Origin of the sequence: Fibrobacter sp. UWT2 (assembly GCF_900142545.1) — a bacterium.
GTDB lineage: Bacteria > Fibrobacterota > Fibrobacteria > Fibrobacterales > Fibrobacteraceae > Fibrobacter.
Map to the genome: position 1 here is coordinate 57,672 of NZ_FRBF01000004.1, position 115,343 is coordinate 173,014.

The 115,343-nt window shown below is 51.3% G+C and carries 99 protein-coding genes and 1 tRNA gene (2 of these 100 cut by a window edge); 43 read left to right on the plus strand and 57 right to left on the minus strand.

Annotated elements, in window-relative coordinates; all coding sequences use genetic code 11:
* Window positions 1–1,759 carry the 3' portion of a DNA polymerase III subunit alpha gene (dnaE, locus tag BUA40_RS03645; protein WP_072798486.1) on the plus strand. It extends 2,102 nt beyond the left edge of the window, so 1,759 of the gene's 3,861 nt are visible here — the last part of the coding sequence; its start codon lies off the left edge, out of view; its stop codon occupies window positions 1,757–1,759.
* Window positions 1,746–2,813: a lipid-A-disaccharide synthase gene (locus tag BUA40_RS03650; RefSeq protein WP_072798488.1), complete on the plus strand. Its 1,068-nt coding sequence runs from the start codon at window positions 1,746–1,748 to the stop codon at window positions 2,811–2,813. The genes dnaE and BUA40_RS03650 overlap by 14 nt, the downstream gene beginning before the upstream one ends.
* Here the strand turns inward: BUA40_RS03650 and mutL are convergent.
* Window positions 2,766–4,661: a DNA mismatch repair endonuclease MutL gene (gene mutL / locus BUA40_RS03655; RefSeq protein ID WP_072798490.1), complete on the minus strand. Its 1,896-nt coding sequence runs from the start codon at window positions 4,659–4,661 to the stop codon at window positions 2,766–2,768. The two genes, BUA40_RS03650 and mutL, sit on opposite strands and share 48 nt — an antisense overlap.
* A 113-nt stretch (window positions 4,662–4,774) precedes the next feature.
* Between mutL and BUA40_RS03660 the strand changes: the two genes are divergently transcribed.
* The gene (locus tag BUA40_RS03660; RefSeq protein WP_072798492.1) at window positions 4,775–6,070 is read left to right on the plus strand and encodes a hypothetical protein; all 1,296 of its coding nucleotides are present in this window, start codon (window positions 4,775–4,777) and stop codon (window positions 6,068–6,070) included.
* 489 nt (window positions 6,071–6,559) lie between these two features.
* Here BUA40_RS03660 and BUA40_RS03665 read toward each other — a convergent pair whose 3' ends face one another.
* Window positions 6,560–9,385 carry a type IA DNA topoisomerase gene (locus BUA40_RS03665; protein WP_072798494.1) on the minus strand — a complete coding sequence of 942 codons (2,826 nt, stop codon included), beginning with the start codon at window positions 9,383–9,385 and terminating at the stop codon, window positions 6,560–6,562.
* Window positions 9,382–9,924 carry a hypothetical protein gene (locus tag BUA40_RS03670; protein WP_143149683.1) on the minus strand — a complete coding sequence of 181 codons (543 nt, stop codon included), beginning with the start codon at window positions 9,922–9,924 and terminating at the stop codon, window positions 9,382–9,384. Before BUA40_RS03670 ends, BUA40_RS03665 begins: the two co-directional genes overlap by 4 nt.
* A 301-nt stretch (window positions 9,925–10,225) precedes the next feature.
* Between BUA40_RS03670 and BUA40_RS03675 the strand changes: the two genes are divergently transcribed.
* Window positions 10,226–13,024, plus strand: a complete 2,799-nt coding sequence (locus BUA40_RS03675) for a fibro-slime domain-containing protein (RefSeq protein ID WP_072798499.1) — start codon at window positions 10,226–10,228, stop codon at window positions 13,022–13,024.
* A gap of 95 nt (window positions 13,025–13,119) precedes the next feature.
* Here BUA40_RS03675 and BUA40_RS03680 read toward each other — a convergent pair whose 3' ends face one another.
* The 11 genes from BUA40_RS03680 to BUA40_RS03730 all read right to left on the minus strand — a co-directional run bounded on the left by BUA40_RS03680 (window position 13,120) and on the right by BUA40_RS03730 (window position 22,704).
* Window positions 13,120–14,421 carry a tRNA (N(6)-L-threonylcarbamoyladenosine(37)-C(2))-methylthiotransferase gene (locus tag BUA40_RS03680; RefSeq protein ID WP_072798502.1) on the minus strand — a complete coding sequence of 434 codons (1,302 nt, stop codon included), beginning with the start codon at window positions 14,419–14,421 and terminating at the stop codon, window positions 13,120–13,122.
* A 16-nt stretch (window positions 14,422–14,437) separates the two neighbouring features.
* Window positions 14,438–15,943 carry a SpoIID/LytB domain-containing protein gene (locus tag BUA40_RS03685; protein ID WP_072798504.1) on the minus strand — a complete coding sequence of 502 codons (1,506 nt, stop codon included), beginning with the start codon at window positions 15,941–15,943 and terminating at the stop codon, window positions 14,438–14,440.
* A gap of 17 nt (window positions 15,944–15,960) precedes the next feature.
* On the minus strand, window positions 15,961–16,500 hold the full coding sequence (gene def, locus BUA40_RS03690) for a peptide deformylase (protein ID WP_072798506.1): 540 nt from the start codon (window positions 16,498–16,500) through the stop codon (window positions 15,961–15,963).
* Window positions 16,501–16,510: 10 nt separating this feature from the next.
* Complete coding sequence (gene yajC, locus BUA40_RS03695) at window positions 16,511–16,888, minus strand: preprotein translocase subunit YajC (RefSeq protein ID WP_083585254.1); 378 nt, start codon at window positions 16,886–16,888, stop codon at window positions 16,511–16,513.
* A gap of 52 nt (window positions 16,889–16,940) precedes the next feature.
* Window positions 16,941–17,849, minus strand: a complete 909-nt coding sequence (locus BUA40_RS03700; protein WP_072798509.1) for a Crp/Fnr family transcriptional regulator — start codon at window positions 17,847–17,849, stop codon at window positions 16,941–16,943.
* Window positions 17,846–18,763: a cyclic nucleotide-binding domain-containing protein gene (locus tag BUA40_RS03705; protein WP_072798511.1), complete on the minus strand. Its 918-nt coding sequence runs from the start codon at window positions 18,761–18,763 to the stop codon at window positions 17,846–17,848. Before BUA40_RS03705 ends, BUA40_RS03700 begins: the two co-directional genes overlap by 4 nt.
* A 21-nt stretch (window positions 18,764–18,784) precedes the next feature.
* Window positions 18,785–19,132 carry a 50S ribosomal protein L19 gene (gene rplS, locus BUA40_RS03710; RefSeq protein WP_072798513.1) on the minus strand — a complete coding sequence of 116 codons (348 nt, stop codon included), beginning with the start codon at window positions 19,130–19,132 and terminating at the stop codon, window positions 18,785–18,787.
* A gap of 15 nt (window positions 19,133–19,147) precedes the next feature.
* Window positions 19,148–19,852: a tRNA (guanosine(37)-N1)-methyltransferase TrmD gene (trmD, locus tag BUA40_RS03715; RefSeq protein WP_072798859.1), complete on the minus strand. Its 705-nt coding sequence runs from the start codon at window positions 19,850–19,852 to the stop codon at window positions 19,148–19,150.
* Window positions 19,849–20,406 (minus strand): ribosome maturation factor RimM, encoded by a 558-nt coding sequence (gene rimM, locus BUA40_RS03720; RefSeq protein WP_072798515.1) that lies wholly within the window; start codon window positions 20,404–20,406, stop codon window positions 19,849–19,851. Before rimM ends, trmD begins: the two co-directional genes overlap by 4 nt.
* A 114-nt stretch (window positions 20,407–20,520) precedes the next feature.
* Window positions 20,521–20,961: a 30S ribosomal protein S16 gene (rpsP, locus tag BUA40_RS14850; RefSeq protein ID WP_072798517.1), complete on the minus strand. Its 441-nt coding sequence runs from the start codon at window positions 20,959–20,961 to the stop codon at window positions 20,521–20,523.
* A 267-nt stretch (window positions 20,962–21,228) separates the two neighbouring features.
* Window positions 21,229–22,704 carry an amidophosphoribosyltransferase gene (locus BUA40_RS03730; protein WP_072798519.1) on the minus strand — a complete coding sequence of 492 codons (1,476 nt, stop codon included), beginning with the start codon at window positions 22,702–22,704 and terminating at the stop codon, window positions 21,229–21,231.
* A 281-nt stretch (window positions 22,705–22,985) separates the two neighbouring features.
* Between BUA40_RS03730 and BUA40_RS03735 the strand changes: the two genes are divergently transcribed.
* Together BUA40_RS03735 and BUA40_RS03740 are read left to right on the plus strand one after the other, a co-directional pair.
* Window positions 22,986–24,362 (plus strand): GGDEF domain-containing protein, encoded by a 1,377-nt coding sequence (locus BUA40_RS03735; protein ID WP_072798522.1) that lies wholly within the window; start codon window positions 22,986–22,988, stop codon window positions 24,360–24,362.
* A 114-nt stretch (window positions 24,363–24,476) separates the two neighbouring features.
* Window positions 24,477–25,961, plus strand: coding sequence for a DUF1846 domain-containing protein (locus BUA40_RS03740; RefSeq protein ID WP_072798524.1), 1,485 nt, complete (start codon window positions 24,477–24,479; stop codon window positions 25,959–25,961).
* A 197-nt stretch (window positions 25,962–26,158) separates the two neighbouring features.
* Here the strand turns inward: BUA40_RS03740 and BUA40_RS03745 are convergent, their stop codons facing one another.
* Both BUA40_RS03745 and dapA read right to left on the minus strand, forming a co-directional pair.
* Window positions 26,159–26,857: a hypothetical protein gene (locus BUA40_RS03745; protein WP_072798526.1), complete on the minus strand. Its 699-nt coding sequence runs from the start codon at window positions 26,855–26,857 to the stop codon at window positions 26,159–26,161.
* A gap of 20 nt (window positions 26,858–26,877) precedes the next feature.
* Window positions 26,878–27,834: a 4-hydroxy-tetrahydrodipicolinate synthase gene (gene dapA / locus BUA40_RS03750; RefSeq protein ID WP_072798528.1), complete on the minus strand. Its 957-nt coding sequence runs from the start codon at window positions 27,832–27,834 to the stop codon at window positions 26,878–26,880.
* A gap of 327 nt (window positions 27,835–28,161) precedes the next feature.
* Between dapA and BUA40_RS03755 the strand changes: the two genes are divergently transcribed.
* The 4 genes from BUA40_RS03755 to BUA40_RS03770 all read left to right on the plus strand — a co-directional run bounded on the left by BUA40_RS03755 (window position 28,162) and on the right by BUA40_RS03770 (window position 33,232).
* A complete protein-coding gene (locus BUA40_RS03755; RefSeq protein ID WP_072798530.1) occupies window positions 28,162–29,775 on the plus strand; it encodes a phosphohexomutase domain-containing protein in 1,614 nt (537 codons plus the stop codon).
* A 24-nt stretch (window positions 29,776–29,799) separates the two neighbouring features.
* Window positions 29,800–30,600, plus strand: coding sequence for a hypothetical protein (locus BUA40_RS03760; protein WP_072798532.1), 801 nt, complete (start codon window positions 29,800–29,802; stop codon window positions 30,598–30,600).
* Between the two features lie 29 nt (window positions 30,601–30,629).
* On the plus strand, window positions 30,630–31,373 hold the full coding sequence (locus BUA40_RS03765) for a YebC/PmpR family DNA-binding transcriptional regulator (protein WP_072798534.1): 744 nt from the start codon (window positions 30,630–30,632) through the stop codon (window positions 31,371–31,373).
* A gap of 80 nt (window positions 31,374–31,453) precedes the next feature.
* The gene (locus tag BUA40_RS03770; protein ID WP_072798536.1) at window positions 31,454–33,232 is read left to right on the plus strand and encodes a DNA repair helicase XPB; all 1,779 of its coding nucleotides are present in this window, start codon (window positions 31,454–31,456) and stop codon (window positions 33,230–33,232) included.
* 68 nt (window positions 33,233–33,300) lie between these two features.
* On the opposite strand, the gene BUA40_RS14495 is transcribed toward BUA40_RS03770, so the two are convergent.
* From BUA40_RS14495 to BUA40_RS03780, 3 genes are all read right to left on the minus strand, one after another.
* A complete protein-coding gene (locus BUA40_RS14495) occupies window positions 33,301–33,456 on the minus strand; it encodes a hypothetical protein (RefSeq protein WP_178299530.1) in 156 nt (51 codons plus the stop codon).
* A gap of 16 nt (window positions 33,457–33,472) precedes the next feature.
* Window positions 33,473–34,453, minus strand: a complete 981-nt coding sequence (locus BUA40_RS03775; RefSeq protein WP_072798538.1) for a hypothetical protein — start codon at window positions 34,451–34,453, stop codon at window positions 33,473–33,475.
* A 150-nt stretch (window positions 34,454–34,603) separates the two neighbouring features.
* Window positions 34,604–34,676: transfer RNA gene (locus BUA40_RS03780), tRNA-Thr, on the minus strand.
* A 109-nt stretch (window positions 34,677–34,785) separates the two neighbouring features.
* Between BUA40_RS03780 and BUA40_RS03785 the strand changes: the two genes are divergently transcribed.
* Window positions 34,786–35,469, plus strand: a complete 684-nt coding sequence (locus BUA40_RS03785) for a tetratricopeptide repeat protein (protein WP_072798540.1) — start codon at window positions 34,786–34,788, stop codon at window positions 35,467–35,469.
* A gap of 61 nt (window positions 35,470–35,530) precedes the next feature.
* On the opposite strand, the gene BUA40_RS03790 is transcribed toward BUA40_RS03785, so the two are convergent.
* Genes BUA40_RS03790 through BUA40_RS03805 form a run of 4 tightly spaced genes read right to left on the minus strand, consistent with a single transcriptional unit; the run spans window position 35,531 to window position 39,953 of the window.
* Complete coding sequence (locus tag BUA40_RS03790) at window positions 35,531–36,535, minus strand: rhomboid family intramembrane serine protease (protein WP_072798542.1); 1,005 nt, start codon at window positions 36,533–36,535, stop codon at window positions 35,531–35,533.
* An 8-nt stretch (window positions 36,536–36,543) separates the two neighbouring features.
* Window positions 36,544–38,220: a PHP domain-containing protein gene (locus tag BUA40_RS03795; protein ID WP_072798545.1), complete on the minus strand. Its 1,677-nt coding sequence runs from the start codon at window positions 38,218–38,220 to the stop codon at window positions 36,544–36,546.
* A complete protein-coding gene (locus BUA40_RS03800; RefSeq protein WP_072798547.1) occupies window positions 38,220–39,053 on the minus strand; it encodes a hypothetical protein in 834 nt (277 codons plus the stop codon). The genes BUA40_RS03795 and BUA40_RS03800 overlap by 1 nt, the downstream gene beginning before the upstream one ends.
* Window positions 39,054–39,098: 45 nt before the next feature.
* On the minus strand, window positions 39,099–39,953 hold the full coding sequence (locus BUA40_RS03805; protein ID WP_072798549.1) for an outer membrane protein assembly factor BamD: 855 nt from the start codon (window positions 39,951–39,953) through the stop codon (window positions 39,099–39,101).
* Window positions 39,954–40,017: 64 nt separating this feature from the next.
* On the opposite strand from BUA40_RS03805, the gene BUA40_RS03810 reads away from it, so the two are divergent.
* The 8 genes from BUA40_RS03810 to nrdG all read left to right on the plus strand — a co-directional run bounded on the left by BUA40_RS03810 (window position 40,018) and on the right by nrdG (window position 50,187).
* On the plus strand, window positions 40,018–41,430 hold the full coding sequence (locus BUA40_RS03810; RefSeq protein ID WP_072798551.1) for an LptF/LptG family permease: 1,413 nt from the start codon (window positions 40,018–40,020) through the stop codon (window positions 41,428–41,430).
* On the plus strand, window positions 41,427–42,566 hold the full coding sequence (locus BUA40_RS03815; protein WP_072798554.1) for an LptF/LptG family permease: 1,140 nt from the start codon (window positions 41,427–41,429) through the stop codon (window positions 42,564–42,566). The genes BUA40_RS03810 and BUA40_RS03815 overlap by 4 nt, the downstream gene beginning before the upstream one ends.
* A gap of 10 nt (window positions 42,567–42,576) precedes the next feature.
* Window positions 42,577–44,412 (plus strand): sensor domain-containing diguanylate cyclase, encoded by a 1,836-nt coding sequence (locus BUA40_RS03820; RefSeq protein WP_072798556.1) that lies wholly within the window; start codon window positions 42,577–42,579, stop codon window positions 44,410–44,412.
* A gap of 30 nt (window positions 44,413–44,442) precedes the next feature.
* Window positions 44,443–45,936 carry a sodium:solute symporter gene (locus BUA40_RS03825; RefSeq protein WP_072798559.1) on the plus strand — a complete coding sequence of 498 codons (1,494 nt, stop codon included), beginning with the start codon at window positions 44,443–44,445 and terminating at the stop codon, window positions 45,934–45,936.
* Between the two features lie 20 nt (window positions 45,937–45,956).
* Entirely contained in the window at window positions 45,957–46,727 is a 771-nt protein-coding gene (locus tag BUA40_RS03830) for an SIMPL domain-containing protein (RefSeq protein ID WP_072798561.1), read from the plus strand.
* A 400-nt stretch (window positions 46,728–47,127) separates the two neighbouring features.
* A complete protein-coding gene (locus BUA40_RS03835) occupies window positions 47,128–49,458 on the plus strand; it encodes an anaerobic ribonucleoside triphosphate reductase (RefSeq protein ID WP_072798564.1) in 2,331 nt (776 codons plus the stop codon).
* 23 nt (window positions 49,459–49,481) lie between these two features.
* Complete coding sequence (gene nrdD, locus BUA40_RS14345) at window positions 49,482–49,628, plus strand: anaerobic ribonucleoside-triphosphate reductase (protein WP_072798566.1); 147 nt, start codon at window positions 49,482–49,484, stop codon at window positions 49,626–49,628.
* Window position 49,629: 1 nt separating this feature from the next.
* Window positions 49,630–50,187: an anaerobic ribonucleoside-triphosphate reductase activating protein gene (gene nrdG, locus BUA40_RS03845; RefSeq protein ID WP_072798569.1), complete on the plus strand. Its 558-nt coding sequence runs from the start codon at window positions 49,630–49,632 to the stop codon at window positions 50,185–50,187.
* A gap of 1 nt (window position 50,188) precedes the next feature.
* On the opposite strand, the gene BUA40_RS03850 is transcribed toward nrdG, so the two are convergent.
* Complete coding sequence (locus BUA40_RS03850) at window positions 50,189–51,181, minus strand: bile acid:sodium symporter family protein (RefSeq protein ID WP_072798861.1); 993 nt, start codon at window positions 51,179–51,181, stop codon at window positions 50,189–50,191.
* Between the two features lie 84 nt (window positions 51,182–51,265).
* Window positions 51,266–53,269 (minus strand): glycoside hydrolase family 9 protein, encoded by a 2,004-nt coding sequence (locus tag BUA40_RS03855; RefSeq protein WP_255369193.1) that lies wholly within the window; start codon window positions 53,267–53,269, stop codon window positions 51,266–51,268.
* 288 nt (window positions 53,270–53,557) lie between these two features.
* Here BUA40_RS03855 and BUA40_RS03860 point away from each other — a divergent pair, with 288 nt between their 5' ends.
* Genes BUA40_RS03860 through BUA40_RS03870 form a run of 3 tightly spaced genes read left to right on the plus strand, consistent with a single transcriptional unit; the run spans window position 53,558 to window position 56,377 of the window.
* Window positions 53,558–54,391, plus strand: a complete 834-nt coding sequence (locus BUA40_RS03860; RefSeq protein WP_072798575.1) for a TIGR02147 family protein — start codon at window positions 53,558–53,560, stop codon at window positions 54,389–54,391.
* On the plus strand, window positions 54,384–55,229 hold the full coding sequence (locus BUA40_RS03865) for a hypothetical protein (protein ID WP_072798577.1): 846 nt from the start codon (window positions 54,384–54,386) through the stop codon (window positions 55,227–55,229). The genes BUA40_RS03860 and BUA40_RS03865 overlap by 8 nt, the downstream gene beginning before the upstream one ends.
* Complete coding sequence (locus BUA40_RS03870) at window positions 55,226–56,377, plus strand: hypothetical protein (RefSeq protein ID WP_072798580.1); 1,152 nt, start codon at window positions 55,226–55,228, stop codon at window positions 56,375–56,377. Before BUA40_RS03865 ends, BUA40_RS03870 begins: the two co-directional genes overlap by 4 nt.
* Window positions 56,378–56,551: 174 nt before the next feature.
* Here BUA40_RS03870 and BUA40_RS03875 read toward each other — a convergent pair whose 3' ends face one another.
* Window positions 56,552–59,686 (minus strand): GH116 family glycosyl hydrolase, encoded by a 3,135-nt coding sequence (locus BUA40_RS03875; protein WP_072798863.1) that lies wholly within the window; start codon window positions 59,684–59,686, stop codon window positions 56,552–56,554.
* Window positions 59,687–59,949: 263 nt separating this feature from the next.
* Here BUA40_RS03875 and BUA40_RS03880 point away from each other — a divergent pair, with 263 nt between their 5' ends.
* The 3 genes from BUA40_RS03880 (at window position 59,950) to BUA40_RS03890 (ending at window position 62,803) form a co-directional block, all read left to right on the plus strand.
* A complete protein-coding gene (locus BUA40_RS03880; protein ID WP_072798582.1) occupies window positions 59,950–60,981 on the plus strand; it encodes a hypothetical protein in 1,032 nt (343 codons plus the stop codon).
* A 1-nt stretch (window position 60,982) separates the two neighbouring features.
* A complete protein-coding gene (locus BUA40_RS03885; RefSeq protein ID WP_143149685.1) occupies window positions 60,983–61,453 on the plus strand; it encodes a hypothetical protein in 471 nt (156 codons plus the stop codon).
* 63 nt (window positions 61,454–61,516) lie between these two features.
* The gene (locus BUA40_RS03890; RefSeq protein WP_178299532.1) at window positions 61,517–62,803 is read left to right on the plus strand and encodes an FISUMP domain-containing protein; all 1,287 of its coding nucleotides are present in this window, start codon (window positions 61,517–61,519) and stop codon (window positions 62,801–62,803) included.
* Between the two features lie 84 nt (window positions 62,804–62,887).
* Here BUA40_RS03890 and BUA40_RS03895 read toward each other — a convergent pair whose 3' ends face one another.
* The 16 genes from BUA40_RS03895 to BUA40_RS03970 form a co-directional block, all read right to left on the minus strand.
* A complete protein-coding gene (locus BUA40_RS03895; RefSeq protein WP_072798589.1) occupies window positions 62,888–64,321 on the minus strand; it encodes an NADH-quinone oxidoreductase subunit N in 1,434 nt (477 codons plus the stop codon).
* Between the two features lie 8 nt (window positions 64,322–64,329).
* Window positions 64,330–65,841, minus strand: coding sequence for a complex I subunit 4 family protein (locus tag BUA40_RS03900; protein WP_072798591.1), 1,512 nt, complete (start codon window positions 65,839–65,841; stop codon window positions 64,330–64,332).
* 14 nt (window positions 65,842–65,855) lie between these two features.
* Window positions 65,856–67,811: an NADH-quinone oxidoreductase subunit L gene (nuoL, locus tag BUA40_RS03905; protein ID WP_072798594.1), complete on the minus strand. Its 1,956-nt coding sequence runs from the start codon at window positions 67,809–67,811 to the stop codon at window positions 65,856–65,858.
* Complete coding sequence (gene nuoK, locus BUA40_RS03910) at window positions 67,804–68,100, minus strand: NADH-quinone oxidoreductase subunit NuoK (RefSeq protein ID WP_255369194.1); 297 nt, start codon at window positions 68,098–68,100, stop codon at window positions 67,804–67,806. The genes nuoL and nuoK overlap by 8 nt, the downstream gene beginning before the upstream one ends.
* 5 nt (window positions 68,101–68,105) lie before the next feature.
* The gene (locus BUA40_RS03915; RefSeq protein ID WP_072798599.1) at window positions 68,106–68,684 is read right to left on the minus strand and encodes an NADH-quinone oxidoreductase subunit J family protein; all 579 of its coding nucleotides are present in this window, start codon (window positions 68,682–68,684) and stop codon (window positions 68,106–68,108) included.
* On the minus strand, window positions 68,684–69,157 hold the full coding sequence (locus BUA40_RS03920; protein WP_072798601.1) for a 4Fe-4S binding protein: 474 nt from the start codon (window positions 69,155–69,157) through the stop codon (window positions 68,684–68,686). The genes BUA40_RS03915 and BUA40_RS03920 overlap by 1 nt, the downstream gene beginning before the upstream one ends.
* 1 nt (window position 69,158) lies before the next feature.
* Entirely contained in the window at window positions 69,159–70,277 is a 1,119-nt protein-coding gene (locus BUA40_RS03925) for a complex I subunit 1/NuoH family protein (protein WP_072798603.1), read from the minus strand.
* A 3-nt stretch (window positions 70,278–70,280) separates the two neighbouring features.
* The gene (locus BUA40_RS03930) at window positions 70,281–71,420 is read right to left on the minus strand and encodes an NADH-quinone oxidoreductase subunit D (RefSeq protein ID WP_072798605.1); all 1,140 of its coding nucleotides are present in this window, start codon (window positions 71,418–71,420) and stop codon (window positions 70,281–70,283) included.
* Window positions 71,420–72,679 (minus strand): NADH-quinone oxidoreductase subunit NuoB, encoded by a 1,260-nt coding sequence (gene nuoB, locus BUA40_RS03935; RefSeq protein WP_072798607.1) that lies wholly within the window; start codon window positions 72,677–72,679, stop codon window positions 71,420–71,422. Before nuoB ends, BUA40_RS03930 begins: the two co-directional genes overlap by 1 nt.
* 4 nt (window positions 72,680–72,683) lie before the next feature.
* Window positions 72,684–73,064: an NADH-quinone oxidoreductase subunit A gene (locus BUA40_RS03940; protein WP_072798610.1), complete on the minus strand. Its 381-nt coding sequence runs from the start codon at window positions 73,062–73,064 to the stop codon at window positions 72,684–72,686.
* A 27-nt stretch (window positions 73,065–73,091) separates the two neighbouring features.
* Window positions 73,092–73,685: a hypothetical protein gene (locus BUA40_RS03945; protein WP_072798612.1), complete on the minus strand. Its 594-nt coding sequence runs from the start codon at window positions 73,683–73,685 to the stop codon at window positions 73,092–73,094.
* Window positions 73,682–75,832, minus strand: a complete 2,151-nt coding sequence (locus BUA40_RS03950; protein WP_255369196.1) for a RelA/SpoT family protein — start codon at window positions 75,830–75,832, stop codon at window positions 73,682–73,684. Before BUA40_RS03950 ends, BUA40_RS03945 begins: the two co-directional genes overlap by 4 nt.
* Window positions 75,833–76,116: 284 nt before the next feature.
* Window positions 76,117–77,193, minus strand: coding sequence for a TIGR04133 family radical SAM/SPASM protein (locus BUA40_RS03955; RefSeq protein WP_072798614.1), 1,077 nt, complete (start codon window positions 77,191–77,193; stop codon window positions 76,117–76,119).
* A gap of 36 nt (window positions 77,194–77,229) precedes the next feature.
* The gene (locus BUA40_RS03960) at window positions 77,230–78,012 is read right to left on the minus strand and encodes a hypothetical protein (protein ID WP_072798616.1); all 783 of its coding nucleotides are present in this window, start codon (window positions 78,010–78,012) and stop codon (window positions 77,230–77,232) included.
* Between the two features lie 27 nt (window positions 78,013–78,039).
* Window positions 78,040–78,624, minus strand: coding sequence for a hypothetical protein (locus BUA40_RS03965; RefSeq protein WP_072798619.1), 585 nt, complete (start codon window positions 78,622–78,624; stop codon window positions 78,040–78,042).
* Between the two features lie 24 nt (window positions 78,625–78,648).
* Window positions 78,649–79,221, minus strand: coding sequence for a hypothetical protein (locus BUA40_RS03970; protein ID WP_072798622.1), 573 nt, complete (start codon window positions 79,219–79,221; stop codon window positions 78,649–78,651).
* Between the two features lie 413 nt (window positions 79,222–79,634).
* Between BUA40_RS03970 and BUA40_RS03975 the strand changes: the two genes are divergently transcribed.
* From BUA40_RS03975 to BUA40_RS03995, 5 genes are all read left to right on the plus strand, one after another.
* A complete protein-coding gene (locus tag BUA40_RS03975; protein ID WP_072798624.1) occupies window positions 79,635–81,083 on the plus strand; it encodes an anthranilate synthase component I family protein in 1,449 nt (482 codons plus the stop codon).
* Between the two features lies 1 nt (window position 81,084).
* Window positions 81,085–82,680, plus strand: a complete 1,596-nt coding sequence (locus BUA40_RS03980) for a bifunctional anthranilate synthase component II/anthranilate phosphoribosyltransferase (RefSeq protein WP_072798626.1) — start codon at window positions 81,085–81,087, stop codon at window positions 82,678–82,680.
* Between the two features lie 126 nt (window positions 82,681–82,806).
* Window positions 82,807–83,733 carry a LysR family transcriptional regulator gene (locus BUA40_RS03985; protein ID WP_072798628.1) on the plus strand — a complete coding sequence of 309 codons (927 nt, stop codon included), beginning with the start codon at window positions 82,807–82,809 and terminating at the stop codon, window positions 83,731–83,733.
* Window positions 83,734–83,842: 109 nt separating this feature from the next.
* Entirely contained in the window at window positions 83,843–85,033 is a 1,191-nt protein-coding gene (locus BUA40_RS03990; protein WP_083585255.1) for a cytosine permease, read from the plus strand.
* Window positions 85,030–86,547, plus strand: coding sequence for a phosphoribosylanthranilate isomerase (locus BUA40_RS03995; protein ID WP_072798632.1), 1,518 nt, complete (start codon window positions 85,030–85,032; stop codon window positions 86,545–86,547). Before BUA40_RS03990 ends, BUA40_RS03995 begins: the two co-directional genes overlap by 4 nt.
* 17 nt (window positions 86,548–86,564) lie before the next feature.
* Here BUA40_RS03995 and BUA40_RS04000 read toward each other — a convergent pair whose 3' ends face one another.
* The 3 genes from BUA40_RS04000 to BUA40_RS04010 are packed head-to-tail and all read right to left on the minus strand — an operon-like array spanning window position 86,565 to window position 89,416.
* The gene (locus BUA40_RS04000; RefSeq protein ID WP_072798634.1) at window positions 86,565–87,023 is read right to left on the minus strand and encodes a hypothetical protein; all 459 of its coding nucleotides are present in this window, start codon (window positions 87,021–87,023) and stop codon (window positions 86,565–86,567) included.
* Window positions 87,024–87,034: 11 nt separating this feature from the next.
* Window positions 87,035–87,940, minus strand: a complete 906-nt coding sequence (locus BUA40_RS04005) for a hypothetical protein (RefSeq protein ID WP_072798637.1) — start codon at window positions 87,938–87,940, stop codon at window positions 87,035–87,037.
* A 12-nt stretch (window positions 87,941–87,952) separates the two neighbouring features.
* Window positions 87,953–89,416, minus strand: coding sequence for a porin family protein (locus BUA40_RS04010; RefSeq protein ID WP_178299534.1), 1,464 nt, complete (start codon window positions 89,414–89,416; stop codon window positions 87,953–87,955).
* Between the two features lie 352 nt (window positions 89,417–89,768).
* Here BUA40_RS04010 and BUA40_RS04015 point away from each other — a divergent pair, with 352 nt between their 5' ends.
* From BUA40_RS04015 to trpA, 3 genes are all read left to right on the plus strand, one after another.
* Window positions 89,769–90,938 carry a DHH family phosphoesterase gene (locus BUA40_RS04015; RefSeq protein WP_255369197.1) on the plus strand — a complete coding sequence of 390 codons (1,170 nt, stop codon included), beginning with the start codon at window positions 89,769–89,771 and terminating at the stop codon, window positions 90,936–90,938.
* 189 nt (window positions 90,939–91,127) lie between these two features.
* On the plus strand, window positions 91,128–92,456 hold the full coding sequence (gene trpB / locus BUA40_RS04020) for a tryptophan synthase subunit beta (protein ID WP_083585256.1): 1,329 nt from the start codon (window positions 91,128–91,130) through the stop codon (window positions 92,454–92,456).
* A 5-nt stretch (window positions 92,457–92,461) separates the two neighbouring features.
* Window positions 92,462–93,214, plus strand: a complete 753-nt coding sequence (gene trpA, locus BUA40_RS04025; RefSeq protein WP_072798642.1) for a tryptophan synthase subunit alpha — start codon at window positions 92,462–92,464, stop codon at window positions 93,212–93,214.
* 55 nt (window positions 93,215–93,269) lie between these two features.
* Here the strand turns inward: trpA and BUA40_RS04030 are convergent, their stop codons facing one another.
* Window positions 93,270–93,584 (minus strand): YbjQ family protein, encoded by a 315-nt coding sequence (locus BUA40_RS04030; RefSeq protein WP_072798645.1) that lies wholly within the window; start codon window positions 93,582–93,584, stop codon window positions 93,270–93,272.
* A gap of 157 nt (window positions 93,585–93,741) precedes the next feature.
* On the opposite strand from BUA40_RS04030, the gene BUA40_RS04035 reads away from it, so the two are divergent.
* Window positions 93,742–94,404: a fibrobacter succinogenes major paralogous domain-containing protein gene (locus tag BUA40_RS04035; RefSeq protein ID WP_178299535.1), complete on the plus strand. Its 663-nt coding sequence runs from the start codon at window positions 93,742–93,744 to the stop codon at window positions 94,402–94,404.
* Here the strand turns inward: BUA40_RS04035 and thrH are convergent, their stop codons facing one another.
* Together thrH and BUA40_RS04045 are read right to left on the minus strand one after the other, a co-directional pair.
* Window positions 94,405–95,022, minus strand: coding sequence for a bifunctional phosphoserine phosphatase/homoserine phosphotransferase ThrH (gene thrH / locus BUA40_RS04040; protein WP_072798651.1), 618 nt, complete (start codon window positions 95,020–95,022; stop codon window positions 94,405–94,407).
* 4 nt (window positions 95,023–95,026) lie between these two features.
* Complete coding sequence (locus tag BUA40_RS04045; RefSeq protein WP_072798654.1) at window positions 95,027–95,905, minus strand: Hsp33 family molecular chaperone HslO; 879 nt, start codon at window positions 95,903–95,905, stop codon at window positions 95,027–95,029.
* 145 nt (window positions 95,906–96,050) lie between these two features.
* Between BUA40_RS04045 and BUA40_RS04050 the strand changes: the two genes are divergently transcribed.
* The gene (locus tag BUA40_RS04050; RefSeq protein ID WP_072798657.1) at window positions 96,051–96,596 is read left to right on the plus strand and encodes a DJ-1 family glyoxalase III; all 546 of its coding nucleotides are present in this window, start codon (window positions 96,051–96,053) and stop codon (window positions 96,594–96,596) included.
* A gap of 7 nt (window positions 96,597–96,603) precedes the next feature.
* Here BUA40_RS04050 and sufB read toward each other — a convergent pair whose 3' ends face one another.
* Window positions 96,604–98,043, minus strand: a complete 1,440-nt coding sequence (gene sufB / locus BUA40_RS04055) for a Fe-S cluster assembly protein SufB (RefSeq protein WP_369827591.1) — start codon at window positions 98,041–98,043, stop codon at window positions 96,604–96,606.
* Window positions 98,044–98,198: 155 nt separating this feature from the next.
* On the opposite strand from sufB, the gene BUA40_RS04060 reads away from it, so the two are divergent.
* A complete protein-coding gene (locus BUA40_RS04060) occupies window positions 98,199–98,378 on the plus strand; it encodes a hypothetical protein (protein WP_072798660.1) in 180 nt (59 codons plus the stop codon).
* A gap of 99 nt (window positions 98,379–98,477) precedes the next feature.
* Here the strand turns inward: BUA40_RS04060 and thrC are convergent, their stop codons facing one another.
* Window positions 98,478–99,818, minus strand: a complete 1,341-nt coding sequence (gene thrC / locus BUA40_RS04065) for a threonine synthase (protein WP_072798661.1) — start codon at window positions 99,816–99,818, stop codon at window positions 98,478–98,480.
* Window positions 99,819–99,927: 109 nt separating this feature from the next.
* Here thrC and BUA40_RS04070 point away from each other — a divergent pair, with 109 nt between their 5' ends.
* The 4 genes from BUA40_RS04070 to BUA40_RS04085 are packed head-to-tail and all read left to right on the plus strand — an operon-like array spanning window position 99,928 to window position 105,476.
* Window positions 99,928–101,418 (plus strand): hypothetical protein, encoded by a 1,491-nt coding sequence (locus BUA40_RS04070; protein ID WP_083585258.1) that lies wholly within the window; start codon window positions 99,928–99,930, stop codon window positions 101,416–101,418.
* On the plus strand, window positions 101,418–102,656 hold the full coding sequence (locus BUA40_RS04075) for a hypothetical protein (RefSeq protein ID WP_072798662.1): 1,239 nt from the start codon (window positions 101,418–101,420) through the stop codon (window positions 102,654–102,656). Before BUA40_RS04070 ends, BUA40_RS04075 begins: the two co-directional genes overlap by 1 nt.
* A gap of 24 nt (window positions 102,657–102,680) precedes the next feature.
* The gene (locus BUA40_RS04080) at window positions 102,681–103,868 is read left to right on the plus strand and encodes a DUF4912 domain-containing protein (RefSeq protein WP_072798663.1); all 1,188 of its coding nucleotides are present in this window, start codon (window positions 102,681–102,683) and stop codon (window positions 103,866–103,868) included.
* A gap of 39 nt (window positions 103,869–103,907) precedes the next feature.
* Complete coding sequence (locus BUA40_RS04085; RefSeq protein WP_255369198.1) at window positions 103,908–105,476, plus strand: glycoside hydrolase family 57 protein; 1,569 nt, start codon at window positions 103,908–103,910, stop codon at window positions 105,474–105,476.
* Between the two features lies 1 nt (window position 105,477).
* Here the strand turns inward: BUA40_RS04085 and BUA40_RS04090 are convergent, their stop codons facing one another.
* The 6 genes from BUA40_RS04090 to BUA40_RS04115 all read right to left on the minus strand — a co-directional run bounded on the left by BUA40_RS04090 (window position 105,478) and on the right by BUA40_RS04115 (window position 112,953).
* Window positions 105,478–107,127 (minus strand): hypothetical protein, encoded by a 1,650-nt coding sequence (locus BUA40_RS04090; protein ID WP_072798668.1) that lies wholly within the window; start codon window positions 107,125–107,127, stop codon window positions 105,478–105,480.
* Window positions 107,124–108,977 (minus strand): UbiD family decarboxylase, encoded by a 1,854-nt coding sequence (locus BUA40_RS04095; protein ID WP_072798670.1) that lies wholly within the window; start codon window positions 108,975–108,977, stop codon window positions 107,124–107,126. The genes BUA40_RS04090 and BUA40_RS04095 overlap by 4 nt, the downstream gene beginning before the upstream one ends.
* Before the next feature lie 13 nt (window positions 108,978–108,990).
* Window positions 108,991–109,485 carry an SRPBCC family protein gene (locus BUA40_RS04100; RefSeq protein ID WP_143149686.1) on the minus strand — a complete coding sequence of 165 codons (495 nt, stop codon included), beginning with the start codon at window positions 109,483–109,485 and terminating at the stop codon, window positions 108,991–108,993.
* Between the two features lie 74 nt (window positions 109,486–109,559).
* Window positions 109,560–109,877, minus strand: coding sequence for a Dabb family protein (locus BUA40_RS04105; RefSeq protein ID WP_072798675.1), 318 nt, complete (start codon window positions 109,875–109,877; stop codon window positions 109,560–109,562).
* Window positions 109,874–111,061 (minus strand): glycosyltransferase, encoded by a 1,188-nt coding sequence (locus BUA40_RS04110; protein ID WP_072798677.1) that lies wholly within the window; start codon window positions 111,059–111,061, stop codon window positions 109,874–109,876. Before BUA40_RS04110 ends, BUA40_RS04105 begins: the two co-directional genes overlap by 4 nt.
* The gene (locus tag BUA40_RS04115; RefSeq protein WP_072798679.1) at window positions 111,061–112,953 is read right to left on the minus strand and encodes a CHC2 zinc finger domain-containing protein; all 1,893 of its coding nucleotides are present in this window, start codon (window positions 112,951–112,953) and stop codon (window positions 111,061–111,063) included. The genes BUA40_RS04110 and BUA40_RS04115 overlap by 1 nt, the downstream gene beginning before the upstream one ends.
* Before the next feature lie 75 nt (window positions 112,954–113,028).
* Between BUA40_RS04115 and ruvC the strand changes: the two genes are divergently transcribed.
* From ruvC to mpaA, 3 genes are read left to right on the plus strand one after another with little or no spacing between them, the layout of a single operon-like run.
* Entirely contained in the window at window positions 113,029–113,607 is a 579-nt protein-coding gene (gene ruvC / locus BUA40_RS04120; RefSeq protein ID WP_072798681.1) for a crossover junction endodeoxyribonuclease RuvC, read from the plus strand.
* Window positions 113,607–114,281: a M15 family metallopeptidase gene (locus BUA40_RS04125; RefSeq protein ID WP_072798683.1), complete on the plus strand. Its 675-nt coding sequence runs from the start codon at window positions 113,607–113,609 to the stop codon at window positions 114,279–114,281. Before ruvC ends, BUA40_RS04125 begins: the two co-directional genes overlap by 1 nt.
* 5 nt (window positions 114,282–114,286) lie before the next feature.
* Window positions 114,287–114,961 (plus strand): murein tripeptide amidase MpaA, encoded by a 675-nt coding sequence (gene mpaA, locus BUA40_RS04130; RefSeq protein ID WP_072798691.1) that lies wholly within the window; start codon window positions 114,287–114,289, stop codon window positions 114,959–114,961.
* Here mpaA and BUA40_RS04135 read toward each other — a convergent pair.
* Window positions 114,958–115,343: the final stretch of a CDP-alcohol phosphatidyltransferase family protein gene (locus tag BUA40_RS04135; protein ID WP_072798704.1), read on the minus strand. 424 nt of this gene lie beyond the right edge of the window; only the last 386 of its 810 coding nucleotides appear in the window; its start codon lies beyond the right edge, outside the window; its stop codon occupies window positions 114,958–114,960. The two genes, mpaA and BUA40_RS04135, sit on opposite strands and share 4 nt — an antisense overlap.

Genomic DNA, 115,343 nt, shown 5'->3' on the forward strand with positions numbered 1-115,343 from the left:
GGGTCATATTCCTTTGGATGATAAGGAAACGTTCGACTTGCTCGGCAAGGGGATGACCACGACGGTGTTCCAGTTCGAATCTCCGGGTATGCAAAAATACCTGCGCGAACTGAAGCCCACCCGAATCTTTGACTTGATCGCTATGAACGCCCTGTATCGTCCGGGGCCGATTGACCAGATTCCGCACTTTATTGCCCGTAAGAACGGCCAAGAAGAAATCGACTGCTATCACCCTGACTTGGAACAGGTGCTGGGTGAAACCTACGGCGTGATCGTGTACCAGGAACAGGTGATGAAACTGGCCCAGATTCTGGGTGGATACACCCTGGGTGGCGCTGACAACATCCGCCGTATCATGGCCAAAAAGATGCCTGAAAAGATGGCGAAACTCGAACCGGAGTTTTTCCAGAAATGCTTGGACAAGGGCTACGATAAGGACATGATTCAAAAGGTGTGGAATGCGGTGCTCCCGTTCTGCGGATACGCATTCAACAAGAGTCATGCTGCAGCTTACGCTTACGTGGCATACCAGACAGCATACCTGAAGGCGCATTATGGCCCTGAATACATGGCCGCTTCGATGACCTCGAAGATGGGTAAGACTGAAGATATCGTGACGATTATTCTGGAATGCAAGCGCCTCGATATCGAAGTGGTGTCGCCCAACATTAATGCGTCGATGGGCGAATTTGTGGCCAATAAAGAAGGCCAGATTCTGTTCGGCTTGGCGGGTATTCGTAACGTGGGCCTCGCTGTCGTCGAAGACATTATTGCCGAAAGAGAACGCCGTGGCAAGTTCAAGGACATTTTTGATTTCTGCAAGCGCGTGACCGAATACCAGGGCGAACAAAAAGAAAAACGCCCGCCCATGAACAAGCGCCTTATCGAAAGCTTGATTATGGCTGGCGCCCTTGACGAATTCCCGGGCAACCGCGCCGTACTCATGGCAACTGTGGACCGCGCCATGGAAGTGGCTGCCCGCAGCCAAGAAGATAAAGACCGCGGTCAGATGTCGCTCTTTGACATGGGCGGCGGAGCACCTTCTATGGATAGCTCTGCCGAAGTCCTCGAAGAAGCAGAAGAATGGTCTGCCATGGAAATGCTCAACAAGGAACGCGATGTGGTGGGCATGTTCTTGTCGGGGCATCCGCTCGATGAATTCCGGCCGGAACTGCAGGGCTTTACCTCTTGCTCCTTGGACGAAGAAGAATTGGAACGTCACGAAGGCGGTACCGTGATTGTGGGCGGTGTGGTGACCAAGCTCCGTTCGATTGAAACCAAGCGCGGCGATACGATTGGCGCCGGCTCCATTCAAGACTTCCACGGCGACTTGGAAATGTTCTTCAAGAAGGACCTGTGGGAAAAATTCCGCGACACCGTGGCGCTTGACGACCGCGTGCTGGTGAAGGGAACGCTTGAACACCAGCGTATGGGTGATGGCATGCAGCTGGTTGTCGAAGAAGTCATCCAGCTGGACCGCGTACGTTCGGACATGGTGAGCCACATTCATGTGGTCTTCTATTCTTCGATGGTGGATGACGCCTTTGCCGATAAACTTATGACGGCCATGGAAAAATATGAACCCTTTGAAGGGGAACGTGGCTGTGAAATCGTTGCCCACGTGGAAACGGAATCGGGCAATGTCCATGTGCTTAGTCTCAAGAACAAGAAAGTGGTTTATACTCCCGAATTGTTGCAGTTTTTGCGCAAGGATCTAGGCGCCTTGAAGGTTTGGGTCTCGAACCGTGCCAAACGGTAAACCCTACATACTTTTTTGCGCGGGCGAAGATTCGGGGGATTGCATCGGCGAACCCCTTGTAAAAGCGATAGCTTCTCAATATGTGGCAAAAGGCTCGGGCGGCAAGCGTATGCAGAACGCAGGGCTATTGCCATTAGTGGATTTCGAGAACTTGCCGGTGTCCGGCTTTGGCGATGTCTTGCCGAAGTACTTCGAGCTGCGCAAGAGTTTTAATAAGTTGAAAATCGCGTTGGAGTCGCCGGAGTGCCTCGGCCTGGTAGCGATTGATTATCCGGGCTTCAACATGAAATTGGCGAAGCTGGCAGGGAAGTTGCGTAAGCCGGTTTTGTATGTGGCGCCCCCGCAAGTGTGGGCCTGGAAGCGTAAGCGTGCGCAAGTTCTAGCGAAAAATCCCTATGCTAAACTAGCGGTGTTCTTTGACTTTGAAGAGGCTGTTTATAAAGCTGCCGGTTGCAATGTTGTCCGCGTGCAACATCCTTTTTGCGAGGCTGATTCCGTTGCCTCTCATTCGTCAAAAAACATCCTTCTTTTTCCCGGGAGCCGCAAGTCCCAGGCCCTCCGTAATTTGCCCGTGTTTCTAAAAGCGGTGCAAAAGACACAGAATGTGATCTTGGTCGCCGCACGGCAGGAGCTGGTTCCCGCGTTTAAGAAGTATAATCTTCAAGTGGTTGTCGCTCCTCAAAGCGTTGAGGACCGCATGTCTCTTTATCGGAGTGCAGAATACGCCATTACTGCTCCTGGAACTGCCACCTTGGAATTAGCTCTGTCTGGAGTTCCCTTTACAGTATGTACCAGGCCGGATCCGCTGACCTATGTGCTTGGTCGTCTGTTTATCAAGACGAAATTTTTCGCCTTGCCGAACATCATACTGGGTCGTCTTGTGTTCCCAGAACACATCGTTTCCCCTTGGTGTACACGAAATAACGTGAACCTGTCGTGCACGAAGTGCGATGATGTAAGTGCGGAAATTCGTGAAAAACTTGCGGTCGGGAAAACCTTGGAGCAGTTAGCGTTTGAATTTCTTGGCCAACTCGTCGAGCGTGAACCGCAATAAGGTCGGGTGTCCGTAAGGCGACTTGAGCGGTTCCTCGGTCAGCATGAGCTGGCTTACGAGGGCGGCCATTTCTTCGGGCTTTAGCTTGTCGCCGGCCTGGTAAGCGTTGGTGCTTGCCCAAGCCTTGGCGATGGTGTCTTGGATTTTAACCATGTCACCTTCGCCCTTGCCTTCGTCGCCGATGCTATCCAAGAAATCCTTGACGGCCTTGATGGCGCGGGAAAGGGGAAGTGCGCTAGGAATGGCGCGAATCTGGTAGGTCTCGCCTCCAAAATGCTCAATGTAAAAGCCCAAATGCTTGAACTGGTCTTCAACGCTCTTGAGGGCTTCCACTTCCAGCTTGGAAAGTTCCAAAAGTTCCGGGAACAAAAGCTCCTGACTGTCGAGGGCGGACCCGTTTCTTAAAGTGGCAAGAGCTTGTTCATATAGAACGCGGGAATGGGCTGCATGTTGGTCAATGACCAAAAGTCCATTCGAATCGTCACCTGCGATGTAGGTGTTTGCAATCTGGAAAAATGTCGGTGGCGTCCACTGTACAGCGGGCTCGGCAACTTCGTTCACCTTGCCTTCCAGCGAAATCACCTTGCCTGCTTCAGGCGTGCTGAACAAATCTTGAGCTAAATCGTTTTGCTGAACGCTCTTACGGGGCTTTTCGTAAGTGAATCCTGTGGTCGGGAAATTTGACATTTCGGGAATGTCCCCGCTGGATTCTTTGGTGGAAAAGCTTGGTGCGGGATTAGCGGCTGGCTTGAAGATTGGCTCCTCGAAACCGTAGGGCACCTTGGGGGTGTTGTCCTGCAGTTCGGTTTTGCCGGTGCCTGCAATTTCTTCGCTCAAGTCAATCAGCGGAGAATTAGCTTCCATGTCCTTGGTAAACGTGTCACGAATGGCGTGGGAGACGACCAGGAAAACCAAATTTTGGTTTGCAAAACGGACTTCGCGCTTGGCGGGGTGCACGTTGACGTCAAATTCCATGTCGGGCATGTCCAGAAACAGCACCGAAACGGGCTTGCATTGGGCACCATAGGGCTCGTAGGCTTGCTGGACAGCCTTGCTCACCATCTTACTTTCGATGGGGCGGTTGCGAATAAACAAAAACTGGTGGTTGCGCTTGCCGTTTGTTTCTGTAGTGGGGGATACGTAACCCCAAACGTGTACGCCTGCTTCGGTGTAGTCGACCGGCAAAAGAACTTTGGCGATCTTGGAGCCGATAGCTTCGGCAATTCGGTTGCGGAGTTCGCCCGGAACGCCGGTAAACACGGTTTTTTCGCCGACTTTGTAGTCAAAGCGGATGTCGGGGTGCGCAATAGCTGTTTTTAGGACAACATCTAAAATTCGGGTGCTTTCGGCCGTTTCGCTGCTCAGGAAGTTGCGGCGAACGGGAGTGTTGTAAAACAGGTTTTCTACCAAAAAGGTGGTACCACGGCTGGCCTGAACGTCCTGTTTTTCGACAACGTTTCCGCCTTCAAGAAGAATGCGGCCGCTGTCGCCATCATCGGTAGCGCTGGTGATGGTTAATTTGGATACAGCGGCAATAGAGGCCACGGCTTCGCCTCTAAAACCATTTGTATGTAAATGGAACAGGTCGTCTGCACTGAAGAGTTTTGAGGTCGTGTGGCGCAAATAGCATAGGTCCAGATCGGCGGCGTTCATGCCTTTCCCGTTGTCTGAAACCTGGATTTTTTTCTTGCCGCCTTCTTCGATGGAAACCTGTATACGGGAGGCTCCTGCATCAATCGCATTTTCAATCAGCTCTTTTACTGCCGATGCGGGGCGCTCTATAACCTCGCCAGCAGCGATTTTATTGATGATTTCATCCGATAAAACGTGTATTTCAGCCGATTTCATGCCCCAAATATAGCCTTTTGGGGGTGAAAATCATATTTTTTTTGCTAAATTAATAGTACGAAAAGGCTGAGTGGCGTTTTTCAAAAAATACCATTCAATAGAGTGAGGTAAAAGTGCTTTCTAACCTATTCCTTCAGTTGACTCACATTGAGTTGCTCATCTCATACCCTGTCAAGGACATCTTGACTCTAATTAAGCGTGATCCTCGTTTCAATGTCAAGTTGCTAAACGACATCTACTACGAAGATTCCTTTGTGGATGAGAGCGTTCACCGCCTGATGATGAACAATGTGGTAAACTGGCTCTATGAACGTGGCGAAAATCCGGACGAATTTGTGCAGCGCATTATGGACCGTTGCGCCACCTTCGAAGCGATTCCTGCTCGTAGCGTGCTTCGTTCTTACCTCCCGTACGTTTCGCAGTTCTATGCAACCGAAGACGTCCGTCAGCTCTGCCTCGATATTATTCCGAAACGTTATCCGCTGCTTTCCAATGCGAAGTTCCTCCGCCGCGAACTGACCGATGGTTTCCGCAAGGAATACTTCACCTATCGGTTTGACTCCCCGGGCATGCTGATTACGAACCCCATGCGCTGGTTCAACGGCCTGGTGCAGATCGGTGCAATTCTTTTGAACACTCCGCCTTACGAAAAGATCGAATACAAGGCTTGCCAGACCTCTTTTGTCGAAGCTCTTGAAAATCGTGCTACGGCCGAAGTCCGCGATGGCTTTGTGTATGTGAACGGAAAACAGGTAGGTGAATACAAGACCTTTGGCGATTGCCTTGCTGAATATGGTCTTGAATGGGAATTTGAAGCCGAAAAGAAGATGGCTTGCATCCGCGCAACCGAAGATGTTGTCGACGAAAAGGTGGGTGCAACTCTGATTCAGAAGGGCTGCTATTACGGCGCACCGGCTAGCGTGGTCTACTTTGATTACAAGGCCAATGTGATCGCTCCGGAACCGTTCAACAAGCTCATGAGCGCAGTGGTCAAGCAGGAATTCGATTCTTGGGAACCCATCCAGAAGGCTCAGGAACAGTTGCTTGAAGCCATGAACGACTCCGTGACAATCATCTACTACAAGAGCGATGATTCGATCTCGGTGAACAACAAGCACTTGATGCGTAATGTGCCTGCTCGTATTCTTCGTAACCTGCTCCGCGAATACAGCGCTACCGGTCGTGAAGAATTTGAAAACCGTGAATTTAAGCGTGATCCGTCTATCTGCATGGATCCGCTGCGTCCGAACTTCGAAAGCCGCTTGAACCGAGTCATTGCTCATATCAACGGTTCTGATGATCCGGAACATCCGTCTGAAGGCGTGAAGAAGTTCTTCGAAATTGAACGTCACCGCCGCGGTGGTTTCCGTTTCGTTCCGAAGTGCAAGATTATTTTCCGCGAAGAGTAAACACCAGTTTACTGAATCCGAAAATGTAATTGAAACGGATTTAGAAAATAAGCAAATTGGTAGTTCTCAAGGGCAAATAAAAGGGTATATTTGGAATCGTGAACGGTAGAAGGGTAAATCCTGAAACGACTCTATCATTGCTCCCCTCCTGGTAGGTTCAAGGTTCCACATACCGATTCATATTTTCTCCTTCTTAGGAAAGGGTTCCCGCAAGGGAGCCCTTTCTTTCATTTGTTTCTTTAGAAACAAATGAAAGCTAACTCTTCGGCTCGGTCATGTACAAGTCTTTGGCTTGTCCGCGACTCTCGCCTTACGAGTTAGTCTTTTTTAATGCATCAATGGCGCATAAAGAAAGCTTGTTCTGGGCCTCGGTCATGTGCAAACAAGTTTGCCTGCGACGCTCGGCCTGCGAACATGTCTTTAAAAAATAAGTGCTCGGCTCGGCAATAGAATTGTCATGCCCGCGAAGGCGGGCATCTCCTTTTTTACTTAAGGCTTTTTCGTTTCAATGACTTCGACGGTTAATTTGTTGAAGGCGAGTTTGCCGCCGTCGCGGATTTCAAGTGCGGCGCGGAAGGTCGTGTCATTTTTCTTGAATGGTTCAAGAACCGGCGTGAGTTTGTTCTTAAGCAATCCTTCGACTTCTTCGTCGGTGAATTTACGCTGGTAAAACACTTGGGGAATGCCAAAGCCACATTGCGGGTTCATGCACACGTAAGCGGCGTGTGTGGCCTCGTTTGCGCCTTGGCCCGATGTCCCGCTGCGGAAACGTAGCTGATCGCCGCAAATGGGGCAGGGAAGGTTCCTGTGCAAGAATTCAAAGACGGTGCGGCCCTTGTCGGCGCCTTCGCCCCACTTAAGGCTTGCGGCGAATTCGGAGCCCTTCTTGCTTTTGAAATCTTGAATCAGGGGCGTGCGTCCGTTGGTAAAGAGTTCGCTTATTTCAGCGGCGGTAAGCGTGTGTCCAGCGACGGTTTTGAATAATGTGAATTTGCAATCGACGCCGTCAGTTGCATTGGCGCAGAATAGTGCGTTCTTATTTTCTTCGAGGGTGGCGCCGCAGAGCGGGCACTTATATTCCGTCTTTTGTCCGTGGAATTTGCCGTCGCTTTCGAATTCAAACTGAATGTTGAAATCCTTATCAACCGAAAGCTTTGCTGAAAATTCGGTGCCTTTCTTGCTTTTGAATCCGGCGAGGGGGCCGACATGACCTTCGGCAAGGAGAGTCTTCATTTCGGAATGAGAAAGCATCTTGCCTGCCTGGGTGTGCCCAATCTTGAATCCGCATTCGGCTTTGGGGCACACGTAGCCCCAAGGGGCTACTTCGAGCGCGCTTCCACATTTCGGGCAGGGGATCGCTTCGGTCACGGTTTCGCGCTCGAACTGGCAGCCGTATCGCGCATGCAAATCGGCGAACAGCTGCTTCACGTATTCAACGATTCCGTCGCGGAATTCTACGGGCGTAAGCGTTCCTTTTTCGACCTGCGAAAGTTTGTATTCCCATTCGCCGGTCATTTCCGGGGATTTCACTTTTTCGTCCATCAACGCGATGACTTCGCGCCCGCGGGCGGTACTCACCAGGTAATTCTTTTGCGCCTCGATAAAGCCGCGTTTCTTGAGGGTTTCGATAATGCCTGCTTGTGTTGCCGGCGTACCCAAGCCACGGTCTTTCATGGCTTCGGCAAGTTCTTCGTTTTCGATTTGCTTACCGGCGGTTTTCATTGCGGCAAGGAGTGTCGCCTCGGTGTAGTATTTGGGCTTGCTCTTCTTTTTCTTTTGCAATTCTACACTGTCAAAAGGAGCGCTGTCGCCGACATTCCATTCAGGGAAAACTTCAACCAGGTTTGTAATTTCGTCGCTGTCGCCTTTGCCCTCGGCGGCTGTTGCGTTTCCATCTTCCGAGCCGGAATCAGCTTTCTTCTTTTTCTTTCCCTTCGTATCTTCTTTGACGAGTGCGCGGAATCCTAAATCTTCATTCCGCTTGAGCTTTAATCGGAATAATTCTCTCGTCTCTCGTCTCTCGTCTTTCGTCTCAAGAATCACCTCCATTTCATCCCACACGTACGGCTTCAGCCACGCCTGTACAAAGCGTTCCTTGGCTAGGTCGTAAATCTTTTGCTCCATTTCGGGCAAATCGTTCGGAGCTTCGCCGGTGGGGATAATGGCAAAGTGGTCGGTCACCTTGCTGGAATTGATGAATACGAAATTTTCGTCAAAGCTACGGAAAATTTTTTGTTGCTCGGGTGTCGCCAATTTTTGCGCGAGGGCGAATGCCTCCTGCTTCATGGTATCGGGCAGGTACTGCGAATCGGTACGCGGGTAAGTCAGCAATTTCTTTTCGTACAGATTCTGGGCGCAATCCAAAACTTGCTGGGCGCTGTATTTAAAACGCTTGTTGCCTTCTTTCTGCAATTCGGTCAAATCGAAGGGCTTTTGTGGAAATTGCTTTTTCTGCTGGGTGTCGATTTTGGCAATTGCGGCTTCTGTCGGCGGGTTGCATCGTGCCACCACCGCATTCGCTTCCGCCTCTTTTTCAAAGACGGCTACTTTGAGAGTTGGCGTATTTTTTGCAGCATCTCTCTCGTCTTTCGCCTCTCGTCTCTCGTCTAACACATATTGAGCTTGATACCCTTTCCATGTGCCTACGACGCTGTAGTAAAACAGTTCCTTGAATTGCTCCACGATGGTGTCGCGTTCTACAATCAAGTTGAGTGTAGGCGTTTGCACACGGCCTACTGAAATCATCTTGCCGCGGCCTGCCGTAAGCGTATAGGCGCGTGTCGCGTTCAGGCCCACCATCCAGTCGGCGCGTTGGCGCAGTCTTGCTGCATAACTCAAGTTGAGACGCTGGGTGGCATCTTCCAAGTTTTTCCAAGCCTTGTCCAAGTCTTTGGCGACATAGCTGTTCACCCACAGGCGCTTAATCGTCTTTTGCTTGAAGGCGGGGGTGTAATCGAGCACCAGGTCAAAAATCAAATTACCTTCGCGACCGGCATCCGCGCCGTTCACCAGAACATCGGCCTGTTCCATCATTTGACGCACCACATTCAGCTGCTTCTTGGTGCTCTCGATTTCCATGAGCCGGAATTTTTCGGGCAATAGGGGCAAGTTCGAAAGTCGCCAGCCGCCTTCAAAACCGGGGTAGGCGTCGAGCGGGGCGAGCGTAATCAAGTGACCCACGCACCAAGTGATGCAGTGGTTCTTACCTATCAGACAGCCGTCGCCTTGGGTGAACTTTTCACCTTCCAACCGCTCCAGCATAGGGCGGTAATGTTGGTTTGCGACAGACGGTTTTTCGGCGACAAGCAGGATCACGATTCAACGTCCACTTGCAAAAGGTCTTTTTCCCAGGCTTCCTTGGCGGTGCGCAATTTTTTGAGCGACTCTTCGTCGGCTCCGCTTTGGTCGCGCAGGTCCATCAGGTCGCGGTATCCCTGGGCGAGTTGCTTTGCCTTGGGGTAATCCTGAACTAGGGACTCTAGTTCGTTTAAAATGGCCTGGTCCGAGTAAAGGCGGGCGACTCCTTCCAAAGAGTGCAAGATGTAGTCTTCGAATCGATTTTCTTGCTTGGCGAGTTTTGCCTCTTCGAATTCCAGGGGCTTAATTTTGTCGATCCATTCGGCTTCGGCGGTAAAGAGCTCGTTGTCTTCGGCAAGGGCGTCTTTGCGACGGCTCAATTCCAGTTGTTTTTTCAAGAAGGGCTTGTAGGACTCGATGTCGATATTCGTGCCTTGTTTGTCGCCGAATTCCTTCAGGTTCTGCAAATTGGTTGTCGTAGGGTTGTTCAAAAGGCATTCCTTTAGGACCGAAAGTTGGTCTTTGGCGGGAAGCTTCTTGAAAGATTCGCTTTTCATGCTCACATCTTTGATTTTTAACCAAAAAATGCGCAAAAGCACCAGCGTCATTACGATTGTGAAAAGGGTTGAAAGGCTCATTCTGTGCCACTATTTAGAAATTTAAGAGGGCCTGTGGAAAAATTGAACAGGAATGTTCCGCTAGGAAGCAAAAAATAAGTGTTTTAGGGCACGAAGTTCCCGCAAATGGCTTGTTTAAAGGATTTTTCACAATAAAAAAGTTAATAAATTGAAAAAAAAGGTGTATATTTAGGGGGGTATACTTTAAACCTATATTATTAGGTAAGGTGATTGGATTATTATGAAATTGAATGCTGTTAAGCGTATTGCACTTGGTGCGACTATTTTTGGACTTGTTGGGGCAGTGACCTCGCAGGCTGTGGTTGAGGATAACCAGAGAGAATTGGATATCATTATCCGCGACTTCCCTGTGACTCACCAAGACTTCGAAAACTTCCAGGAAGAAGCCCATAACAGTATTGTTAACGGCGGAAAAAAGAGTGGTGGCAGGACCATCGGCAGGTATCCGGATACTTGGCATGCCTCCTATACAAGCAATACGGAATGGGCGACTCGCCGTAGTAACGAAGATATTTTTGGTTGCGGAAATACGCAGACTCCGCAATACGGTATTGCAGTTGGCGTAGAAGGTTACCCCCATGACATAGCGAGTGCAAGCGGTGCTACCTCTACCGTTCCTGATTATATCAAAACGGTGACGGACCCGACTGGTTTCGCCTGGTATGGCGAATTTAAGGATTGTACCAAGGATGCTAAGTGGAACCCCCTTGGCCTTCAGGTGATGCGAGGTCTGGTTTCGGACTTGTGCTCCGATGCTTCTGGCTCTTGGGCTGCAAACTTGTCTGACGATAAGAAAAATTGCTCGGGTACAAAAGTTTGTAAGACCCATTCCTGGTCCCAGATCGTTTATACGACTCCGGGCATGGTGGAACAGAGGTTGATTTTCCCGCCTGATCCCAATGACTGCGATCCGAACGACCCGACCAAGTGCGCTCTTGACATATACGAGCCTGTCATTACGAAGGCAAGGTCTGCTTGCGATAACGAATATTTTGCCCAGTGGTATTCCGATGCTAAGGACGCCTTTGGTAACGAAGTCAATAAGCGTACGAATACGACTTTGATTCTGGATCAGGATCCGCAAGATGGCCGTTATTTTGAAATTGACAAGAACTGGAACAATGGTGGTTACTTCCCGTTGGATAGTATCACGGACGACGGTCAGTTCCAGTGGGTTTCTCAGAAACTGATGTTCCCGAACCAGTATGGTCCTCAGAGCCTCTCGATTTTCTGCCCGCCTTACGATTACCAGTGGGCTGATACCCAGACGGACTTTATGGGCGACAATACTGAGGCCCTTTGTAATGCTTGGAAGTCTGCCGGTGGCCCCAGAAGTCCAACCGCAGCCTCCGATGTTGCTGTGTCCTCTGGAAAGATGGGCCTTCGCCACTTGCGTAACTATGGCTTTACCATGATGGGCGTTGCCAAGTTCAAGTACAAGAAGGGTAAAGGTGAAGTCTTTAAGTTCACCGGTGACGATGACATGTGGATCTTTGTGGACGGTGTGCTGGTGGTTGACCTGGGTGGTACTCACCTTGCTGCTTCCGGTACTGCCAATATGGACTACTTGGCTGCCAATGGACATGGTTGCCATCCGGGTGATCCGATGCTTGACTCCTGCGGTTTGAAGCTCGATAACGAAGGCTGGATTGATGACTCCTGGCACTATCTGCACTTCTTCTATGCTGACCGTCAGTCCGATGGTTCTAACCTGCGTATCCGCAGCTCCCTTTCTGAACTTGCTCCGTCTCGCTACGGTCAGCCCGCTATCGGTAGCGTGCTTGCCAAGTTGGACTCCAACGGCAACCAGACGGTGACTATGTTCTTGAATACGACTCTGGACGCTACGACTATTCAAAACATTGCGACATTTGGTTCAACGCAACCTACGATTATTGTGATGCGTACGGAAACTGACCCGGCAACGGGCGCCAAGACGATCAAGACCTATGGCTACTATGTAACCAGCATTGAACAGGGCGCCAGCATGGGTTCTGCCGGTGTGCAGTATACCTTTACGGGTGTCTTGATGGATGAAAATGGTCAGCCTGCTGCGAATCCGATTATCGTGGGTGGCGACAAGATTGCATTCAACTCGCCCACAGATACGGAATTCTTGAATAGTGATGAATATAAGATCCAAAAGGCTGACTATGCTGCTCAGGGCATTGACGAAGCAACTTGGGATGCCTTGATGAGATGGAACTCTAAGATGACGTTCAAGGTGACTTCTGCTTCCGGTAAGCCCGTGGTCGGTTATCCGGATACTCCGGAAGATTGGCCGGGTGCAGAATTCAAGGCTCCGACACAGGGCTCTCCCTTCGTGATGGACTCTGCCATTGTTCGTCCGGACTTCACCAACCAGGCAACCGTGCTTACCACTATTGCCGAAAACAAGGGTGGCGAACTCCCGCTGGATTACACGGCTGACCTCTTGTTCACCTCTGTGCCGAGTGGCGTGGGTAAGAACAATAACCCGCTCGCTTTGACCAACGATGAAAAGAAGATTTTCTCGGCGACGACTTTAGATGGTTCTACCAGCGCAACGACTACCGCTTATGTGGGCGGTCAGGAATCTGCAACTTCGATGTGCTACTCGAACGGCGTTGAAAGCTGCTTCAGTGTGTCTTACCCGGTGATGGGCCCGTTCCGCATTAACGTTCGCGTGTTCGACCATCTGGGTCACTTTGTGAGCCAGTATCAGAAGAGCATGAACGAAGAAGAACTTCATAAGGCATTGGCCGGCAAGGGTGGTAACGTTGCTGGCGTCGATGAAGCTGGCTGCGATACCAAGCTGTATGGTGAAACGGGTGCAGGCTTTATCACGATCAAGATGTATCCGGTGTCCCAGAACGGTAGAACCGTTGCAACGGGTCCTTACATCTATCAGGTGACCTTTGTTCAGGAAGCCTACACGGCTTGCATTAAGGAAGGCTCTTCTGCTTGGCCGCACACGATTTACTACTCTCGTACGTCGGAAACTTACAGACGAGGCTATAAGCGCGCTAAGGTGAAGTAGTAGACGCTTTGCAAAAAATTTAAAGCCTCGGCGATGCCGGGGCTTTTTCGTATTTATTCTCGAATAGGCGATGGGTGTGCGAGGTGAAATGTTGATTAGTTAATGCGGCCGATAAGGGCGAAGGGTTCGGCGTCGGTAATGGAGACGGCGAATCGTTCGCCCGGAAGTAACGGCTTGTCGCTTGTGATGGCGACGGGGCGGTAGGCGGCGTTTCGGGCGATGTAGGTGCCCTTGCGGTAGCCGGGCTTTTCGATGACCACGGTTTCGGTTTGGCCCACCCAGCGGGCGTTATTTTCGGTTGCGATGCGTTGGAAGGCTTCGGCAAGGGCGGCAGAACGAATATGCTTGACTTCGTCGGGAACGGCGCCGGCCATGTTGTAGGCGGGCGTGTTCGGGCGTGCTACAAATCGGGTGATGTTGCAGACAGTCGGACGAGTCTTTTGCAGGACACTTAGAGTGTCTTGGAAGTCTTGTTCCGATTCTCCGGGGAAACCTACAATCATATCTGTACTCAAGGTGAATAGCGGAAAATTCTTGTTGAAGGTTTCGGCTAAATCGATGTAGTCTTGCGCGTTGTGCTTACGGTTCATTGCCTTAAGAACGGAGTCGCTGCCGCTTTGAACGGGCAGGTGAATGAACTTGTAGACGCGTTCGTCCTTAAAGCATTCCAGCAAAGGATCGATGTATTGCTGCATGTGCCGCGGGTTTCCCATGCCAAGACGCATCTTGTAGTTGCCGGGAACTTCTGCTAGAATTTGCTGCACCAGTTCGGCAAGGTTGGTTCCGGTGTCGAAGCCGTAACAGCCACAGTCTTGACCGGTCAGCTGAATTTCGATGCAGCCGTCGCTTACAAGGCTTTTTACTTGTTGCACGATGTCTGCGGCGGGGTAGCTGTGCAAACGGCCCTTGACGAGCCTTGTAGAGCAATAGGCGCACGCGTCGAGACAACCTTCTTCGATGTTGACTATCCCCACCAGCGACGACTCCCGCAACGTGTCCCGCCCAACGTCACCCTGAACGTCATCCTGAACTTGGTTCAGGATCAGCTTTTCCTTCTTAAGCTCGTTTAGTGATGTGAATACAACCTTCTCCGTTATCTTCGCGACTTCTTCTCTAAAGTCCTTCGGTGCGCACCCTGTAATGAACAACTTTGCTTCGGGAACATAGCTTAAGGCTTCACGCAGCAGCTTGAGCGCTCCTGCGTTCCCTTTGACAGTACAAACGTTTAGTACGAAGGCATCGGGCATTTCCGCTTCATTGCCGCTTGCAGTTTCTTTGGGCATTCCAAAGACGACACGGTAATCGTCTGCGAATATTCGGGCGATTTTTTCACCATCGCCAAAGTTGGCTGCGCAACCTTGGCTAATGACGGCAAGTAACGGCTTTGCGACGTTCATTAAATGGACCTCGCGTTTACCGTTCGAATTTTTCCAGAGTGATTCCCTGGTAGTAATGACTCAAAATTTCTTGGTAGCTCTGGCCGGCCTGGGCACGAGCCCGCACTCCCATTTGGCACATGCCCACGCCATGTCCGAATCCTGTACCGGTAAGGACCCATTCCTTGCCTTCTTTTTTGATGGTAAAGAAAGAGGAGGGTAGGATGGTGCCGGCTTTTTTGAACAGCCAGCGGGTGCGATCGGTCAATACGTCGAAATAGCCTTTGTCGGTTTCGACGCGGAGTGTCATGATGCGGCCGCTTTTCAGCTTGTCCTTGATTTTGATGGATTTGACTTTCTTGAAGTCTTTTCCGGTTGCGGTGCTAAAAGTCGCTTTCGCTTCAACGGCGTTCGCCTTGAAAAGCTTGACGATTTCTTTGTTTGCAAAACGGCGTTCCCATTTGATATAGCTGGATTCATCGCACCAAGGCTTGCCATTGGGGCGCTTGTCCGGTTTGCTTTGCAGGTAGGGAACATCAGGGCGGTTCCAAGTGGCAAGCGTTTCTGTAACGCCGCCACAAGTGGAATGGTAGTAGGCGATAATGAATTCGCCGTCATAAGTCATGACCACGCCTGCAGTCGCCTTGACTGCCGCATCGGTCAAGGGAGTTGCCGATTCTAGGCCCTTGTAAACCTGGTCCTTGGTGTCTGCGAAAACGTCAAAGCCCATGGATTCGCGGCTGTTGAAATGCTTGTAGGCGTAGGTGCGAGCAGCCACGGCTTGGGCCTTCAGGGCTTCTATGCGGCTGGAATCCAACTTTCCGATTTCGTAGGGAATGACGCCTCGCAAGTAGTCTTCTACATCCACCGAATTGATAGCATCGAGCTTGCCGTTGGTGGTGCGGAACATGATGCTTCCGGGGTAGCAGGCCTTGCCGAGACTCTTCTTGTCTGCAGCGACTGCAAGGCATCCGCCATCTTCGCTGTTGAATTCGTGAGCGATGTCTTCAGTAGAATTTCCGTCGGCTTCGAATCGCACCATTTTGCCGTGCGGAGTGACGTGTACCGTTTCGCCTTGGTACTTGAGGTAGAGCTCTTTTACGCCGGTGTAAATTCCTACGCGAAGCGGACGGTCCAAATCTTCAGGAATCTGATGCGCCTTAAACGCCGCCGGCTTATCCCCGTCATCCTGACCTTGCCCCCTTACGTCATCCTGAACTTGTTTCAGAATCGGCTTTTTCCCTTGAACAGCCTTTTCTTTCTGAGCCGGCTTCTTCTCTTCAGGGATCGGCGGCAAGTAGCTTTCGGCAATGTCTTTTGCAGACTTGTTTTTGACGGGGAGAGGCTTTGCAGGAGCTTCGCTTGTTGTCTCGGTAGTCGTCGCCTCAATCGGGGCGAAATTGACGGGAACATCAGTAATGTCTTCGGCGTTGGCTGGCACTTCCGCTTTTTGCACATCATCGGGTAAATCGAAATCGTCGTCTGCAAATGCAGACGAGATCCCGAGTGTAAAAGCAAAAATCAGTGGAAGCTTAAAAGACATTACTTGAGTAATGATTGTTAGTGCTTCTTCAGTTTTGCTTGAGTTTCCTTAGCCATTTTCTTCAGCTTGGACTGATTCATGGTACGGTCTGCCGTCGAAATCTTGTCGACAAACAGGTCACCGTTCAGATGGTCCGTTTCATGCTGAATGCAACGCCCAAAGAGCCCGTCGCAATTATGAATTTCTTGGGGTTCGCCATTGATATCAAAGAAACGGACGCACACCTTGTCGGGGCGAATCACGTTGCAGAAGATATCGGGCACCGAAAGGCAGCCTTCGTCGTAGGGAACCGGCTTTGCATCGGGTTCAGCTTCCCATTCGGGGTTGAACATGATGTAGGGACGCGGATCTTCTTCGCCAGGAATGGCCGTGTCGATTACCACAAGGCGGATGTTCTTGCCGATCTGCGGAGCGGCAAGGCCACAGCCCGGAGCATCGTACATGGTTTCGAGCATGTCCTTTGCAAGCTGTCGCAATTCGGGAGTGATTTCGGTGATGGGCTCGCATTTTTTGCGGAGCACCGGGTCACCGTATGTCTTGATTTCCAGAAGTGCCATCGGCTAATCCTTACTTCTTTTCTTCGGTCTTTGCCGGAGCTGCAGTTTCAGCGTTCAGTACGCGGAGAATGGCGGACTTTTCAAAATCGATAATGGTAGTAGAACCGGTGCGCACAGAAACGGTGGTGCTGGTTTCGTCGATGTTGGTGACAGTACCGATGATACCGGCGGTGGTAATCACCTTGTCGCCCTTCTTGAGGGCCTTGCGCATTTCTTCCATCTTCTTCATTTCCTTATTCTTCGGACGAATGAAGAACAGCCACATCACCACGAACAAGAGAATGAGCGGCAAAAAGCTGCCAATGGCGCTCGGTTGCTGTTCGGGAGCGGCTTCTTCGGCGAAGGCGGCAATGGAGGAAAGGGTCACGAGAAGTGCAGAAAGTTTCATAATTTTACCTGCTAGGGGTTAATTGATTTTACGGGTCTAAAGATAGAAAATTTTAGACCAGCTTCTTGTCGAGTAACGGGTAAATGCGGTTCAGTTCCATCAAATCGAGGATGGTGTCGAAATCGCCAGAGAAAGACGGTATGGCTTCGATTTCGGGAAGGACGCTTCCGTCTCCAAGGGAAATGGCTGAACTCAGTAGCTTGCGTTCCAAAAGCGGGAACAGGGTGCGAGTGGTGAGCGTGGCGCCGAACATAGCTCGCTTGGCGACCTTCAACAATGCTTCCGTCTTGACGGTGAACGTCCCGTTATTGAGAGGTTCCTTGCTCTGCTGCACGGTCTTGATGACGGCGTTTAAAACCATCTGCTCGGTCATCGAAAGAATCTGCGGAGGCGTTTTCTTGTAGCGTGCGCGGTAGAGAATGGAATCGTACAGGAGATGAACTACGTTCGTATTCTTGACGTGAACCTGTGTGCCTTGAATCTTCAGAATTTCGAGGTCTTCAAGAATCTGCAAAAGATCGTTGACGCAATCTTTTGAAATGTTGAAAAGGTTATGAACGCTTTCAACGATGTCTGCAATAGAGTTGTCCGCTTCCAGAACGTAAAGCAGGCTGGGGAGCGCTTTGATCTTGTCGCTCTTGCGCTTGTTTTCGCCTGCAATCTGGAGCCTGCCCGTGAGGAACGTGATGATGGATTTGAACCAGGCGGGTTCCTGCTCCAACGATTCGTCCAAGGCGTCGGGCGTGATTTCGATCAGCTCGCAGTCTTCGGTGGCGGTAATCGTTTCAGTGTAGGGTTCTTTCTTAAGGAACGCCAATTCGCCGATCAAGGCGCCCGGGCCATAGGTGTTGATGGCGGTGCCGAGAGAACTCTTGCCTTGCAGTTCGCCGTCGCGAACCACGTAAAGGTTTTCGCCGGGATCCCCTTCGCGAAATAAAATCTGTCCTTCTTCAAGCGTCATAGCACCCCTCGAATGTTGGTCTCGTAGCGTAACGCCTTCAAGAAATATTGGACTTTGGTAATGTGAATTTTGAACCGGTCGCAATCGGGATCGTTCGGGTCCGCTTTCACGAACCACTGGATTTGCAACAAATTAATCCATTGCGAAACGTCTGCGTCGGGGAATTTTTCGTGGATGAAAGCAATCCAGTCGGGACCAGTCTTTTCGGGAGCGCCTTCCATGGTAGACAAAAAGACAAGAATCTTTTTCTGGACAAAGCTCAACTTGTAAGGAGCGAAGCCCGATTCGGTTTCTTGAGCCCGGATGTAGTCTGTAAAGATATGCAGCAGTTCCGGATCGATAATTCGGCAGAACACGCGCCCGTTCTTTTGCGAAAGCTTGATCAAGTGCCTACGTAAAAGCGACTTGAAATCTTCTTGTGCGGCCGTGGTCGAAATCTTGGTCAAGAAAGAGAATTCGCGAAGCAGTTCGGCCAGGTTGAAGTCAATATCGCTGGGCTTGTGGCTCAAGTATTCGGCGAGGCTCTTGAGGGTGTTCCTGACGCGGGTCTCTACTGCGGCGCGCTTTAGCAGGTGGGTCTTTGCCGAAAGATTTCGGATCAAAGCCAAAAGCCAGAGGGGGAGCCGCTTGAGTTCCGATTCCATGCATTCTTCGGTTACCACTGTGATCTTGGAATCCTTGCCTGCCGAAAGTTCGTACTTGAAGGGTTCACGTTCCAGTAGGGCGGCTACACCGACCAGGTCACCCGGTCGCATGGTAAAGACGACGGAATAGGGAGGCGTCGTTTCGCGGGCGACAAGTTCGCCTTCTTCGAGTATGATAATGCTTCGATTTTCGCTCTTGGGCGAATAAACAACAAAACCCGCCTTTACGCTTTGATGCGTAGGCGGGATTAATTGTTGACGCGAGGTCATATTCCTCGAGTGTAAAGCTGATTAAGCCTGACGTTCGTCGATACGTGCAGCCTTACCGCGGAGGTCGCGCATGTAGTAAATGCGAGACTGGCGAACCTTACCGGCGCGGTCGAGTACGATGGAGTCGATGCGGGGGGAGTGGAGCGGGAAAATACGTTCCACGGCCACGCTGCCGGACATCTTGCGAACGGTAAGAGTTGCAGAAATACCGGAGTTCTTCTTCTGGATCACGACGCCCTTGAACGGCTGGATACGTTCCTTGGTGCCTTCGATCACCTTCACGTTCACGGTGACGGTATCGCCAGCGCGGAGTTCAGGAAGGTCGGTCTTCAAGTTTTCGTTATGGATTGCTTCAATGTTCAGGGACATTTGTGTACCTCGTTTTTATTTGATGCCAAATTTAGTATCTTCTTCAAGATTTTTAAAGATGTCTGGGCGTCTTTCCTGCGTTCTTTTTAACGATTCTTGGCGCCTCCAGGCTTTAATGTTCGCGTGATGACCCGATAAGAGCACTTCGGGCACCTTTTTTCCTTCAAAAACTTCGGGTCGAGTGTAGACCGGCCATCCCAGTACGCCCTGGGCGAACGAGTCCGTTTCACCGGATTCCTTGTTGCCGAGAGCCCCGTCCAGGAGTCTCACGACGGCGTCGGTCACGAGCATCGCGGGCAGTTCGCCCCCGCTCACGACAAAATCACCGATAGAAATCTCCAAGTCGACCTCGGACTGGCGGATGCGGTCGTCGATTCCCTTGTAGTGCCCGCAGACCAGCACCAGGTGGCTTTCTTTGGAAAGCTCCTTTGCTAGTTTGTGTGTAAACGGCACTCCGTCGGCAGTAAGGTAAATGACCTTGCCGCCGTCTTCCTTGACTCCCGTGCTGCGGATAGCGTTGGCGAGCGGTTCCGGTCGTAGGACCATTCCCGGTTCGCCGCCATAGGGCACGTCGTCTACCTGGCCGTAGTCGTTGATGGCAAAGTCGCGCAGGTAGATGGTATTGAACTCCATCAGGCCTTTGCTCTGGGCGCGACCCATGATTGATTGCTTCATGGGAGTGAACATCTCGGGAAAGATGGTGATGCAGTCGATCTTCACCTTTCCTCCGGGCACAGGCTCTTGAGGTAGTCTGCGCTGAACTTGATGCTCTTGCCTTCTTCGTCTATGTCCAAGACACAGTCGTCTATCCAGGGAGCGAGGATTGTTTTTGCGGAAAATTCGCTCTGGAATGGGGCGTCGAACTTGACGTGAAACGCGTTCACGGTAGGCAGTTCCTGGACTTCAAGAACTTCGCCAATGTCGCGGCCATCTTCCAGTTTTACGCGGAAACCTTCCAAATCGTCTAGGTAATATTCACCTTCGGGGGCGGGGAGCCTCTCCGATTCGGGAATCATTACGTCTGCATTCACGAAATGTACCAGGGATTCCGGCGTGTCGTACCCCTTGAACTTTAATAACCACAGATTGTTTGCAAGCCTGGAATCTTCCAGAGTCAATTGTACCGTCTCACCATTGGTCTTCTTTAGCATCACATCCTTAAGCATCTCATGACGGTTGATGTCATGAGTGAACGGCATCGCCTTGATGTAGCCCTTGACGCCATGTGTGCGCATGAGCTGGCATACGGTGATGTATTCTTCGGATTCAGACATGAAAGACTTAGTGGGGTTTTGAATCAGCGGAAGGTGATTACTTGGGTTCAAGCGGTTTTTGCTAGATAAAAAAGCCCCGTGCTTTTAGGCACGAGGTTTCTTTTCAAGCGAAAATTATGCTTCGGCAGCGGGTGCTTCTGCAGGAGCTTCTGCGGCGGCAGCGGCTTCAGCAGCGGCGGCTTCCTTAGCGGCCTTTTCAGCTTCGATCTTGGCGAGAGCCTTAGGACCGAGCTTGGCCTTCTTGGCCTTTTCAGCACGCGGAGTAGCGGTCTTGCCTTCGATAGAACGGCCAGCGCGGATTTCGTGGAAGAGATCCATGATGCCGACCTTCTTGAGGAGGCTGCGGACGGTGTCAGACGGCTGAGCGCCAATCTGGAGCCACTTCAGAACCTTTTCCTGATCGAACTTGATGTCCGGGGTCTTCTGGTTCGGGTTGTAGAAACCGACCTGTTCGATAAAGCTATCGTCGCGGGCCTTGCGGGAGTCGATGACCACAGCGCGGTAGATGGGGTTGTGACGCTTGCCGAAACGAGCGAGACGGATAACGGTTGCCATTTTAACCTCTTTATGTTTATTTTCCCGTTTTTCAGGGAAAATGGGGTTTGTTTTATTGTTTTGGGCCAAAGATAGAAAAAAAAATCTTGTGTGTAAAGGACGGAATGTAAAATTTTTCCGTTCTTTACATATAAATTAACTGTATTTTGAGGCGGTAAATTCGCAAAAATGCTGTTTTTGAGCTAAATTCGCCATTTTTAGACAATAAAAGCAAAATCCCCGCCCAACGGGCAGGGGTGCGCTTGAAAGTCCTAATTGAGGATTAAACTACTCTTTATCCTTGTTTTCGCTATCGCCAGCGTGGCAAGGGCAGTGGTAGCAGTCGCCCGTTTCGGCGTAGTCCTTACCGCTCCAGCAGTAGGTGCAGAGCTGTTCGGCAGGGAGGCCGATAGCGTGAATCAGGTCGTCGATGCGCTGGAACGCAAGCGTCGTCAGGTTCAGCTTCTGGCGGATGTATTCCACCATGCCCTTGTAGGCTTCGCCATCCGGATCGGTGTACTTGTCCAAATCGGGATTCTCGCCTTCCTGGTCGCGGATGTAACGACGGGTAATCAGGTCGTATTCGTTCTTGGAACGGGAGAAGTTGATGAACTTACAGGGGTAAACGAGCGGCGGGCATGCGATACGCATGTGGGTTTCTTTACAGCCCAGGGAGTAGAGCTTCTGAGCCTGCTTACCGAGCTGGGTGCCGCGCACGATGGAGTCGTCGCAGAACACCAGACGGCGATCCTTGATGAGTCCCGGAATCGGAATCAGCTTCATGGATGCCACGCGTTCGCGTTGCTTCTGGTCTTGCGGCATAAAGGAACGGGCCCAAGTCGGAGTGTACTTCACGAACGGGCGGGCGAACTTGATGCCTGCTTCGTGTGCGTAACCGAGGGCGTGAGACGTACCGGAGTCGGGAATACCGCAAGCGGCGTCAGCTTCGGTGGGAGTACGCTTTGCAAGTGCGGAACCGCAGCGGTAGCGGGTCATTTCCACATTGCGGCCTTCGTAAGTGGATGCCGGATAACCGTAGTAAACCCAGAGGAAGGAGCAGATTGCCATCTTCTTGCCCGGAGCGACGAGCGTCTTGTCGCCATCCGGTGTGAGTTCGGCGATTTCGCCCGGACCCATGTCGCGGACATATTCAAAGCCGAGGTTGTGGAGGGCGCAGCTTTCTTGCAGGGCGATCATGGCGCCGTCCTTCTTGCCGAGCACGATCGGCGTACGGCCCCACTTGTCGCGGCTGGCGTAGAACTTGCCGGTTTCGTCCATCAAGAGAACGGAGCAGCTGCCCTTGATTTTCTCTTGTACGTACTTGAGACCTTCGACGATGGAATCCTGCGTGGCGATCAGGGCGGAGACCACTTCGGTCGGTCCGACCATTCCGCTGGTCGTGGAGTACTGGAGCTGCATGCAGTTGTTCTTGAACAACTCGTTCTTGATTTCTTCGATATTCGTAATCAAGCCGACAGTCACGATGGCGAACGTGCCGAGCTTGGAGGTCATGACGAGCGGCTGCGGGTCCGTATCCGAGATAACACCGATACCGACATTGCCTGCGAACGAAGGCAGGTCGTGTTCAAACTTGCTGCGGAACGGGGTGTTCTGGATATTGTGGATTGAACGATGGAAGTGTCCGTTAGCCTTGAGAACAGCCAAACCGCCACGGTGGGTTCCCAGGTGAGAATGGTAGTCGGTTCCGAAGAAGAGATCGCTCACGCAATCTTCTTTAGAAACAACACCGCAAAAGCCGCCCATATGTACTCCTTGAGTGATTGGGGAAAATTTGCACTCAAAGGTAGAAATTTTGCGAGATATGGTGGAATAAAATTCCTTATTATTGCTTTCCAAGAAAATTACAATCAAGATATAAATGGGGTTTAGGGCGCTTAAAGCGCAATTCGAAGTGAACGCATGTGCATTCTCTTGTCGGAAGGCGGCCTTATCTAGATTTTTTTGTAGGAAAATTCTATTTGCAATGCCCTTTTGTTAAAATAATGTTATTTTAAAGGTATCTTGATTTTGCTTTGGACCTGTTTATGAATTCGCTTTTGTCCATTGATGATGTGTCGCTTGCTCTATCGCTCGATTACGAGTGCGTGTTTTTTGTCGATATAGAAAGCGATAACTACGCCATGTTTGCGTTCAGCGGGAACCATAAAAATCTGGAATTGAGTGAAACCAGCAATTTTTGGGCGGATTGCCGGGTAAACCTCGAGATGATTGTTTATGAAGGCGACAGGGAATGGTTTGGTCAAAACATTGCCAACAAGGATTCGCTGATTGCCTCGGTACAAGACGGTAAAGCTTTTAGAGGAAAGTACCGTATTATGGCAGGGGATAAACCTGTCTGGTATTCCATGAAGGTGGTTCTTGGGCGTGCGGAACAACGCAATTACCTGATTATCGGTGTGACCAATATCGATACCCAGGAACGTGAGCGCTTGGCTCTTGAACAAAAAGCGACCAAGAGCGAACTTTATGGCCAAATCGTGATGGCCCTTGCCGAACGCTACGATGCCCTTTATATGGTCGACTTGGATACGAACCATTATGCGCTGTACAAGAGTGAACGGGTGTTCTGCGAATTGAGCGTGGCACTCGAAGGCGAAGATTTCTTTAACCAGCTGAAAAAGGATGCTTTAAACGTCGTTTACAAAGAAGATATTCCCTTGATTGTGGATGCTTTGGATAGGCGTACGCTTTTAAAGGGACTTGATGATAATGGAGTGTTTTCGTTGACGTACCGCCTGAACACTCCGAAGGGTCCTTTGTATGTAAACATGGTGGCGGTTTATGCCGATAAAAAGCATATTGTTATCAGCGTGACCAATGTGGATGCTCAGGTTCGCCGCGAACAAAAAATCAGGGAAGAGGTGAGCGCTGCTTACGAAAAGGCTCGTCGCGACGATTTGACCGGGATTAAGAATAAGACCACATATGGTGAATTTGAAGCCAAACTGAACCAGCAAATCCAGTCGGGCGAAAACGTGAAATTCGCAATCGCCTTGTGCGATGTAAACGGTTTAAAGACGGTGAACGATACGCTGGGGCACATTGCCGGTGACGAATATATTCGCTCGGCCAGTAGGCTTGTGTGCCAGACTTTTGCCCATAGCCCGGTGTTCCGTATTGGTGGCGATGAATTTGTTGCGATTCTGCGTGGTTCCGATTTCGAAAACCGTGAAAAGCTGGAAAAGGAATTTACTGAAGCGATTGAGAAAAACGTTGACAAACATAAGGTTGTGGTTGCTTGTGGAATTTCTGTATTTGACAAGGAACATGACAAGGATGTTTCGTCTGTCTTTGAACGAGCCGATGCGCTCATGTATAAAAACAAAGTGCGCATGAAGAATGGGCATGATGAAATTATCGGAACGATTATTCAATCGATTGGAGCCAAATTAACTAATTAGAGCCTAGCCGTGCTCTTCATGGTAGATTGCAACGTCATAGCATTACCCGCAATGACGTTCTTTTTTTTATTTTTGTGCAGATAATTTTTATGATTTTCTAGATGGACAAAAAAGATGTTTAAAGTAGGGTTTGATAACGACGCGTACCTGAGGACGCAGTCCGAAAAGATTGCCGAGCGCATTGCGAAGTTCGGCGGAAAACTTTATCTGGAATTTGGCGGAAAACTGTTCGATGACCATCACGCATCCCGCGTGTTGCCTGGCTTTGCGCCCGACAGTAAAATCCGCATGCTCGAAAAGCTCAAGGACAAGGCCGAAGTCATTATCGCCATTAACGCCGGCGATATCGAAAAAAACAAGGTCCGTGGCGACTTGGGCATTACCTACGATCAAGATGTCTTGCGCCTGATTGATGCCTTCCGTGGCTATGGCCTGTACGTGAGCTCCGTGGTGCTGACCCGCTGGCAGGAACAGCCGAGCGCTATTGCTTACCAGAAAAAGCTCGAAGATCTTGGCCTCAAGGTTTATCGTCATTACCCGATTGCGGGTTACCCGAGCAACATTCCGCTGGTAGTGAGCGACGACGGTTACGGCAAGAATGAATTTGTTGAAACCTCTCGCGAACTTGTGGTGGTGACGGCACCGGGTCCCGGAAGTGGAAAGATGGCTGTGTGCCTTTCGCAGATTTACCACGAAAACAAGCGTGGCGTGAAGGCTGGCTACGCCAAGTTCGAAACCTTCCCGATTTGGAACATTCCGCTCAAGCACCCGGTGAACCTCGCATACGAAGCCGCCACCGCCGACTTGAACGATGTGAACATGATTGACCCGTTCCACTTGGAAGCATACGGACAGACGACTATCAATTACAACCGCGACGTGGAAATCTTCCCGGTGCTGAACGCCCTGTTTACACGTATTCTCGGTGAATCTCCGTACAAGAGTCCGACCGATATGGGCGTGAACATGGCCGGCAACTGCATTGTTGATGACGATGCTGTTTGCGAAGCCGCTCGCCAGGAAATCATCCGTCGCTACTACAACACGCTTTGCGACGTGCGTAAGGGCAACGCCGACAAGGATCAAGTTTACAAGCAGGAACTGATTATGGAACAGGCCCAGATCAGCACTGCAAACCGCCCCGTGATTGCGGCTGCCGTCAAGAAGGCCGAAGAATCCGAAGGCCCGGCTGTAGCAATTCAGTTGAACGATGGCGCTATTATTACGGGTAAGACTTCTTCGCTGCTCGGCGCCTCTTCTGCAATGTTGCTGGATTCACTCAAGCATTTGGCCGGTATCCCTGACGAAGTGCGCCTGCTTTCGCCGATGGTGATTGAACCGATTCAGAACTTGAAGACCAAACAGCTCGGCCACAAGAACCCGCGTTTGCACATGGACGAAGTCCTGGTGGCTCTCTCTGTTTGCGCCCTCACGGATTATAACGCGAAAATTGCCATGGAAAAGCTCCCGGAACTTCGCCACTGCGAAGTGCACTCCAGCGTGATTCTTTCTCAAGTTGACGTGGGCGTGTTCCGCCGCTTGGGCGTAAATCTCACCACGGAACCTACTTATCAAACGAGTAAGTTGTACCACGGATAAAAAAATCGTATAAACTTCGTCTAGCTTCGTTCTCGCCCCTCTCGTCGTACTAATTGTACGCCTTCGGGGGCTGTGGCCTCGCTATACTCGCTTATCCGATTTTTTATTGATTTAGTAAAAAAGTTATGAAAAATAAAAGTCGCGACACCGTCGCGACTTTTTAGCTTGTATGCAATTACTTTGTTTGCTAGGAAGAATTACTTCTTCTTAGAAGCCTTCTTGCCACCCTTCGGAGGATGGACTGCAATCTTCTTAACGCTCTTGTCTTCAGCCTTGGCGAGTTCTGCTTCTTCAGCTTCGAACATAGCCTGAGCCTGCTTCAGAGTGTCGGTCGGATTGATTTCAATTGCTTCGGAAGCTTCGTCCACCAGTTCGGCGAAGTCATCGTACCAGTCAGCGAAGATTTCGACTTCCAGGTGGTCAACGCCCGGAACCGTGAGGCGTGCGCCGCAGGCTTCGCCGATGCGGTCGAGGTACTTAGCCATTTCCGGCTTCAGGAGAGTGAGGTCGAGACCATCGAGATCTTCGGGTTCGAACCAGACGCCATCCACATCGGAATCGTCGTCCTTGGCGTTCTTCTTGGACTTCTTGCTTTCGCACTTGCCGCACTTGCACTGACCGTCGCAGCAGTTTTCGTTACCGTACAGGGCCATGTATTCTTCATCGTCCATGCCGCTGTCGTAGTAGAATTCGTCTTCTTCGAGGTAGAGGGTTTCGACAAAGATTCCCTTGGCGCCGAGAGTCTTAGCGGCGGCAATGAATTCCTTGAGGTCGCCACCAAAGTAGCGGGTCGTTTCCATGTCTTCGTTCAGAGTCTGAACGGGAATGGGGGAGAGCTTCTGCTTCTTGAGGTAGTCGCAGATTTCGTCACTGATGGATTTCTGAATCTTAGCCATGTGAATCTCCTAGGATAAATTTAAACGTGGTACTTCTTGAGGCTCTGAGCCTTTTCTTCGATGAGCTTCATGATGCGGGCCACAGCTTCGTCACCGCGGGCAGTATCCTTGACGCTGGTCATCGGCTGGAAAAGCGGGCTGTTGAACATGGTTCCCAGAGGAATCGGGTTCTTGCGGCAGAAGGTTGCTTCCACATAGTCGCGGGCGGCGTCCTGCAGGTCGTCGCACTTCTGGAATTCGCCAGCCTGGAAAGCCTTGTAGAGGTCTACGAAAATCTTGGCTGCTTCGGGGATGTTTGCCGTTGCGCTCACGAGGCCCGTGCCGCCCATTTCGAGCATGTCGATGAAGAATCCGTCTTCGCCGCTGAGCACGGCAAAGTCGTTGTTCTTTGTTTCGTTAATGACGCGCTTCGTGTCTTCGTGGAACTTTTCGCCAATACGGAAATCGACCGCCTGCTTGAGTCCGATGATGTTCTTGTCTTCGGACAGGGCAATCAGAGTGTCGGGATGCACGTAGCTGGCGGTGCGGCCCGGAACGTTATAGATGATGATCTTGGCGCCGGTTTCGGAGCTCAAGGTCTTGAAATGCTTTTCGATGCCTTCCTGCGAGGGGTTGTTGTAGTAACCGGTCACGCAGAGAACGGGGACTTCCGCAATCTTCAGGACTTCTTCGATCATCTCGACGGATTCGCGGGTGCAGTTGGAGCCTGCGCCGGCAATCACGGGCACGCGGCCGTTTACGTAGTCGAGCGTGAACTTGATGATATCGAGGTGCTGCTTGTGGGTGACGGTTGCACTCTGACCCGTAGTACCAACGGGGAGAATACCAGAAACACCAGAGGCAATAAGGTCGTCAATCATCATTTCCATCTTCTTGTAGTCGATGGAGTTGCGAAGGTTCTTGGGATCGTCGTTCTTGAGCGGGGTGAACAACGCGGGGAAAACACCAGTAAGTTGAGAAGCTTTAGTAATCTGCATAGTGGCCAAAATATAGCATTAGACGAGAGGCGAGAGACGAATGACGGAAGAAAAAGGAGTTGTCGAGGCGACAAATTGGCTGAAATAATCAAGTCGTTAAGCTTTACATACAAATTATATTTTGAAACGGAATGTAGTACTTGCTTGTTTGAATGTGGTTGCACAATAAATGTAAAATGTTGAAGCACAATAGAATGCGAACTTAGCTCAAGGTTGCTTGGACGGTCCTAATAACGTTTTAATGTGCTACAAATAAGCAGAAAAGCTCCTGCGAAAACACTTTTTTTTCTAAATTTTCCCCGTAAAATTTCAAATACAGGAACCCTTATGGAAAACATTACGCAGATTTGGAAAAAGATTCAGTCCCCCGAATTCAACCCGGCTACCGATATGAACCTGGTTGAAACTGTCAAGCAGGTCGCCCTGACTTCTCAAGAGCCCGCCAAGGTGAGCTTTGGTACGTCTGGCTGGCGCGGCGAAATCGGTTCTGAATTTACGCTCCGCAACTTGCAGGTGGTGGGTGCCGCTATCGTGCGCCTCTATAAGGAAGCTACTCCGGAACTTTTCGAAGCTCTCGGCGTGAAGGACTTTGCCGAACTCCAGAAGCGCGGCGTGGTCGTGGGTCACGACAACCGCTTGCTCGGTCACGAATTCTGCGAAGCTGTGGCTGACCAGTTCGCCAAGGCCGGCGTGAAGGTCTACTACGGTGGCGAAATGCCGACTCCGGAATTCAGCGCCTGCATCGAAATGCTCGGTGCCGCCTGCTCTATCAACATGACTCCGAGCCACAACCCGAGCCACTACAACGGTATCAAGTTCAATCCGGCCGACGGCGGTCCTGCAGGTCCGGAAATCACGAACGTCATCACCAAGCTCAGCAACGAAATGATGGCCACCTGGAAGTTTGAACCGGTGGGCAAGGTTGACTGGGAATTGATCGACTCCCTCAAGATTTACAAGGAATTCCTCGTGAAGCAGGGAACCATCAAGTTCGACCGCATCAAGGAATTCATCAAGAAGGGCCGCCTGACCCTCGTGTGCGACCACGTGCACGGTTCTACCCGTCGCCGTCCGGCTGCGCTGCTCGACAATCCGGAATGCCTCATCACGCTCCGTAACGAAGACGACTCCCTGTTCGGTGGCATCGCTCCGGAACCGTCCAGCAAGAACCTCGAAAAGGTCCGCAAGGTCCTCGACGAAAGCAAGTCCTGGTTCCGCCTGGGCGCAATCTTTGACCCGGATGGTGACCGTATCCGTTTCTACGACGGCACTCGCGAAATCGATATGAACCAGTTCGGTGCTATCGCTTTCCACTACATGGCTACCTGGCGCAAGGAACAGGGCTGCGTGGCTAAGTCCGTTGCTACTTCTAACTTTGTGAACATCATTGCCGAAAAGCTCGGCGTGCCTGTGATGGAAACTCCGGTGGGCTTCAAGAACTTCCGCCCCTGGCTCTCCCGCAACGCCAAGCAGAAGGCTCTCGTGGCTTTCGAAGAATCCGATGGTATCTCCGGCCTGAACAACACGCTGGAAAAGGATGCCCAGTTCGGTCTCCTCATCGCTCTTGAAATCATGGCTGTCACCGGCAAGAACCTCGGTGAATACCTGGATGCCCTGTACGAAGAATACGGCCGCTTCTACCCGACCCGTTCTGGTTTCGAAGTGGACAAGTCCCTCGTTGGTGCTCCGCTCAAGGCCAAGGTTGACGCTATCGCCACGATTGCCCAGCCGGGTGCTAAGGTCATGGTCGGTAACAACGAAAAGACCGTGAAGCAGCTCCTCACGCTCGACGGCGTGAAGGTGATCTTCGACGATGACTCCTGGATGCTGGTGCGTCCGTCCGGTACCGAACCGAAGGTTCGTATCTATACGGAATGCCGCAACCCGGATGAAAAGGACCCGATGTTCGAGGCTGCCAAGGCTCTGTTCTTTAAGAATTAATAAGCTTTTCAAAGGGAGGATCCTATGAAAAAACTTATAGTGTTGCTTTGTTTGGTTTTTGTCGCGGTTTGTTCGGCGCAAACGCTGAAGCCTGAGTTCCAGGCTTTTTCGGGTGCCCTGCTCAAGCTGAAAAAGGCCGATAAGGGCTATCATAAGTTCCGCTTGACGGTGGATGTCGCTCCGTGGGCTTTCCAGGCTGACGGTGAAGTGCAGGCCCCGGGCGGTGACGGTGATGCTTTGATTACTGGCCTTTTCGATGGCGATGTCTATGCTGTGCTTGCCTATGTTCCTTCGACGGCCGTTGGCTCTGACAACAAGGAATACCAGGTGGGTTTCTTCGACATGATGCTTTACTTCGAAGACGAACCGACCAAGATCCGTAACTTGCGTTTCAAGCTGTTGCCGCCGGCAAACGACGAATGGGCCATGGGTATTCTGAAGGATGCCTTGGAATCCGGTTCCCTGGTGGGTAACGTCTGGGGCGGTAAGTACGACAAGGACATTACTAAGGCTTCTGCCGATCCGATGGACAAGGCGAAACTCCGTGCTATGCAGAAGAAGAGTGCCAATCATTCGGATGACGAATCGACGATTACGACTCGCAAGCGCCGCGTAGAGGCTGACGAAGAAGTCGCCCCGAAAAAGAAGAAGGCCAAGCCGGTTGAAGACGATGCTGCGATGAACAAGCGCAAGCGTCGCGTCGAAGCTGAACCCGAGGCTGCTCCGGTCGCTAAGAAGAAAAAGAAAAAAAGGGCTGGTGATGAATGCGATGACCCGAGTCTTTCGGTCAAGGAAAAGCGTCGCTGCCAGCTGAAGCACAAGTAATTTTAAACTAATCCAACTAGAGGTAATCTATGTCAGGTCACTCCAAATGGGCCACCACCAAACGTAAGAAAGCCAAGACTGACGTTGCTCGCGCCAAGGCTTGGAACAAGCTGATCAAGGAAATCTCCATTGCTGCTAAGCTCGGCGGCGGAAACCCCGACGCAAACCCCCGTCTGCGTGCGGCAATCCTCAAGTCCAAGAGCCAGAGCTTGCCGACTAAGAATATCGAAAGCGCTATCGCCAAGGGTACGGGAGCCAACTCCGGTACCGAAATGACGGAACCGCTGTACGAAGGCCGCGGCCCGGCCGGCATTGCCATCATGGTGCAGTGCCTGACCGACAACAAGGTCCGTACCGTTGCTGAAATCCGCAACATCTTCAACAAGAACAACGGTGCCATGGGCGAATCCGGTTCCGTTTCTTGGGCATTCACCTACAAGGGTGTGATTATCGTTGATGCTGAAAAGTATCCGGAAGACCAGGTCATGGACCTCGTTCTCGAAGCCGGTGCCGAAGACATGTCCACCGAAGACGGCGTGCATGAAATCTCCACCTCTCCGGAAGCCTTTGACGCTGTTTCCAAGGCTCTCGAAGCTGCCGGTATCGAAATGATGAGCGCTGAAATCACCTACGTCGCTAACGACCCGGTGAAGCTCGGTCACGACGACGCCCAGAAGCTCCTGAAGCTCATCGATAAGTTCGAAGATCACGACGACGTCCAGGACGTTTATCACAACGCCGAAATCGACGAAGCCGATATGGACGCTGAATAAGGTCTCAATCTTCTTATTTAAAGATATCATTGTTCTCCCGCTTAAACGCGGGAGACTTTTTTTTGCTAAATTTGGCGCCTATGAATCCGAATGGCGCCATTATTGTTCAGAGTAATATGGAAATCATGGTGGAGGTTGACGCCCCTACCTACGAAGCAGCTCGCGATGCGATTGCACCCTTTACCGAGCTTGTGAAAAGTCCCGAACACTTGCACACTTACAAGATTAGCCCCTTGAGCCTGTGGAACGCCGCAGCAACCGGGCTCCGTGCAAAAGAAGTGCTTGAACGTCTCGAAAGCCAGAGCCGCTTCCCGATCCCGGAAACGGTGGTGACCGAAATTGAAGATTACATGGCGCGTTACGGCCTCCTTCGCCTCAAGAAGGACGGCGACCGCCTGATTGTAGAATCCGATGACAAGTACATGTTCACCGAAATCTGCAACCTCAAGGAAGTGCAGCCGTATGTGCTCCACTTTATCGATGACTTGCACGCCGAAGTGGATCCGGAGCGCCGCGGTCACCTGAAGATGGCTCTGACCAACGCCGGCTTCCCGGTCGAGGACTTGGCCGGTTATACCGTGGGCGATCCGCTGCCCATTCATTTGCGCGAAACCACGGTTAGCGGAAAGCCTTTTGCGCTCCGCGACTACCAGAAGGAAGCCGCCCAGGTGTTTTACGCCAGCGGATCCGAGAAGGGCGGTTCGGGCGTGATTGTGCTGCCTTGCGGTTCGGGTAAGACGGTGATCGGTCTTGCCACCATGGCCTTGGTACAGACAAAGACTTTGATTTTGACGCCGAACATTTCGGCTAGCCGCCAGTGGATTCGCGAAATTTGCGACAAGACGGATTTGACAATTGACCAGGTGAAGGAATACTCTGGCGAAGTCAAGGAAATCGGCCCGGTGACGGTTGCTACCTACCAGATTTTGACCCAGCGTAAGCGTGCCAAGAAGGCTGAAAACGAAAAGCCCGAAACCGAGCTGGATGACTTTACCGACGAAGAAGTCAAGAAGGAATTGGCCAACTTCCCGCTGTTTAGTCAGGAGAAGTGGGGTCTGATGATTTACGACGAAGTGCACTTGCTGCCGGCTCCGGTGTTCCGCCTGAGTACCGAAATGCAGGCCACTCGCCGCTTGGGCCTTACGGCTACGCTCGTGCGTGAAGACCACAAGGAAACTGAAGTGTTCAGCTTGATTGGTCCGAAAAAGTACGACATTCCGTGGCGTATTCTCGAGGCCCAGGGCTGGATTGCAACCGCCGACTGTAACGAAATCCGCATCCCGATGGAAGCGGAACTCAAGATGAAGTATGCGCTGGCTCCGGTGCGTGAAAAGATTACGCTCGCTTCTACGAACCCTGAAAAGACGGATATCGTGGAACGCCTGCTCAAGTACTTTGACAAGCCCGATGACCGTGTGCTGATCATTGGCCAGTACATCGACCAGCTGGAAGCACTCTCCGAAGATTTGCAGATTCCGCTGATTACGGGTAAGACTCCGAATAAGGACCGCGAAAAACTTTATGCCGCTTTCCGTAACGGAACGCAGAAGAACCTGATGGTTTCTAAGGTGGGTAACTTCGCGATTGACTTGCCGGATGCTAACGTGCTGATTCAGATTTCGGGTACCTTCGGAAGCCGACAGGAAGAAGCTCAGCGCCTCGGTCGCGTGCTTCGCCCCAAGAGCGACGGTGGCGCGGCCCACTTCTACAGCATCGTGACGCAGGATTCCAAGGAACAGGAATTTGCCATGAATCGCCAGCTGTTCCTTACGGAACAAGGCTACGCGTACAAGATTATCAAACGCGGCGACTGGGACATCCTCGCAAGAACGCCCGAAGAATTAGCTGCTAGAAAATAAATGAAAAAAATCCCGCTCGTCGAGCGGGATTTCTTTTCCCAAATATCAGGGGACTTCGGGAATATCGGTTAGACGTTCTTGTTGTTGGCTTCAGGAATATTAAAGCCCAGTTCGTCACAGTATTCGCTGTCGCATTCAGCTTCGCCGCTTCCGCTCAGTAGGACTGTCTCGTGATTGTAGCGGATGATTTCCATTTTCGGTGCAAAATATTCTTTCTTCTTCATTATCCTATTCCCAAAATTAGTGGTTGGCTCGTGCGTTGTTGATGAACACGCTGTTGTTCGTGGGTTTGTTCTGGAACTTACGACCTTTCAGATCGTACCAGTGATTCAACTTCTTGATTTCGCCGGTTGCAGTGTTCCACTTCGCGAGACTGGTTGTGCCGTCGTCTTCGATGAGGTGGACATCAATCGTTTTCGGAAGAGCGAAAACCTGCCCGTTGTCTTGTGCCGATTCAGCAGTCTTGGCGAGAGCCTTGTTCTTTTGGGATAGAGGTTCTTTGCCGATGTACTTGAGATAGGCGCGCAGAGGCGGAATGTAGGCATTGGAACCGACTTGGACAAACTGCCCTGGAGTGACTTTTCCCTTTTCCTTGGCGGCGTAGCCGTAAACCATGCCCAATTCGGCATTGTCCTTTTCCCAACGGATAAAGGAGTAGGTTCCTTCAAGGGACCAGTCATTGTTCTGAGTTTTGTTGTTGTAAAGCCAAACATAGGTGACTGCATGTTCTGTAGAACGCAATTCGCGTCCCGTAAACTCGATGTCCTTGATGTCTTGGCATTCATTTCTGTCTGTGTCGGTAATCATCAGCATGGGCTTGTTGCCATCACCTTCGCCCTTCAGGTGCGAAGCAGTGACGCTCCAGTTGCCTTCGGCATCAGTAGAAAATTCGACAGGTTCATAGAGCTTGACACAATCGTTCTGGATTTTGAAATTAGCCGGAAGAACGATAGTGGAATTGGCGGCGAGAGCCGTGTTACGTGCCACAATCAGCTTGAATTCGCTTGTTTTGCTATTTACGCACTGAGCGGCTTCGTTACTGATTTCGACTTTGGCGTTGTCATCGGCGAACGATTCCAAACGGAGCGTGTTTGTTGCTTCGTAATAGGCGCCACCAGGGAATTCGCAGTCGGGCTTAGGCTCGTCTGCCCAAGCGATGGATGAAAATGCTGCAAAGGTAACGACTGCAGCAGTCGTCTTAAAAAGAATCTTTGTCTTCATGATTAACCCTATGTTAATTTGCTTAAAGCGAGGCGAAATTGAGAAAAATAATTGGGTTTTGGCAATGAAAAATTACGTTGTATGAAAAAAGTAAAGAACGCGTAATTAAAATGCAAAAAAGCCCTGGTTCCTTGTGAACCAGGGCTTTAGAGCCACCCAGCAGATTTGAACTGCCGACCTGCTGATTACGAATCAGCTGCTCTACCAGCTGAGCTAGAGTGGCATAGTAGGCGCAAAATTAGCAAAAGGGGGGTGTTTTGTCAAGGTGTGCTGACAATACATTAAAAATTTTCTATGATTGGAACACAAAATTTTAAACATGGACCAAAAAAATGGCTAACGAATCGAATACCAACAATTCTGAAATTAAGGAATTTTTTGTTACTCACGGCTCTAAGGTTGTAGCTGCTCTCGTAGTAGTTATGGTTATTGTGGTGGGTGTGGTGCAGTTCCGTGACTATCGCAAGGCTGCTGCTGCCGAACAGGCTGAACTCCTCGGTCCGGGTATGACGCTCCTTTATGCAGATCAGAAGGACTCTGCCTTCGTGGAATTCGAATCCAAGATCAACTCCGGCAAGCTTAGCGGTGTGGCTTTGGCTAAGGCTGCTCTCTATGCCGGTAACATCAAGTACCAGGCTGGCGACTTCGATGCCGCTGCAGTGTTCTTCCAGAAGAGCCTCGACAACGCTGGCTCTGTGGCTCTGGTCCGTTCGGCTGCCATGCATGGTCTTGCCTCTGTGAAGATCGAAAAGGCTGACTACTCTGCCGCTGCCGGTCTCCTCGAAAAGTACATCGCTGAATTTGCCAAGCGTACGGGCGACAAGGAAGACCGTTACCAGAAGGACGAACCGGTGGACGAGGTCCCGATGGTGGCTGACGCCATGTGGAAGCTCACGCTCGTTTACGAACAGCTCGGTGCTGCCGACAAGGCCAAGAAGACTGCTGAACGCATTCTCGAAGTCTACGGCGACAATCCGGCTTACGCTGACAAGGCCAAGAAGTTCTTGAACATCTAATCAGTTCAGCTTTGAATTTTAAGAAAGGCAGTCGTTTGACTGCCTTTTTCTATTTCAGGATTTATGCCATGGCAAGTTTCCACGCGACAATGTAGAACGCGTAGTAAAGCAACAAGCCGATTCCGTCGATGGTAGAAAGCGGCGTCCCCCAGCGGAGCGCCTTTTTGCTGGGTATGAACCCGCAGAAGAGTCCTGCAATAAAGCCGTAGGCGTGCCCTAGGATGTCGGCGTTTTCACCGAGCCCGAGGAAGACTGCAAGTGATGCGGCACCGCAGAGCGGCGCGAATCTGCGAAGCAGACCGTGCGTTTCCTTGGGCATGAGCCTGAACTCAATTACCGAGAGGCAGCCGATTGCGGCAAATACAAAAGTGGAAAATCCGAGCGAACGGAAGTTTGTCTGCACTGTCAAGGAAACGCACAGGTTCGCGATTGCGGATGCAATCACGATGAACGGCGCAAGCCTCAGTAGAGGAATGCGGAACGTAATCATGTTCATCACGATGTAGCCGCACAAAAGGTTTGATGCGAGGTGCCGTACGTCGCCGTGCAAGGTTTGCGCCGTGAAGCTTCGCCACCATTCGCCCTTAAGGACTTTACTAGCGTCAGAAATCCCGCGAGTGTGAAAATTTACTTTGTCTGTAAAATCGATAAGGGTGACTATCGTAGGCGCGAGTAAAACCCATAGGGGCTGCAAGCTAAAGCTTAAAGGCAGGGGAGGGTTTTCTTCTTTGGGCGGATTCTCTTTGCGGTAAAGCGCCAGTTGCAGCCGAGCGCGGTCTTCGTGTTCGGGCAGAATGAAAATTTGGAAGGGACCTTCTTCGGAACGGATCAGTCGATGTGAAATTCCTTGCGATAGAAGAACCAGGCTGTCGTCGCGGATTTGGCGGAAGGTTCCTTCGGAAGCGCATACGGTTTCTGGGTACTGCGGTTCTTCTGGATTTTCGCTGTCGTTTGCGGTGTCGGGCGCCGTTTGCTGTGGCGTCGGAGTGATTTGCAAGCCTTCTTTGGGAATGTCCGAAGGAGAGCGCATGTAACGGGGGCGCAAAGGCGACATGAATCGTGGCATGGGACCTCCTAAAGGACTGCGGCAGACGTCATGGCGAATTTGCCAGTGGCGGTTTCACATTCGGCACGCAAGTAGGCAAAGTCGTCGGCGTTCACGGTGATGTCTGTTTTAGAAGGCGGTAAGACGAGGCTTTCCATGCAAATGCTTTCTTGTGCGGCGAGTTTTCCGCTGCTGTTGCGGCGTCTGCCGTAAATGCGAATGTAGCGGAAGGCTCCGCCAAAGTCCTGGGTGTTGCGGGCGTGGAAGGTGATTTTCTTTTCGCCGCGTTCCCACCAGAGTGCCGGACCATCGGTGATGTAGCAGTTGTCGCCCGCAAAAGCCTCGTTGAGCGTTTCAAGGGAGAGATTCTTTTTAGATCCTTCGACTCCGACCTGACGGTCTTCTCCACAAAGTGGATAACAGCCACTAAGGGACTCCGTCCCAAGTGTTGTATAGCTCAGGATGACACTTGGGGGCAATTTCACGACTGTGCGGACTTTCCCGAATACGTGTGCGCGGCTATGTTTCAGCGATACTAGCGGAATGCTGACGGCAGTTGTGTCGTTTAAATCGCCGTGGGCGTCGTTTCCGCCGATGGGCAACAGGTAATTCCCTTTGCCGAGTTCTTCGATCCACCATTCGCGTCCGAGTTTAAAGCCTTCATCGCGGATTCCGTTCCAGAACTGGATTCCGCGAATCTTGTGGGAGGCGTCCAAGTTTAAATCTTTGTGATTCCAGTAACCGCGACGGAAGATGAACTTTTCGAGGTATCCCATCGGCTGCATGGGGTGGGCCGCAAAGCAATGCGCTTCGGTCATTTCCAGTAGCTTCGGAATTTTAAAAGTCGGTTTATTGTCGAGCCAATTGCGTCCGCAGTCGCCGAGACCGGGCAAGTAACCGTTGGGTCCGAGTACGGTCATATGCACGTTTTCGCCCTTGGAATTGCCTGCAGAAACTTCTTCGCCGGCAACCATCAGGGGCATGTCGGTCGCTTTATTCAGTTCACGGATTTCTTCACGGAGGGCGTCGAAGCGGGTGAGCGGAGAGTCCGCTTCTTTGGTGTAGTCTTCGGTGGTGTAGGCAAAGTCGTAGGCGTGATCTGTGCAACTGACAAAATCAAGGCCGACGGCTTGGGCCGCCTGTTGCATGACTTGAGGCGTGGCGCCGTGTTCTACGTGGTCTGCCGAGTAATGTGTGTGGCAATGCATTTCGCCGGCCACAAAACCTGGTGCTTTAGGCGGTTCTTCTGCAAGCACCTGAATTTTGAGGGGAACAGACTTGAGCCCGGGATGATTCCACCGTTCAAAAACTTTTGTCTTGTCTAAATCGGCTCCACTGTTGGAATCGATTCGTCTTGCGTAAATCTTGCACCGGATTTCGTAGCAGCCGGCAGGGAGTGTGTCTAAATGGATCTGGTAAAAACAGAATTGCTCTGTCGCACGGTATTGCAAATCCAGGGATCTTTCAGGGATGGCCTTTGCATCGGCATCAGTTCCCTGGATGTTGATTTCCATCTTTTCGATTAGAGTCGGAAACCGATGGGCGTCTCGCACCACAATCCACAGCATGGGCTTTACGCCGGGAACAAACTGAAAGGGTGCATCTACTAGAATTTCGGGCCAGGGCTTGTACAGCAACGACCACGGAAGCTTGAACTTAAAATGCGTTTCGGCGTAATGCAACTTCTCGCCTGGAATAAAACTCATTATTCCTCCGAGGATTTTTTGTCATCATCGTCGTCGTCATTATCATCATTAACTTCTATAGGTTCGGGTTCGTTCCAGAGCCCAAAACCAATGCGCACCTGCATCGTGAGTCCACCGATGTTCCATTTGGCCTTCTTTTCGGGGCCGTCGGGAACAATGCTAGAGAATTTCTTGTTCGATTCGACCTTGATGCTGCTGAATCCGACATCTCCGTAAATGTTGAAGTTCTTCCAGTTTGCGATCAGGTAGCCGACGCTTACGCCAAAGCCTGCTCCCAACAGGGGCGTTTTAGCTTCCATCCTGCCCCAGGTGGAGTAAATTTCTGTGCCGGGCAGCACCCAGTACCAGCGCACGGCGATGCTAAAGAGGCTTTCGCCCGAAAGCGTCATGAGGTTCTTGGGAATGCCTAGACGGTATTCCAAGAAGAACGGCATGCCTTGAATGGTATAGCTGTAATTGTGGGTGCGGTTCTTTCGGTCGGTAAGCACGACGGATTCGTTGTCGTAAATAAAACTGACGCCAGCGCTGACGAAATTGTCACGAAAAATCTGGTACTGCAACCCGGCTGTAATGGGGAAGCAGAAGTTTACCTTTTGAAAGTCCTGCTTGGCGACACTCAGGGATTCGCTTTCGGTGAGGGCGTCTTCCCTAAAGCTGCGGTAAAGCGTGTCGATGGCGTTCTGGAAATATTCACGTTCCGGAAAGTCCAAAAAAGAAACGGCGGGCTGCAAGAAAATGGAAAGCTTGGAACGGTCGCGGGTCGAAGTTTCTTCGGCGGCCATCGCAGATGCGGCAAAAAGTGCCACAAGGAGGATGTATGCAAGTTTTCGCACCTTTTTGTTTCTGCCTACTGTCTACTTCCTACTGCCTACTAACCATTAGTTTTGCATTTCTCGGTCTTCCTTAAAGAAGCGCTTCTTCTGGGAATCCTTTTTCATGCGCTTGGCAAAAGCGATTTCGGCCTTGTCGATTTTCTTTTCGGTCTTTGCAATCTGCTTTTGAATCTTCTTGTCGTCGGGGCTTGCTTCGTTGCGAGCGATGTTAAGGTAAAGCTTGGCGGTTTCAAACTGGTCCAGTTCGTTGTAGGCCTGTGCAATCATAAACAAAGCTTCAGTACGGCGCTTGCTGTTGGGGTAGGTTTCCAGGAATTCCTTGAAATAAATCACGGCAGCCTGGTACTTGTCCATGCGCAGGTAAAGTCTTGCGGTCTGGAATTCCTTTTCGGCAAGGCGTTCAACGAGCAGGTTGTAGTAGTAGTTCACCGAGTCGCGAAGCGGAGAATCGGGGTAGTTGGACAGGTAACGTTCAAAGTCCTTCATGGCGATGGTGGTGTTCGCCTCGTCACGGCTCACGCGGAATTCCATATTGAAAGAAGAAACGGCCTTGCGGAATTCGGCGGTTTCAATAAAGGGCGAGCCCGGAAAGTTCAAGATGAAGCTTCCGTATTCACCGCGGGCGTCAATCCATTCTTCCATGTTGAAATAGCTTTCGGCCATCAAGAATTGAGCCTGTTCCATATAGCCAGTGCCGGCGCAGGTCGAAAGAATTTCTTCCAATCTATCAGTGGCGCGACCATATTTTTCTTTCTTGAAAAGTTCCTCTGCACCTTCAAAGCGGATACGGCACCACTCGGTGTGTTTCATCTTGGATTTACCGCTAGAAGAACAACCGACCAAAAATGCAGTTTCAGCTAAAATACAAAGGAATAAGGGAATCTTTTTGAACAGGTTCATTTTTTTTCTTTGGTTAATTCTAATTTTACTCCCGTAAAGTAGAAAATTTTGTAAGTTCAGAAAAATGATTTTAGTCCGCTACGTGTTGAAAGAGCTCATCGGTCCCTTTTTGGCCGCTCTTTTTGGGATCACGTTCCTGTTCGTGGTGGATTTTCTCGTCAAAATCCTTGATAATGTGCTGTCGAAGGGGCTTCCCGCCTCGACGGTTCTTGAAATCTTCGCGCTGAATCTGGCGTGGATGCTTTCGCTTTCGATTCCGATGGCGGTCCTTGTGGCAAGCCTCATGGCCTTCGGTAGGCTTTCGGGCGACCAGGAAATCACGGCTTGCAAGGCGGCGGGTGTTTCGCCTCTTTCACTTATGCGCCCGGTACTTCTTGTGTCGATGCTGATTTCGGTGTTGATGGTGGTGTTCAATAACTGGGTGTTGCCTGAAGCGAACCACCGCTCCGTAGAACTCATGAATGCGGTGTCTCGCAAAAAGCCGCACGTGTTCATTGATGCAGGCCGACTCATTACGCAGTTCCCCGATGTTCAACTTTGGGTGAACCGCATTGATCCTGTAACGGGAACTTTGTACGGAATCCAGATTTTTGAAATGGAAAAGAAGGGGGCTCCCCGTATCGTCTATGCCGACAGTGCGACCATGGAATACGAAGACAATGGGGCTACCCTTATGCTGCGCTTGCGCAGTGGTGAAACCCACATGACCGATGCGGACAATCCGGAAAACTACTTCCGCATCCGTTACTTCTCGCAAGACCTGGCCATGAAGAATGTGGACGATCGATTGGAACGCCGCAGCCGCAGTTATCGCAGCGACCGTGAAATGCCCATCGAGATGATGACCGAAGTGGTGGAAGACGCTGAAAAACGATATGGAGAATATCGCGAACAGGCTCTCGAAAAGAGGTTGAATACGCTAGTCGAATTGCGTGACCATGCAGTGGGTGACTCCATTATTCCCGAAACGATGGAAAGTGGAACGAAGATTGATTCTATCCAGCGTAGGCGGTCCTTGCAGCGACTACGCGTGCAGGAAATTGCAGCGCTCCGTACTACCGAAAGATTGTATGGACGAATGGAAACGGAACTTAAGCGCAAGGCGCAGTACACCGTTGAAATCCACAAGAAGTACAGCACCGGTTTCGCCTGCTTTATTTTTATCTTGATTGGAGCACCCCTCGGAATTATGGCCCGCAAGGGCGGTATCGGTACAGGCATTCTTTATAGCCTTGCCTTCTTTGTCATTTACTGGATTTGCCTGATTGGTGGCGAGAATATGGCCGACAGGCTCCTGATTGATCCGGTCCTTGCCATGTGGGCGTCGAACATTATCATTGGCACCTTTGGCATTTTCATTACGATTGCGATGGTGCGAGACCGTTTCTCGGGTGACTCCAGGTTCTTCAGGGTGCTGCGAGCCATTGGCGGATTCTTCAAGAAAATTTTTGGCATCTTTACTAGGAGGATCGGATGAAATTCTCCCGATACATGATGTGGAATTTCATGAAGATGTTCCTGATTGTGCTGTTGGGCGCAATCCTCATGTTTGCGGTCATCGACTTCGTGGGCAACATCAAGACTTGGCTGGCCCGCGATACCAAGGATGCGATTGATTACTACGTAAGTTACTTGCCATACATGATTTACCTGATTTCGCCGGTGGCCTTGTTTATTGCGGTTCTGGCTTCGATCGGTAACATGACGCGCCATCTTGAAATGAGTGCCATGCAGAGTTCGGGGCAGGCTCCGTTCAAGACCTTGATTCCGATTTTCCTGTTCGGTGTCCTGGTGTCTGTCGGTTCTTACGAAATGAGTGAACTCTGGCTCCCTGACGCAAACCATAAGCGTCTCGAGACCATGGAAACGAACGCCCAGAAAAAGAAGAATCCCCGCATCAAGGAAAAGCGCGACTTTACCTTTATCGACAGCGAACGTGCGAGTTGGTTCTTTAGGCACTATTCTGGCAAGGGCCGCTTCGGTCGCGACGTAGTTTTGCTTCTACGAGAAGACGGTCGCCTGGTGGAACGCTACGATGCAAAGATTGCCCGCTGGGTAGAAGACGCTCCCAAGGATTCCCTAGATTCCATAGCAAGATTGAGCAGCATTGACCCGCCGCCGGGTTGCTGGCAGTTTGAACGTGGCAACCGTCGTGAATTCCACAAAGATGGTACGGTCAACGTGTACCCAATTCAGCGTGAAAAACTGTGCGGCAAGGTGACTACCTATCCGGGCGACTTGATTAACGAACGCCAGACTGCTGACGAAATGGATTCCAAGATGGTCATGGCCCGAATCAACGTGCTTAGGCGTTCCGGTGAAGATACCCGAGCCATGGAAACGGCGCTTCAGTTTAAGCGTTCTGCTCATTGGATGAATTTGATTGTACTACTCATCGGTGCAGCCCTCTGTCACCGTTATAGTCGTTCTGGGGGCCTTTCCCAGAAGTTCGGGGTTGGCCTCTTAATTGTTTTTAGCTATTATATCCTTGAAAGAATTGGCTTAAAGATGGGAGAAAATGGTGCACTTTCGCCTTTTTGGGCGGCATGGATCAGTCATTTTGTATATGGCGGAGTCTCTGTAGTAATGCTGTACCGTTCTTTCCGTTTATAACGGGATTGATATGTCTGTTGCAGAAATTTTATTCGTGGTCGCAGGCCTTTTGCTTGGCCTTGCATTCCAGGGGGGAATGTTCCTGTTTCTCATTCCCTTTGCCGTTGTCGCGTTTGTGCTCGCCTGCATGAACCGTCCGCGTCTTGCCGGTCCGAATTCTCAGCAACCTGCAACCGCTCCGATTCCGACGATTTTCAAGAATCGCTCGACGACTACGGCTCCGGTTATCACTCCGACGTTGCAGAACGAATTTTCCAATGCCCCCAAGGGTATGGCTAACGAACCTGAAGCCGCTCTCAAGGTGAGCCAGGTTTGGGCCCGTGCCAATGCCGACATCAACCGCTCCATGACGGACATGTTGCTCGCACTCAAGATTGTGGTTCCTCATGTGAATTCTGTCATCGTGTTTACGCAGATGGAAAACCAGAAGGAATGGGGTATCCGCAATTTCGCAAATGATAAAGAAATTTCAGTGAACCTTCGTACGCGCATCACGGAAACCTCGGGTCTTTTGGGTCAGTTGTTCCGTAGCAATGTGAACCGCCTGTTGGAAGGGGACCTTCCGGGTGCCAAGAGCGTGATGTACTATATCGACAATCCGTCTATCAAGTCGGTGGTGGCTGTTCCCATGATCGATCACGCTTCTGGTCTTCGCGTGGGTGCCCTGGTGATGGATTCTGTATATCCGAACGCCTTTAACGACATGACGGCCAATGCCCTTAAGTTTGTGGCTAGCGCTATTTCGATGCTTGACTACAAGGGCTTCTACTCTGCACAGAAGCATATTGCCCTGCAGCAGTATGGTGGACTTTACAGCTACCTGCGCAAGTTCTTCCAGACCATGACGGTGAAGGACATTTACAAGCAGATTATCAATTATGTGAAGGCTAATATGGCCTACGACCGCTTGACGATTCTCGCCTTGGATCAGGGTGACGATATGAACGGTCGTGTGGTGTTCTGCGATGGTGTCGATTCCGAACAGTTCGCGAACAAGACCTTCACGCTCTCGGATAAGGGTGTCTTTGTTCTGGCGCTTTTGCGCAACCGTCCCATGGAGCGTTCCTTCTTGCCGGGCTTTAAGGACTACCTGCCTCGGTTGAACGACTCTGAACGCAAGAACTTGAACCTGCGCCAGATTCTGGTGATGCCGATTGCGGCCGAACATGATTCCGATACGGCTGAAATTGCGATTTGCCTTGAAAGCAGCAGTTCCATGCCCTACAACGATCACGAAAAGGAATTGCTCAAGGCGTTTGCCGGTGTGGCAGGCTTTGCCTACAATCGTGCCCGCAAGTACGAACAGGGTTGCGACCAGGCTATGCGCGATGGTCATACGGGTCTCATTAACAAGAAGACGATGTTTGAAAAGCTCCGCGCCGAAAAGGTTCGCGCCGACCGCAGCAAGTATAGCATCGGTCTCTTGATGATGGATATTGACCACTTCAAGCATGTGAACGATACTTATGGACACCCGATTGGTGACGTGGTCATCAAGGGTATTGCCGATACCATCAGTAAAGAAATCCGCGGTGAAATCGACGTCGTTGCGCGCTTCGGTGGTGAAGAATTCGTGGTGGCACTTATCGATACCAATGCCGAAGGCATGGTGGAAACTGCAGAACGAATCCGCAAGTCGGTGGAAAAACTGGTATTCGATGTGCACCAGGCAGAACCTTTGCGTGTCACGGTGAGCGTGGGAGCCTTCTTGCTCACACAGGGCTTTAACGGCGACTTGCAGAAGGCAATCAACAATGCTGACCAGGCTCTGTACCGCGCCAAGGAAGGCGGCCGTAACCAGGTGGTGCAATTCCAGACTGCCGAAGCCGAACCTGCCGCAGTGTAAGACGACTCTAACCATTAACCCCTGTATTCTATGTTTACGTTACTTGATTGGATTGTTCTCGTCGCTTACTTGTTGCTTTCTGTTGCAATCGGTTTGTTTGTTTCTCGCGGGAACAAGAATCTCAAAGAATACATGTTGGGTGGCGGCTCTATCCCGTGGGTGGCGGTAGGCATTAGCCTTATTGCAACGTCTGTCAGTGCTACGACGTTCCTCGGTGCTCCTGCCGATGTGTATGGCGACAACATGACCTTCCTCATGTTCCAGATAGGAGCTCTCATCAGTATTGTGGTGGTGGGTCTTGTCTTTATTCCGCGATTCCGCACTTCGGGCATCAATAGCGCCTATGAACTTTTTGAAGTCCGCTTTTCTAAGCCCGTGCGTCGAATTGCGGCGATTTTTTATTGCTTGCATTTGCTGCTCCGTACAGGAATTCTGTTGTTTGCTCCGTCGCTGGTGCTTGCGCAGATTTTGCATATCGACTTGAAACTTGCAATTATCGTTTCGGCTGCCGTCGCCATTTTCTATACCTGGTTTGGTGGAATCAAGGCGGTTATCTGGACTGATGTGATGCAGTTCGTCGTCTTCTTTGGCGGCGGAGTCCTGGTGCTTTTGATTATTTCGAATTCGGTGGGAGGCTTTAGCGAAATGGCCGCCCTTGCTAGCGAAGCGGGCAAGACTAAGTGGTGGGACGCCTCAATGGATATCTCCAATGCACGCACGCTTGTTTCGGCGGGCTTTGCCTATGCGATTCTTGAAATTGCCATTCGCGGTTGCGACCAGCAGTTCGTGCAACGCTACTTGAGCTGCAAGGATGTGAAGGCTGCAAACCGTTCCAGCATTCTTTCGATGGTGCTTGGCTGTGCGGTGTCCATTCTGTTCTACTGGGTGGGCGCGGCTCTTTATGTTTATTACCAGAAGGCTCATGCAGCACCTCTTCCGGAGGGCTTGGGCCAGAACGACGTGTTCCCTTACTTTATTGTAAATGGACTTCCGGTGGGCGTGACGGGGCTGATTGTTGCCGCCATTTGTGCTGCGGCCATGAGTAGCCTTTCGGGTGCCATCAATTCCTTGGGCAATACCTCGGAACGAGACTTCTTGGGCTGGGATGAAAACGCTGGTATCGGTGGACTCAAGCGTGCCAAGATTTGGACTGCCGTCTGGGGAATTCTGGGAATCTTCTTTGCCTTGTTTGCAGCAACCCAGCAGGGGAGTTTGCTTAAGAATGCGCTGTTCTTTACAGGTCTTTTCACGGGCCCGCTTTTGGGAATGTTCTTGTTGGCTTTCTTTGCCGACAAGGTCTTTGGAACAGGTGCCAAGAAACTTCGCGGTTGGGTTGTTATTGTAGCTGTTGTTTTGGGTATGGCAAGCCTTATCCTGGTGCAGGGAATTCCTGCCTTTGGAGTGCCTGCGGTGTTGGGAGGAATTTTCAGCTGGCCTTGGATGCCCTTTATTAGCATGACCACGACTATCGTGATGGCTCTACTGATTAATGCGGTCACCAATTTGGTATCAACAAAGAAATGAACTTGTCATAGGGGTTGAATATGAACAAAGTTACATTGGGCCTCGTCTTCTTGGTGGTGCTGCTGGGATTCCTGCTGCTTACCACGGATAACGGTTGCATGAATATGAAACCGGGGCAACCTTCCTTGAACGTGCCGTCGGCTTTTGGCGGCCAGAGTGCCACGGTCAAGGTGTCTGCTTCTGAATCTCGCAAGTACGAAGCCAACGAATTCGTGACGGTGGCGATGCTCGAATTGCGTGGCCGTGATAAGGAACTGCTCTATAAGCAGCTCGAAGCTCGTCGCCAGGCGATTTTTGAACAAATGAACAAACTCGATATCCAGAATACCGATATCGAACAGAACAGTGTAGATATGCGCAAGGAATGGTCTTACGACAAGGGAACCCGCAGTCTTACGGGGTATGTGGTGAGTCAGTCTTTTGCAATACGCTGCTCGTCAAGGCCGGTGGCCGCCGCTGCTGTGGCGGTGCTTTCTGCTGAACTGGATGTGGAAATTGATCGTACGACTGCGCGCCTTAAAAGTGAAGATTCCTTGCGTAAGGAATTGGTTCTCTTGGTGGGCAAGAAGGCTTTGGACAAGGCCGGAAGTTACGCCGAAAGTGTGGGTGGCTCTCTTGGCAAGGTGATCTCGGTCAGTGAAAATGGTGGTAACGACGGCGTTGTTTACGGAAGAACCGTCTTGGGTGCAGCCAAGTTCAATGACTATAGTGAAGATGCCATGCTGGCTTCCATCGCGGACTCGGTGAGTATCTCTGCGTCAGTTCATTTGGTCGTAGAATTGATTCAATAGAGCGGCTAGTCACACTAGTTTTGTTTGTCAAGACGTAGATTACAAAAAACTTTTATTTTTCTGTTGATAAGTAACCTCGATGGTTACAATTAGCTAACTGCTTATAAATAAAGGCGTTAGCTTTTTTTATGTTTATTTTGTTCGAAACGGGTTTTGGCGCCCCCGTTCCGAAGTGTTGATAAGTTTAGTTTTGTAATCTTAAATTTACACAAAAAGCGTTATTTTTTTGAAAAATGTCTTCCAATGACACTTACTTTTATTATATTGTTTTCCATATCTTGTGCTTCGCCCCAAAACTTAGACGCAAGATATAGTAAATACCGGAATTGAAAGAAAAAAGTATGCTCGACACGAATTTTGCTCATCGGGAGCCTATTCGCCGGGCAGCAAGGATTGGTAGATGATTGTTTCTGTAAGGAAGCGCGACGGCCGTGAGATGCCGTTCAACATTGAAAAAATTGCCGACGCTATTGTCAAGGCATTCCGCGCATCGGGCGAGCTCGACGAACAGATTAAGGCCGCCCAAAGTCAGTTGAATTTGTTGGGAAGCGATGACGTGCTTACGAGCACGGCCCTCAAGGTGTCTGCCGATGTGGTGGGCAGGCTTGAATCCGAGGGCAAGAATGTTCCCGAAATCGAAGAAATCCAGGATGCTGTCGAAAAGGCTCTTACCGAAGGTGGCTATGCCGATACCGCCAAGAGCTACATCTTGTATCGTGCCGAACGTACCCGCGTGCGCGAAGTCAATACTCGCCTCATGCATACGCTCCGCGACATTACTTTCAGTTCTGCCAAGGAATCTGACCTCAAGCGTGAAAATGCAAACATCGATGGCGATACCGCCATGGGTACCATGCTCAAGTATGGTTCCGAATCGGCAAAGCATTTCTACACGATGATGATGCTCAAGCCCGAGCACAGCCGCGCCCACATGGAAGGCGATATCCATATCCACGATTTGGATTTCTATTCCCTTACCATGACCTGCTGCCAGATTGACCTCAAGAAGCTTTTCAAGAACGGCTTCAATACCGGTCACGGTCATCTGCGTGAACCCAAGGATATCCGTAGCTACGCCGCCTTGGCCGCTATTGCTATTCAGTCTAACCAGAACGACCAGCATGGTGGTCAGTCCATTCCGAACTTCGACTACGCCATGGCCGATGGCGTGCGCATCACTTACCGCAAGGCCTACCTTTCCAACATGGTCAAGGCTCTCATTCTTCTCACGGGCAAGACCGAAGAAGAAATCCAGCCGGTGGTAAAGAAGCTCCATACCGAAATGGCTGAAATGGACATGGTGGCAACGCTTGTTCCGAACGAAAAGTTCCAGGAAGCCGAAGCTCGCGAACTGTCCAAGACTTATGGTGAAGAAATCACCAAGAATGCACAGAAGTTTGCCGAAAAGATGGCCTACGAAGAAACCGACAAGGCGACCTTCCAGGCTATGGAAGCCTTTGTTCATAACCTGAACTCCATGCACAGCCGCGCCGGTGCCCAGACTCCGTTCTCCAGCATCAACTATGGTATGTGCACCGAGCCTGAAGCTCGCATGGCTATGCGTAACTTGCTCCTCACCACCGAAGAAGGTTTGGGTGGTGGCGAAACGGCTATCTTCCCGATTCAGATTTTCCGCGTCAAGGAAGGTATCAGCCTGAATCCGGGCGACCCGAACTATGACTTGTTCAAGCTGGCTTGCCGCGTGAGTGCCAAGCGCTTGTTCCCGAACTTCAGCTTCCAGGATGCCCCGTACAACTTGCAGTACTACAAGCCGGGTCACCCTGAAACCGAAATTGCCTACATGGGTTGCCGTACCCGCGTGATTGGTAACCACTACGATCCGTCTCGCGAAATCAGCTTTGGCCGTGGCAACCTGAGCTTTACGTCGATCAACCTTCCGCGTATCGCCATCAAGATGAAGTCCGTGGACCTGTTCTTCAAGGAACTCGACCGCATGCTTCAGCTGGTGAGCGATCAGCTTATGGAACGCTTTGCCGTCCAGAGCCGTCGCAAGGTCAAGAACTTCCCGTTCCTTATGGGACAGGGCGTGTGGATTGATTCCGACAAGCTCGGCTGGGAAGACACCGTGGGTGAAGTCATCAAGCACGGTACGCTTTCCATTGGCTTTATCGGTCTTGCCGAAACTTTGGTGATGCTTACGGGCAAGCACCACGGCGAATCCGAAGAATCCCAGAAGCTGGGCCTCAAGATTATCGGTCACATGCGCGAATTCTGCGACAAGGAATCCGAACGTCTCGGCCTCAACTTCAGCTTGCTTGCTACGCCGGCCGAAGGCCTTTCTGGCCGATTCGTCCGCATGGACAAGAAGAAGTTCGGTATTATCCCGGGCGTTACCGACCGCGATTACTACACCAACTCTTTCCATGTGCCGGTGTACTACAAGATTTCCGCTTTCAAGAAGATTTCCTTGGAAGCTCCCTATCACGCACTCACCAATGCAGGTCACATCAGCTACATCGAACTGGATGGTGACCCGACCCAGAACCTGGATGCATTCGAAAAGATCGTGCATCACATGGCAAAGTCCGGCATTGGTTATGGTTCCATCAACCACCCGGTGGACCGCGACCCTGTCTGCGGATTCGTAGGTGTGATTGGCGATGTTTGCCCTCGTTGCGGACGTAGCGAAGGTCATGCCATCTCGGAAGAAAAACTGAAGGAACTGCGTAGGCTTTATCCGGGTATGCCCGCCTTCAAGGGCATCCGCTAAAAATTTCTAGTAAGGAGAATCAAATGTCTGAAAAAGAACTCAACAAGTATGGTGAAGGTATCGGATTCGAACGTATCCGCCGCATCACGGGTTACCTGGTCGGTACCGTTGATCGCTTCAATAACGCTAAGCGTGCCGAAGTGAACGATCGCGTGAAGCACGGCGTATAATATGGACGAATATCCTCGCTTGCGAATTGCCGGAATCGAACCCGAATCTTTCGTGGACGGTCCCGGAATTCGTATGACAATCTTTACTCAAGGTTGTCACCATAATTGTCCCGGGTGTCAGAACCCGCAGACCCACGATTTTAACGGGGGTCATTTTATTGAAATTGATGAAATCCTTGAGATGATCGAGGAAAACCCGCTGCTGGATGGCATTACGTTTAGCGGTGGAGACCCGATGGATCAGGCTGCGGCTTTGATCCCTTTGGCTCGTGAAATCAAGGAACGTGGTATGAACCTGGTGATCTTTACCGGTTATACCTACGAACGCCTGATGGATCTAGCCCATGAACGCCCTGAAATGTTCGAGCTGTTGACTTTTGCCGACATCTTGATCGATGGACCGTTCATTATGGCGAAAAAATCCCTCGATATTAAATTCAGGGGATCGACGAACCAGCGCATTATCGATGTGCAGCAGAGCCTTGTAGAAGGCCATGTGGTGCTTCACCAGATCCAGCTGGACGAAATGAAAGCACGTCCGGAACTGGTGCCGGCGTAACTTACGCCTTTTTCTTGTCGTGCCAGGCAAAGAAGTTTGCGAGTACTGTACCGCTAATGGAATGGTAGGCGCAACTCAGGGCGCAGGGAACTACACAAAGCACCGCTTCGGGGTGTTGCGTCACATTATCAGGATTCGCGAAGAAGGCGGCCGCAAGAACGGTCGCCATTCCTGCATTCTGTACACCCACTTCGATAGCAATGGTGCGCTTTTTGGCGGTATTGAACTTGAAAAGGCGACCCACGCTATAGCCAAGAATATAACCTAAGGCGTTGTGGCAGAACACCACCGCAAGTACCAAGAAAATCAGTCCGAGGCCATTCGTCAGGAGCTGCGGACGAACGGTTACAACTACGCCACCCACAATGCACATAAGTCCAATCACGCTCACGGCGGGCATGTTCGCCTGGATTTCCTTGAATACGGCGCGCTTGCCCAAGAAATGGTTGCAAAGGAATCCGATGGTTATCGGGGCGACGGTTACGTACAGAATGTTCAAGAACATTCCCTTTGCGTTCACGTCGATGCTCGTATCGGCAAGCCACAAGACCAAAAGCGGGGTCATGATGGGGGCAAGAAGCGTCGAGACCATGGTCATGCTCACCGAGTAAGTGACATCGCCTTTGGCGAGGAAACTCATCACGTTGCTAGAAACGCCGCCCGGGCAGCAACCCACTAGAATAATGCCTACGGCCAGGTACGGATCCAATCCGAACAGCTTTGTGAGCCCGAAGGCGACAAACGGCATGATGGTGTATTGTGCGACGGCTCCGAGCAGAATGTGGAGCGGCTGTTTCATCAGGTTTCGCACATCGTCCATCGAAATCGTAAGTCCCATGCTCAGCATAATGATGCCGAGAATCACGGAAGAAACGTTCCCGTGCACCCATCCGAAGGCGATGGGGAGGAAGAAGGCGACGACTGCGCTTGCGATGACGAATGGGGAAGCGTAAGAAGAAAGAATGCGGCAACAAGCCTTAACTATCTTAAACATGCCATAAATATAGATATAAACGGAACGAAAAACAGGCCCGATAAAATCGGGCCTGGCATTTGAAATGCTCAAAAAGAGAAGGAATTAGTGAATCTTGTTGCCGAGAAGGTCGAAACGCTTGCCGTTCTTTTCGACATAGAGCTTGTGGCCGTTCTGATGAATGCGCGGAGCTGCCTTGTTCTGCATGCTGGCGGGCAAAGTTTCGTGAATGGCTGTAGTCGCTGAACTGCTCGAAATCCACGGATTCCACTGCGAAGAACTCGAAGCGAGCGACTGCGAAGAGCTGGATTTTTGTTCAGACGAGCTAGACTCCGGAGCGACAGAAGAGCTAGAAGCCACCTGAGAACTGGACGAAGCGACCGAAGAACTCGACGAGACAACAGTAGACTTTCTAGCAACGCCATTCGCTGCGAACGAGGGCGCGTAACCAGCGTTCAAAGCTTCAAGGGCTCCAGCGAGGTAAGCAAAAGGAGCGTTCCAGTTGATAGCTACTTCGTTGGTAGCGTAGCTGCAACGCTGATCGGTATAAGCGGTTGCCGCATTGCCTGTTCTGTAATCGCTGCACTTCCATTCGGCAGCAGAGCCAACGTCTTCGCCACCGGGCTGCGGGCCACCCACAAGCATACCTGGAATCGGATCTTCTACGTTGTCCGAAGTACTCGGGCGGTGGTGCGGCATCTTGGGAGACTTCGTGCCGTAACCTGTAACAAATGACATGTCAAGCGGATTCTTGCCGAGCAAGTAATCAAGCACCTTGAGCGCTGCGGTGTAATACTTTTCGTCGCCGGTGAGGTAATAGGCATGCAAAAGCCATACGCCCTGATTGGAGGCCACGGCGTTGGAGCCCCACACAAAGTCATCTTTCGCCATCACCACGCCAAAGCCCGACTTGGTACGGTTCACGAAACCATCTGCAGTGCCCAAGATTTTCTGTTTGGCTTCGTTTGCATCGCCAAACACAGATGCATGCGTCGCCTTGCCATAAGTGGCAACGCCCGAAAGGTCGCCCCAGTACGACACATATTCCGAAGAACCATTCTGCTTGTAAGAATTATCGCCCGTGGTAATGGCAAGTTCCGTACCGGCAAAAAGTTTTTCGTCTGCCGCGTTGTTGCCTTCGTATGCACCCGTCGCCACATCGGAGGGGTTTGCGGTAAAGTGGTAGCTCATATTCGAAGAGCCCCAGCTATAAGCCTTCTTGGCTGCATCAAGGCACTTAGCGGCGTAATTGGAATCAAACGGCTTGTACACGCGAGCTGCTACCGCCATCACGCCGGCAAAGTCAAGGGCGGCTTCGGCACTCTTACCGATAACATAAAGTTTTGCATTGTCTTGCGCAGGCATCACATCGCCCGGGAAAGCAAGAGAGGTAAGCTTGTGATAAACGCTACCGTCATTGGCCTGCATAGTCAGCATCCAGTCCAAATTGTACTTGATTTCGGCGAGCAAATCCGGCAAAGTTCCATCGGCAGGAATATTCCACTTGGCCGTCTTGAAAAATTCCGGGAAATGTTCGTAAAGCGAAAGGAGCGTGTAGGTGGTAATGCCCGAATTCACGATATAGCGTCCGTAGTCGCCGGCATCGTACCAGCCCTTGCTCGAATTGATGGTGCCCGAAGCGCGCGTAGAATTATGAAGTTCGACAGTCGCATTCGTATGGCCTGCGGCTCGCGCCCACTTGCCCGCATACGAGCTTTCGAGCGCCATGGAAGCACGCTGGTAGTAGAACCACTTGATAGCCGCCTTGTAAATGTCGGCGAAGGTGTTATTCTTGACCACCAGATCCTGGCGAAGCGTCTGGCCGCCCACCTTGATGGTGTACGTGCCTTCGGCAGTCAGCTTAGAGATATCGACCAGCTGTACATTCTGGCCGCTAGCATCCCAGTAAGAGGCGGCACCCGGCGTTACCGTGAGCATGGTCTTGCCCGAGGCATCCTGAATTTCGACATTGCCAGAAGCACCGACAAGCGAAAATTCCTTGGGGTCGGAAGGGCGGAAACCCACCTGGTTAATGTAAGCGTTAGCAGCAAATACCGGCGCACCGGCAGAAACAATCGCGGTGATCGCGATAAACGTATTTTTATTCATTCCAAACATCCTCTCTTGTTCAAGAAAGTTCCAAACACCGTTGCTAAATATATAGAAATGCCGTTTATAACGGCTTTCGTATTTGAATAATTTGAACAGTACTGTATCGAATGTTTTTTAAGGACGCGCACTCTGTTATACGGCTTTTAGGCTGTATTATACGTCTTGTATAATTTAGAGAAAAATATTTGTGAAAATGAACTAAATGTTGTTGATTTTAATCAAAAATACTGATTTTTGTATAATAAATTGTTGACTGACTCCTAGAAAAAAGATATATTCCTTAGTATGAAATCGGTACTTGAATATAAAGACTATCACCTCTTTATGCAGGATTACTACGACGAACGCAAACGTCTTGGTGCGTTCTCGTGGCGCGAGTTCTGCAAGAGTGCCGGTTTTACTTCGCCGAATTTCTTGAAGCTTGTGTGCATGGGCCAGAGCAAACTCAGCAAGGTCAAAATAGACGATGTGGCGAAGGCGATGGGCCTTGCCGGCTACGAGGCGGATTATTTCCGCGAAATGGTCCTGTTTTGCAATGCGGATAAAGATGAGGCCAAGAAGACGGCTCTCCTCGAAATGCAGAGGATTGCGCTGGAACATAAGGTGCGCGTGGTCGATGGCGATGCCTTCCAGTATTATGAATCCTGGAAGTATCCGGTTTTGAGGGAACTCATTCCGATGATGCCGGGGGCGACTCCTCGCGACATTGCCGACGAATGCAAGGAGCATGTGTCTGCTGAAGAAGTCCGCGATGTGTTGAATTTCTTGGTGAAAGCCGGGTTCTTGAAAAAGGACGGCGAAAAGGTCTATTCGCAGACGGAGCAGACCGTGATCGGTTCGCAAGAGGCTTTGCCCATTGCCATTCGAGCCATGCATAAAGAGATGGCGAACATGGCGGCCCGCGCCGTAGACCGCTATTCCGTAAATGAACGTCATTTTACGGGTGTCACGCTCAGCGTGAATCAAGAGGCGCGCGAACGAATTGCGAAGGAACTCGATGCCTGCTGCAGAAGGGTGCTTGCGATTGCGAACGAATACAGTGATCAGGATCAGGTTTGTAGAGTCAATTTCCAGTTTTTCCCGGTAACGGACAAAGTTAAAGGGGTGCACCATGTTTAAGAAGTTTGCACTTGCCGTCAGTTCCCTTTCCTCCATTTTCATGGTGGCCTGCTCCAGTGAAAACGTGGCTGGCGGGACGATTGACCCGAATTCCATTGCCGAAATCAGCTGTTCCTCCGAAATCAGTTCTTCGGCGGTAGCTCCGGATGAGGAATTGTCCAGTTCGTCTGTAGGAGGCGGGAAGGATGTTCCTCCTGTAGAATTGAGCTCGTCTAGCAACAATGTGGATATCGTTATCGAATCCGGCTCATCTGTAAAGAAATTTGAGGTAGAGTCTAGCTCTTCGTTTGTAGATTCAAAGGATGTGAGCAGCAGTTCGATTGAAGATAAGGGTCTTGTGCCGGATCCGATACCGGTGTCATCTTCGTCGGAATCGTCTGATACCATAAATCCGAACAGTCCTTTAGTCTATTGCTTGGGCGAAGTATACGAGTTGGATACCTCTGATCAAAAAAAGGATTTTGGATTCACGCCTTCCGCCCAAAAATATGTGGAGAATGATTGGGTCAAGGTAACTTTGATTGATGTTGCACTCGAAGTTCCGTGTGCGGCTTCTAGTCGGGAATTGTTCTTGAAAATGCTGGGGAACGGGAGCCAGATTCAGGTGAAACTTGAAAGCGATACACTGTATGTTGCCGATTCGAGGAGCGATGAAAAGCGCAATAAGAGATCTACATACGGTTGTGTTTGTGCGGCCAGAATTGAATTTTCACTGGATAAGTTGTATTCGGACTTTGACTATGCGGTATTTAATCGAAGGGAGGCTTTCCCGGTGGAAGATTTGACTCCCGTTCCGGAGCAGCCTAAACAGAATAAACAAGAAGGAGGATTCATATGAAAAACGCGAAAATTTTGACCGGTATTGCTTCCGCCTCAATTACGGCAGCGCTCTCGTTCGCGTTGCTCGCCTGCGGCGACGATTCGTCTTCGAGTATGGCACCTGAGCCTATTACTGAAGGCAACAGTTCCGCTGTGGAGGTGTCGTCCTCTAGCGAACTTCTGCCCGATACGACCTGTTGCAAGGTGACGAGTTCTTCGTCTAGTGGGGAACAGGGGACATCCTCTAGCGAAGAACCGAGTTCATCTTCTGTGTTGTCGTCATCGAGCTTTGATATTCACATGTCGAGCATGACTTGTTGTGAAGATATCATTCAGAGAACAGATGATGTTTTCGGAATGTGCCTCGATAAAAATGTGGATCCCATGGCTGATGCAGCCTTGCCGCCTGTTGCCTATATGATTCCGGAAGAGGGAACCGATTCGGTGGCGATTGTTATCGAAAATGTATCTATGGCTTGCGAGGCTATTAGTGGAACGACAGGCATGATTAGGCGTCCCCCTATCAAACAAATATCTGTAGGGACGAACTATTCTTATCTTAATGTGGTCCCGAAAATGGATGAATCTCGCGTGCAAGAAGATTGCATTTGCGGTGCACGGCTTATTTTCAAAATCGAGGCAAAATCCAATTTCATAAGTGCTACGACTTTGAATGTTGTCTTTGACGATAATACGATTAACGAAATCCCTATCGTTAAGGAAGATTCTACGGTTGTAGTGGATACAATCCCTTTCGCACTGGATAGTGTTCCTGAATCGACTCCGACGGAATTGGAATTGAACGGCTATGCGCGAGGCAAATGCATGGATAATGACCTTGCCGTAAAGCCTGTTACAAAAAGTGCAGTCTCTGACCTTCCCGAAGCAAGGCAGATTACTTACATGAACGGTATGACAGTCTTGACCTTGGAAAATGTGATGGACTATTGCGGAATAGACGCGAAGGTTTCTCAAAAGATGGTCGGTGATACGTTGATACTCGATTACTACGATCAGAGCGCGGTGACGAAGTGCATTTGCAACTTTGATCAAATCGAGTTCCTGCTTGAACCGGAAAATACGGCTGCCAGATACGTCAAGTTCAAAGATGTCGTGTATTGGATCGACGTGATTATGTACGAGGTTCAGTTTAACTGGAAAGGGTGATTGTTTTTTCTACTCACGAAAAAACAGGCGCTCCATCGGAGCGCCTGTTTTGCTAATGTCCGGAAAAACGGTTTGATCTTGTCCGTGAGTAACAAAGCCCTCGGGTGTTAACCGAGGGCGGTTGCGAGAGCGAGGCAATATCACATTTTTAATCAGCGATAGAGCCGAGCGGTCTTATAGAAGTGCGAAGATCATACCCGGGCGGAAGTACTTACCGGCGGTGTACTTCAGAGCCGTGCTGTGGAGCAGCATGAACAGCGCGCTTGCTTCAACCTTGTTGGCCTTGGCGATGCTGCCGAATGCCTTGGTGAAGGCGGACAGGTTGCGCGGGAGCTTCGGGCTGATGCGGCTGTCGGCAAGGAGGGCGCCTTTCTTCAGGAGTTCCTTGTGCATCTTGTCGGCGGCAGTGGTGCTGAGGCTAAACGCCTTCACGAGCGCTTCCGGGTGCAGGCGGCAAGAACCGTTGAATCCTTCCGGTGCGGCGAACGGGATGCGGGCTTCTTCGTAGAGGTTGCGGATCATGGAATCGCCCATGTCGGCAGCCTGCTTTTCCAACCCGTGGTGCATCATGGCGCACATGATGCTGTACTGGATACCGATCCACACGTCGTGAGCCTGGAAGTTGAATTCGTCGAGCGGAGAGCCGTCCTTACGAACAAGGTTTGCTGCACCGATGAGCGGGCTGTTTGCTTTGTAGTTCGTGTTGAATACGCGGAGCAAGTTGGCCTTGGCCTTCTTCTCGTCGCTAATCGGCTTGAGGCTGAGCAGGCGGAGGTAAGTGTCGGCGAGCATCGTGTCAGCGAAGACGTCGTCGCAGTCGTTAGCGATCTTTGCGTTCCAGCTGGCGGTAAAGGCTTTCTTGCACTGGGCGGTGAGCCATGCCTTCTTGAGGCCGCGGAGTTCGTTCTTGGAAAGTTCCACGTCGCTCGGGATTTCGCCAGAGTTCAGCCATTCGTTGATGGTCTTGAGGGCTGCCTTCACGTTGGTGCCGTCGATAACGAGCGTTTCCTTGATGGCGTCGGCGAGTTGCGGGAGCTTGTCTGCCACAACGTCCTTCGCTTCTATCGGGGTCACGAAGAAGTGGTAGTAGCCTTCGGCTTCGTCCCACAATGCTTCGTCGAATTCCTTGTTGGCGTCGTCGGCCTTGGCGTTCCAGGTGTCTGCCTGAGCCTTGTCGCCGAGGATTTCGGCAATCTTGGCGGCGGCGCGGAGACCTGCAATCCAGAGGCTACCGCAGTATACGGAAATGCCGTGGCTGGAGAGGTTGTCGAAGGTGTCGTCGGTACCGTGGGTGAGCGGGAAGTTTTCGCCTTCGTTCACCATCTTTTCGAGGTATTGCATGGCTGCGTAAACGGCTTCCTTGCAATCCTGCAAGTTCTGCTTGTCCTGCGTCTTCACGTAGTGGCGCAGCACCATCAAAACATACTTCGGAGCGAGATCCTTCCATTCCTTCACGTTGTGCCAGTCGTAGGCATCGGGTTCAGCATCAAAGGGGCTTCCGAGGTCATGAATCACGGCACCGCGAACAGCGCGCGGGCCTTCAAGTTTCGGGTCCGGAAGGTCGGCGAACGGGTGGTTCACGTATTCGTGGTGACGGCGACGGTTGTTGTTCACGGCGAGAATCGCATCACCGAAGCGCTTCATCACCACACCGTCGAGGCGCGGCATCAGGGCCATCAGGCTGAAGCTGCCGTAGAAGTAAACGTCGAGGGAGTTGAAGAACGGATAGTCAGCGCATTCGCGGACGAGGAAACGGTCGTCCTTGTCCCACACGGTGGCTTCGGCGAGGAAGCTGAGCGTGTTGATGGCGAGACTCTTGAATTCGTCCTGCTTGGCGGCAGTCTTGTAGAGCTTGGCCACGGCCTTCTTCGGGACGAGTGCTTCGAATGCCTTGAGGCGTGCGTCAAAGTTCTTGTCGGCGGCGAGGGCTTCTTCGAGGATAGCGCCCACGCGGCCATAAGCTTCGGGGAAGAAAGCGGTGTACTTCTTGGCGGAAGTAAGCTTGTTCAGCTTGATTTCGGGGAAGTCGAGCACCAGGTTGAACTGGAAAGAAACCTTCTGCTTCGGCTTGAGAACGGCGGTAACGGCAACAGCACCGGCCATCGTTTCGCGACCGCTGTAAACGTTCTTGACCCAGGCTTCGCAAACGCGGCCGCTGCGGAGAGCGCCCTTCAGCACAGAGGCTGCGTCATCCTGGTAGAACATCGGCTTCACGGAAACGTTCAGGTTGTCCTTCTTATTCCAGGCGACGGACACGCCCATGCATCCGTTAAAATCGCTTTCGGCGAGCGGCTTTTCGTTGTAAAATTCGAGACCGCGGACTTCGCGACCGTCATTGGCCTGCTTGCTAAACTTGACTCCCTTCGGGAAACGTGCAGACGGCACGAGCACGAAGCTAGAGTCCTGAACGCCCTGGCGGTCCTTCTTCGCCATGTAACCGGCGATGCAGTCCTGCACCTGCACGATCGTGATTTCGCGGGTTTCCTTGGTGGTATTTTCGAGAGTGAACACGGTAGCGTTCACGGGGAGGCTAGAGAGGCGTTCGTCACCCGGAGTCACATAGCTGGACTGGGTCTTGGTAATCTGCACGCCCTTGCCTTCATACTTGGTTTCGCTCACCGGATAGAGTGCGGCGTACTGCATCTTGGCGGCATCGTAACCGGCCTGGCCCAAGAATTCGCTGTCGTTTGCCCAAGCGGCGGTGAGGGCGCCCTGACGCACAACCTTTTCGCCCACGACACCGTTGAAGAAGTCGATGACGGCGCTGCGGTTGAGTTCGGCACCGGCCTTGTTCAAGAGAGCTGCGGTGCGGTCGCTCCATTCAATGTGCCAGCGTTCAAAGTCGGCAGCGTTGTTCTTGAAGAAATCACTCCCTGCAATGGCCTTGTTGAACTTGGCTTCGGCCTTCTTCTGATTAGCAAGTTCAGCGGCGGTAAAGAGTGCTTCGCCCTTGGCGTCCACGAGCGGGTACTTGGCGAGCATCTGCGTAAAACCAGCGAAGTCGGCAATTTCGAGAGCGGCCTTTGCGTCAACCACGGATTCGCGGAAGAAGAAGTTGTTGAAGCGGAGGTCAGAGGGCTTTTCGGTGCGGACCTGCACGCCCGGCATCACGTTCATCACGGGAGTGGTGCCTGCAGGCGTTGCGGTGAATGTCGAGCCGATACCGCCGACAGCAATACCCGTGGTAGAGGGGGTCGTAGAAAGCGGGGTGTACCAGGGCTGGATAAATTCCACGGCGAGGCCCGGGGTCATCAGCTTCTGGACGGAACCGGCCTGTTTTGCGCCGGCGAGGTAATCTTTAATGCTCATAGTCAATTCCATGAATTGGGGTTAAATTTTTACGAGTTAAAAGTTAAAAATTATAAAGACTGTAAAAAGGAATACATTTCTTAAATGTGTACACAAAATGAACGATTTTCAAGACGTGTTACTCCTCACACAAATTTGCAAAGAAAGCAGTTTTTTTTGAAAATGTTCAAAAAAGCCGATGAAATGCAAAAATCAGGTTTCAAAATGTTTGCATAGAGGTTGTCAATAAAGTATATTTAGAAAGGATTAAAAAAGGAGAACTTATGAAAAAGATCCTATTAAGTGTACTCGTTCTTGCCGTTGCCTTGTTTGCCGCCGAAAAGGTTTACCTTGCTCCGGTTGGCCTTACTGGTATGCATGACGACTATGCCGTGGCTTCTTCCAAGCTCATGAAGGCATACATTGAAGATGACGGCCGCTTTATCTTGGTGGTGGGAACTGCAGAAGATTCTGTTACTGCTGACAACCAGGAAGCTGTGCAGAAGAAGGCTGCCGAAAAGGGCTGCTCCAAGTACATTATTGCCGAATTTACTCGCCTCGGTGAAAATGTCATTATGTCCTTCAAACTTTATAAAGTCGGTTCTGAAGCTCCGATTTGGGATGACCGCCTCAAGGCCCGCAATCCCGATGACTTCGATCCGATTATCCAGCGTGTGGCTCGCAATATCGGTACCAAGCGCAAGGCTGTGGATGATTCCGATATTTACAGCGTGACCGAACAGGAAACGAAGACTCCGAAGCGCAAGGGCGTCAATGCTTATATCGGTATGTCCGTGGGTGGCCTCATGGCTGTTCAGCCCGATGTGGAAGTCTTTGCTGGACTTGATTTCTGGCTCCTTTACGATGCTCAGGTGATTTTATTCGGTATCGATTGGGACATGTACGGCCTGGGTGACGATGCTCCCCTTGATTACATGGACTTTGCCATTTCGGCTTACTATCCCTTCGGAACCAAGGCGATTACTCCCTTTGTGGGCGGTGGCCTTGCCTTCAGCCAAACCGAATACCAGAGCGACATGCCGAGCGAATATCGCCGCAACTCCTATAGCTACTACTACGACGACAATGATTATTCTAGCGAAAAGTCCGGACTTACTGGCTTTATCGGTGGTGGCGTGATGTTTAACCGTTCTAGCCGTGTGATGTTCATTGCCCAGGTAAAGTATATGCTGAACTTCTACAAGAACGACATCTACAGTTCCAAGAAGAACGAAAACGGCGATACGATTATCTCGGCCAAGGATCACGCTATTCAGGGCTTGATTTTCAACGTAGGCATCGGTTACGGGTTCTAGCATGTTTGCTAAACGATTCGGCCGGATAATGCTTGTTGCTTTTGTGGCGACAATGCTTTCCGGCTGTTATTTTGGACGCTCTACGATTAGGGCTTCTGACGGTGGATCTTACGACATCTATGCCGATGGTCGGTATCTCTGTTCTACGGATGAGGATTGTTCCGTAACGACTCGTGGCGGCATGGGCAAGACCTTGTTTGAAGCACAAAAGGGTGAAACCGTGGTGGGGCAGGATATTGTTTCCCGCGAAATAACGTTTGCATCCGTTATTTGGATGCCCTTCACTTATTGCCTATCTTTGTTTGTCTATCAGGCGTACCCTGATGAAATTGTCATTCCGATTGATCCTGCGCTTGTTCCTGCGAATAGTGGAAATTCTTGGCAGGCGGAATCTTCTCCGACGCCGTCGGCAACAACGACGAGAACGACTCAATCGACGGGTGGAAGCGTTTGGGATAAACCGATTTATTGATGGAGGAAAAATGAAGTTTTCATGGAGTCTTCTATTAGGGGGTGCTTTTTTTCCGTATTCTTTTTGGCTTGTTCGGAAAGTGAAGAGCATGTCGTCAAGACAATCTCTGACTATGAATTGAACGGAATTACCATCAAGGATGGCTTTTATACCGACAATCGTGATAATCACAAATATCGGATTATGATGGCCAAAAGTCCAGAGTCGTATGTGGATGATTATGACTTGTGGTTTGCCGAAAATTTGGATTATGTGGATTCTGCACTAGAAGATAGTTCCTGGTGCTATGAAGACAATAAGGACAACTGTGAAAAATACGGTAGACTTTATAATTGGTCCGCCGCGCAAAAAGCTTGTCCGGAAGGGTGGCATGTGCCAAGTCGTACTGACTGGGAAAACCTTTATAAGGCTATAGATGGTGACCGAATTGAACCTGCCGGTACCAAACTGAAAACCGTTGATCAATGGCAGAACGGTGATTCTGTGTCGCAGGGCTCCAACCGTTATGGATTTTATGGACTTCCTGCCGGTCGAAAGAATGTCGAAGGAGGTTGGCTTCCGACGGGTAAGTTTGCCTATTTCTGGTCAAGTACGGCATCTATTGCAGACGCTGAAATCGCTAATGGTTGGCAGCTGACTTATGAAACAGATGTGCTTGGATATGGAGAATATTACAAGGGACATGGAATGTCCGTGCGTTGCATGGCTTCTAGGACTTGGGCGACTAAAGATGTCTTCCATATCGAAGGGGACTTTGATTCTACGTACTTAGAAGAGATTCCGCGTCACGAAGGTAAGTTGGAATACAAGGGCCAAACGTACAAGACGATAGAAATTTGGGGTAAAACCTATATGGCCGAGAATATGAATTACGAAACCGGAAATAGTTGGTGCTACAACAATAGTGCTGATTCCTGCAAAAAGTACGGTCGCCTGTATGACAAGGAAACTGCGGCTAAAGTATGCCCTGAAGGTTGGAAACTGATGACCGCCACGGTTTCGGAAGAAGTGGATACGAGTGAACGCGCTGCTGTTTTGCGAGCAATGGGCGTGTCGCGTACCCTTTATGATTTTACCGCTGAAGAAACCAAGTCAATTGAAGGATGGGTGAAGGAACCTGGCAACAATATATCGGGCTTTAATCTGCTTCCGGCTGGAGGCTATGACATTGGCAGCGAATCTTTCTTTGACTTAGGCTACACGGCCTATTTGTGGGTAAATAAGGAATACGCTGATTCAGCAGATTTGCACGATACGATTTCGGTAGCTCTGCGCTATTTTGACGTGAATTTCAATATTGCAGAAAACGGCGGAAACTTTGCTTACTCTGTCCGCTGCTTGAAAGAATAATTAGAAACGATATTAAACAACAAACGCCTCGTTTACACGAGGCGTTTTGCTTATAAGGTTAGAGCGGTCTTACCGTGAGCAGTCTTAAAAAGTAAAGCCTGCGAAGATGTTGTCGCTCAGGAACGGTAGTACACCGAGAACGATCACCGCGACAGTCAAGAGAACAATCACGGCGCGCTGACGCTTGGTCATGCGGAGCGGATTTAGGTGTTCGTCCGTGTCGTCAATCCATGCGCTCTTAATCAGCTGCAAGTAGTAGAACAGCGCAAGTACGTTGTTCAGTACGGCGAAGGCGACGATGCCGTAGTGGCCCGTAGAAGCACCGCTGAAGAACAGGTGGAACTTACCGAAGAAACCTGCAAGAGGCGGAATGCCCGCAAGGCTGAACATGGCGACGGCAAGAGCGATGGCGAGCATGGGTTTCTGCTTGGAAAGTCCACGCAAGGAATTGAATGTCTCTTCGCGGTGATGCCCGATAATGCCGAAGATGAAGAAGGCGAGGTAATTAGAAACCGCGTAAACGAACAGGTAGTAGATAATGGCTGTCTTTGCAGTGGCTGCAGGACCGAGGAGGGCAACCATGATATAGCCGGCTTGAGCGATAGAGCTGTAGGCCATGAAGCGGCGGAGCCTGAACTGCTTTAACGCGCCAAGGTTACCAACAAAGAGCGTGGTTCCTGCAAGGAGCGCGATGAACGGGGCAACCTGTTCTTGAATCGGGGCCAGGGGGCCAAAGACCAACACCACGAGGAAGGCGATAGCGGTAGCTTTCGAGGTTACCGAGAGAATGGCCGTTACCGGAGTGGGAGCGCCTTCGTAAACGTCAGGGGCCCAGGTGTAGAACGGGAACAGGGTGAGCTTGAAGCCGATACCGGCAAACAGGAACAGCACTGCAATCCACAGCAGGGGAGAGGTGCCTGCGGCAACGGCTTGCTGAATCGCTTCAAAGTGAATGGATCCGGCGAAACCGTACAGGTAGCTGAATCCGAAGAGCTCGAAGGCTGTGGCCACGGAGCCCATCAAAATGTACTTGGTGGCTGCTTCAGAACCATATTGGTCTTGCTTATTCCAAGCGGCAAGGGCATACATCGGAATCGTTGCGATTTCAAGGCCCAAGAAGAAGGTGAGCAAGTCGCAGGCCGAAACGACGGTAACGCCGCCGAAGGTGGCGAAGGCTACGGTGCCGATAAATTCCGCAATCTGGTGCATGGCGGGCTTTCCGTCGCCGCCGTGTTCGAAGTAATCTTTGGCAAGCCAGATGCCGAGAATGGCGGACACCATGAGAACTTCGCGCATGAGCACGCCAAAGTCGTCGATGTGCCAGTTGTTAATGAAGAACCTGCCTGTTCCGCTGGCAAGCGGAATGAGGTTCAGTAGCACGAAAATCAGGATGAAGCCGATATTCGCGATGCGCCAGGACACTTTAGAGCGGTCGGTGCAAAAGAGTCTACTCCCGATAACGATAAACGGGAACAATAGCAGGAGTAAGTCGGGTATGATAAAATTAGAGATATACATGGTAAAATCTATAATGCAGAGTTAATCTTCTCAAAAATAGGTGCAATACTCTGGTCGAGCATGTCGGCAATCCATCCGGGGAACACACCAATCAAAAGGAGGCAAAGAACCAAGACCACGACCACGATTTTTTCGCGGAAGCAAGCGTCGGTAAGTGTTGCGTACTTGGCAGGCATATTGCCGTGCAACATTCGGTTAGCTGTTTGCAAGATGTAAACGGCGGTTGTCGTAATCGAGAGGATCGCAAGCACTGTCACGACACGGGTGATGGTGGAATCTTGCTGGAAGGCTCCGATAAAGATGTTGCTTTCGGCGATGAATCCGCTGAAGCCCGGGAGGCCGAGGCCTGCAAAGCCTGCAATCACAAAACCTACGCCGAGGAACGGAAGCTTGCGCATGATGCCGCCCATTTCGGTGATGTCGCGGGTGTGGGTGCGTTCATAAATCATGCCGATGGTAGCGAAGAACAGCCCCGTCAAGAAACCGTGAGAAATCATCTGGAGGCTTGCACCGCGGAGACCTACGGGGGTCATGGCGGCAAGGCCGAGGAAGATGAGGCCCAAGTGGCTAATGGAACTGTAGGCAGTAATGTACTTGAGGTCTTTGTGGCGAAGCGCAATGAAGGGACCGAGCACCACGTTAAAGATCAAGAGCGCTACAACATAGGGGAGCCAAATCTTGGCGGCTTCAGGCATCAGGAACATGGCAATGCGCAAGCAGCCGTAGGCGCCCATCTTCATCATGACACCGGCTGCCAGCATCGAGACTGCGGTCGGTGCGGCGGAGTGGCCGTCCGGACTCCAGAAGTGGAACGGGAACAGGGAACTCGAAACGGCGAATCCCATGAACATGAGCGGGAATGCCCACATCTGGAAATCCATCGGGAGCGTTACCTTGGAAAGTTCCACAATGCTCCAACTGCTGATTCCGCTTTCAAAATAAAGACCGAACAGAGTTGCCAAAATCATGGAAGAGCCGAAGGCGAGCGTCAAGGTCAGCTTTTTACCGCCGTAGTCCTTGCGGCCGGAACCGTAGCCTGCAATCATCAGGTACATGCAGAGCGCTTCCATTTCGTAGAATACAAAGAACAGCACCAAGTCCATGCTCATGAACACTCCGTAGACGCTGGTGGCCAAGAGCTGGATGAGCGCGAAGAATACCTTTTGGTTTCCTTTGATGTTCCAACTGACGAGAATGCCTCCCCAGACGATGACTGCCGTCAGGAACAGCAGGAACATGTTCAGACCATCGGCGCCGACAGAGTAGTGGGCGTTCAATGTATGAATCCAGGGAATGTCCATGTAGTAATGCAGAAGGAGCGGGGCGGAATCAGCGCTTGCCGAACCGATGCCAAGCGTGTAGAGCCTATAAGTCAAGTGGCCTACAAGCAACAGCACGAGTGTTCCCGAGAACGCATGGATGGTCTTGAGAAGCGATTCCTTATGGGAGGGAATCGGAGCGCAGACCAGCACCGTGAAAAGCGGGATAATCCAGATTAAGTTAAAAAGCAAAGTGTCCATAATCAAACCTTACCTTACAGGGGAAGCTGCCCCAAAAAACGCCACAACAAAAGGCCAACAATCAGGGTGCCCAAATAGAAACTCAAATTGCCACCCTGGGCGTAGCGTACCAAGTCGCCCAGCTTGTGTACAAACCAGACGCAGAAGGCGAGAATTCCTTCGATAATGTAGTCTTGAATGAATCTAGCCACGCGAGCGATGCCGCCAATGACGAACTGGCGAACCACGGCGTAGTACATTTCGTCGAAGTAGAACTTGTGATAGACCACTTTGTACAAGCCGCTGCGGTTTGTTTCGTCGAGGGCGCGTTCCACTTTAGCCTTGGGGCTTGCGTAGAAGAACCATGCAATCAAGAGCGCGACGGCTGCTACAGCCACGGCAACGTACGGAATCCATTCAGCGTGGGGAAGCAATACCAGTTGCGGAACGCGGAGTCTACCCGGCACAAAGTAATGTTCGAAGAGTCCCTTGCCCAAGATACCGCTCAAGAGAGCCGGTACGGCGAGAATCACAATAGGAAGCGTCATGAAGAAGTCTTCGTGCACATGACCTTCAGCAACGGACTTGCAACGGGGCTTGCCGTGGAAGGCGAGGAAGAACAGGCGGAACATGTAGAAGGTGGTGAGTCCGCTTGTGAGGAGTGCCAAGGCGAAGACCACGTAATGGTGCCCCTGGAATGCTGCCAAGATGATTTCGTCCTTCGAGAAGAATCCGGAGAAGGGCGGAATACCTGCGATTGCCAGCACGCAAATGAGGCTGCTCCAGTAGGTGAGCGGCATCTTCTTGCGGAGTCCACCCATGGCGTCGAGGTCGTTGGTATGCACCTGGTGAATCAGGCTACCCGCAATCAAGAACAAGGCGCACTTAAAGAAGGCGTGCGTAAAGATGTGGAAGGTGGAGGCTGTCCAACCGGTGGTAATCACGGCGTCGCCGATTTTGCAGGCGCCCAGTGCAAACATCATGTAGCCCAGCTGCGAAAGAGTAGAGTAGGCGAGAATGCGCTTGATGTCCTTTTGCGTGCAGGCGATGACTGCGGCAAAGACCATCGTGAAGGCGCCCACCCACATAATCAGCGTGAGGGAGTTGCCGCAAACGGCGAAGAAGGGGAAGAGTCTAGCAACTAGGTAAACACCGGCCACCACCATGGTGGCACTGTGAATGATCGAAGAAACCGGGGTCGGACCTTCCATAGCGTTCGGAAGCCAGATATGCATCGGGAACATGGCCGACTTGCCCCAGCCACCGGTAAAGATAAGAATGGAACCGAGAATGAGGGCGTCTGCCTTGGTGACCACCATCAGGCCCAAATCAATAGTTTCTTTTCTGAAAACGGAAAGGGTAAGGCCGTTCAGGGCGAAGAAATCGAAGCTCTGTACCACATAGCTCACGATCACGATACCCAGCAAGAAGAAGCTGTCGGCAAAGCGGGTGAGAATGAAGGCTTGTTTCGATGCGCTCACGGCCGAGGGCTTATGGTACCAGAAACCGATGAGGAGGTAACTGGAAACGCCCACCAGTTCCCAGAAGATGAACATCTGGAAGAGGTTGGTGGCGGCCACGAGGCCCAGCATGCTGAAGCTGAACAGCGAAAGAATCGAGAAGAATCGGCCGGCAGAGCGGTCGCCCTTCATGTAGCCGATACTGTAGATGTTCACCAAGAAAGAAATCACGGTGACCACCACAAGCATCATGACGGACAGCGGGTCAATCAGGAGTCCGATTTTTGCGGCAAAATTTTCCGCAAAATTCAGGAATGGGAAGTCGAACAGAACCGCTTTCTGGGGGGCGAATGTAGAACTGAAGTAGTGGACTGCCACAATCAGGGCGGCAATCATTGCAATTCCGTTGCCGATGACAGCGAAGCCTGCGGCAGCCTTGTCCGATTTGCGGCCCAAGAAGAGTCCGTTTACCGCGAATACGAGAAGCGGCATCAAGAAAATCAAGTAGCTGATGGAAACGTCATTAATCATGGAGGTCCCTCAACTGTTCAACGTCCAGACTCTTGTAGCGACGATACATCGACACGATAATGGCGAGTGCAATCGCCATTTCGCAGGCGGTCACTGCAATCACGAAAATGCTGAAGAGCGCACCTGCAGTAGAGTCTTTTGCGCTAAAGTAAGCAAAAGAAATAAAGTTGATGTTGGCGGCGTTCAGCATGAGTTCAATAGAAATCAGCATGCCGATCAAGTGGCGGCGACGCATAAGGCCCCAGACGCCAATGCCGAACAGCAAAAACGCAAGAATAAGACAATTCATCAAAGTCATTTTTCTTCGTCCTCCTTCCCTTTACGGGCGATAGTGATGGCGCATATTAGAGTCATCAACAGGAGAATACTTACTACTTCAAAAGGAATTACGAAGCCGTCGGGACCGTAACCCAAAAGCCTGAGAGCAAAAGCCTTCAGGGAGGCGTAGCCTTCGGGAGCAGCCACAGCGCTGGTCGAAAGAGCTTCGATGGGCAAGAGGCACTTGACCATGACCAGGGTGAAAATGATGGAAAGGGCGAAAGCCGCAAACACTCGCGGAATTTTCACGGCGAAGGCATCTTCGCCGAGGCGGCTTGTGAGTAGGATCGTGAATACCACGAAAATCACCACGCCGCCCACATAGACCATCACCTGTGCCAAAGCCGTAAATTCAGCGTGCAGCAGCAAGTAAAGGATGGCGGTTCCCACAAAGGAGAAAATCAGGAACACGGCACTCTGCAGAATGTTCTTGACGGCTACCGTGCAGACGGCGGTCACCAACATAAAGAGTGCGACTACATAAAATGCAAGATCCATGCCGCCGGTGGGGAAGGCAAGGTTCTGGGGAATTAAACCGGAAAGCGTTGCAAGCATTAGCCTTGGCCCTCCTTCTTGTTAAGAATCATTTCGAGCGTATTCGGATCGGTCGTGGCGACTTCGAACGCCTGACTCATACGGATGGCACCGAAGGGACATGCCTCTACGCAAAGGCCGCACTGGGTGCAGCTGGCAAAGTGATAAACGTAGCGGCCCAGCACCTTCTTGCCTGCGATGTTCTTGGTCGAAAGCACGTTGATGGAGGCGTTGGGGCATGCACGTTCGCACATGCCGCAGGCGGTGCAGTGGTTGTTGCCGTCGGCGTCTTCGATCATTTCGAGACGGCCACGGTAACGCTCGTGCATCTTGAGGGTCTTCTTGTTCTCGGGGTATTGTTCCGTCACAATGCGCCGAGGATCAAAAAAGTACTTTAACGATACGGATAAACCGCAGATAAGGCTCCACGGACCCGTAATGCAGCGCTTCAGGTAGCGCTTGATGTATCGACGTGTTGAAATTCGTTCTTGCATATTAGACCAAAATCATGTAAATTGCGCCGGCGGCCAATAGAACCAGGTTTACCGGCAAAAGGAACTTCCATTCAAAGGCCATGAGCTGGTCGACACGCGGGCGGACAAAGGTCCAACGAACCATCATGTAGCACCAAATCATAAAGTAAATCTTCGCGAAGAACCATACGAAGCCGGGAACCATCTGCAGGTAAGTGTCGATTGCTTCGACGCCGATACAGGGGGCATGGAAACCACCCAAGAAACAGGTGGCGGCCAAAGCCGAGTTCGTGACCAGCGCAATGTATTCAGCCAGGTAGAACATGGCGAACGGAGTGCCGTTGTATTCCGTGTGGTAGCCGCCGGTGAGTTCCTGTTCTGCTTCGGCGATGTCGAAGGGAGCGCGGTTCATTTCGGCGGTACTAGAAATAAAGAACAGAATAAAGGCGATGAATCCGATGACCGGAATCTTGAAGATAAACCAGTCAAGAACGGTACCAGACTGGCTCATGGTAATGTCCATCAGGTTCGTGGAACCGGAAACCATGACGACGAACAAGAGGATCATGGCGAAAGAAATTTCGTAGCTGATCATCTGGGCGCCGCTACGGAGTGCGCCGAGCAGGGAATACTTGTTGTTACTGCTCCAGCCGCCGAGCAAAATGCCCAGCACGCCGAAACCGTTCACGGCGATAATCATCGGGATGCCCATATCGATGTCGGCAACCACCAGGTTCTTGTCAAAGGGAATCAGGGCGCAGACGATAAACGGAGCGATGAGCACGATGAGCGGAGCTACGTAGAACATCAGCTTGTCGGCGCCACTGGGGGAGTAGACTTCCTTGAAGAGCATCTTGATCACGTCGGCGATGGTCTGCAGTGTACCATGCCAACCGAGGCGCATGGGGCCCAAACGGCATTGCACGTGGGCGCAAACCTTGCGTTCCATGTAGATAAGAATGGGGGCGGAGCCGATGTTTACGGCACAAACGGCTACGATACAAATCAGGGCGTTCACGAGGAATGCGGTGATGCTATCGAGAGTTGCGTTGTGCAAAGCATCCGGCAAGTATGCCGTGAGTTTTGGAACCCAGCTGCGAACAAAGTCGCCAATCGGATGTGTTACAGAAGGTACAAACATAAATTACCTGTCAATCTCTGGAATCACGGGGTCAAGCGTAGCCATAATGGTCACGAGGTCCGAAATCTTGTGACCCTGGGCCATCTTGTTGAGGGCCGCAATGTGGGGGAAGCTAGGACCGCGTGTGTGGATGCGGTAAGGCTTTTCGCCGGTGGTCGCTGCGACTACGTAAGTTGCATAGAGCCCCTTGGCCGTTTCGATTTCGCTGTAGTAGCGACCCACGGGCAGACGCACGGGCTTTTCTTTGCTGCGCCACGGACCGTCTTTCGGGAATTTCTCGATGCACTGGTACAGGATTCGCATGGACTCGTGGATTTCGGCGATACGGACGGTGTAGCGGTCGTAGCAGTCGCCGGTGTAGGTCACGGGAACGTCAAATTGTAGCTGGTCGTAAATGCTGTAGGGGTTTGCCTTACGGACGTCGAAGTCGACGCCGCTGGCACGAAGGACCGGGCCGGAGCATCCGTAAGCGATGGCGTCTTCGGCGGAGAGAATGCCGATGCCCTTGCTACGTTCGAGCACGATGATGTTCTTCGAAAGGAATCTTTCGTAGTCCTTCATTGCGCCTTCCAAGTGCTTGAGGAATGCCTTTACGCGGTCGATAAAGTTTTCGGGAACGTCAAAGCGGCTGCCACCCGGTCTAAAGAAATTGGTGGTGAGGCGCGATCCGGTGACTTCTTCCAGAATGTCATGGATCATTTCGCGTTCCTTGAAGCCGAACAGCAAACAGGTTTGGCCGCCCAGGTCGCCGCCGAAGCAGCCGAAGAACACCAGGTGGCTGGCAATACGGCCGAGTTCCGAGAGCATAACGCGAATGTATTCGCCCTTTTCGGGAACGCCCACGTTCATGCCCTTTTCAAGAGCGATGACGACGCCCAGGTTGTTCTGAATGGCCGTCAAATAGTCCTGACGGTCAGACATCGCAATGTACTGGAGGTAGCTCATGGATTCCGCTTGCTTTTCCATACCGCGGTGGATGTAGCCAAAGTGCGGCACCACTTCCACGATGGTTTCGCCGTCCATGCGGAGGGCGAGACGCAAAGCACCGTGGGTACTCGGGTGCTGCGGACCCATGTTGATGAAAAATTCTTCGGTATTGGTTTCGCGGGTAATCTTGAATCCCGGGGGAAGTCTCGTTGCCATTATACGGGCCTCCTGATGATTTCGGGATGAGTAAAGTCTTTACGCAAGGGGTAACCTACAAAATCCTTGTCCAAGAAGATGCGGCGCAGGTCGGGGTGACCTTCAAAGTCAATGCCGAACATGTCGTAGACTTCGCGTTCCTTGACTTCGGCACCCGGGTACAGGTGACTGATGGTCGGGACCTTGCCGAGTAGCGATGTCGGACGCTTATCTTCGGGGATGTCAAAGTTTTTCTTGATTTGCACGCAGAAGAAAATCTTGTGGCCTTTTTCGATGCTGCGGAGCTGCGTCACCATGTCAAAGTGGTCGTCGTAGTCAATGGCGGTCACGTCGATCAGGTAGTTCATCTTGAACTCAGGATCGTTCTTCACGTATTCCACAGCGGGTAGGTAATCTTCCACATTAATCATCACTTCTAGCGGACGATCAGCCGGCATAGCGGCAACTACGTCTTCGATGGGGTCTTCGCTGTGCGTGTGCACGGTGATGTTCGGGAATTTCGCCTTGAGCTTCTTGTAGATGTCAAGCTGGCTTAAGCCGAAACGCTTGCAGGCGACTCGTTCCACTTCGGGGAAGTCTTCCTTTTTCACACGTACAGGCTTGAAGCTGCTCTTGTAATCCGGATTTTCTTCCTTGAATTTGGCGCGGGCTTCGGCCATTTCCTCGTCCTTGATGCGTTCAAGGGCTGCCCAAGCCTTTGCGGCTTCGCGGTAACGGTCCATGGTGGACACGTTGCGGATTTCGCCTTCGTGCCAAGGGTCGCGACACGTTTCCTTGAGGATTTTTTCACGCAGCGTAAGGAGACCGTGGAACAAGGCTTCGGGGCGAGGCGGGCAACCGGGAACGAATACGTCGACCGGAATCAGGTTCTGCGCCCCGCGCACCACAGCGTAGTTGTCGTAAATGAAGGGGCCACCGCTGATGGTGCAGGCGCCCATCGCAAGAACGTACTTGGGACCCGGCATCTGTTCCCAGAGCATCTGGAGAGCGGGCGCCATACGGCGGGTAATGGTTCCTGCGATAATGAAAAGGTCCGCCTGGCGGGGCGAAGCGCGGAACACTTCGGAGCCAAAGCGGGCAATATCGTAGCGGGCCATGGAGCTCGACATCATTTCGATGGCGCAGCAGCTGGTGCCGTAAGTAAGGGGCCAAATGGAGTTTGCTCGAGCCCAGTTGACAACGTAGTCAATCGCGTTGACGACGTACTTTCCACCGGGTATCGGGTCTAAAATCTTAGGGGCTAAGTTTATAATTCCCATCGTGTTATTCCCACTTGAGGATGCCTTTCTTCCAGGCGTATGCAAGTCCCGAAACGAGAATTGCCATGAAGATCACTAAGTCAATGACGACGATCGTCGGCGAGAGGGGAGAATTCCCGGCCATGATTTCCTTGTAGTTCGCCAGAACGGGGAACAGGAAAAGGGTTTCGATGTCGAACACTAAGAACAAAAGCGCAAAAAGGTAGTAACCCACCTTGAACTGGATTCGCGCATTGCCGATGGTTTCCATACCGCATTCGTAGGGCGCCATCTTGTTCTTGGTGTTCTTGGTGCGGTAACCCAGCAGAAGCCCTGTAACGGTAGCCGCTGCCGCGATAAACGCGCCCAGGAAAAGGAAGATTGAAAGGATGATGTACTCTGACATTTCTTGTGTCTCTTGTCTTTCTCTCGTTTAGTAAAAGTTCTGTAGCTCCTGAACCGTTCCAAACAGCGTGTTGCCTATTTGGAATCGGTCCAGCACGTGCCGCAACAAGTCCTTGAATTCGTCCAAGGTGGCGGCGTTCATTTCGTTCAGCTTTTCTTGAATGGCGTTCACGTAACCCGAGGCCACAGGCTTGGTCTTGAGGTCTTGCATTTCGCCAGCCCAGCGCTGCACCATTTGGTCGGTTTCGATTCGGGCAATCACGTAACGTGTGGTAGATAGTAGCTCTTGCAAAAAGTGAACCAGGAAGATTTCTTCTTGCAATATACCCCAACGCTTGTCCTTGGAATACATGGCCTTGTTTTCGGCCTTGCCATAGAAAATGGCAGCCTGAGCGTATTCCAGACAGGTCATGATCAATCTTTCGTAGCGCTTGATTTCTTTGCTCAAATTCTGGAACCAGATGGTGTCCGCCACGGAATTTTTCTCGGTCCGCTCAGCGACTTCGTTAGGGAAAATGGCCCTGAACGCATAGTACACTTCTTCGTAGTAACGGTTGCGCATTCTGCAGTTGAAGGCGCGGTTCTTTAAAGTGTAGTCGCTGTGGTGGAGCTTTGAAATCATGATTTTACCACCTGCTTAACGCCAGCAATGTTCTTGATAGCGGTAATGATTGAATCTACTTGTTCCTTGCGGAATGCCTTGAACACCAGTTTGATTCGTCCCGAATAATGTTGGCTTGCTGCTGAAATTCGTTCCAGAAATACGTTTGCCCGTTTGAGTTCCTGCAACACATCGAAGGTCATGTTCTTGCGGTTTTCCGTTTCGATGGTCAGGTGGGTCTCGAAGGAATGCTTGATGTCTTCGCTCCATTCCACGGCAATGCGTTGTTCCATGGGCAGGTTCTTAAGCTGCGGACAGTCGGCATTGTGGACTTCGATACCGATCTTCGGACGCAAGACGCCCATGACCGGATCGCCCGGAATCGGGCTACAGCACTTGGCGAAGTGGACCACCAAACTGGTTTCCTGGCCGATTTGCAGAGGCATTTCGTCTCTGCGGTCAGCCTTCAGGTCCTTGTTGAACATGGGGAAGAACCGGAGGGAATTTGATTCCTTCTGTGTGGTTTCGCCACCGTTCAAGAAACGCTGGATGTCCGACAGAGGCAGTTCGCCCTGCCCCAGTCGTTCGTAAAAGTCGTCCAGGGTGGGGGTGCCAAAGTACTTGCAGATAGACTCTTCGGAAGGACGCTTGTCCTTTTCGATTTTCTGAAGTCGGAGTTCGCGAACCCAAATTTCTTTACCCAGGTCGAGAGCCTGTTTCATAATGCTGGTTTTCATCCAGCGGCGCAGTTCCTGCTTGGCCTTCACGGTCTTTACCATGTCCAGCCATTCGGGGCTGGGTTCCTGGTTCGGGCTCTTGAGCACCTGGATGGTAGCTCCATGTTCGATTACCGTGTCCAGATTCACCACTTCGTCGTTGATTTTTGCGCCAATGCAGTGCAGGCCCAGTTCGGTGTGGACGGCAAATGCAAAGTCCAAGACGATGGAGCCTTGAGGCAGTTCAATAGAGGTTCCCTTAGGGGTAAATACCGTCATGCCCGAAGGTTTCAGGTCCACCTTCAAGAAGTCGAGGTATTCCTTGGAGTCGGAAATTTCCGATTGGAGCTTCACCATGTGGTTCAGCCATTCCAGTTCTTCGCCTTCGTGCTGGGTTTCCATTTTATAGGCCCAGTGGGCGGCGAATCCCTTTTCGGCGGTCAGGTCCATGTCCTTGGTACGGATTTGGACTTCCACCATCTTGTTTTCGGGACCGATCACCGTGGTGTGAATGCTCTGGTAAAGGTTCGGCTTCGGAGTCGCGATGTAGTCTTTGAAGCGGCTCTGCAGGGGCGTCCACAGGTTGTGGACGTAGCCCAAGGCCAAATAGCATTCGGGAATGGTGTCGACGATAATGCGAATGGCGAAAATATCGAAGATGTCTTCGAACTGGCACCCTCGGCTGAGCATCTTGTTGTAGATGCTGTAAATGTTCTTGGTGCGGCCCTGGATCGTACAGTCAAAATCTTCCAGTGCCATCTTGATTTGCAACGGTCCAATCACCGACTGGATGTACTTTTCGCGGGATTCCTTGTTTTCGATAAGGAGGTCCACCAGCTTTTGGTATTCATCGGGATTCACGTACTTGAAGCTTAAATCTTCAAGTTCGTTTTTCAGCTTGTAAAGACCGAATCGATGGGTAAGCGGAATGTAAATGTCCAGGGTTTCCTGGGCAATCAATTGCCTTTTTTCGGGTTTCATGTATCGCATGGTGCGCATGTTGTGGATGCGGTCTGCGATTTTAATCATGATAACCCGGGGGTCTTTGGCCATGGCCGTAATCAGTTTACGGTAGGTTTCCGCTTTTTGGGCTGTTTTGCTTGATTCTTGGGCGGCAGTAATCTTAGTGACGGCATCCACCATGAAGGCGGTGTCGTTTCCAAATTTTTCTGCGATTTCTTCGAGGGAATGGTCGGTATCTTCGACCACGTCATGGAGCAGCCCTGCCAAGACCGTGGATTGGTCCTGTTTGAGGTCAGCAAGGATTTTTGCCACTTCGTAAGGGTGCTCGGTATAGGGCATGCCGCTCTTGCGGTATTGACCTTCATGAGCCTCGGCGATAAAGGCAACAGCCTTTTCTAGAATCCCACGATCAAGGTTGGGATTCTTCTTTAAAAGCACGTCTACAATGTGCGTTTGGTTCGATGTGAGGCTCGCTTGTAACATCACCATAAATAATATCTAAAAAAACGCTCCTTGGAATGTCGAATTTTGCGAAATAAGCGAAAAATAAGGGTTTTTGCAGAACTCCCGCTGTTGTTTTTGTGAACAACACTTTGTTTTTCTGAACTATTTAATTAGGGCGGAGAAATACCTAATTTGCGGCTAGGTTAATGACACCTCGGGCTAGGAGTTGGTTTGGATATTTTCCCTAGCCCCGATAGGGATACTATCGGTAAGAGCCGCACCTTTTTTGGTGCGGCTCTTGCTTTTTGAGGTGATTGAAATCTTTTTGCTTATGCGCCGGCGTCTTCGAGGCGCTTTACATGGCAGTAGGCGAGCTCCTTAGTTTTCTCATCACGGAGATGTAGGCTGGAGCCTTCACAGTAGCGCCAGTATTTGCAGGTCTTGCAGTCGCCAATTTTAGCCCAGCTGCGGTCACGCATCACCTGGTAACGCTTCTGCCAGACTTCCCAAAGGTCGTCTTTGTAGATGTTACCTTGAATATAGTCGCCGCGGAGGCTCGGGCACGCCGAAATGCTGCCGTCGCAAAGCACAGAGGAAACGTTCACGCCGGCACGGCAGAAGAACGGGTAGTTGCGGGCGTCTTTTTCGTAGCTGCCGAGGAATCCTTCACAGCCGTAGTTCACGTTGATCACGTTCAGCTTCTTGACTTCGCGAATGAAGTCGAATACCTGGCGGAATTCCTGGTTCGTAAGCTGGAACAGCGGATTATCCTTGGCGCGGCCCTTGGGGAACACCGTTGCGATTCTCCAGCGTTTGACGCCGATTTTCAGGAGCATGTCGAGAATTTTCGGGAGTTCCTTAAGGTTCTGGCGGTTCACGCAGGTCATCACATCGAAGGTCAGGCCTTCGGTGTGAGCGGCCATGTCAATGGCCCGCAACGCTCGCTCAAAGCTATGCGGGTCGCCGCGGAAATGGTTGTGGCTCTCTTGCAGGCCATCGAGGCTGATCGTGAGCGAGCGTAGACCTGCGTTCAGCAGGCGCGTGTAACGCTCGGGCGTCATCGCAAGTGCGTTAGAAACCATGCCCCAGGGGTAGCCGCGCTTCTTGATTTCCATGCCGCATTCTTCGAGGTCCGGGCGCATCAAGGGCTCGCCGCCGGTAATTACCACGATAAAATGCTTCGGGTCAATGTGCGGGGCGAGTTTATCCAGCACGCCCATAAAATCTTCGCGGGGCATATCGGGAATGGCGTCTTTCACGCAGTCGCTACCGCAGTGCAGACAATGCAAGTTGCAGCGGAGCGTGCATTCCCAGAAAAAGTACGTCAGCGGGTGCGCCTTGATTTCGTTGTGACGGTAAAGGCGATAAGCTTCAAGTGCGAGTTTCTTTTTAAGAGAGAGCTTCATAATAGTAGACTGTAGGAAGTGGAAAGTTGTTAGGGGTTATTGGTTGCTGTCAGCTTCGCCGGAAAGGCATTTGTTGATTCGGGCTTCGAGTTCTTTCAGCTTGTCTTCGTAAACCTTCTTGAGTTCTTCTTCCAGAGCGGGCAAGTTCGCTTCCCATTCTTCCTTCATCTTCAGGAACTTGGCGTATTCTTCGCTGGGCCTGATGGTGCCGTCGCTGCAAGATTCTACCGCGCTATCAATGACGACCGGTGCACCGTAAAGTGCTATGAAACGGTCCAGTTCATCGCGTAAGTTTTCGAGGCACATGGGTGTTTCTGCCAAAGTCTGCTGGATGGAATCAATCTTCTTTACGGCATCGTGCTTGGCCTGTTCCTCTTTCCACATCTTTTTTACATCTGCGATGTAATCATCATAAAAATACGCTACGTTGGAATCCAAGGGCACGCATGTCACCTCGCTGGAGCTAGATTCCCCGGATAATTCACTGCTGGAGCTTTCTTCGGTCATTTCGCTGGAACTGGAGACTGCTTCGCTAGTTTCGCTACTGGAACTTTCAGTATTCGCAGATTCGGAACTTTCGGGCTTGACAGCTTCAGAACTTGAAGAAACGTTCTCTTCGCTGGAACTGGATTGCACTCCGCTAGTCTCGCTAGAGCTGGATTCATCGTTGTTTGATTCGCTGCTTTCGGGCTCGTCGTAGCAACCATTCGGAGGGCACCCGTAAAGTACTCCCTCTTCGGTTGTTTCACTACAGCTGGCCCAGAACAGGGCGGTCAGCGTAAGGGCGATTTTTTTCCAGTGCTTGTAGAACATCTTCATTTTCTCCTAAAGTCTTTTGACGAATGTCTATTCCACCTTAATAAAGGTTGTATCATCTGGCTTTGCGGGGCAGTTAATAATGGGGTGGCAGCCTGCAAGTGAATCCTGTTCAATCGGCTTTGATGGGTCGCGTTCAATGCAGATATCTTGGTCGCTGGTGCAGTTGGGAGCTTTTTCGCTGCCTGCCTTCGGGGCGAAAACCTGGATTCCTTCGGGGAGTTCTACGCCTTCGGACCCGGCGTCGCCTGGATTTCGCAAGTACTTGTTGCCGTCAATACAGTCGATAATCTTGAATACCCTGCCTTCGACATTTTGCACAGAATCGTTAAAACAGAGTATTTGGTCAGTGTATATAGTGTCTCTATCGTCAGGATCGTATGGAACGCCATAGTCAAGAGCCATCAAAATGAAATCGCTGCTGGAACTTTCTTCTAACGAACTAGAAGAGAATGTAACATCACTGGAATCATTCTCTATGGGACCTATTACCCCATAAAGACTGGGATCAGCTTGAACTGCTGAAATCTCTTCGCTGGAGCCATCGCCTCCACAGCTGGCCCAGAAAAAACTGGCCAGAGCAAGAGCGATTTTTTTCCAGTGCTTGTAAAACATGGCTGGTTCCCTGATTATTGACTTCTATTCCTTTTCGTCGTCGCAGGTGCCGTTGAATACGCAAGGCGGACCGTAAAGGGCTGGTTGCATGGAAATAGAATCTTGTTCAGGTTCCTCGACTACAGTTATCTTTCCGTAGCGGGCGCGGAATTCGGCTTCGCTGTATACCTTGCCGTCGCATTCGTAGGTGTTTTCGGAAATTTGCACTACGCCGTAATCAGGGCAGATGTCGTTACTGCAGGGGAGTCCGCCCCAACGCTCTTCGGTCTTTTGCGTGCAGACTGTTCCGTCGTTGCAGGTAATCGTAGGGTCGCCCTTGACCTGGGTGCAAAGGGTTGTGTCCATGATAACGCCATACAGCGGCATTTGCATTTCAATTTCACTGCTGGAACTTTCGGGCTTAGAGGCTTCAGAAGAACTGGAGACTGTTTCGTTACCGGTTGCCTCGCTGGAACTGGATGTCGGGTTTTCGGCGGGATCGCTGTAATTGGGGTCGGGACCATAAAGGCATACGGCCGATGAGGCGGAGTCGTCACAACTTGCCCAGAAAAATCCGGTCAGGGCAAGAGCAATCTTTTTCCAATGTTTGTAGAACATACGGTTCTCCCTTCTTTGTGTCTTTCGGTAACGAATATATATAAATGATTATTACCCTGCAATGTAGGGGCAAAATTGTGTGATAGCAGGGGCTGTTTTTTGCCTGTTTGGGCGGATAATTTCATTTTTTTTACGAAAATTCATCGCAAACCCCTTGCCAAGGGAATTTTCGTTTGATATTTTTGGTGCCATGATGAATTTTGTGACTACAGCAACCCTTAACCGTCGTTGGTGGCGCGGACTCTAACATAGAGCCCGGTATTTGTCGCAAATCACCCAAGATTTTAAAGCAAAGGCTTCCGGACTCACGGAGGCCTTTCTCTTTTACCAAAATCATTGAAATCCTCCGGGACCTAAGCCTTTGCGGAACCCGAAACGAAAAGGCAAACGATTTTTTAAACCAGAGGATCAAAATGACAACGAACATAAGGCACATCACTGAAAGCCCTAACTTCGAACCCCGTACCGACAGTATCTACGTGGCACTGCCCGGTGAACGTTACACCCCGTTTTCGCTCGGCAAGAAGCTCGGTGCGAAGGCAATCTTTGAATCCGCAAGCTTTTCTCACGGTCGCAGCCGCTATTCGACCCTGATGGTGGACGAAGGCTTCCGTCTGCGCCAGAACGACAAGGACGTGAGCATCGTTGTCGATGGCAAGGAAAGTGTGTTCCTGAAGGAAGGCGAAGGTGACATTCTTGATGCCCTTACGCTGATTTCTGCCGAAAATACGGTGCCGCCTAACCAGATCCCTATTCCTTCTTCGGGCGTGGGCTACCTCGGCTACGAATTCTGCGCCCGCTGCGATACCATTCGCCTTGCCCCGCAGGTCGATGAACTCAACATTCCCGAAGCCGAATTCTTGGTCGGTCACATCTACATCGTGTTTGACCACTTTACCGAAAAACTTCACCTGTTCGCCCTGAACTACGAAGAACACCAGATTGATTTGAAGGCTGCGATTGAAAAGGTGAAGGCCCGCCTCGCTGACCTGGACTTCAGCTACCTCGCTCCGGAAAAGCAGTACGGCAAGGGCATCACGATGACTGACCTGGAACAGTCCCGCAAGGAATACACCGAAAAGGTCGAAGCCCTGCAGAAGCATATCATTGCTGGCAACATTGTGCAGGCTGTGCCTTCTCGCCGCATTCAGTTTGCAAGCGATATCGAAGCTCTCGACATTTACCGCCGCCTCCGCACGGTGAACCCGTCTCCGTACATGTTCTTCCTCGATTACGGCACGCACCAGTTTATCGGTGCATCGCCGGAGAGCTTGGTGCGCGTGCGTGATGGCATCGCCACCATCCACCCGATTGCAGGCACCCGCCGCCGCGGCAAGGACGACGTGGAAGACGAAGCCCTGATGAAGAACCTGAAGGGCGACCCGAAGGAACGCGCAGAACACTTGATGCTCGTGGACTTGGCCCGTAACGACCTTGGCCGTGTTTGTGAAGCCGGTACGGTGGAAACCACCAAGTACATGGAATGCGAAAAGTTCAGCCACGTGATTCACCTGGTCTCTGACGTGCAGGGCCGTGTGGCAAAGAACAAGAAGGCCATCGAAGTGCTGCGCTCCAGCTTCCCGGCTGGTACCGTGAGCGGCGCCCCGAAAATCAGCGCGATTGAAATCCTTTCTGGCCTCGAAAAGGTTAAACGTCGTTTCTACGCCGGTGCAGTGGGCTACATGGAATCCGACGGTGACTTGGATTTCTGTATCGCTATCCGTTGCTGCTTAAAGCAGGGTAAGACCATCAGCCTGCAGGCCGGTGGTGGCATTGTCGCGGCCTCGAATGCTGACCGCGAATTTGAAGAAACGAACGAAAAATTGGGTGCCATCCGCGCCGTGCTCGAAGGAGAAAACTAAGATGATCGTCATTATCGATAACTACGACTCTTTTACTTACAACGTTTACCAGGCGTTGGCCAAGATTACTACTGAAGAAATCCGCGTGCTCCGTAGCCGCGAATGCACCATTGCAGACATCGAAAAGTTGAACCCGAGCCGCCTCATCGTGAGCCCGGGTCCGGGTCGCCCCGAAGATGCAGGCGTCTCTGTGGAAGCTATCAAGCACTTTGCTGGCAAGCTCCCGATTCTCGGCGTGTGTCTCGGCCACCAGGCTATCGGTTATGCCTTCGGCGCCAAGATTGTGCAGGCCAAGTTCATCAAGCACGGCATCGCCGAAGAAATCGACCTCGACGGCAAGGGCCTCTTCCGCACCATTGGCAAGAAGAACATCTTCACGCGTTACCATAGCCTCGTCATCGACGAATCGACGCTCTCTTCTGACTTCGAAGTGACCGCTCGCGCTACCGACGGCGACATCATGGGCATTCGCCACAAGACGCTCCCGATTGAAGGTGTGCAGTTCCATCCGGAATCTATTGCCAGCGGCCGCGCCGACGAATTCTTCAAGGCATTCCTCAACTACCGTCGCGAACCGCTCGACATTCGCGGAATCCTGAACACGCTTACCGCAGGCAAGGACCTGAGCCGCGAAACTGCCGAAATGTTCATGGAAGACCTGACCGACGGTATCATGGACGAACGCCAGATGGCCGCAATCCTTACCGCGCTTTCCAGCAAGGGCCCCGTGACCGAAGAAATTGCAGGCTGTGCCAAGGTGCTCAGCAGCAAGAAACGCAAGTTCCCGTACAGCGGTGACGAACTCACCGACATCGTGGGTACCGGTGGTGACGGCAAGGGAAGCTTCAACGTGAGCTCTCTCTCTGGCCTTATCGCTGCAAGTTGTGGCGCCAAGATTGCCAAGCACGGCAACCGCGCTGTTTCCAGCAAGTCCGGTGCAGCAGACTTCTACACCGCAGCCGGCTTCAAGCTGGATATGACTCCGGACAAAGCCGCCAGCGTCATCGACAAGACGAACTTCGTGTTCCTCATGGCTCCGGTCTACCACAGCGCCATGCGCTTTGCCGGCCCGGTTCGCGGTGCCCTCGGCGTCAAAACCATCATGAACTTGCTCGGCCCCCTCACGAACCCGGCCGAAGCTAAGTACCTCATGCTCGGCGTTTACAGCAAGTCCATTCTGGAACCGTTCACCAAGGCTGCAAAGTCCCTCGGTGCCAAGCGCGTGATGGTCGCCATCTCCGATGACGGCTACGACGAAATCTCTCCGTGCGTCCCGACGACCATTGCCGAAATCCTCGAAGACGGTCAGTATCGCGAATACCGCATCGATCCGAAGGACTTCGGCGTCCCGGCCGTGGACCCCGAAGACCTCGCCGGTGGTACGGGTGTCGACAACTTCAACCTCGCTCTCGACGTGCTGAACGGCAAGGGTCGCCCGGGCATCAAGTATGCCTGCGCCCTGAACGCCGGTGCCGCCCTCTACATCAGCAATAAGGCTGCCAGCATCAAGGAAGGCTTCGACAAGGCCATAAAGGCCATGGAAGACGGCTCCGTGCTGAAGAAGATCGAAGAAGTAAAGGTCGCCACCAACGCATAATGAAAAATAGGCTGGCAAAGGGTTTTATAACCCCTTGCCAGTCTAATAGTTTTTAGCTATATTTTTATTCCTACTAAAAAACTAGGAAATAAAACCGCAACGATTTTCAACAGGAGGCCGATCCACATGACTCTACAACAATTACGTTATGCCATCGGCATTGCAGAAACCGGTTCCTTTAACAAGGCCGCCGAAAAGCTTTATATTTCGCAGCCGTCGCTGACCGCTGCCATCAAGGACCTTGAAGATGAACTGAACATCCTCATCTTTAACCGTACCAGTCGTGGCGTCAAGCTCACTAACGAAGGCGAAGAATTCATTGCCTACGCCCGCGAACTTTACCACCATTACGAATCGGTGCTCGACAAGTACGGCAAAATCGGCAAGCGCAAAAAGAAGTTCGGCGTCTCGACGCAGCATTACTCCTTTGCGGTCAAGAGCTTTGTGGAAACGGTCAAACTCTTCGATACCGACAAGTACGAATTTGCTATCCGCGAAACCCGCACCAAAGAAGTCATCGAAGATGTGGCCTCTTTCAAGAGCGATATCGGTATCCTTTACCTGAGCGATTTCAACCGCAAGATTATCATGAATTTGCTGAATGCTCGCGACCTCGCTTTCCATAAGCTCATCGACTGTAAGGCCTATGTGTATTTGTGGAAGGGCCACCCGCTTGCCAACAACAAGTTCATTACGCTCGATGAACTGGCCGAATACCCGTGCCTTTCTTTTGAACAGGGTGACAACAGCTCGTTTTATTTTGCCGAAGAAATCCTGAGTACGAACGAATACAAGCGAACCATCAAGGCAAACGACCGTGCCACCATGCTGAACTTGATGATTGGCCTGAACGGTTACACGCTTTGCTCCGGCATTATCTGCGAAGAGCTGAACGGTTCCGATTACTTGGCTGTGCCCTTCAAGGACAAGAGCGAAGAATCCCGCCGCGTTATGGAAATCGGCTACATCGCAAAGCGCAACATGCTGCTTGGCTTGGTGGGCGAACGCTATGTTGAAGAACTGCAACGTTACCTGGCGACCTGTTCGTCGTAATAGCTACGAACTATAACAGAACATCAAAAAGAAGTATTAAACTATTCCTTGAGTTCTAAGATGGGCTTTACTATTATTGGCTTGTCTTTAGAATTTATGGAGGTGCATTGTGGAAAAGCGCACGAATCTTTTAACGAATGGAGTCATCTGGTTTGGGGTGGCTATCTCGGTTTCCGAAATCGAAGCCGGTATTGAAATCGGGGCTGCCTCCTCTTACGATTCTGTTTGGCTCCCGCTGATTTTGGGCCATATTCTGGGCGGCATTTTGCTGTTCTTCGTGGGCCTTATCGGCGCCCGCGTCCGCCTGAATGCCATGGAAACGACCGCATCTGTCTACGGCTCTTACGGTTCTAAGTTCTTCGCCTCGCTGAACTTGTTCCAGTTGATTGCTTGGATTGCTGTGCTGAATGCGCAAGGGGCGTCTGTCTTGGCGGGTCTCAATCTCCCGATTTCTTTCCCGCTGACTTGCGTGATTCTTGCGGTGCTGATTGCCATTTGGGTCTTTGTGGGGCTTCGCCGTTTTGCGAAAGTCACGACGGTGGTGATGGCGGTTCTGACGGTGCTCTTGATTGTGCTGACGGCCAAGTTGTTCGGTGTCGGAACATCGAGTGCGCCTGCTGCAGAACATGCGCTGAGCTTCTGGAATATCTTTGAAATTTCGATGGCGCTTCCGCTTTCTTGGTTGCCGGTGATTTCGGACTACACCAAGGATGTCGAAAAGCCGACGCGCGCTACGGCGGTCTCTGCGATTGCCTACTCGGTGGCAAGTTTCTGGATGTACTTTATTGGGCTTCAGATTGCGGCAGCCGGAGTCGGTAACGATATCGCCCGCGCCATTTTGCTTGCGGGCCTTGGAATCCCGGGAATCATTATCGTTGTGCTTTCGACTGTGACCACCAACTTCTTGGCGGCTAACTCTGCTGGCGAATCGGCCAAGGCCATTGTCCATAAGTTGAATCCGAAAATCACGGGTGTCGTGGTGAGCGGTATCAGCGCAGTCCTTGCCATTTCGGGCATTATGGATCATTACATCGGATTCCTTTACCTGATTGCCTCGGTGTTTGCCCCGATGGCGGCTGTACTCCTGGTTTCGTTTTTCTTGGCGAAAAATCACCAGGTGGGCCATAAGTACTGGATTTTGAACTTATTCGCATGGTTGGTGGGCTTTGCCGTTTATCAAGTCACGTCGCACCTGGATTCTGTAATTCTTGGCCCCACGCTTCTTTCTATCCTGGCGTCGGCCATAATTTCCTATCTTTTCTCTAAAGCCTTGACTTTGAAGCCTAAGGGAAATTCATGAGCGAAGACATTTTAGCCAAAATCGTACGTATGCGCCGCGAAGATATTTCGCGGTTGGGTTTGAATTTCGGAATTGAAATTCCCGAAAAACGCCGTGGCGGTCATACCGAATTTCTTGGGAACGCCGGTGCGATTCTTGAAGTCAAGCGAGCATCGCCTTCTAAGGGCGATATTGCGCCGGACTTGGACCCCGTAGCGCTGGCGACGACTTATGCCGAGGCCCATGCGCAGGCAGTTTCGGTGCTTACCGAAAGCAATTTCTTTAAGGGTTCGCTCCGCGACTTGATTGCGGTTGCCGACTTGATGGAACGCCGCCGTCAGCAGGGCTTGCATGCGTGTGCCGTACTTCGCAAAGATTTCCTCTTGTTCGAGGATGAAATCGATATTGCTTACCGTTGCGGTGCCGATGCGGTGCTCTTGATTGCCCGTATTTTGGATGATGAACAGCTTGTGAAGATGGCGAAACGTGCGCAGTCTTTTGACATGCAGGCTTTTGTCGAAGTTCGCGAAGTCGATGACTTGCGCAAGCTGAAAGTCGTGACCGAAGCCCTTGGCGAAGCTGCTGCCAAGACGATTGTCGCTGGCGTGAATTCTCGCGATTTGGCGACCTTCCATACGGACCTGCTGGTGCCGGCGTCGGTGCGTAGCAAACTTCCGGCCAAGGCTGTTTTTGAATCTGGAATTTTATGCCCGGCCGATGCGACTTATGCGCGCAACCTCGGCTTTACGGGAATCTTGGTGGGCGAGGCTGTTGCCAAGAACCCACCGCTTGCTAAAGAAGTGGTGCATGCGTTTGAATCGGGCTCCGAAAATGCCCGCGGCAAGTTCTGGAAAAAGTTTGCAGAGCGCAAGGCTGTCAAAAAGGCGGGCCCGCTCGTTAAAATTTGTGGCATTACCCGCGACGAAGATGGAAAGCTTGCCGCTGAACTCGGTGCCGATATGCTCGGATTCGTGTTCAGCACTACCAAGCGCTTGACTACTGAAGAATTCGTGCGCAGTTTTGCCGAAAAGATCCGCGTGTGTCATCCTGAGCGCAGTGCAAACGGAGTCGAAGGATCTCCGCTCCTTGTTGGCGTCATCACCGATCCCGAATCCGTTGAAGGCAAAACCGCTATTAAGCTTGCCAAAGAAGGCGTGCTTGATGCAGTCCAGCTTCATGGTGTCGAACCGAAAAATGCGGACTTTGCATACTATTGTGCCGCCCGTGTTGGCGAAGAATCCGATTTCGACAAGGTAGCTGCTCTCCGCAAGAATGGCGAACCCCGCATTCTCTTGGATGCCAAGGTCGAAAGAATCCCTGGCGGTACGGGCAAGACCATTCCCGAAAACCTGCTTCGCGAAAAAGCGGGCGAGTTACCGCTCTGGCTTGCTGGCGGCATCACGCCTGAAAATGTGGGCGCGATTGTCCAAAAGTTCCACCCGGAACTCGTCGATGTCTCCAGCGGTGTCGAAGACGCACCCGGCATCAAGAATGCACAAAAAATAAGCGCGTTGTTCAACGCGCTTGAGAAGTGATTCACAAGCCCTAAATTCTAGTAAAGGACTTCGTATTCGTCATCATCGGATTCTGTTTCGATGATGACGGTTTTTGTTACTTTTGTGTGGCTGGCTTTAGCGGGTCGCGGAGCGGGTTCTTGAACGGGCTCATTTTTTTCGACTTTTTGCCCATAATCGCGAGCAAGTCTTGCGCTGCGTTCCTGCTCCTTGACTTCTTCACACCGGTCATGGTCGTAATAATAAGCGGTAAAACGCCCTCCGACGCCGTCAATAACAACGGGAATCCAAATGAGGGGTGCTCCTAGAAAGAGATCCAGAAACAGCATTCCTCCACGAAAGCCACTTTCGTAGCAAGCCGTTTTTTCGCTACTGCCAGAAACCATTCCCTGAAATTCTTCGCGGGACAAATCCGGATGGCGAGGGGGAATGAGCGTGGCGCAAGAACTCATGAGGAGTCCGATACAGAGAAGTATGGCAAAAGAGATTTTTTTCATAGAGTCTCTCCTTAATACAGGTACCATTCCCATTCGAGTTCGTACTTAGATGAATTGTAATCACTTTGTTCAATGGCTGAATAGTCGGTTAAATAGCCGATATTTGTTTTTGTGTAACAATAACCAGAAGACATATTGTCGTTGTCAAAAGCGTCTTTGTCGATCACGTTAGGACATATCTTGATGTCTTGTGTTCCGATGGGAACATCAAAAGTCGAGGTTTTGGAACCGCTCCAAGATCCTTGGTCTTGCAAGGAAAGCAGGTTGCCCGTAGACTTAGATGTGGTTTGGCCGCCAGATGCGATAAAGTAAATGGAAAAGCTTATGGTCGGGTCACCGTCGGAGTAGCTACCGCCAGCAGAAATGCCGTCCCAGTCGGCGGATTTCTGCTTGTAATAGGTGAGCGTGAATTTCATGGTCTTTTCCGTTGAAGTATGGGCTTCGACCACTTCTGTCTTTACGCTGGAACTGCTGTAAACGTATTCGCAACGGTAGCCGTAGTTGTTGCAGCAATAGGTGTTGCTCTTAGTGCTGGTTCCGTAGTAGCACTTGTCGGCTTCGCTAACATAAGCCGAACTGCTGGATTTTGCGGAAGAGCTACTGTAACCATAGCTGCATTGGTAGCCGTAATTAGTGCAACACCAGGAATCGGAATGTGAACTGGTCCCGTAGAGGCACTTTTTGGCTTCAGTCTTTTCGCATTGGTAACCATATTTTTCACAGCATTCTTCGACGGTGAGATCCCAGTTGGTCCCATCTTTGCAATCTGATCTGTCTTCGTCATTGTTTGCTTTGGAGAATGCTCGATCGCTTGCTTCGTCAATATCATCTTCGATGATGTCCAGCGGGCTCTCGTCTGCACATGCGACAAGGATGAGTGCAAATGAAAGGGGGCTAATATATTTCAACAAATTCATATTACACTCCTTTTACCATGCGAAATCCATACTGATACGCCAGGTTAGACCGTCTGAATCGTCACAGTAATAGTTGTTGTTTGTATCGATATTGGTGACGATCGAAACAGGCAGGAACTGCCATTGTAGCGATACGCGTCTGGAAAGTTCTATGCCGAAACCAACATAGGTCAACAATTCCCAATCGGATGCGGCGTAAAAGTCATTGTGGGACTTGTCTATGCTGTAATCATCGTATCGCCATTCCCAAGTGACATCATATTCCGCCCAGATGTAAATCGGTTTACGCACATGGACACTGGCGCTAATGAAGGGACTGATTGTTCCTGCCTTATCGAGGGGGAAACCGAAACGAAATTGTAAGGGAATTTCGAGCATAAGGTTATGGTAATCGATTCCGCCTTCGCTATTGCTGATTCCGGAAAAATAACCGTACAAATCGTAGCCTTCAAATTCATATTCTGCATGATGGTAAACTAGATTCGCTCCTGTCTGGAAACTTCCCCAGTTGTAAAAATACGAGCGAATCATAAATCCCAGATTTACGCCCCATTGCTTGTCGGGATGCACGTTGTAGTTCGCAAACTCTTTTTCTAGATAGCTTTCGAATGCGATAGAGAGTCCCATGTAGGGGTTAGCGTGCTTATTTAATTTGGTGGAAGAATCCTTTGCGACAGAATCTTTTGCGGGGGTGGCGGCAATAATTACGCTGTCTTTAGGAGCCTCATTAACAGTGGAGTCTTGTTCGACAATAGGCTTTTGGGCGAGGTCCTGAATTTCGATTAAGGACATGTCTTCGCTTTTTATTTTTACCAAGACACTACAAGGTTCAGCATGCTCTTTTTTGCTGCAGAATTCAAAAACAGAATTTGCCGATGCTTGAACGGTCTGCATTTGATTGAGAAATTTATCGACGGCGGCGATGCTGTCAGCTACTGCTTTTTCAGCAAGCATGCGTTCCTGTTCAGCGTATGCGGAACATTTGCATTGTGCTTCGACTTTTTCGCATGTTGAACTGGATTCGCCCTGGTTTTCGGAGTCGCATAAACCGCAGAAGTTTTTGCATTCTTCGCTGATCGGCGGCAGAAGAGATTCTTGCGGAGTTTGTTCGGGCTCTTTTGTGACTGCGGCCTTGTTTCCCTTCTTGGCGCGGATATGCCCTAATTGGCCGTTGTCTACGGTTACCTCAAAAGTGCAGGTGTCGCTTTTGCAGTTTTTCTGTATAATGTCTGCTAATTTGCGAACGTCGATGCTTTGCAGGGAGTCTTTGCGTGCTTTTTCTTGTTCCAGGGAATCTGCACGAGCGACGGCGGCAAGGGAATCCTGCTTCAAACTGTCCAAAATGACGGGGCAGTTTCCGCAGACTTGATCGACCTTGGAACAGGTCTCGTTTTCAGGATTTAGGGAGCAATCTACGCATAATTGTACGCAGAGACCGTCTGCAAAAGAAACTGTTGCGGCCAACATAACGGCCATGATGAACAATATTTTGTTCATGGGGGTCCTCGGTTAGGGGAAGGAGTTTTTGTAAATATACTTAAACCATTTGCCATATTCAAGTGCTTAAAAAACGCTAATTTCGACAGAATGATAAAAATCACCATTTGGGTTTTACGGAAAAAAGAAATTTTTACAAAAATCTTACGCTAACCTATTGACAGACAACGGATTAGTATATATATTGAAGACATAAAGATGAAATTGGCAATCCGCTTTGACGCTAGCGCCGCTATCGACGAGGTTCTCAAGGAGGGATTTAGGCTTGCCATTTCATCAAGTGTTTAACAGAAGACTCTCGATTGTCGAGAGTCTTTCTTATATTTATGGCATGAAAGATAAATTTTTGTCGAATTTGTTTTTGGGGGTGGCGATGGGAACCCTGATATGTGCTTGTGGAGATGATTCTTCTACTGGGCAGAATGCGAGTTGTAAGTGTGATTTTGAATTTAAAGAAAGTATCGCGGCTATGGATTGGGGGGATGATACGACGTATGTGTTCGGGCACAAGACTCCCGATGTGGATGCGGTGACGTCGTCCTTGGCTTATGCGGCGTTGATGCGTGCCATGGGGCACAATGCGGTTGCGAAGGTTTCGAGTCCTGTTAATCGAGAGACAGAGTTCGTTGCGAAACAGTTGGGATTTGAATTGCCAGATGAAATGGTGTCGGTGAAGCCTGGTACTAGGCTCATTTTGACCGACCATGCTGAGTACGTACAGTCTGTTGACGGGGCGCATGAGGCGAAAATTCTGCAGATTATCGATCACCATACGCCGGGGGATATTGATGCGGATTCTTCTGCTTATGTGCGGCGAGAACTTTGGGGGTCTACTTGTACGCTGATAAAGTATCTTTATCAGGAGGCTGATGTAAAGTTGGACGATGAGGTTGCTAAAATCTTGCTCGCGGGGATTCTCTCTGATACGCGGAACTTGACCAAGGTAAATACGACCCGTGCGGATAGCGTTGTGCTCGGTGAGTTGATGAATCTGCTTAAGATGTCCTCAGATAGTGTGCGGAGTCTTTTTAGGGGAATGTCTGACGCTTCACACGATATGAGCGGGATGACCGACAAGGAAATTTTCCTGGCGGATTATAAGGATTATACTATCGGCGGCTTTGATTTGGGTATCGCGAGTGAAAATTGGTATGACGATTCGACCAAGGATGAATTTTTTGAACGGATGTTTGCGGTCATGCCGGAAATTGCCAAGGAAAAGGACCGTGATATTCTATTGTCTAAGGTGGACTTGCATACGCTAAATCCGGATCCGGCGGCTTCGGAAGATAGCCTGTATTTGAATGCCGGTACCTATATTTTGTACTATGGGGTAGGCGATTATGCTGAAAAGGCGAAGAAAATCGCCGAAAGCGCATTCGGGGAATCCGTGAAAGACGGAATTTGCTATTCTGCGGAAACGTTGAGCCGCAAGACGCACGTAGTACCCATGGTTACGGATGCAATAGAAAAAAATTCAGCTCAACCCCTTGCCAAATAGAATTAGACTTCCTAAATTAGCGCACATGAAGATGAATTCAGCAATCCGTTTCAACCGCTGGTGGTGGGGCTCTACTAAATAGAGTCCGTTTTGCTGATTTCATCAAGTGTTTTGTAAAAGGCTTTCGGACTCACCGAAGGCCTTTAATTTTTACCCTGAGAACTTTTAACCCCAACCCCTCCGCTCAAAATGACTCACGCAACTATAACCCCCACACCTCAAAGCGCCGTAGGCGCGACCTCACACCTCATAACCTCTGACAACGGTTTCTTTGACAAGTTCGGCGGCAAGTATGTTGCCGAAATCATCCGCCGTCCGCTCGACGACCTCGAAGCGGCTTTCAACAAGTACATCCATGATCCGGAATTCCTCGAAGAGCTCCGTATCATTCAGCGCGACTACATTGGCCGCGAAACGCCGCTGTACTTTGCTCCGACCGCCACGGAACTCCTGGGCGGCGCTCAGATCTACATCAAGCTCGAAGGCCTTGCCAACACCGGTGCGCACAAGATCAACAACGCCATCGGTCAGTGCCTTTTGGCCAAGAAGATGGGCAAGACCCGCATCATCGCCGAAACGGGTGCCGGTCAGCACGGCCTTGCCACTGCAGCCGCTTGCGCCAAGCTAGGCCTTGAATGTGTGGTGTACATGGGCGAGGTGGACGTTCGCCGCCAGCAGCCGAACGTGGCGACCATGGAAATGTACGGCGCCAAGGTCGTGCCGGTCACGAGCGGTGCCCGCACCCTTAAGGATGCCGTGAACGAAGCCATGCGCGACTGGGCTACGAATTTCAAGAACACGCACTATGTGCTCGGTTCTGCTCTCGGTCCGGCTCCGTTCCCGGATATTGTTCGTACCTTCCAGTCCATTATCGGTGAAGAAGTCAAGCGCCAGGCTGCTGAACGCAATATCGACATCGCTGCTGTGGTCGCTTGCGTGGGTGGCGGTAGCAACTCTATCGGCGTGTTCACTCCGTTTATCGAAGACAAGAATGTGCGCTTGATTGGTGCCGAAGCCGGTGGCATCGGTCCGAACAAGGGTGAAAACGCCGCCCGCATGACGGGTAACGCTAGCCGCGAAGGTATTCTGCAGGGTTACAAGAGCCGCTTCCTCATCGATGAAGACGGTCAGTCGCTGCCGACCCGTTCTATTTCGGCAGGCCTTGACTACATGGGAATCGGCCCGCAGCTTGCCGCCCTCGGCGAATCTGGCCGCGTGGAATTCACGGCAATTCTCGACAAGGAAGCTCTTGAAGCGGTGAAGTTCTTTGCCCGCAACGAAGGCATTCTCTTTGCTCTCGAAAGCGCTCACGCAGGTGCTGCCGCCATGAAGATTGCAAAGGAACTTCCGAAGAACAAGGCGCTTGTCATCAACATGAGTGGCCGCGGCGACAAGGACATCTTTATCACAAGCCCCGTGTTCCGCCCCGAAAAGTGGAAGGAATTCCTGAAGGCAGAACTTGTTCGCCTCGAAAACAACGAAGACATCCACGACGCCGAAATTATGACAAGGAAGTAATCACCATGAATTTAATGTCTCATCTTATTGCGGGTTTTCCTGACGCAGAAACTTCTATCGCTATCGCCGACGCACTTGTGAAGGGTGGCGCCAACATTCTTGAAATCCAGCTTGCCTTTAGCGATCCGAGTGCCGACGGCCCTGCCATTCAGACGGCTTCGACCATCGCTCTCGACAAGGGGTACTCCACCAAGCAGGGCCTCGAAATCGTGAAGAGGATTCACGATCGTCACCCTGAAACGCCAATCTACATCATGACTTACGGCTCGCTCGCCTTTACCCCCGGCGTCGAAAATTTCGTCAAGATGTGCAAGGACGTGGGCGTTTCCGCTTGCATCATTCCGGACTTGCCGTTCGACGGTGACGAAGGTCTGACTGAAGCTTGCAAGAAGCACGGCCTCGAAAACATTCCGGTGGCGGCCCCCAGCATGACCAAGGAACGCCTCGAAACGATGGCTTCCAAGGGCTTTAAGTACATTTACGCAGCACTCCGCGCGGGTACGACCGGTAGCGAAACTACCATTGACCAGGCAACACTCGACTTTATCGACACGGTCGGTAAGGGTGGCGCAAAAGTGCTTGGTGGCTTCGGTATCCGCAATGGAGAGCAATCCAAGGTGCTCAGCAAGCATGTGTACGCCGTGGTCGCGGGCTCCGTATTCGTGAACATCGTGCTGAACAACGAAAACTTCGCCGAAGGCCGCAAAAAAGCCATCGCCGAAATCGAGGCGAAGGCTAAGGAAATTTCGGGAAATTAAGTCAGTTCTTCTCTGAGAGAGAAAGCCGGTGGAGCGATTCCATCGGCTTTTTGTTTTACTTCTTGAATTTGACGGCGGTTCCGTAAGCAATGATTTCTGCGGAGCCTGCCATCACCGAGGCGGTTGCGAAGCGCACGTTCACGATGGCGTCTGCCCCAATCATTCCGGCCTGATTTTCCATACGTTCAATAGCGATGTTCCGAGCGTCGTTCAGCATCTCGGTGTAGCCGGCGATTTCGCCACCTACAAGCGTCTTGAGCCCGGCAAATACGTCGCGCACCACGTTCTTGCTAAAGACCACGCTCCCACGCACCATCTGAAGCGTTTCGATTTCTTTGCCGGTGATAAAGTCTGTTGTGTAGAGTTTCATATGTTCTCCTTTTTGTTTGTTTAAATATAAAACAATGCGCCCGAAAGGGTGTGCGCTTTATCGGTCTTATTTTGTTCTTGGTCGTGAAAAACTATTTTTGTCTTGTATATTTGAATTTCTTTGGAAAATGGGAGGCGTTGTGAAAATTTTTTTGGCGATGGCAGCGTTGATTCTTCTAGCTGCCTGTAGCGGTGACGGTTCTTCTACCGGAGCTATCGGCGGTTCTGGTAATGAGGCTGCTAGCGAATATAATCCCGTATCGAATACGGTTAAAGATTTACGAGATGGCAAGACCTACAAGACTGTGAAAATTGGCAATCAAGTCTGGATGGCCGAAAACCTTGATTATGAAACGGCCAACAGCATCTGCGGAGAAATGGAATACCTTACCTTGTACGGCTGTCTTTATTCATGGGACGAAGCAAAGACCGCATGCCCCGTCGGCTGGCGCTTGCCAAGCCAGGCGGAATGGAATACTTTGATTGAATTTGTCGGAGATTCTGCCACGGCAGGGAAGATTCTCAAGGCCACGAATACTTGGAGCGATAAAGGGCATTACAAAGACGGTACCGATGATTACGGCTTTACCGCATTGCCGGGCGGCGTACGCCTCCCGCAAAAGGGCAAGACGCATCAGTCGTTTGTCAGTTCGGGAGCCTTCTTCTGGAGCGCCACCGAGGTCGATGACGATGAGTCAATCACCTTGGTTCTGCGATACGAAAACGATGCAGCGACATTGTTCGAAAACTACAAGGACGCCGGCGTCAGCGTCCGCTGTTTGAAAAATTCAGTTTTAGGGGGCAGAACCCTTGTCTACTAATTACAGAGTTGCCTGGAACTGGTGGAATTTTTCCAGGAGTTCGGCGTAGGTCTTGGTGGATTCGAGCTGCGGGAACTGGGCAACGATGGAGTCCGGGGCGCAGAAGAAGCAGCCTTTGTCGGCCTGCTTGAGCATGCCCGTGTCGTTGAAGGAATCGCCCGAGGCGAATACCTTGAAGTTGAGGTCCTGCAGGTGCTTCACGACTTTCGTCTTCTGGTCGGTGAGTCGCAGGTGGTAACCCTTGATCATGTCGTTTTCGACTTCCAGGTTGTGGCAGAATATGGTCGGGAATCCGAGATTCTTCATGATGGGGTAGGCGAATTCCTGGAACGTGTCCGAAAGAATAATCACCTGGGCTTCGTCGCGGAGTTTGTCCATAAAGTCGCGGGCGCCGTCGAGCAAGCCGAGGTTTGCGATCACGTTCTGGATGTCCGAAAGCTTGATGCCTTCGCGTTCGAGAATCTTGATGCGGCCCTTCATGAGCACGTCGTAGTCGGGAATGTCGCGGGTGGTGAGACGCAGGTCCTTGATGCCGGTCTTTTCGGCGACGGCGATCCAAATTTCAGGGGCGAGGACTCCTTCAAGGTCCAGGGTAACGACACATTGCTTGGTAAACATAGGGCTATTTCTTCCGGTCTTTAATAATTTCTCTCAGGTCCGCAATCGTAATCTGGTACGGGGTGCGGCAGAAGTCGCAAATCACTTCGAGGTCCTTGCCTTCTTTTTCGAGATCCTGCAAGTCCTTGAGCGGGAGCGTTGCAAGCGTTGCCACGGTGCGTTCGCGGCTGCAGGGGCAGTAGGCCTTGGGGTCGATTTCTTTGACGATGTCGATTTCGTAGGGGCCGCGCAGCTGGTCCAACAGTTCGTCGAGGTCAAAGCCTTCGGGCGTGTTCATGTCGCAGAACTTCGGCAAGTTCTGGATGATGACTTCGATCAGGTTGATGTCCTTGTCTTCGAGGTCGGGGAAGGCTTCGATGTAGAAACCGGCGGCGTAGTCGAGCTTGCTCGGGTCTTCTTTATTGAAGGCGGCTTCGATGCCCACGGCCGAGCGGATCTGTTCGGACTGCAAAAGGTAGGTGGCGAGGTTCTGACCCATCGATACGGCGGGAGCCTCGATAATGCTTTCGTGGACGCGCTTGCCCTGTTCGTTCAGTTTGACGACGCGTACACTCTGCGGAATCAGGGCGGGTTCGTTACCGCCAACAGCTTGGAGTTCCGGCTGCGGAATCATGGCGCGGACCAAGCCCTGCGGCGTGGAGTCCGACTGCACCAACGTGATTTCGCCCGAGAAACGGGTGGTAAAGCTCACTGTGCCCGGGAACTTGAGCGAGGCGCTCAAGAAAATGCTTGCGATGGAGTTTTCGGCCAGGAGTTTGAGGGCGAAACCCTGTGCGTTATGCTTCTTGCCGATTTCGTTCATCGTCGCGGTCAAGTCGACGACAATCAGGCGGAAGGGCGTCTTCTTGCCCGTAGCGCGGATAATGCGGTCCTTGAAATTCATGGCCCAAAGATAGAATTTTAGACGAGAGGCGAGAGACGAAAGACGAGAGAAAGTTGGTGTTGTGTCATCCTGAGCGAAGAACCATAGGTTCGGAGTCGAAGGATCTAATGATTTTTAATTAGATTTCATAAAAAAGAGGTTTAATATGCAAATACTTTTCTTGATGGCTGATGGTTTCGAAGAAACCGAGTTTGTGACCCCGTTTGACTACTTGCAGCGTGCTGGAATCGATGTTGCCTTGGCGTCTATTTCGGGCAACACCGAAGTGGTGGGTGCCCATGGCCTTGCGATTGCGACCGACTTTGCTCTTTCGGGTGCCGATACAGCCGCTTTTGACGGCGTTCTTTTGCCCGGCGGCGGCATTGGCGTCAAGAATCTGAAGGCTTCTGCCGAAGTGGAAAAAGTTATTCACGAATTCAACGACAAAGGCAAGTGGATTTTTGCGATTTGCGCGGCTCCGCTGGTACTCAGCAAGGCGGGAATCCTTGCCGATAAGACTGCGACCTGTTTCCCGGGCTGCGAAAGTGAACTTGTCTGTAAAAAGTTCGTTGAAGACCGCGTGGTCGTAGACGGGAACATCGTCACGAGCCGTGGCGCAGGCTCTGCCGAAGAATTTGCTTTTGAATGCATTGCGCAGCTTGGCGGCCGCGAACTTACGGAAAAAATCCGCAAGCAGGTCGTGGCTCGATAGATTGCCGCTAACCTACAGAATGTTCGAGTTTAAGTGTCAGTAACTGACGGGCTTCCGTGGCGAATTCGCCCGGGAGCTCTTTAAATACATCTTTGCAGAATCCGCCGACCATCGCTTGGATGGCGTCTTCGCGCTTGATGCCGCGGCTTTCGAAGTAGAAAAGCTGGTCTTCGCTGATGCGGCTGGTCGTTGCCTCGTGTTCGGTGGTGGAGCTGGCGTTAGCGACGGTGATGTAGGGGAAGGTGTGAGCCGCACTCTTGTCACCCACGAGCATGCTGTCGCACTGGGTGTAGTTGCGGGCACCCGTGGCCGACTTGTGAATGTTCACTTCGCCGCGGTAGGCGTTGCTAGAATAGTCGGCGCTGATGCCCTTACTGATGATGGTGCTCTTGGTGTTCTTGCCAATGTGGATCATCTTGGTGCCGGTATCGGCCTGCATGTGCCCGTTGGTAAGGGCCACGCTGTAAAATTCTCCGACGGAGTTGTCGCCCAGCAGCACGCAGCTCGGATACTTCCAAGTGATGGCAGAACCTGTTTCGACCTGCGTCCAGCTGATGCGGCTGTTCTTGCCGGCACACTTACCGCGCTTCGTGACAAAGTTGTACACACCGCCGGCTCCCGTTTCACGGTCGCCCGCGTACCAGTTCTGCACGGTGGAATACTTGATGCTGGCGTTATCCTTCGCCACCAGTTCCACGATAGCGCTGTGCAACTGCTTGCTGCTGAATTCCGGCGCCGTGCAACCTTCGAGGTAGCTGACGCTCGCACCTTCATCAGCGATAATCAGGGTACGTTCGAACTGGCCTGCTTCCTTGTTGTTGATGCGGAAGTAGGTGGAAAGATCCATCGGGCACTTGACTCCAGGCGGAATGTAGACGAAACTTCCGTCACCAAAGACTGCGCTGTTGAGGGCCGCAAAGTAGTTGTCGCCAGACGGCACCACGCTTCCCAGGTATTCCTCGATGAGTTCGGGGTATTCCTTGATGGCGTCGCTAATGCTGCAGAACAAAATGCCCATTTCCATGAGCTTGCGCTTGTGGCTGGTGTATATGCTCACCGAGTCAAAGACCGCGTCCACGGCCACGTTGGCCAGTCTCTTCTGTTCGTCCAGCGGGATGCCGAGCTTTTCGAAGGTGGCCAAGAGTTCCGGATCCACGTCTTCAATCTTTTCGTGGCTTTTCTTGGTCTTCGGGGCGGAGTAGTAGACAATGTCTTGCAGGTCCACCGGAGCAAAACTCAGTTCGCCCCAGTTCGGCTGCTCCATGGTCTTGAGCTTTTCATACGCTTTCAGTCGGAAATCGAGCATGAACTGCGGTTCACCGCGGAGCTTGGATGCCCTGCGGATAACATCTTCGTTCAGACCTTTCTCGAAGGCCTCGTTCTCGATATCCGTTACAAAACCGTATTTATAGTTTTCGCTCATTTTACACCTTTTTTGCGCGTGCAAAGATAGTAAAAGGGGGACGATGCGTCCACTGTACTAGTGCAAATTACCATGACTAAGCCGCCCTACACGCAATTCAGCGAAAAATGAATGCCGAAAATGACAATTTTTGTCACAATTTTAAAGGTATATTTGTATGCGTAAAAGAGAGGTAAATTATGAATCGTTTTAGCATTGTAAATAACAATATCCTGTTTTCTTCGCTCCTGATGCTCGCTCCGGCTGTGTTTGGAGTCATGTTCTACGGTTCGGGTAGCGTTGTCGCATCGGTATCGGCCGCAATTGCCTATTTGAGCCTAGTCATCGGCGAAAGACTAGATTCTGCACAGAATTCCTAAAACAAGAAAGCTCCGCAGAAATGCGGAGCTTTTCTAAGGTTTGGGGCCTTCGACTTGTCGATTAGCGACGTCTGAAAGCCATTTGCTAATGCTGTCGCATTAGCGACGTCTTTCAGCCATTTCTTTCTTCAAGATGTCCATGACAGCGCCGAGGTCTGCCGGAGCCTTGAACACGGGGTTCGCGAACTTGGAGCAGATGTTTTCCAGCTTCTTTTCGTGGTAACCGACCTTGAATTCGGTGAACTTGAGGCCGTGTGCCGTGCTGATGACGACCACGTTTTCTTCCTTATCGATCTTGCCTGCGGCAACGAGCTTTTCAAGGGCGCCGAGTGCCACGCCAGTGTGCGGGCAGCAGTAGAGACCGATACGGTCGCCGCGGTGGGCGGCGTTGGCAAGTTCTTCTTCAGTGACGCTCACGACCATGCCGTTCGTCTTCTGGATGGCGCGTACGGCCTTCGGATAGCTGACCGGGTTACCAATCTGAATAGCGCTAGCGAGAGTCTTCTTAGCCTGCATCGGAACGAGCTTGTCAAAGCCGCGTTCGTAAGCCTGGAAGAACGGGTTGGCGTTTTCGGCCTGGGCCACGATAATGCGCGGAATGCGGTCGATAAGGCCCATGGCCTTGCAGTCTTCGAAACCCTTGGCGAGTGCGCTCACGTTGCCGAGGTTTCCGCCCGGGATAATCACGGTGTCGGGAACCTTCCAGCCCATTTCCTGGCAGATTTCCGGAGAAATCGTCTTCTGGCCTTCCACGCGGAGGCTGTTCATGGAGTTGGCGAGGTAGATGCGATTATCGGCAGTGACCTGCTGAACAATCTTCATGCAGCCGTCAAAGTCGGTGTCGAGGGCGAGCACGATGCTGCCGTTAGAAATCGGCTGGATCAGCTGGGCAACGCTCGTCTTGCCGGCGGGCAGGAACACGATGCTCGGGATGCCGGCCTTGGCGCAGTAGGCGCTCAATGCGGCAGAGGTGTCGCCGGTAGAAGCGCAAGCCACGGCGTCGATTTCGTGAATCTTTTTCTTGATGATGTGGTTCACCTGGCTCACGAGAACCGTCATACCGAGGTCCTTGAAAGAACCCGTGTGGGAGTTGCCGCAAAGCTTGACCTTCAGGCTCTTGATGCCCATTTCTTTTGCGAGCGGAGCGGCGTCAAACAGCGGGCTCCAGCCTTCGCGCATTGTGACGATATCTTCAATCGGCATGTCGGGGAGCACCATTTCGCGCTTGCTCCAAATACCGCTCATGTCGGCCGGTTCAAAGCTCATGCGGCGTTCGGCAAAGAGCTTCTTCCATTCGTCGGGGCTCTTGCTGGCAAGGGCTGCGCGGTCGTGTTCGACTTCGAGCAGGCTACCGTCCACCTTGCTGCGGTAAATGACGTCGGTCAGCGGGTAAGTATCGTCCCCGTTGATGTTCCTAAAATGGGCGTTGAATTGAGACATAATATCCTCTAGTTTTTTCGGGGGTAAATATAGGAAAAATACGCGGTTATTTGTAGCCTAATTTGCTATATTCTTCACTGGAATTAGATGTTTAAACTCGGAGATCTGAGTGAAAAAGAAAACACTTTATTTTTGGTCCTTTTTTGTAACCATAGCATTCGTCCTGTCTGCTTGCATTTTCGAGTCCGATGACGATGGTCTTGAAACGTGGCTTTCTGATCGTGGTATGCCCAGCAATTACCAGGTGCAGACCCTGACCATCAATGACCTCAAGGTTGCCTCTGCGAAGACTTACCTTGATACGACGCCGAAATCGGGCAATGCGAATGCCGTTCTGGGCCAAGTGTCGAATCTTTCGCATGACATTGTCATGGATATCGCCTTCCGTGCCGATACGAATTTCTTGAATAAGCTGAAGTCCTCCGATACGTCGGGTGCGTTCCTCGGCCTGTTCTGGTTGCGTCCCCTGTATAACTCGAAGTTCTTCCCGGCGGATTCTCTGCCTTATAGTGAAGACCTCGATGTGAATGTGAGCTGGATTCTTCAAACTAGCACTAACAAGAAGTTCCTGGATAGCATCATGGACATCGATGACAGCACCTGGTACGCTGATTTGGCAAACTGGGAAGCGACTGGTTCCGTAGATACGGTTTACAGCGTGAAAATGGCCAAGGGTGATACTTCTATCCGCTTGGATCTTCCTTCTGAATTGGTGAAAGGCTTGAAAGAAATTGAAGGTTCTGCTCGCTTGCAGCTGCGTCTCTCTGCTCCTAAGGCAGAGCGTATTTACCGTTTCTATGGTGCTGGTACGGATTACCCGCCCCTTTTCGCCCTTTATTCCGATTCGACAACGTTCCTTAACCCGGCTCCCAGTCCGTTCCGCATGGCTGGACTCGTGAAGAGCCTCGAGGAATGTTCCGATTGTCCTGTATTGCATGGTGGTGTCAGCGGTGGCGTCCTTGATTCCATGATCGTGGAGTTCTCTCCGGAGCCGATCCTTGAGGCCTTGTCCGAATTCTACGGCGATGAATTCCCCTATGAAGGTGAAGACGAAAATGATGTTCGCCAGACGGTGATTTTTGCCCAGCTGACTATGGCCCGCGACGATTCCAAGGGTAGCAAGGAATTCAATTGGCCGATTCAAGTGGTTCCTGGCTCCTATGTGGATAGTGCCGATATGGTTTATGGCGACGAAGACTTGAGATACCGCCGTATGGAAAGGTATCTGCCCGATTCCGCAACCATCGTGAAGTCGGGACACCAGAACCTGGTCTTCCACGAAGGCGATTCGCTTACGCTTCAGCTGACTTACGGTCTCCGTGACTTCATCAATAAGGCAAGCGATGGCCGTAACATGAAGTTTGCGATGCGTCTGGGTATGCCGTTCTTGCAGGAAAAGAAGTCGCTTTATTCCGATTACAGGACGAATACGGAAGATACGCTTTATATGGCTGATGGAACGCCGCTCTATATGTCCAAGGGCGATACCATTACCAAGTATTTCAGCTACTTCGATTACGCCCGTTACGATTTCTCGACGGCTGTGGAAAATCCGATGACCCTCAAACTTTGGCTTGCTTCCAAGCGGGGGGATAAATAATGAAAAAGTTTTTGCTCGCATTAAGTGTTTTTTCTGGTTATGCCTTTTCTTCGATGATTGGTCTTGAAGCCCTGGGCGAAGAGCAGGTGATGGGCGGTACTGCTTCTGCAGCGGGCCGCGGTTTTGCCGGTAATGCCAAGACGGGCGATGCCGAAGGTTTGTCTGTCGTGAACCCGGCTCGTTTGGCTTTCGATGCGAAGGTCGTGTTCAACTTGAATTTTGCCATGGAAATGGAAGATGCCCGAAATAAGGGACATCATTATTCCCTTTCCAATATGTCCATGCCGTCTTTCAACCTGTCGTTCCCGATGGGTTCCTTTGGCGCCATGGGTCTTTCTCTTTGGCAGCATTATGCGTCTTCGTTTAACGAAGAATCCAAAAATGAGGAAATCGGTTCGGACGTGAAACTGGAATACCAGGGCAGCGTTTATGAACTGGTGCCTACCTATGCCGTTCGTTTGCCGTTCTTGCGCTCTTTCTCTCTTGGTGCGTCTGCCCATGTCGTTATGGGTAATACCTCTAGGAACTTGACTCTTGGTGGAGACGATTCCTCTGTCGATAAGAGTGATACCTGGGCATCCGGCAATTATGTGATTTCTGATTACGTGGACGGTACTTGGGAAATCAAGAATCATCCTGCTTATTACACGGGTGCACTCCAGTATCGCGGAAAGATGGTGTCCTATTTCTTCTCGTATACCACGGGCTACACCTTGAGCAACACTCTTGATTACAACTTCAGATTTAGCGAACTGGACACTTTGGCTGCCACTCGCTCTGTCCGTGAAATCGAAGTGCCCGCCATGCTTGCTACCGGTATCAATTACCGTTTGGCCAAACGCCACAACATCATGATGGATTTGACTTGGCGCGCTTGGGATAAGGATGTTCAAAACATCGCCGGCGGTTGGAATATGCCGACGACCACCGAAACACAGACGGATTTTATGGTGTCGTTGGGTTACCAGTGCGATGGTTCGCCGCTGTTCTATGAATCCTATTGGAACCGAATCAACTATCGTGCCGGTGCGTGGTATAGAAATTGGTATGTCAAGGACGTCTTTGAAGTGGGCGGCTCTCTTGGTGGGGGATTCCCGCTGGGCCGTAAGGGAACCACGATTGATGTCGCCTTGCAGGGTGGTAAGCGTTTTGCCGATACCAAGTCGGAGTGGGAAGAATTGTTTATCGGACTTCGAATCGGTTTGACCGGTATCGCTGCTTGGGGACAGACCCGATAGGATTTTTAATGAAGGAGGCCTAGTATGGCTATAAAAAAAGAAACTGAAACAAAGTCTAAGGTTAAGACTGCGAAATCCGCGACTCTCAAGGCGATGAAAGATGCCGAAGAGAAGGCTGTGAAGGCCGTGGCCAAGGTGAAGAAAGCCGCAGCAACCAAGGTGTCCAAGATTTCGGACGAAGTGAAGAAGGTCGCAGCCAAGAAGACGACTGCCTCCAAGACGGCAACAACGAAGACTGCAGCAACTAAAACTGCTGCGACGAAGACTGCCGCTACCAAGACGGCTACGACGAAAACTGCAGCTGCAATGAAGGCCGCTGCCGCAAAGACAACTGCAACGAAGACTGCAAAGACTACGGCTAAGGTGGCAACGAAGGGTGCTTCTACGAAGGCTTCCAAGGCCTCTGAAAAGGAAGTCGCCAAACTCGCTCAGTCTTTCGACGCCGAATACCTGGTGCTCATGCAGAAGGATCCGAACTGGATGCATGCCTTCTGGGAAGTGTCCGAAAACAGAATTAACGAAGCGAAGCACGGTAAGGGAAAAATCGTTCTTCGCCTGTTCGACATTGCTGACGACCTTACGGTGCAGCGCGGCAAGAAGCGCAAGTTCCGCGATGTCGAAGTTCCGGCAAATGCCCGTAGCTGGTATGTCGAAAATACCGCCGGCAAGTCCTGCGTTGCCGTTCTCGGCGCCGTATCTGGCAAGAACTTCAAGCCTATCGTGGAATCGGCTCCGGTTATGACTTTTGACAAGTCCGCTGCCGCTCCTGCCGAAGATGATGCCTTTGCCAAGGCTTCTCTCGGTGGCAATACCCTCGGCAACTTTATGAGCTCCGGATTCTCGAGCCAGACGGCTGAATCTTGGCTCAAGAAGCTCGGTGGCAACTTCGGTAGCTCTTCGGAATCGATGTTCTCGGGCGCCCTTTCTAGTGCTGCCCTCCAGTCGAACAACATCGAAGTGGCCAAGGATTCCGTGAACTACGGTAAGGATTTCTTCCTGTGGGTCAAGACCCGCTTGATCGTTTACGGTGGAACCCGTCCGGATGCACACCTCCAGGTGCGCGGCGAACCGTTCCCGCTGAACCCGGATGGCACCTTCAGCTTTGAAGAAGATCTGCCGGATTCTACCAAAATCATTCCGGTGTTTGCGACCGACAAGGATGGCGATTTCCCGACCACGATCGTTCCGATTGTCGTGAAGCGCACGGAGTAATCCGTTTTAATGGGAGCTCCCGGAAAAATCATTTTCCTGATGCACGCACATTTACCTTTTGTGCGGCATCCGGATTATAAACGCTTTTTCGAAGAGAATTGGCTGTTTGAGGCTATTGCCGAAACGTACCTGCCCTTGGTGCAGGCGATGCGCCGTCTCTTGGAAAAGGGCGTGCCCGGGACGCTTAACTTGAGCGTTTCGCCTCCGCTTATCGAGATGCTTTCGGATAAGAGTTTGCTTGACAAGTTTTCGGAGCATTTAAAGCACCAGCTCAAGTTGATTGAAAAAGAAGTGGCCCGCAACGCGGGCACGGATTTAGAGACTCTCTCGCATTTTTACCTTTCGCGTCAGCACACGCTGATTGATTTGTGGGAAAACCGCATCCATCGCAACTTGCTTGCGGAATTCCTGGAACTTGAAAAGGCGGGAAAGTTGAACTTGCTCACTTGCGTGGGCACGCACCCGTTCTTGCCGGCGTACCAGAGCGATCCTGCGTCTATTCGTATGCAGCTTGATGTTACGGTGAGAACTTTTGAACGGGCCTTTGGCCGTAAGCCCATGGGCGTATGGCTCCCGGAATGTGGCTATTTCCCGGGGCTCGACAAGTACCTTGCCGAATTCGGCTTGCATTACTTCTTCTTGGAAACTCACGGCGTGCTTCTTGCGTCGCCCACGCCCAAGTACGGCGTGTTCACGCCGCTGCGTACCACGCAGGGGCTTTACTGCATGGGCCGCGAACAGAAAAGTTCCATGGAAGTCTGGAGCCGCCGTACGGGTTACCCGGGGCATCCCGAGTACCGCGAATTTTTTACGGATATCGCCAAGGAACGCCCGCGCGATTATTTAGGAGAATACTTCTTTGCCGGTGACACGCCCATTGATTCGGGCTTCAAGTACAACCGCATTACCGGTGGCGAACATAAGGAAATTTACCGCCCGTGGAATGCCATGAAACTCGCCGAAGACCATGCGAGACTTTTTGTGGTGAATCGCGAAGCGACCATTTCGGAATTGCTGGTGAATATGGAGGGCCACAAGGCCGCCATGCTTTGCCCCTACGATGCCGAACTTTTTGGTCACTGGTGGTTCGAAGGTCCGATTTTCCTTGAAGAAATGCTGATGCGTGGTGCGTCTTCGGCTGTGTTGGAATTCGCAGGTGCCGATCAGGTGATGACTCAATCTGCTGATCCTGATGCACATGAACCGGCCTTCTCGAGCTGGGGCGAAGGCGGCTTTGGCTCTGTCTGGATTAACGGTGAAACTGACAAGTATTACCCGCAATCGTATCGCATGCGCGCCATGATAGACCATTTGATGTCTATCCGCGAAAAGATGGGAGCAACATCACCGCGCGGAAAACTGCTCACGCGCTATATCAAGCAAATGGAACGTGAACTGATGCTTTTCCAGTCTTCGGACTGGGCGTTCATGATTCACAACCATTCCGCAGAAGGCTATGCCCGTCGCCGTTTAGACGACCATTATAAAAATGGTCATGATTTGTTTGCTGAAGCCTGCAAGGCCATTTTGCGCAATACAGAAAAGCCGGCGGCCAATTCTGTTCTGCCGAAGCTAGAAGCGACCGACAATATCTTCAGCTGGCTGTAGTCTAATAAACAATTATAAAGTCTTTTAGTTTGCCGCTGTTGCCGGCTCTAAAGCGATATACCCCAGGAACCATAAGGGACTTGACTTCGTTTTCGTCAAGGCAATGGGTGTAGTTATCGTACTTGATTTTATGGACTAGGTTTCCGCGGCGATTGCGAATTTCGATGAAGTCCTTGTTTTGGGGAAGCGGCGTAAAGCATAAGGCGCCGTGACGCCAGGGGGTGGGGTAGGCTCGTAGGGTGGAATCCTTAAAGTGCGTCGGAATGGTATTTTCTTCGTTAAAGCGACTGAATACCCAAAGAATAGAATCGACGCTGGATTTGCGAAGGAATTCCGTACGGGCAGAGTCGATGCTGTTGGTGGAGGGTAAAAAGCGGATGGAGTAGGCGTTTGGCTTAATGGCTATCGCCGAGGCCGTTCCTACGAATTTTGACATGTCCGGAGAACCGTTTACGTGGTAGTAGTAGGCGGTGTAGTCAAGAGAGCTGGTTTCAAATGCACCCGATTCGGATTTTGTATGGAATTGTGGCCATCGGGGCTGATCACTTGTGATCCAGAAGGTCGAATCGACTAGAGAACTTCTGTCGCCCGTAAAAGCAAGCCTGATAGCGAAATCGTGGAATAGGGAATCTGCGGAAAAGCCCTGGCTTTTAGCGACTTGATCCAACTGGTATTGGAACGACTTAGTTGGCGCCTTTGTGAAATTTTCCCAGATAAGCCTGTTGGTCTTGTGGCTTACATGGTTGTGCAGGTACAAAAAGAATATGCCTGCGCCATAGGGCTTGTCCAGGTTCTTATAAGGTAAACCCACGTTCCTTGCCAATTTGGGAAGGTAGGTAAAATAGTCGTCTACATCGGGGGCGGCTAATTCTTCGACGCCAGAGGCGGAGGCTTCGAACCAGAAATTGTACTGGGGCATTTTGCTGGAATAACGGAACTGAACCGCATGGTACATTTCGTGGGCCGAGGTGATGCGGAGCGCCGGCATGAAATTCTTGACGTAGGAGTATTTGTAAGCCTCGTTGACAAATTCTTCGGAGGCGCGGGGGTATGTGCAGACTTTGTCGTTGAATTCTACGGTGTCGATGATGGGGTTCGTTTCAGGTACATGCCTAAAGTCGTTTTCCATCAGCATTTCGCTTTCTTCGTTGTCGAAGGGGATGGTAAGCCCAAAGCATGCGCTGCATGCAGAGTCCATTACGGCCTTGTAATTCTGCAGCAGGTAGATGTCGATGACTTCGACGGGGTAGAGACCGTCTTGAACCTTTTTTTCGTAATGGTGCGTTTCGGAAGTTCCCTTGGGCGGAAGCATTCCTGATTTATTGACGTGGAAGTCCCAGGCGTATTCAAGAGCCTTTTCCAGGGAATCGATGTGCGCAACAGTCGTCTTGTGCGGACCATTCAAGGTGTAGAATATTTCAAAATGCTTCGTGGTGCGGGTATAGACACTGTCGTAATAATCTTTAGCGGTACAACCTGAACTTGTCGTGCGTGCGTATGCCTTGGTGGAGGCTAGCATCTGCGTGACGTTTTTGTTTTTCTTGCTGTTCAGGTAATTCAATATTTGTGCCGTGCCGCACTGGTGTTCGGCAAAGGCGGAACTTGTGGCGAACAAAAAGAGCGAGGTTAAGGCGAAAATCAGTTTCTTCATTTGCTTCCCCCAAAGACTTTTTCTTCGTCTAAAATTTGGCGCGCACGCTCTCGGATTTCTGCAGGCACGGTAAGCGCCTTTTGATGGTGCGGCTTGATGCGTGCATCGACCATCAGCGGGGCAACGCACCCCCAGTGCTTTTCGAGAACTTGGGCGTGGTAGCCGAAAACATCCTTCGCCGGGTCAGAACGAGTAAAGGTGAGCCACAAGAAATCGCGAAGGTTGCCGCTGTCCAGAGAAGAATCCAATGCGGAATCGACAATCGAAATCCAGGGGTAATTTTCGCGGAATTCCCAGTGGGCGAGTGCCGCTTCAATTTGTGCCATAAAGGCATCGCGTGCGGCTTCGTCGTAGGTGGGACCTTGCAAAACAATCACGCCCGGCATAGCGATTTTTGCCGAGGTGATTCGCGGGATTTTGAGTGTCTGCAAATCTTCAGGATTGTTGCGGAGCTCGCGCTTCTTGGTGCCCGCGGCGGCGAGCGTCAGCTTGGAACCGTGATTCAGCTTGCTTCCGGTGTAGTCAAGCGTGTCGATGCTAGTACTCGTTTCAAAATGCAAGTCGCGGCTAAAGTCGATGCGCTCCAGCACATGTCCGAAGAATCTGGCGATATCGTTGACATCGATTTTGCGGCCGGCTTCTTCGTCTTCGGCGGCGGCAATCAAAAGGTACTTGGTGAGGCTCGCCTGATTGAATCCGAGAATGGCGTTCGCCGTCTTCAAAAGTTCAAGCGGCTCGCGGTCTTCGGGTTTGGCGTAAGGCCTAAAGCGTTCGTGGGCAAGCGCTAGGCAAAGCGGGTGGACTCCGGCGTCATCAACGGCGTGTAGAGCTACAAGTCCTGGAATCGATGCCGGAACCATGGGCTTTGTAATCTGGTGAATGAAGCTTCCGAACAAGGTGTCTTCTTGTGGCGGGCGCCCTACGACCGTAAAGGGGTAGATGGCGTTCTTCTTGCACAAGACTTTTTTGACTTTCAAGAATGGGAACGGATGCCTATCGGAATAGTAGCCGATGTGGTCGCCGAAGGGCCCTTCGGGCTTTAGATCCGGCTGGAGTTCGCCAAGAATGCAAAAATCCGCGTCGCTTGAAACTAAATAACCGTCGTGGATAAAGTAGCGGAAACGTCTGCCGCCGAGCATGCCTGCAAACAAAAGTTCGCTCAAGTTTTCGGGCATGGGCATCACGGCAGCCACCGTCTGCGCGGGCGTCCCTCCGATAAAGATGCTGACCTTGAGCGGTCTGCCTTCTTCAATCGCCTTTTGGTGGTGTCTAGCGATATCGCGCTTGATTTGGTAATGCAGGCCGCATTCGTCGCTGGCGTATTCGTTGCCAGAAATCTGGATGCGGTACATGCCCACATTCGTTGTCATGATTGATGCGTTTTCGGCGGGGCGAGTCGCCACCTGCGGAAGCGTGATGAAGGCACCTCCGTCTTCAGGCCAGCAAACGAGCTGCGGCAAGTCCGATAGCTTGCGTTCCTTAAAATCCTTAAGGCTTCCGCTCTTTTTCGGGAGCGAATGCAGGCCTGTGCGGGCAGCCCTCAAAAGCTTGGCGGGCGAGGCGTGCTTAAAGAATTCTACCGGATTCGACTTGAAAAGGACTGCGGTCTGCGTTCCCTTCAGAGTGTCGCGGAACAGGTAATCGAGCCTCTCTTGGGAGCCGAAAATATTGCAGACGGCCCTAAATGGGCTTCCTTTGACATGTTCGAATAGAATGGCTGGACCATTATTCTCAAAAGCTTGGCGCGCGATTTCGGGCATTTCCAGGTACGGATCCACTTCACGCTGAATGCGCTTGAGCATGCCTGCTCGTTCAAGATCCAGCAGTGCCTGTTCCAAGTTTTTGTACATGGAAATCTCGCTGCTATCCGGCGGTAGCGGATTGGTCGATGGCGTTGAACCCTTGAGTCTGTTTCTTGCTTTCGATGGCGGCGAGGGCTTCGCGAGTATCCTTGCGGCTAGCGATAGCGTAAACAATGGATGCGTTGTCCATTACCTTTGCGAAGGCATCTTCCGGAAATTCGCTGAACCCCTGGAACGAGAATTCGTCGTAGCAGGCGGTCATATTGCCTTCGTCGGTAAACTGGTGGCTCGCATTAAAACCGCGGAACGGTCCCTTGTCGAGACGGACCATGATTTTCCCATTATTGATTGCACTGATGCGGCCCGTCCAGCTAATCTTGCGGAAACCGACCATTACCGTGTAACGAACGATTTCGCCAGCTTCAATGGACTGGGGCAACGTGTAATGAATAACGGGAGCTTTTCCGATAGTCACGTTCATGGGCGCATAGCGCATGGTCTCCAGCATATTCGCCAGAGTATATTCTTGCCATGAAGTTTGACTGTATTGCACCATATCTAATAATTTAGCAAAAGAATTTTCAAATGGAGTGCGTTTAAAAAATAAATTGCACTTTTTATTGCACTTCGTTAAAATTCAAAATCGACTGCGCGACGTTCGGTCACGACCTTCTTGACGAAGGAAACGATTGCCAAATGTTCCGGATGGTTCTGATAAATGTCGAGAGCGGCCTTGGTGTGGAAGGTGGTGTCGAGTGCGATATCGTATTCCACGTCTCCGTTGCCCAGTTCGGCCTTGTTGAAGTTCAATCCCGATTCAATGCTCAAGAGTCCAGGGATCTTTCCAGCCAAGGCGTGGAAAGCGTCGACCATCTTCTGGCCGTTTTCTTTTGCGGTAGCACCTTCGGCTTCGCTCTTCAATTTCCAAAAAACAATGTGACGGATCATGAGTTCCTCTTTTGGTTATAAATTTGTTTGTACAGGTCCAATTGCCGTTTAAAGCAATCGTTCCAACTGAATTTTTCGGCGTAGGTTCGGGCGTTCGCCTTCTTTTGGCTTAAATCCGAACGGTAAAGTTCCACAATCGCTTCTGCCAGGGCTTCGGGCGTGCGCTTTCTTAAGATGACGCCTGCGCCGGAGTTTTGCACATGTTCGGCGGCGGCACCGGTGCTTGCGCCAATCTGGGCGTTTCCGCAGGCCATGCTTTCGAGAATCGAAAGACCGAAGGTTTCCCAGCCCGAAAGGGCGAGTCCAAGGTCGACGCTGGCGTAATGCCTTGCCATTTCATCAATGGACGAAATGAATCCGGCGTACTGAATGTGCGTGTGCTTCTGGACGGCTTCTTCCACTTGCGGCAGGTACGGGCCTGTGCCTGCAAAGACAAGGGCCGGTTCGCAGCCAAGTTTTTCTGCAATCAGGGGGTAGGCGCCCAGCAAAAGCTCGATTCCCTTTTCTTCGCAAAAACGGTGCGGGAAAAAGATCGTGAGACGTTCAGGCCTTCCGGCTTTCAGCTGCAGAACCAGCTTTTCGTCTCGTTTTTTCGGCGAAAACATCTGGATGTCGCAACCCAGCGGAATCCAGTGGGATTTCGGCAGGTGATTCTTTTCGAGTCGCTTCAGGACTTCGTCGCAAGAAACTTGGATGCCGTCAAAATGCTTGAATTCTTGTCTGGCGTACCAGAAGGCGACCTTCTTGGCCAAAATGCCTAGCGTGCGGCCAAACTTATTCGTGACCGGGCGCTGCACATAGGTGATGGGAAAGTCGGCGTGCCAGAAACTTAAAAGAATCGCTTCAGGAACGACCTTCTTGGCTACAAGGCGCACCACAGTCGGTAAAATATAGGGCGAACCGACTTCGATCACTTGGGGCTTGTACTTTTCAAGGATAGGCCTAATCTGCGACGGCCTCCACATAAAGCGGTATTCCCACTTGCCCGGGAATCTGTAAGCTTCCACGTGCTCGATAACGAGCCCTTTGCTCTTTTGTTCGGTATAGGTCTTGGAATCCGGCATCACGAAGACAGACAGGACTTCTTCCTGTTGTTCGTAAAAGGCCATCTTCTGCAGGTGGTAGCGGCGAACGCCACCGCCCGAGGGACTCCAGAAATTGTTAAAGTCGACGATGGTGAACATTAATTGATCTCGATTTCTTCTTGCATTCGATTCGAAAGCGGATCGATCGAAAGTGTGCCCTGGTACAGCTGATTGTTGCCCAGACGCTTGGAATCGACGGTCAAGAACATATTGCCGCCCTTGGATTCCAGCCAGTAAATGGCGTCGGAATCGCGCAGGTAGGCGCGCGGCCCCACAAGGCCTTGTTCAGAATCAATGAGTTCGCCGCCAAGGAACATGGGAATGTCCAGGGCCTTGTACAGGTCGAGAATGACTGAGGAACGCCGTTCGTGAATGTCCGAAAGGTCGGCATGGTCCGAAACCTTCAGGTGGTCAAGACCGTCAATGACTACGACCAAATTCTGGTGTTCCTTGACTTCTTCCTTCAGGTTCTGGAGCAGAACGATGTTGTCGAAGTTGTTCTGGTCGTCCCAAATTTCAAGACGGTTGTTGCGTACGAACGCCATCAGGTCGCGAGTGGCTTCCAGAATCTTCTGGTTGACCGCTTCGTCTGCGCTCTGCTTGCGGACGGTCAATACCGATTCGCCAATGAGCATGGCCACCAGTCTGTCGAAAATCTGGCGGCGCGGCGTTTCAAGGGCGATGTAGATCAGCTTGAGGTTCGGGTTGCTTTGGATCAAATCCAAGGCGAGGCTCGAAAGGAGCGTGGTCTTGAGACCGAAAGGCTTCGAAGAAACGTAGAAGCACCCGGACTGGATACCGTCAATTTCTTGCGTCAGTTTCGGGAAGGTGTTCAGGGAATAACCCACGCTGACATCGGGCGGGCAGCCCATGGCCGTGTCGAAGTTTTCCTTGATGTCCTGCAACAGCATAGAACGACGGTGGGTGTGAACCGTATCGACGCCCGTATTTTCCACTAACGAAATCAACTGGTCGGCGCCGTTTTTGCGGACCACCTGGTCAACGGTTTCGTCTTTGGGAAGCACGATGGACTTGAGTTTCAAATTCAGACGTTCCGCCATCTTCAGGTATTTCTGGATGCGGTATTCCTGTTCGCGGCGGTCCTGTTCGCGCCTGAGAATCACGGTGACCGATTCTGCACCACAGGCCTTCAACTTGTACAGGTGACTCAAGGAGAGTTCCTGGTACATGGTAGAAGATACTCCGGGAATGCCGGCGAGGTCTGCGGTCAAGGCGTCGAAGAATCCTTCGACGACAATCGGTTTGGTAACATCGGACTGGATGTTGAACGGAATGTCGCTGGGTCCCGAGGCGTAAGAAACATACGTGTGCGGTCCGTCGTTTTCGTTAATCAGTCGACCGTAGACGGAATGAATCAGTCCCTTGGAGTTGCGTGCGGGGATTGTAATGCGGGGCTCGTGGTAGGCATCCAGGTTATCCAGGTAGAAACTGATCTGGTGGCGTTCAATGCCCGACATCATGCAAAAACTCACGAACGGTTCCGGATCGCCGCTGTAATAGCCAATGCCGTAAAGTTGGGCCTGGCCAATACTCCAGCCGCGTGCCGCCAGGAATTCTGCAGAAGAGGGGCTTTTGCAGGCAGCCCAGTGGCAGTAACGCACAAAGTTTTCAAGAACCTTGGACTTTTCGCCGCCGATTTCCTTAATCCACGGGTGCTCTTCTTGCAGGTCGTGTTCCGGTTCCAGATTTCCTAAAAAGTTGACGGCCTCTGCTCGGGCGGCCGGTTCGTCCATGCCGTTAAAGCGGCTGCGCATGACGAATTCGACGAGGTCGCCCTCGCTTCCGCACTGCAGGCAGCGGTAGCGCCAGTAACCCAGGGCGTCGTAAAAGAACAAGGACGTTTCTTCGGGCGAATGAAACGGACAGCATGCAATCAGGTTTCGACCCCAGCGACTTAAGGGAATGCCCAACTGTCGCGGATGGGTTTTCGCTCGCATAACAATTCCTGCGTGTTCTTGATCGATAATCATTGGACGCCTCTCTTTTATACACTAAAAATCTAGTTATTTCTCTTCCACGGGAGTACAGAAATTTATTTTTACGGCATGATTGTCCTTGGTATAGATCCTGGTTCCATTACGACTGGCTACGCTTTTATTGAAATGGGTTCGGCAAAGCCGAACGTACTTGAATATGGAACGCTGCACGCTCCTGCAAGTCATGCGCTTGAAGACCGCTTGCTTCATATTGTATCGGAACTGGAGAAATTGTTGGACAAGTATAAGCCGGAATCCTTCGGGATGGAAGGAATCTTTTTTGCCAAGAATGCCAAGAGTGCTTTGGTGCTGGGGCATATTCGCGGAGCCGTGTTGGTGGCCTGCCGCAAGCGTGGCATGAGTTATAGCGAATACAGCCCGCGCGTCGTTAAGCAGGCGGTGACAGGAGACGGCAATGCCTCCAAGGAACAGGTGGCCAATATGATTTTTGCGCGTCTCGGCATTCAAGGCGGCGATCTTCCGCTGGACGCTTCGGATGCTCTTGCCATTGCCTGGACTCATGCAAATCCTTCTCCGTTAAATGATGCGGTCTCAAAGGTATTGGGTAAAAAGAAGGTGGTGCGCAAGAAAAAGGCTACGACCAAGCAGTGGTTGGATTTGATTGAAAAAATGGGAGGGCATGTCTGATGGACTCCAAGATTTGTTACGGCCTTCGCCCGGTTGATTCCGCTGATTTTGTCAAGGTCGATGGCTATACTGTTGATAAACAAATTCTAGAAGATTACAACAAATTAAAAGAATCGCTGTCAAAGTTCGGATTTGCACTCCGCATCGAGTCGGCGTATCGCCCCTTTGAAAGGCAACTCTCGATTTGGAACCGCAAGGCTAGCGGCGAACTGAAGCTTCTTTCCGCCGAAGGACTCCCCATGGAGCGCCCGAGCGACGAAGAAGATTTGATGTATGCGATTTTAACGTGGTCGGCGCTCCCTGGTGCAAGCCGTCACCATTTAGGGACCGACCTGGATGTCGTCGATGGCAACGCTTGTCCCGCCGGTTACGAGGTGGAACTTACTCCCGCCGAATGTGACGGCATGTTCCGCCCCTTCCATGAGAAACTGACCGAACTGATGGGGGCGGGGGAGTCCTTCGGCTTCCAGCGCGTCTTCGTGCCTGGCCGCGGTAAAATCCAGCCCGAAAAATGGCACATTGCGCATTTGCCCACTTCGCGGAAATATTTGGAAAATTTCTCGCTGAAAAACCTTCGCGCTCTCTATGAGAAAACCGATATTGCCTGCAAGTCTGCCTTGCTGGATAATCTGGAAACTCTTGCCCACGATTATATCTATCCCTATTTTGTATAAGACCGATGCGTTCTACCCTTTCACAAGCCTTTTCTGAATACGGTCGTTCTGTTCTGGGAACGGCACTTCGCTACATCCCTTGTAAGGGCCGTTGTCGCCTTTTGGTGATTGCCGGTATCCATGGCGAAGAACCGGAAACGACTTTTCTTTTGAGTCGTACCCTGCGTATGTTCGAAGAGCCTTTTGAATCGGTGGCCTTTGTTCTGTGTGCTAATCCAGACGGCGTGACTCTTGGAACTCGGGGTAATGCCAATGGGGTAGACTTGAACCGCAATTTCCCGACGGCTAATTGGAACGGCGAACCGGTACAAACTCGTTCCGTTCTGGAAGCTCCGCGCGACACTCTGCTTTCTGCAGGGGCGGTTCCCGGAAGTGAACCGGAAACGGCAGCCCTTGTGTCGCTCATTCAAAAGCTTGCCCCCGAAGCCATTCTTTCGATGCATGCACCCATTGCCTGCGTCGACGCCCCCGTTCGCTCGGCGATGGTGGATTCGCTTTGTGAAGTCTTCGGCGTTCCGTGGCTGCCCGATATCGGGTACCCGACACCCGGCAGCCTAGGCACCTGGTGCAAGGAACAAAAAAGTCCAGAGTGCATTACTCTGGAACTTCCTAGAATGTCTTTAGAGGCTTTGTTTGACCGCTACGCCCATTCCTTTGCGGAATGGCTTAAAACGGTCTAGCGGCGTTCTTCAATCTTGTTCTTTTCGGCGTTTTCAATGATGCGCTTACGCTGGACGAGCCCGATGGTGAATCCGACAACCAGGTAAGTGGAGCAAAGGATCAGCAGGTATTCCAGAATAAACGGAACCTTTTCCGAAATAAACAGGAAACCGCAGATGTAGGTGATCACGATCAGAATGGCCTGGCCGATGTTGAACAGCTGGTTCTTGCGGGGCTGGAGCTTGGGCAAGAAGAGCGGGCTCACCATCAGAAGACCGGTCACGAGCATCACCAGCACGGGAATCACCAACATGGGGCTTTCGGGATTTTCGAACAGGCCGTTGGACTTCAGGTACACAATCAGGATTGCGTTGATTGCACCTGCGAAGGTGGACGGAAGAC

Bases quoted from the DNA above. Each gene is read 5' to 3' on its own strand.
- mutL (WP_072798490.1), bottom strand. From the start codon at position 4,661: ATGAAATCGGCTGAAATACACGTTTTATCGGATGAAATCATCAATAAA.
- BUA40_RS03670 (WP_143149683.1), bottom strand. From the start codon at position 9,924: ATGAAAAGCGAATCTTTCAAGAAGCTTCCCGCCAAAGACCAACTTTCG.
- BUA40_RS03675 (WP_072798499.1), top strand. From the start codon at position 10,226: ATGAAATTGAATGCTGTTAAGCGTATTGCACTTGGTGCGACTATTTTT.
- BUA40_RS03680 (WP_072798502.1), bottom strand. From the start codon at position 14,421: ATGAACGTCGCAAAGCCGTTACTTGCCGTCATTAGCCAAGGTTGCGCA.
- BUA40_RS03685 (WP_072798504.1), bottom strand. From the start codon at position 15,943: ATGTCTTTTAAGCTTCCACTGATTTTTGCTTTTACACTCGGGATCTCG.
- def (WP_072798506.1), bottom strand. From the start codon at position 16,500: ATGGCACTTCTGGAAATCAAGACATACGGTGACCCGGTGCTCCGCAAA.
- yajC (WP_083585254.1), bottom strand. From the start codon at position 16,888: ATGAAACTTTCTGCACTTCTCGTGACCCTTTCCTCCATTGCCGCCTTC.
- BUA40_RS03700 (WP_072798509.1), bottom strand. From the start codon at position 17,849: ATGACGCTTGAAGAAGGACAGATTTTATTTCGCGAAGGGGATCCCGGC.
- BUA40_RS03705 (WP_072798511.1), bottom strand. From the start codon at position 18,763: ATGACCTCGCGTCAACAATTAATCCCGCCTACGCATCAAAGCGTAAAG.
- rplS (WP_072798513.1), bottom strand. From the start codon at position 19,132: ATGTCCCTGAACATTGAAGCAATCCATAACGAAAACTTGAAGACCGAC.
- rimM (WP_072798515.1), bottom strand. From the start codon at position 20,406: ATGTCTGAATCCGAAGAATACATCACCGTATGCCAGCTCATGCGCACA.
- rpsP (WP_072798517.1), bottom strand. From the start codon at position 20,961: ATGGCAACCGTTATCCGTCTCGCTCGTTTCGGCAAGCGTCACAACCCC.
- BUA40_RS03730 (WP_072798519.1), bottom strand. From the start codon at position 22,704: ATGGGCGGCTTTTGCGGTGTTGTTTCTAAAGAAGATTGCGTGAGCGAT.
- BUA40_RS03735 (WP_072798522.1), top strand. From the start codon at position 22,986: ATGAATTCGCTTTTGTCCATTGATGATGTGTCGCTTGCTCTATCGCTC.
- BUA40_RS03740 (WP_072798524.1), top strand. From the start codon at position 24,477: ATGTTTAAAGTAGGGTTTGATAACGACGCGTACCTGAGGACGCAGTCC.
- BUA40_RS03745 (WP_072798526.1), bottom strand. From the start codon at position 26,857: ATGGCTAAGATTCAGAAATCCATCAGTGACGAAATCTGCGACTACCTC.
- dapA (WP_072798528.1), bottom strand. From the start codon at position 27,834: ATGCAGATTACTAAAGCTTCTCAACTTACTGGTGTTTTCCCCGCGTTG.
- BUA40_RS03755 (WP_072798530.1), top strand. From the start codon at position 28,162: ATGGAAAACATTACGCAGATTTGGAAAAAGATTCAGTCCCCCGAATTC.
- BUA40_RS03760 (WP_072798532.1), top strand. From the start codon at position 29,800: ATGAAAAAACTTATAGTGTTGCTTTGTTTGGTTTTTGTCGCGGTTTGT.
- BUA40_RS03765 (WP_072798534.1), top strand. From the start codon at position 30,630: ATGTCAGGTCACTCCAAATGGGCCACCACCAAACGTAAGAAAGCCAAG.
- BUA40_RS03770 (WP_072798536.1), top strand. From the start codon at position 31,454: ATGAATCCGAATGGCGCCATTATTGTTCAGAGTAATATGGAAATCATG.
- BUA40_RS14495 (WP_178299530.1), bottom strand. From the start codon at position 33,456: ATGAAGAAGAAAGAATATTTTGCACCGAAAATGGAAATCATCCGCTAC.
- BUA40_RS03775 (WP_072798538.1), bottom strand. From the start codon at position 34,453: ATGAAGACAAAGATTCTTTTTAAGACGACTGCTGCAGTCGTTACCTTT.
- BUA40_RS03785 (WP_072798540.1), top strand. From the start codon at position 34,786: ATGGCTAACGAATCGAATACCAACAATTCTGAAATTAAGGAATTTTTT.
- BUA40_RS03790 (WP_072798542.1), bottom strand. From the start codon at position 36,535: ATGCCACGATTCATGTCGCCTTTGCGCCCCCGTTACATGCGCTCTCCT.
- BUA40_RS03795 (WP_072798545.1), bottom strand. From the start codon at position 38,220: ATGAGTTTTATTCCAGGCGAGAAGTTGCATTACGCCGAAACGCATTTT.
- BUA40_RS03805 (WP_072798549.1), bottom strand. From the start codon at position 39,953: ATGAACCTGTTCAAAAAGATTCCCTTATTCCTTTGTATTTTAGCTGAA.
- BUA40_RS03810 (WP_072798551.1), top strand. From the start codon at position 40,018: ATGATTTTAGTCCGCTACGTGTTGAAAGAGCTCATCGGTCCCTTTTTG.
- BUA40_RS03815 (WP_072798554.1), top strand. From the start codon at position 41,427: ATGAAATTCTCCCGATACATGATGTGGAATTTCATGAAGATGTTCCTG.
- BUA40_RS03820 (WP_072798556.1), top strand. From the start codon at position 42,577: ATGTCTGTTGCAGAAATTTTATTCGTGGTCGCAGGCCTTTTGCTTGGC.
- BUA40_RS03825 (WP_072798559.1), top strand. From the start codon at position 44,443: ATGTTTACGTTACTTGATTGGATTGTTCTCGTCGCTTACTTGTTGCTT.
- BUA40_RS03830 (WP_072798561.1), top strand. From the start codon at position 45,957: ATGAACAAAGTTACATTGGGCCTCGTCTTCTTGGTGGTGCTGCTGGGA.
- BUA40_RS03835 (WP_072798564.1), top strand. From the start codon at position 47,128: ATGATTGTTTCTGTAAGGAAGCGCGACGGCCGTGAGATGCCGTTCAAC.
- nrdD (WP_072798566.1), top strand. From the start codon at position 49,482: ATGTCTGAAAAAGAACTCAACAAGTATGGTGAAGGTATCGGATTCGAA.
- nrdG (WP_072798569.1), top strand. From the start codon at position 49,630: ATGGACGAATATCCTCGCTTGCGAATTGCCGGAATCGAACCCGAATCT.
- BUA40_RS03850 (WP_072798861.1), bottom strand. From the start codon at position 51,181: ATGTTTAAGATAGTTAAGGCTTGTTGCCGCATTCTTTCTTCTTACGCT.
- BUA40_RS03855 (WP_255369193.1), bottom strand. From the start codon at position 53,269: ATGAATAAAAATACGTTTATCGCGATCACCGCGATTGTTTCTGCCGGT.
- BUA40_RS03860 (WP_072798575.1), top strand. From the start codon at position 53,558: ATGAAATCGGTACTTGAATATAAAGACTATCACCTCTTTATGCAGGAT.
- BUA40_RS03865 (WP_072798577.1), top strand. From the start codon at position 54,384: ATGTTTAAGAAGTTTGCACTTGCCGTCAGTTCCCTTTCCTCCATTTTC.
- BUA40_RS03870 (WP_072798580.1), top strand. From the start codon at position 55,226: ATGAAAAACGCGAAAATTTTGACCGGTATTGCTTCCGCCTCAATTACG.
- BUA40_RS03875 (WP_072798863.1), bottom strand. From the start codon at position 59,686: ATGAGCATTAAAGATTACCTCGCCGGCGCAAAACAGGCCGGTTCCGTC.
- BUA40_RS03880 (WP_072798582.1), top strand. From the start codon at position 59,950: ATGAAAAAGATCCTATTAAGTGTACTCGTTCTTGCCGTTGCCTTGTTT.
- BUA40_RS03885 (WP_143149685.1), top strand. From the start codon at position 60,983: ATGTTTGCTAAACGATTCGGCCGGATAATGCTTGTTGCTTTTGTGGCG.
- BUA40_RS03895 (WP_072798589.1), bottom strand. From the start codon at position 64,321: ATGTATATCTCTAATTTTATCATACCCGACTTACTCCTGCTATTGTTC.
- BUA40_RS03900 (WP_072798591.1), bottom strand. From the start codon at position 65,841: ATGGACACTTTGCTTTTTAACTTAATCTGGATTATCCCGCTTTTCACG.
- nuoL (WP_072798594.1), bottom strand. From the start codon at position 67,811: ATGATTAATGACGTTTCCATCAGCTACTTGATTTTCTTGATGCCGCTT.
- nuoK (WP_255369194.1), bottom strand. From the start codon at position 68,100: ATGAATTGTCTTATTCTTGCGTTTTTGCTGTTCGGCATTGGCGTCTGG.
- BUA40_RS03915 (WP_072798599.1), bottom strand. From the start codon at position 68,684: ATGCTTGCAACGCTTTCCGGTTTAATTCCCCAGAACCTTGCCTTCCCC.
- BUA40_RS03920 (WP_072798601.1), bottom strand. From the start codon at position 69,157: ATGCAAGAACGAATTTCAACACGTCGATACATCAAGCGCTACCTGAAG.
- BUA40_RS03925 (WP_072798603.1), bottom strand. From the start codon at position 70,277: ATGTTTGTACCTTCTGTAACACATCCGATTGGCGACTTTGTTCGCAGC.
- BUA40_RS03930 (WP_072798605.1), bottom strand. From the start codon at position 71,420: ATGGCAACGAGACTTCCCCCGGGATTCAAGATTACCCGCGAAACCAAT.
- nuoB (WP_072798607.1), bottom strand. From the start codon at position 72,679: ATGGGAATTATAAACTTAGCCCCTAAGATTTTAGACCCGATACCCGGT.
- BUA40_RS03940 (WP_072798610.1), bottom strand. From the start codon at position 73,064: ATGTCAGAGTACATCATCCTTTCAATCTTCCTTTTCCTGGGCGCGTTT.
- BUA40_RS03945 (WP_072798612.1), bottom strand. From the start codon at position 73,685: ATGATTTCAAAGCTCCACCACAGCGACTACACTTTAAAGAACCGCGCC.
- BUA40_RS03950 (WP_255369196.1), bottom strand. From the start codon at position 75,832: ATGGTGATGTTACAAGCGAGCCTCACATCGAACCAAACGCACATTGTA.
- BUA40_RS03955 (WP_072798614.1), bottom strand. From the start codon at position 77,193: ATGAAGCTCTCTCTTAAAAAGAAACTCGCACTTGAAGCTTATCGCCTT.
- BUA40_RS03960 (WP_072798616.1), bottom strand. From the start codon at position 78,012: ATGAAGATGTTCTACAAGCACTGGAAAAAAATCGCCCTTACGCTGACC.
- BUA40_RS03965 (WP_072798619.1), bottom strand. From the start codon at position 78,624: ATGTTTTACAAGCACTGGAAAAAAATCGCTCTTGCTCTGGCCAGTTTT.
- BUA40_RS03970 (WP_072798622.1), bottom strand. From the start codon at position 79,221: ATGTTCTACAAACATTGGAAAAAGATTGCTCTTGCCCTGACCGGATTT.
- BUA40_RS03975 (WP_072798624.1), top strand. From the start codon at position 79,635: ATGACAACGAACATAAGGCACATCACTGAAAGCCCTAACTTCGAACCC.
- BUA40_RS03980 (WP_072798626.1), top strand. From the start codon at position 81,085: ATGATCGTCATTATCGATAACTACGACTCTTTTACTTACAACGTTTAC.
- BUA40_RS03985 (WP_072798628.1), top strand. From the start codon at position 82,807: ATGACTCTACAACAATTACGTTATGCCATCGGCATTGCAGAAACCGGT.
- BUA40_RS03995 (WP_072798632.1), top strand. From the start codon at position 85,030: ATGAGCGAAGACATTTTAGCCAAAATCGTACGTATGCGCCGCGAAGAT.
- BUA40_RS04000 (WP_072798634.1), bottom strand. From the start codon at position 87,023: ATGAAAAAAATCTCTTTTGCCATACTTCTCTGTATCGGACTCCTCATG.
- BUA40_RS04005 (WP_072798637.1), bottom strand. From the start codon at position 87,940: ATGAATTTGTTGAAATATATTAGCCCCCTTTCATTTGCACTCATCCTT.
- BUA40_RS04010 (WP_178299534.1), bottom strand. From the start codon at position 89,416: ATGGCCGTTATGTTGGCCGCAACAGTTTCTTTTGCAGACGGTCTCTGC.
- BUA40_RS04015 (WP_255369197.1), top strand. From the start codon at position 89,769: ATGAAAGATAAATTTTTGTCGAATTTGTTTTTGGGGGTGGCGATGGGA.
- trpB (WP_083585256.1), top strand. From the start codon at position 91,128: ATGACTCACGCAACTATAACCCCCACACCTCAAAGCGCCGTAGGCGCG.
- trpA (WP_072798642.1), top strand. From the start codon at position 92,462: ATGAATTTAATGTCTCATCTTATTGCGGGTTTTCCTGACGCAGAAACT.
- BUA40_RS04030 (WP_072798645.1), bottom strand. From the start codon at position 93,584: ATGAAACTCTACACAACAGACTTTATCACCGGCAAAGAAATCGAAACG.
- BUA40_RS04035 (WP_178299535.1), top strand. From the start codon at position 93,742: ATGGCAGCGTTGATTCTTCTAGCTGCCTGTAGCGGTGACGGTTCTTCT.
- thrH (WP_072798651.1), bottom strand. From the start codon at position 95,022: ATGTTTACCAAGCAATGTGTCGTTACCCTGGACCTTGAAGGAGTCCTC.
- BUA40_RS04045 (WP_072798654.1), bottom strand. From the start codon at position 95,905: ATGAATTTCAAGGACCGCATTATCCGCGCTACGGGCAAGAAGACGCCC.
- BUA40_RS04050 (WP_072798657.1), top strand. From the start codon at position 96,051: ATGCAAATACTTTTCTTGATGGCTGATGGTTTCGAAGAAACCGAGTTT.
- BUA40_RS04060 (WP_072798660.1), top strand. From the start codon at position 98,199: ATGAATCGTTTTAGCATTGTAAATAACAATATCCTGTTTTCTTCGCTC.
- thrC (WP_072798661.1), bottom strand. From the start codon at position 99,818: ATGTCTCAATTCAACGCCCATTTTAGGAACATCAACGGGGACGATACT.
- BUA40_RS04075 (WP_072798662.1), top strand. From the start codon at position 101,418: ATGAAAAAGTTTTTGCTCGCATTAAGTGTTTTTTCTGGTTATGCCTTT.
- BUA40_RS04080 (WP_072798663.1), top strand. From the start codon at position 102,681: ATGGCTATAAAAAAAGAAACTGAAACAAAGTCTAAGGTTAAGACTGCG.
- BUA40_RS04085 (WP_255369198.1), top strand. From the start codon at position 103,908: ATGCACGCACATTTACCTTTTGTGCGGCATCCGGATTATAAACGCTTT.
- BUA40_RS04090 (WP_072798668.1), bottom strand. From the start codon at position 107,127: ATGAAGAAACTGATTTTCGCCTTAACCTCGCTCTTTTTGTTCGCCACA.
- BUA40_RS04095 (WP_072798670.1), bottom strand. From the start codon at position 108,977: ATGTACAAAAACTTGGAACAGGCACTGCTGGATCTTGAACGAGCAGGC.
- BUA40_RS04100 (WP_143149686.1), bottom strand. From the start codon at position 109,485: ATGGTGCAATACAGTCAAACTTCATGGCAAGAATATACTCTGGCGAAT.
- BUA40_RS04105 (WP_072798675.1), bottom strand. From the start codon at position 109,877: ATGATCCGTCACATTGTTTTTTGGAAATTGAAGAGCGAAGCCGAAGGT.
- BUA40_RS04110 (WP_072798677.1), bottom strand. From the start codon at position 111,061: ATGTTCACCATCGTCGACTTTAACAATTTCTGGAGTCCCTCGGGCGGT.
- BUA40_RS04115 (WP_072798679.1), bottom strand. From the start codon at position 112,953: ATGATTATCGATCAAGAACACGCAGGAATTGTTATGCGAGCGAAAACC.
- ruvC (WP_072798681.1), top strand. From the start codon at position 113,029: ATGATTGTCCTTGGTATAGATCCTGGTTCCATTACGACTGGCTACGCT.
- BUA40_RS04125 (WP_072798683.1), top strand. From the start codon at position 113,607: ATGGACTCCAAGATTTGTTACGGCCTTCGCCCGGTTGATTCCGCTGAT.
- mpaA (WP_072798691.1), top strand. From the start codon at position 114,287: ATGCGTTCTACCCTTTCACAAGCCTTTTCTGAATACGGTCGTTCTGTT.